Origin of the sequence: Variovorax sp. KBS0712, from assembly GCF_006323185.2 — a bacterium.
Taxonomy (GTDB): domain Bacteria; phylum Pseudomonadota; class Gammaproteobacteria; order Burkholderiales; family Burkholderiaceae_C; genus Variovorax; species Variovorax boronicumulans.
The window spans coordinates 1-110150 of record NZ_VCCD02000005.1; the positions used below are offsets into that span (position 1 = coordinate 1).

Sequence of the window (110150 nt, forward strand, 5' to 3'; positions counted from 1 at the left end):
CGAGCACCGCAGGGGAGCCGCGCAGCGGCCGGCGCAGTGGGGGCGACCGCGCCGTGCCGCGCACCGGGCGCTCCCAAAGAGGCAGCGAACAAAGCGCTCATGCCACAACCCTCCGAAGGCTGCTCACGTCATCCACAGTCCCAAGGTAAGCCTCGATCACCCGCGAATCCGCCTGCACCTCACGCGGAGACCCCGTAGCCAGCACCTCGCCCTGATTCATGGCAAGCACGCGATCCGACACCTTGGAAACCAGCGACATGTCGTGCTCGACCATCAACACCGACACCCCCAGCTCATGCTGGATGTCCTGAATCCAGAACGCCATGTCCGCCGTCTCCTCGACATTGAGCCCCGAAGAAGGCTCGTCGAGCAGCAGCAGCTTGGGCTCGGTGCACAGCGCGCGCGCCAGCTCCACCACCTTGCGCACGCCGTAGGGCAGCCCCGCCACCATCGAGTCGCGGTAGTGCTGCAGGTCGAGCAGGTCGATCACCTGCTCCGCCTTCTCGCGCGCCGCGATCTCGGCGCGGCGCGTGGCCGGCGTGAAGAACACCTCGCTCCAGAACCCCGTCTGCCGGTGCGTGTGGCGCCCGATCAGCAGGTTGTGCAGCACCGTCGCATGCTCGAACAGCTCGATGTTCTGGAAGGTGCGCGCAATGCCCAGCGCGGCAATCGCGTGCGGCGCCTGCTGCGTGAGCGCGATCGCCCCGCCCGCCTCGCCATGCCAGGTGATCTCGCCCGTGGTTGGCGTGTAGATGCGGCTGATCAGGTTGAACACCGTCGTCTTGCCCGCGCCGTTCGGGCCGATCAGCGTGAACACCTCGCCGCGCCGCACATCGAAGCTCACCTTGTTGACCGCCAGCACGCCGCCGAAGCGCACGCTCAGGTCTTTCGCGGAAAGAAGGACGTCGTTGCTCATCTCAGCCGGTCCGATTTGGTGAACGACTTCTGCCGCTTGAACAGCCCCTTGCGGTAGAACGGGAAGAGTTGCAGCCAGGTGCGGATCTTGAGCCAGCGCCCGTACAGCCCCAGCGGCTCGAACAACACGAAGGCGATCAGCACCAGCCCGTACACCAGCCCCTGCAGGCCGGGCGCCTGGCCGACCACCGCCGGCAGCCAGTCCTTGCCCATCGAGATCAGCTGCGGCATCGCGATGAGAAAAATCGCACCGAGGAACGCGCCGTGCACCGAGCCCAGCCCGCCGATCACCACCATCAGCAGCAGGTCGATCGACTGCAGGATGTTGAACTGGTCCGGCGAGATGAAGCTCAGCTTGTGCGCATACAGCGCACCGCCCAAGCCAGCGAGCGCCGCAGAGATCGCGAACGACATCGTCTTGTAGCGCGCCAGGTGGATGCCCATGCTCTGCGCCGAAATCTCCGAATCGCGGATGGCGACGAAGGCACGCCCCGTCGGCGAGCGCAGCAGGTTCAGGATGCCCAGCGTGGACACCACCGCGACCACCAGGCACAGAAAGTAGAAGCCTTCGCCCGAGCCCAGCGACCAGCCAAACAGCTGCGGCGACTTCACATGCAGGCCCGCATTGCCGCCCGTCACGCTTTCCCAGCGCGCGAACACCTCCTCCACGATGAAGCCGAAGGACAGCGTCGCGATGCCCAGGTAGATGCCCTTCACACGCAGCGCCGGCATCGCCACCACCACGCCCACCACCGCCGACAGCGCGGCCGACGCCAGCAGCGCGAGCGGGAACGGCACGCCCATGTTCGTCAGCACGCCCTGCGTGTACGCGCCCGTTCCGAGAAAGGCCGCATGCCCGATGGAGAACTGCCCCGTGAAGCCCGCCAGCAGCATCAGCCCCAGGCCGACGATGCCGTAGATCAGCACGAAGGTCAGCTGCGCGAGCCAGTACTCGTCGATGACCCACGGCGCGACGAGCAGGAAGGCCACGAGCAGGCTGTACCAGAGCACGTGGCCGCCGTGCCGCGCGAGGCGGATGTCCTGGTCGTAACTGGTCTTGAAGATGAAGCGCATATGAGACTTACACCTTCTTGCGCAGCTTCTCGCCGAACAATCCGTTCGGCTTGATCATGAGCATCAGCAGCACCACGATGTACGGCGCCGTGTCCTTGAAACCGTCGGGCAGATAGAAGCCCGCGAACGACTCGACGATGCCGATCACCAGCCCGCCGACGATCGCGCCCGGCAGGCTGCCGAAGCCCCCCACCACTGCCGCCGGAAAGGCCTTCAGGCCGATGAAGCCCATGTTCGCGTGCACGAAGGTGATGGGCGCCAGCAGCATGCCGGCGATGGCCGCCACGGCGGCCGCGAGCCCCCACACCAGCCCGTTGAGCCGCTTCACCGGAATGCCCATGTAGTAGGCCGCGAGCTGGTTCTGCGACGAGGCCTGCATCGCGATGCCCAGCTTGCTGTAGCGGAACATCGCGTACAGCAGGCCGCACAGGATCGCGGTGGCCACGATGATCACGAACTGCTCGAGGTTCACCACCAGCTCGCCGAGCTTCCAGATCTGGTCCTTGTAGGGCACGGCCAGCGTGTGGGTGTCGGTGCCGATGCCCGGCACCATGGTGATGAGGCCGCGCGCCACATACGCGATGCCGATGGTCAGCATCACGATCGAGAACTGCGGCTGCCCGAGGATCGGGCGGATCACCACCAGCTCGAGCAGCACGCCGAAGGCCGCCATGGCCACCACGGCCAGGAGCGCCGCGAGCCAGAACGGCATGCCGAAGAGCGACATGCCCGCGAAGGCACCGAACGCGCCGAGCATCATCAGGTCGCCCTGCGCGAAGCTCACCGTTTCGGTGGCCTTGTAGATCAGCACGAAGCCCAGCGCGATGAGGCCGTAGATGCACCCTTGCGCGATGCCCGAGAGCAGGAGTTGGAGGATCTGCATGCGATGCCGTCCCGCGCGCCGTTACTGCCGGAACCCGCCGGCCGCGTCGTGCAGCGCGAGGCGGCGCGAGCCTGCCACGATGTCGCTGGGCTTGAGCCCGTAGACCTGGCGGATCGAATGGCTGAAGTGCGTGGAGTCGGGGTAGCCGGTGTCCAGCGCGATGTCGGTGAGCGTGCCGCTCTGGTGCACGTAGCGCAGCAGGCTGCGCGCGCGCTTCCAGGCCCGGAAGCCGCGAAAGGCCATGCCCGTCTCCTGCTTGAACAGGTGCAAAAAGCGCGAGAACGACAGGTGCACCGAGGCCGCGCAGTCTTCCGCCGAGGCGGGCGCGGCCGGGTCGGCCACGAGCATGTCGACCACCTTGCGGATGCGCGCGTCGAGCGGGCGCGGCGTGAGCGGGCCGTCGAAGAACAGCGCGTCGAAATCGAAGCCGTCGAAGTCGATGCCGCGCGCCGAGGCCGCCAGCAGGTGGGCATGGACCTCGCGCATGCGCTGCACGAAGGCCGGCGCATCGACCGGGCCGCAGTGCTGCAAGAAGGCCGGCATGCGCGCGGGATCGACCGACTCCGATTCGATCAGCAGGTTGAAGATCAGCGGGCAGGCGCTCTCGACCTGGTGCGGCACGTGCGGCGGCACCACGATGAACTCGCCGCTTTGCCAGGCCCCGCCGCCGATGCGGATGCGGTTGGGCGGCGCACCGGCGGGCGACACGTACACGCCGTGTCCGCCCATGGCGCGCTCGGCGGCGGCGCCGAGCAGCCCGGCGTAGAAGACGCGCTGCGGCGTGAGCCACATGAGGCGTTCGCCCTGCCGTGCATCGCCGCCCGAAGGCGTCGACGTCCTGGTTCGCTGCATGGTGTCTGTCTCCTGCATCGGTCGACGACGTCCGACCGGGGGGTGGCGTCGTGTTCGCTGGATCGTAGCGGCGGGGGCCTTGCGCGCGGCATCCATTTGCGCGGGGACTTTCCCTAGGCCGACGCGAACGCGCGGCGCAGTTCCGCCGCGCACAACGCGACGGCGGTGCGGGCCTCGTCGAGCACCTTGCCCATGGTGATGAAGCCATGGATCTGGCGCTCGAAGCACACGTAGTTCGCGCGGTTGCCGGCGGCCGTGAGCGCCTCGGCGTAGGCCGCACCTTCGTCGCGCAGCGGGTCGTAGCCGGCCGTGAGCACGAGCGCCGGCGGCAGGCCCGACAGGTCGGTGTGCAGCAGCGGCGAGGCGCGCCAGTCGAGGTCGTGCTTCGCGTCGGTGATGTAGTGGTCGTGGAAGTAGGTCATCGTGTCGCGCGTGAGCAGGTAACCCTGCCCATTCGCCTGGTGCGACGGATGGCCGCGGCGCATGTCGGTGGCCGGGTAGATCAGGAGCTGGAACACGATCGGCAGGTCGCCCGCATCGCGCGCGGCGATCGACGCCACGGCCGCGAGGTTGCCGCCCGCGCTGTCGCCGCCCACCGCGAGGCGGCTCGCATCGAGCCCCAGCGCGGCGGCCTCGCGGCGCACCCAGCGGGTGGCGGCGAGCACGTCGTCCACGGCGGTGGGGAAGCGGTGCTCGGGCCCCATGCGGTAGTCGACCGCGACCACCGCGCAGCCCGCGCCGTTGGCCAGCTCGCGGCACAGCACGTCGTGCGTGTCGAGGTCGCCGATGACCCAGCCGCCGCCGTGGTAGTACACGAGCACCGGCAGCGGGCCCGGGCCTGCGCCGAGCGGCTTGTACAGCCGCACCGCAATGGTGCCGTGCGGCCCGTCGGCGGCGAGGTCGCGCACCTCGGCGACCTCGGGCGGCAGCGGCTGCGTGGCGGTGCGGCGCTCGCGGTAGTAGGCCCGCGCGTCGGCGGGCGACAGGGTGTGGGTCGGCGGAATGCCGCGCGCTTCGATGAAATCCAGCAAGGCGCGCGCCTGGGGATGCAGCATGGTGTCTCCGGTGAATCGAACGGAGCGCTCAGTGTGGAGGGCGGGGCGCCTGCGGGCTATCCGCATGCACCCGCACCCGACCGGCGTCCTGGCGACAAGACCCGCACCATGCCCGCACCGCTGCGGGGTCGCTTGCGAAAACTGGCTACCGGGGCCCGGCTCGCGGGTTCACCCGGAGAACCGCGCAGAAGGTGTGAATGGACCCGGCGTGGCCGAGCAGCCCGCTCAGGCGCGTCCAATCAAGGCGCAAAGCGGAGCCATAGCTCGGGCTATGGCGAGCATTTGCAACGCAGAGTGGGCGTGTCTGAGCGGGATGAGCGGACATGACGGGTTCGTTCACACCTTCTTAGGCCGTGCGGGGCTTCACGCGCGAAGCGGCTTCCTTGGCCAGCTTGCGGGCCGTGTCGGTGTCGGCCGCGTGCACCAGCGCCACGCCCATGCGGCGCTTGACGAAGCTCTCGGGCTTGCCGAACAGGCGGATGTCGCTGCCGGGCACCTGCAGCGCCTCGGCCACGCCGTCGAAGGCGATGCCGGTGGCGTCCACGCCGCCGTAGATCACGGCGCTGGCGCCCGGGCTCTTGAGCGAGGTGTCGACCGGCAGGCCGAGGATGGCGCGCGCATGCAGTTCGAACTCGTTCTGCCACTGCGTGGCCATGGTGACCATGCCGGTGTCGTGCGGGCGCGGGCTGACCTCGCTGAACCAGACCTCGTCGCCCTTCACGAACAGCTCCACGCCGAACAGGCCCTGGCCGCCCAGGTCGGCGGTGACGGCCTGCGCGATCTGCTGGGCCTTCTGCAATGCGGCCGGTGCCATGGGGTGGGGCTGCCAGCTTTCCACGTAGTCGCCGCTGACCTGCACGTGGCCGATGGGGTCGCAGAACTTCGTTTCGACGGCGCCCGTCGCATCCTTGGCGCGCACGGTCAGCAGCGTGATCTCGTAGTCGAAGTCGATGAAGCCCTCGACGATCACGCGGCCATGGCTCACGCGGCCGCCGGCCATGGCGTAGTCCCAGGCCTTCTGCACGTCGGCCGGGCCGTCGATCTTGCTCTGGCCCTTGCCGGAGCTGCTCATCACGGGCTTGACGATGCAGGGATACCCGATGCCCGCGTCGATGGCGGCCTGCAGCTCGGCCAGCGAGTCGCAGAACTTGTAGGGGCTGGTCGGCACGCCCAGCGTCTCGGCCGCCAGGCGGCGGATGCCTTCGCGGTCCATCGTGAGGCGGGCGGCGCGGGCCGTGGGAATGACGCGCACCACGCCCGCGTCTTCCAGCTGCTGCAGCATGGGCGTGGCGATGGCCTCGATCTCGGGCACCACCAGCGTGGGCTTCTCGGCCTCGATGAGCGCCTTGAGCTGGTCGGGGTCGCTCATGGTGATGGTGCGCGCGTGGTGCGCCACCTGCTGGCCGGGGGCGTTCTCGTAGCGGTCGACGGCGATGGTCTCGACGCCCAGGCGCTGCAGGGCGATCAGCACCTCCTTGCCGAGCTCGCCGGAGCCGAGCAGCATCACGCGGGTGGCGGAAGGGGACAGGGGGGTGCCGAGGGTGGTCATGCGAGGGCTCGAAAAATGGGGTTGAAAACAATCGCAGCACTGTAAGCCACCCCGGGCCGGTGTCGCCCACGGGAACGGCGGCCCCTCCGGGCTGATTCACAATGACCGCCATTGCGCGACGGCGGCCTTGCGCCCGCCCTCGCCTCCGATTTTCTTTTTTTGTTTCAAGGAGCATTTTTCATGACGATTCAAACTGTGGGCATCATCGGCGCCGGCACCATGGGCAACGGCATTGCCCAGGCCTGCGCGGTGTCGGGTGTCAACGTGGTGATGATCGACGTGGCCCAGGCCGCCGTCGACAAGGGCATCGCCACCATCTCGGGCAGCCTCGACCGCCTGATCAAGAAGGAAAAGCTCACGGCCGAGCAGAAGGCCGCCGCTCTGGCGCTGATCAAGGGCTCGACCGACTACAACGACCTCAAGGGTGCGCAGCTGGTCATCGAGGCCGCCACCGAGAACCACGCGCTCAAGCTCAAGATCCTCAAGCAGGTGGACGATCTGGTCGGCCCCGAGGTGATCATCGCGTCGAACACCTCGTCGATCTCGATCACGCAGCTGGCCGCCGCCACCTCGCGCGCCGACCGCTTCATCGGCATGCACTTCTTCAACCCGGTGCCGATGATGGCGCTGGTGGAGCTGATCCGCGGCTACCTCACGAGCGACGCCACGCACGACGCGGTGAAGGCGCTGGCCGAGAAGCTGGGCAAGTCGCCCATCACGGTGAAGAACGCGCCGGGCTTCGTGGTCAACCGCATCCTGGTGCCGATGATCAACGAGGCTTTCTTCGTGCTGGCCGAGGGCCTGGCCACCGCCGAGGACATCGACGCTGGCATGAAGCTGGGCTGCAACCAGCCCATCGGCCCGCTGGCGCTGGCCGACATGATCGGCCTCGATGTGTGCCTGGCCGTGATGGAGGTGTACCTCGAGCAGTTCGGCGATTCCAAGTACCGCCCCTGCCCGCTGCTCAAGGAAATGGTCGCCGCCGGCCAGCTCGGTCGCAAGACCGGCCGCGGCGTCTATACGTACTGATCCGCAGCGCCACGACGACAACAACAAGGAGACAAGACCGATGACTGCGACCCCCACCACCCCGCCCGCCGAAGGCTGCATCGACACGCAGGTGCTCGACCACGTGCTGCTGATCGGCATCAACCGCCCCGCCAAGCGCAACGGCTGGACGCCGCCGATGTTCAAGCAGCTGGCCGAGGCCTACACGCGGCTGGACGACGACCCGAGCCTGCACGTGGGCGTGCTGCATGCCTTCGGCGACCACTTCACGGCGGGCCTGGACCTGCCGGCGGTCACCGAGTACATGAAGCGCGGCGAGAAGGCGATCCCGGCCGGGCTGGTGGAGCCGCACGACTTCGGCCTGGAGGGCTACCGCCGCCGCACCAAGCCGATGGTGGCGGCCGTCAAGGGCATCTGCTTCACGGTGGGCATCGAGCTGATGCTGGGCGCCGACATCGTGGTGGCGGCCGACAACTGCCGCTTCTCGCAGATGGAAGTGCAGCGCGGCATCATGGCCACGGGCGGCGCCACGCTGCGCATGGCCGAGCGCGCGGGGCTGGGCAACGCGATGCTGCACCTGCTCACGGCCGACGAATTCGACAGCGCCGAGGCCTATCGCCTGAACTTCGTGCAGAAGGTGGTGCCGGCCGGGCAGGAGCTCGACGCGGCGCTGCAGATCGCGCAGCGCATCGCGGCCCAGGCGCCGCTGGCCGTGCAGGCCACGCGGCTCAACGTGCTCAAGGCGATCGAACACGGGCCGCTGGCGGCCGTGGCGGAATTCATCGAGACGCAGAAACGCCTGTCGAACAGCGAGGACGCGGCCGAGGGCGTGCGCTCCTTCATCGAGCGCCGGCCTGCGCGTTTCAGCGGCCGTTGAGGCTGTTGATTTCCGGTCCGTTTCTGTCGTCCACTGGAGCCCGTTGCATGCCCTCTTCTTCTGTGTCGTCGTTTCTCTTCTTTCAACGCACGGCGCTGGCCGCCGCCTTCACCCTTCTTGCCGTGAACACCAGCCTCGCCCAGACCCCGCCGGCGCCCGCGCTGCCTGATCCCGCCGCCACCTCGGTCGAGGCGCTGGGCTGGATGCAGGGCTTTCCGCCGCCGCCCGACAAGCAGATCACCTTCGACAACCCGGTCGGCGGCGTGTACCCGCGCATCCGCTGGAGCTTCTCGCACGTGCGCGAGACGGTGCCCACGGCCAACGTGTGGCGCGGCCCCGGCGCCGCCAGCCCGCTGCCGGCGGCCAAGCCCCGCTTCGACATCGAGGCCGTGCGCTTCCAGCCCATGGGCGGTGGCGAGGCGCAGACCTTCGGCCAGATGATCGCGCGCACCTACACCGACGGCATCCTGGTGCTGCACCGCGGCCAGGTGGTCTACGAAAAGTACTTCGGCGCGCTCACGCCCGAGCGGCCGCACCTGGCGATGTCGGTCACCAAGTCGTTCGTGGGCACGCTGGCGGCCATCCTCGCCAACGAGGGCACGCTCGATCCGTCGGCGCCGGTCACCAAGTACCTGCCCGAGCTCAAGGACACGGCCTACGGCGACGCCACGGTGCGCCAGGTGATGGACATGACCATCGGCGTGCGCTACTCCGAGAACTACGCCGATCCGAAGGCCGAGGTCTGGGACTATGCGCGCGCCGGCGGCATGCTCACCCAGGGCGCCAACTACACGGGCCCGAAGTCGTTCTACGAGTTCCTGACGACGCTCAAGAAGGAAGGCACGCACGGCGACGCCTTTGCCTACAAGACGGTCAACGCCGAGGTGCTGGCCTGGATCGTGCGCCGCGCGTCCAACCGCTCGCTGGCCGACCTGCTGAGCGAGAAGATCTGGCGCCGCATCGGCGCCGAGCAGGACGCGTATTTCATGGTCGACCGCATCGGCACCGAGTCGGGCGGCGGCGGCCTGAACACCGTGCTGCGCGACATCGCGCGCTTCGGCGAGACGCTGCGCAACGGCGGTCGCGCGCCCAACGGGCAGCAGGCGATCGCCAAGGCGGTGGTCGACGACATCCAGCGCGGCGCCGATCCGGCGAAGTTCGCGAAGGCGGGCTACGCGCTGCTGCCGGGCTGGAGCTACCGGAACATGTGGTGGGTCTCGCACAACCCGCACGGCGCGTACATGGCGCGCGGCATTCACGGCCAGAGCATCTACGTCGATCCGAAGGCCGAGATGGTGATCGTGCGCTACGCCGCGCACCCGATCGCCGCCAACGCGGGCAACGACCCGCTCACCCTGCCCGCCTTCCAGGCCATGGGCGAGGCGCTGATGAAGCCCGAGCCCTGACGAGGCGGTGAGGACGGGTCAGCCGGCCGCCGCCGGGGCCCGTGCCTTCGCGATGACGAGCAGGCCGTCCATGATCAGGCTCTCGACCAGTTCGAAATCTCCGTTCATGGCGGGCGCCATCTTCCAGCCCGCGCCGCCGGTCATGAAGCAGGCCGGCTCGGCGCCGCAGTGCGAGCGCACGTGCTGCACCATGCGCTCGACCGCACCCGCGATGGCGTAGGTGCCGCCGCTGGTCAGCGCGTCGCTGGTGTTGGTGGGGAATTCGCGCACCTCGCCGGTGGGCACGTGCAGGCCCGCCGTGCCCGATTCGAGCGCGCGCAGCATGATGCCGTGGCCCGGCAGGATCAGGCCGCCCAGGAACTTGCCGCTGGCATCGATCGCCTCCACGGTGACGGCCGTGCCGATCAGCACCACCACCATCGGCCGCTCGGGCCCTTGCGACAGCATGCGGTGGCGCGCGCCGATCATGGCCACGAAGCGGTCGGCGCCCAGCCGCGTCGGATGGTCGTAGCCGTTGACGATGCCGGCCTCGCCTGCGCTCGACACCACCCAGCGCGGGGCGCAGTCGAAGCGTTCGGTGATCTGCTCTTCGGCGCGCCGCCGCAAGGTGTCACCGGCCACGACGCAGCCCAGCATGGAACCGGGCGCCGGCAGCTCGGCCCAGGGGCCATCGGCCAGGCGTTCGATGTGGTCGAGAAACTCGGCACCATGGGCCTGCAGTGCCGCACCGGGGAAGGCCCCCTCGTAAAGCGCCCACTTGAGCCGGGTGTTGCCGATGTCGATGGCGAGGAAGGGGGAAGACATGCGCGCGATTATTGCGACTTTGTTGTTATTCCTGCTGGCGCCTCTTTGACAGTCGCGGCGCGGGCCTACGCGGAGGGTCCCGGTTCCGCCGCTACATTCGCCTTTTCCATCCACCACGGCACAAGGAGAAAACCATGGGATTGCTCAGCTTCATCAAGGAAGCCGGTGAAAAACTGTTCGGCGGTTCGTCGGCCCAGGCGGCCACGCCCGATGCGAACACGGCAGCTGCCGCGGCCATCAAGACCTACATCGAGACCCAGAACCTCGGCCTCACCGGACTGGAAGTGACCTACACCGCCAGCAGCGGCGTCGTCACCCTCGCGGGCCAGGCGCCCTCGCAGGAAGCCAGCGAGAAAGCCGCGCTCGCCGCGGGCAACGTGGCGAACGTGACGAGCGTGGACAACAACCTCGTCGCCCCCGCCGCACCGCCCGCCCAGTACCACGACGTGGTGCGCGGCGACACGCTCTCGGCCATCTCGAAGAAGTACTACGGCGACGCCAACAAGTACAACGTGATCTTCGAAGCGAACAAGCCGATGCTGTCGCACCCCGACAAGATCTATCCGGGACAGAAGCTGCGCATTCCCGCGCTCTGATCACCGCAACGGCGCCTCGCTAGGCGCCGTTGTGCCGCCAGGCCCCTGGCGAAACGCCGTACTCGCGCTTGAACGCGCGATTGAAAGCGGCTTCCGATTCGTAGCCCACGCCTTCGGCGATGCGCGCCAGGTTGCCCTGGTCCTTGCGCAGCATGCCGGCGGCCAGGACCATGCGCCAGCGCGCCAGGTAATGCATGGGCGGCGCGCCCACCAGTTCGGTGAAGCGGTCCGCCAGCACGCTGCGCGAGACGTGGATTTCCTGTGCCAGTGCGTCGACCGTCCAGTTGCGCGCGGGCTCGGCGTGCATCAGCGCCAGGCAGCGGCTCACGTGGGGGTCGCGCAGGCCCGCCAGCCAGCCCGGGTTGTTGGCGGGCATGGATTCGATGTAGCCGCGCAGCACTTCGGTGAACAGCACTTCCGCCACCTTCGCGGCCACCATCTCCGAGCCGGGCGTGTGCGAAGCCGCATCCCCCAACACGAAGTTGACCGACTGCTCGATCCACGGGCCTGCCGGCCTGCTGCGCAAGGGCGTCGTGAACAGGCGCGGAATGTTCGCCATGACAGGGTTGGGCGCGTCGCCTTCGTACGCGAACCAGCTGCACACCAGCAAGGTGCGCTCGCCCTGGCCGCCATAGCGCACGCGCGCCAGCTCGGGCGCTCGCGGACTCACCACATGCGACATGTCCACCGCCGCATGCTGCAGGCCGCTGCCCAGCACATGCGAGTCGCCATGCGGCGCGGCGATCACGTCGCCGGCGTGCGCGCGCAGTGGCGCCTCGCCTTCGACCTGGGCCCAGCATTCGCCTTGCAGCACGAGGTGGCAGATGGCCAGGCGCTGTGCGCCGGGCCTGAGCACCTGCGCGATGTCCGCGCCCCTGGGTACCTTGAAGCACCAGGGTGCATACATGTCCCCGTTCAGGAACAGCGCGCCCTCCAGGCGGATGGTCCGCAGCACGTCCGACAAGACATCCATGGTCACCTCCCGGCAAGCGAGGGCGGGGTTTCGGTCAACAAGTCCGGCGAGACGGGCAATGCTGGGCGGCTGCGCGTCGGCACCATAGGCACTGGTCGCCTTCGACCGATTCTAGACAGGAGTACCGCCATGCCCAAGTTCGTCATCGAGCGAGAGATCCCCGGCGCCGGCCAGTTCACCGCGGCGGACCTGAAAGCCATCTCGCAAAAATCCTGCGGCGTGCTCAGCAGCATGGGCACCGACATCCAGTGGATCCACAGCTACGTGAGCGACGACCGGATCTACTGCGTCTACCAGGCCACCGACGAGGCCCTCGTGCGCCGGCACGCGGAACTCGGCGGCTTCCCGGCCAACCGCGTGGACCGGGTGTACAGCGTGATCGACCCGGCCACGGCCGAGTGAGGCGCGCGGCGCGCTCTAGTTCTGGCGCCAGGGCAGCCCGCGCTTGCGCCAGCCACCGGTCAACCCGCGGTGCCCGTTCTCGTCCGGGTTGCCCTCGAAGCCTTCGAGGATGTTGTAGGCCTGCGCGCCCAGCTCGGTCGCCCGCTTCGCCGCCGCGATCGAGCGCACGCCGCTGCGGCACAGCAGCACCAGCTTCTTGCCGCCCTCCGCGGCGGCGCGCACGCCGTCGTCGAAGGCCGGATTGATCGCCATGCCCGGCCACTGCTTCCAGGCCAGCGGCACGGCGCCGGGCACGTAGCCGACCCACTCGCGCTCGGCGTCGGTGCGCACGTCCACCAACACGGCCTCGCCGCTCGCCATCCACTGCGCCGCCTGCTCGGGCGTCACGTCGCCGGCGTAGCCTTTTTCTCCAACGGGTTCACTCATGGTTGCTTTCTCTCTCGAATCTCTAGGGTAAGCCCGGAGCCTTTGACGGCTGCGGGCGATCGATCTGCACGCCGGATGATGGAATTTTTCACCGGTTCGTGAAAACCCTGTTTGTCACAAGGTGTGGCGCGCCAAAGATGGCGGTCGCGGCCAGTCGAAACCATAACGTGAAGACGACGGCCTGGGTGTTCCGGTCAGAGAACTATATGGAGAGACACATGACAGACAGCAAATCGCCCCGCCGTCGCAGCCTTCTCAAGGGCGCGGCGGTGGCCGCAGGCGCGATGTCCGCGCCGATGGTCAGCATGGCCCAAACCACGTCGCTGCGTTTCCAGAGCACCTGGCCGGCGAAGGACATCTTCCACGAGTACGCCAACGACTTCGCCAAGAAGGTGAACGACATGGCCGGCGGGCGCCTGAAGATCGAGGTGCTGCCCTCGGGCGCCGTCGTGCCCGCCTTCCAGCTGCTCGAAGCGGTGAACAAGGGCACGCTCGACGGCGGCCACGGCGTGGTGGCCTACCACTACGGCAAGAACTCGGCGCTGGCGCTGTGGGGTTCGGGCCCCGGCTTCGGCATGGACGCCAACACCGTGCTGGCCTGGCACAACTACGGCGGCGGCAAGGCGCTGCTCGACGAGATCTACAAGAGCCTGAACATGGAAGTGGTGTCGTACCTGTACGGCCCCATGCCCACGCAGCCGCTGGGCTGGTTCAAGAAGCCGGTGGCCAAGGTCGAGGACATGAAGGGCCTGAAGTTCCGCACCGTGGGCCTGGCCGTGGACATGTTCACCGAGATGGGCACGGCGGTGAACCCGCTGCCCGGCGGCGAGATCGTGCCCGCGCTGGACCGCGGCCTGATCGACGCGGCCGAGTTCAACAACGCCTCGAGCGACCGCGTGCTGGGCTTCCCCGACGTGGTGAAGAACTGCATGCTGCAGAGCTTCCACCAGTCGGGCGAGCAGTTCGAGGTGCTGTTCAACAAGGGCAAGTACAGCGCCATGCCGCAGGAGCTGCGCTCCATCATCGACTACGCCGTGCAGGCCGCCAGCGCCGACATGAGCTGGAAGGCGGTGCAGCGCAACTCGCAGGACTATGCCGACATGAAGAAAGCCGGCATCAAGTTCTACAAGACGCCCGACGCCGTGCTGCGCGCGCAGCTCGCGGCCTGGGACAAGACGATCGAAAAGAAGGCCGGCGAGAACCCGCTCTTCAAGAAGGTGCTGGAGTCGCAGCGCGTGTTCGCCGAGCGTGCGCTGCAGTGGCAGAACGACTATGGCGTCGACTTCAAGATGGCCTACAACCACTACTTCGGGAAAAAGAAGAGCTGACGCTTCCCGTCGACGCGCACGTCGCTCCTGCGCGCGCCTTCCCCCCACACAGGGGGCAACACCGGTGGCCCGGCACGCCGGCGCCACGGTGTTCCATGAACGGGCCTCGCCCATGCTGCTGCCGCCATGACCATCCAACGCTTCCTCCACGCCGTCGACCGGTTCAGCATGCTGGTGGGCAAGACCTTCTCGTGGCTCATCGTCGCGCTGATGCTGCTGGTGTGCGGCGAGGTGTTCAAGCGCTATGCGCTGAACGCGCCCACGGCCTGGATCTTCGATGCCAACAACATGCTGTACGGCACGCTCTTCATGATGGGCGGCGCCTACACGCTCTCGCAGGCCGGCCACGTGCGCGGCGATTTCTTCTACGGCAGCATGAAGCCGCGCACGCAGGCGGCGCTCGACCTCGTGCTGTTCGCCCTCTTCTTCCTGCCCGGCGTGGTGGCGCTCACCTGGTCGGGCTGGACCTACTTCGGTGAATCGCTCGCGATGCGTGAACAGACCTTCAACGCCGACCCGATTCCGGTGTACCCCTTCAAGTTCGTGATTCCCGTGGCCGGCGCGGTGCTGCTGGTGCAGGGCATCGCCGAGATGGTGCGCTGCGTGCTGTGCCTGAAGACCGGCGTGTGGACGCCGCGCCTGAAGGACGCGGAAGAAATGGACGTGGTCGGCGACCAGCTCGCCAGCAGCAGCTACGTGAACGAGGCCGACAAGCGCGAGGTGATCGAGAAGGCCCACGCCATCGAACAGGCTGCGCAGCAACGCAAGAGCGACACGACGGGAGGCGCGGCATGAGCGAACCGGCACTCGGCCTGCTGATGCTGGGCCTGATCGTCTTCGTGATCATGCTCGGCTTTCCCACGGCGTTCACGCTGATGGGGCTGGGCATGTTCTTCGGCTTCATCGCCTTCTACGACCCCGCCTCGCCCTGGCTCGACAACAAGGTCTTCGACCTGATGGTGCAGCGCGCCTTCGGGGCCATGACCAACGAGACGCTGCTGTCCATTCCGCTCTTCGTGCTCATGGGCTACGTGATGGAGCGCGGCGCGCTGGTCGACAAGATGTTCCACAGCGTGCAGCTCGCCTTCCGCCGCGTGCCGGGCTCGCTGGCGGTGACCACGCTCATCGTGTGCACCTTCTGGGGCATCGCGAGTGGCCTGGTGGGCGCGGTGGTGGTGCTGATGGGCGTGATCGCCATGCGCCCGATGCTCAACGCAGGCTACGACACGCGCCTGGCGGCCGGCGTGATCACGGCCGGCGGCACGCTGGGCATTCTCATTCCGCCCTCGGTGATGATCATCGTGTACGCGGCCGTGGCCGGGCAGTCGGTGGTCAAGCTCTATGCGGCGGCGATGTTCCCGGGCTTCTTCCTCGCCCTGCTGTACCTGATCTACGTGATCGGCTGGGCCGTGCTGCAACCGAAGGTGGCGCCCAAGATGCCGATCGACCAGCAACGCGCCCCCATCACGCCCTGGGTGGCCCACCTCGCGGCCAGCTACTCCCCGCGCATGCTGCCCGCGCTCGCCGCGGCCGTGGTGGCGCCGGGGCGCGCCTTGCGCGGCGCGGTCGAAGGCGTGCGCCTGAGCTGGTGGATGCTGCTGCGCGGCCTGCTGAGCGCGCTGGTGCCGCTGGCGCTGGCCGCCGTCACGCTGGGTTCGGTGTGGTGGTACGTGACCATCTACTCGCAGAAGGACAACAACGCGGCGGCCCCGGTGGCCACGCAGCAGGCGACGCAGAAGACCGGCGATCCCGCAGCCGCCGCGCCGGCCGTAGCCGAACCGTCCGGCACCGGTCTGGCCGAGCCGCCGAGCACCGACGAACCCGCGAACACCACCGAAGGCAGCGGCCTGCAGGAGCCCCCCGGCGGCGTCGAGGAACCTCCGGGCAGCGAGCCCGCCGCCGCCCCTGCCAGTGAAGGTGGCCTGCAGCAGCTGGGCGACGCGGTCGAGGCACCCAAGACCGCGGCGGTGCCCGATGCCTTCTACACCGGCTTCTGGGTGGCCTGCCTCTTCACGCTCGCGCTGCTGGGCTGGTACTACTGGCGCATGGACGCGGAGCAGTTCGAAATTTTGCGCATGCTGGTGTCGTCGGTGATGCCGCTGGCCACGCTCACGCTGGTGGTGCTGGGCGTGATCCTGTTCGGCATCACCACGGCCACCGAGTCGGCGGCGGTCGGCGCGGCCGGCGCCTTCCTGATGGCGTGGCAGGCCGGCACGCTGAACTTCAAGAAGATCAAGGAGGCGGTGTTCCTCACGCTCAAGACCACCTCGATGGTCTGCTGGCTGTTCGTGGGCTCGGCGCTGTTTTCGGCGGTGTTCGCGCTGCTGGGCGGCCAGCGCATCGTCGAGGAATGGGTGCTGAGCATGAACCTGAGCCCGCTGCAGTTTTTGCTGCTGTCGCAGGCGATCATCTTCGTGCTGGGCTGGCCGCTGGAGTGGACCGAGATCATCGTGATCTTCGTGCCCATCTTCCTGCCGCTGCTGGCGCACTTCCAGATCGATCCGCTGCTGTTCGGCGTGCTGGTGTTCGTGAACCTGCAGGCGGCGTTCCTGTCACCGCCGGTGGCGATGTCGGCCTTCTATTTGAAGGGGGTGTCGCCGCCGCACGTGACGATCAACCAGATCTTCGCGGGGATGATGCCGTACATGCTGATCGTCATCCTGTGCATGGTGTTCATGTACATCTGGCCGGGGCTGACGCTGTGGCTGCCGCAGTACCTGTACGGTTGAGTTCAGGCTGAGGCCGGACGCCGCGCGAAGCGGCGGCGCTCCAGCAGCTCGAACAGGCCCATGCCCAGCAGCATGGCGCCCACGAAGACCAGCGCCTTGACATCGCCCGTGCCGAGCGAGACCAGCGCGGGGCCGGGGCAGAAGCCCGCGATGCCCCAGCCGACGCCGAACAGCAGGCTGCCGCCGACCAGGCGGCGGTCGATGTGGCGCAGGCTGGGCAGCGTGAGCGGCCCACCGAGCAGCGAGGCCTTGCGACGGCCCGCGAGCAGGAAACCGACGGTGCTCACCGCCACCGCGCCGGCCATCACGAAGGCGAGCGACGGGTCCCAGGCGCCGCCCAGGTCAAGAAAGCCCAGCACCTTGGCCGGATTGGCCATGCCGGAGACGATGAGACCGAGCCCGAAGACAAGGCCGGCGAGCAAGGAAGCAATGGCGGTCCACATGGCAGGTCTCCTGGTTCAGAAGTTCAACAGGTGGCGCACCGCGAACACCGTGGCGAACCCCGCGGCCATGAACGCCAGCGTGGCGACCAGCGAACGCGGCGAGCGCCGCGCCAGCCCGCACACGCCGTGGCCGCTGGTGCAGCCCGCGCCGTAGCGCGTGCCCACGCCCACCAGCAGGCCGGCGATTGCGAGCGTGCCGTAGCCCGCGTCGATCTGCGCCGCGGGCAGCACGGCGAACAGCCCGTAGACGAGCGGTGCGCCGACCAGCCCGAGCACGAAGGCCGCGCGCCAGGCCATGTCGCCCTTCATGGGGCGCAGCAAGCCGCCCAGCACGCCGCTGACGCCGGCGATGCGTCCGTTGAGCAGCACGAACATCGCCGCGGAAAGTCCGATGAGCACGCCGCCGGCCAGTGCGGCCCAGGGCGTGAAATGAGGCCAGTCGATGGTGGGCATCTTCAGTTCTCCTTCGGGCAGTAGAGGCGGTACAGCACCGCCAGGATCTCGAGCAGGGCCGGGTCGGCCACGCGGTAGTAGATGTTCTTGCCCTCGCGGCGGGTGTCCACCACGCCTTCGGTGCGCAGCACCGACAGCTGCTGCGACAGGGTGGGCTGGCGGATGCCCAGCGTGCTCTCGAGGTCGCTCACGCACATCTCGCCCTGCGAGAGCTGGCACAGCAGCAGCAGCCGGGCCTCATGGGCCAGCAGCTTGAGCACGGCGACGGCCTGGCCGGCGGCGCTGCGCAGCAGTTGGGGGTCGATGGCGTGGGTCGGGGTCTTCATGGGGAAATGACAGTTCGCGAAATAACATTATATGAATTCATATACTATTTGTCGCTTGATCGATTGAATGAGTGCCTGGCCTCCAGGCACCGCAGAAGGAGCGCCGATGACCCCGACCCCCATGCCCCCACGCGCCACCACCCAGGCCTTCTTCGATCCCGCGACGGGCACGGTGTCCTACGTGGTCTGGGACCGTGCGATGAAGCGCGCCGCCGTCATCGACCCGGTGCTCGACTACGACTTCCGCTCCGGCCACACCGACACCGCCTCGGCCGACCGCCTGCTGGCGTACGTGCGCGCGCAGGCCCTGCAGGTCGACTGGATCCTGGAAACCCACGCGCACGCCGACCACCTCTCGGGCGCGCGCCATGTGCAGTCGCAGGCCGGCGGGCGCATCGCCATCGGCGAGCACATCCGCACGGTGCAGGCCACCTTTCGCAGCCTCTACAACCTGGAACGCGACTTCCTGCCCGACGGCAGCCAGTTCGACCACCTGTTCAAGGACGGCGAGCGCTTTCACATCGGCGAGATCGAGGCGCAGGCCCTGCGCGTGCCCGGCCACACGCCGGCCGACATGGCCTACCTCGTGGACGACGCGGTCTTCGTCGGCGACACGCTGTTCATGCCCGACCTGGGCAGCGCGCGCGCCGACTTTCCGGGCGGCGACGCGCGCGAGCTCTACCGCTCGATGCGCCGGCTGCTCGCGCTGCCGCCCGAGACCACCGTGTACGTCTGCCACGACTACCCGCCCGCCACGCGCGAGCCGTGCTGGCAGAGCACGGTGGCGCAGCAGCGCGCCCACAACATCCACGTGCGGGACGGCATCGGCGAAGACGAGTTCGTGCGCATGCGCACCGCACGCGACGCCACGCTCGAGGTGCCGACGCTGATCCTGCCGTCGATGCAGGTCAACGTGCGCGGCGGCCGCCTGCCACCGCCCGACGACAACGGCGTGGCCTACCTGCGCATTCCGCTGAACACGCTGCCGGGCCACCGCCCGCGTGCCACGCCGGGCTGAGGGCGCAGTGAACTAGCGCCGCCGCTCCACATACGGCCGCGCCTGCAGCAGCACGATCTTGTCGCCCACGGTCGCCCACTCGATGTCCTGGTCGACCGCGTTGAAGGTGCGCTTCACCGCTGCGCCCACGTTGGCGAGCCGCACCACCAGCTCGTCGGTCAGCACGTGGCGGCCGACTTCCACGGGCACTTCCTTCACGCCGCCGTCCTTGTCCAGCTGCAGCGCCGTCTCTTCGGCCGAGCGGCTGAGCACCTGGATGGCCTTGGACCAGCTCGAGTACATCACCTGCTCCGCCACGCGCTTGCCCTCGACCACGCGGATGCCGATGCCGCGCTTGGCCGAGATGTAAGTGACGTGCGTATGCCCCGCGTCGAAGGGGTCGCGCGTGATCATCACGCCGGCGTTGGTCGAGTCGATGGCGGTCTGCACGAACACGCCCATCAGCACCGATTCGGCGCCGAAGCCCGCGGCGCTGCGCGCCTCCCAGGCCTCGGGGTTGAACACCGAAGCCCAGACCTTCTTCACCGCGAGCTCGAGCGCGTCGCCGGTCTTCACGTTGGGCACCGTGGTGTAGAGCCCCGCGCCGCTGAAGCCCGGCAGGTCTTCCGAGTTGGACGAGCTGCGCACGAACACGCCGCCACCGCCCAGCTGCGCCTGCCACGCCGCGCGCCAGGCCGCCGCGGTGGCGGGCTCGACGGGCCATTGCACGATCTCGTCGCGCAACTGCGCCAGCGCCTTCTGCCGCACCTGCGGGTCGCCCGCGAAGCCGGGCTGCTGCTGCATGCGCGCGATGCGCTCGGCCAGCCCGTTCGATCGCATGAAGCGGTCGTAGTGCGCGAACGGAATGCAGAAGCCGTCGGGCACGGTGGTCGAGGGAATGCGCGCGGCCAGCACCGCGCCGAGGTTGGCCGCCTTCGAGCCGCATTGCACGCTGTGGCGCGCGCGCAGCGAGGCCAGGGGCAGCAGGCGCGTTTCGCGCAGGTCCGGCTTCGCGGCCTTGCTGCCGGGCAGCGCGCCGGTGGCGGCGGCACGCACGGCGCGCGGCGGCAGCGCGGCGATTTCTTCCGGCGAGAGGCGGCGCAGCTGGTAGCCCGAGGCCGCCACCTTCAGCGCCACCCACTGGCCCGCATGCGCCTTCAACACCGTGGCGGCATCGCGCACGTAGGCGTTCGGAATGCCCCAGCCCTTGGCCAGCAGGTTGACGTGCGACAGCGCCGTGGACGGCCGCTCGGTGAGCACACCGGCCACCGGCGGCAGGTTGATCGGCACCTCGCGCAGCACGGCGATGTCGTCGGGCAACAGCGCGTTCAGGCCCGAGGCGTCGTTCACGATGCGCACGCGGCCCGTGGCGGTGCCCATGTTCATCGGCAGGTAGGGCTGCTCGCGGATCAGCGCCTCCTGGCTCACGAAGTCGATGCCGGCCTCCTTCGCGATGCGCTCGTGCAGCGTGGAGTTGGTCTTGAACTTCACCGGTGCGAAGAAGCTGGCCTTCACCTGTGCCTCGGCCTCGCGCAGCAGCGGCACCGTGAGCCGGTCGCCTTCCCAGAACTCGTAGGTGAAGGTGCCGACGTTCTGCTGCCAGCTCAGCGTGCCGAACAGGAAGCGGCGGTCGGGCACGAGGTAGTTGCGGTCGATCTCGCGCTTGACCGTGTTCGGCGTGAGCCGCGTGTCGCGCAAAAAGCGCACATGCAGCTGGAAGCGCGGCGTGTCGATGTAGTGCATGCGCGCCGGTTTGGCCTGCCGGTCGATCGCGAACAGCACGTGGGCCAGCTGCATCGGCGTGCCGGCGTCGTAGACGCGCGCCAGCGTGTCGAAATCGCCCTGGCTGCGCAGCGCCGGCAGCGAGGCGGGCACGGCGGGGCGCGGCACGAGCTGCGCGGCGGGCCCTTCGGGCTGCGGCTGGTTCTGCTGCTGGTAGTACGAGGGCTTGCGCGCGAGCTGTGCACCGGCCGGTGCGGGCGCGACGGCCATCGCGCACAGCGCCAGGACCGGCAGCCACGCCAGTGCCGCGCCGTCCTTTTTCTTCTGCCTGTTGGAATCGTTCTTCATGGGCTCCTCCTTCATTGCCGACAAGCGCGGATTCTCGCTGGCGGCCCGCCCCTTTTTTCGCGCGTCGGCCGCGCTACGCCGCCTGCGTCGACTGCCCGCATTGCGCGCAGAACTTCGCGCCGGGCGCCAGCGCCGTGCCGCACTGCCGGCAGGCCGCGGGCAGCATCGACGTGCCGCATTGCTGGCAGAAGCGCGCACCGGCCGTGTTCACCGCGCGGCAGGCCGGGCAGGCGCTGCCGCCGGGTGGCGGCGGCGGTGCGTCGCGGCCATACCCATGGCCGCCTTGCGAGCCATGGTGCCCGCCGCCACCGCCGTGGCGCGCGCCGCCATGTCTACCGAAGAGTCGTTCCAGCATGCCCATGTGTTTCTCCCTTGCGTCGTGCAACAGGCCAGTGGCAACGTCGCCGATGGCGATGAATTCCCGCGGGCCTGACTGCAGTGGATTCCCTGAAGCAGCTTCAGGGTCAAGCGCCCCCCGACAAAGACCCTCGCAGGCCGCGGTGCTTCACGGCCATGCCCGCGCGCGAAGCGCCGCCATCGCCCCGCCGCTACAGTCGGCCGCAAGGAGCGTCTTTCACATGCAACCATTCGATTTCGACCTCTTCGTCATTGGCGGCGGCAGCGGCGGCGTGCGCGCCGCGCGCATGGCGGCGCAGACCGGCGCGCGCGTCGCGCTGGCCGAGGCCGCCGAGCTCGGCGGCACCTGCGTCAACGTGGGCTGCATCCCGAAGAAGCTCTACAGCTATGCGGCCGGCTATGCCGAGTCGTTCGAGGAAGCCGAAGGCTACGGCTGGAAGCTGCCTGCGGCGCCGCAGTTCGACTGGGCGCACCTCAAAGCCCAGCGCGCCAAGGAGATCAGCCGGCTCAACGGCATCTACGGCTCGCTGCTGAAGAACTCGGGCGTCACGCTCGTCACCGGCTGGGCCCAGCTGGTCGATGCGCACACGGTGGAAATCGAAGGCAAGCGCCACACCGCGCGCCACCTGCTGGTGGCCACCGGCGGCACGCCCTTCGTGCCCGAGATTCCAGGCCGCGAACACATCGTGACCTCCGACGCGATGTTCGACCTCGACCCGTTCCCCAAGCGCCTGCTGGTGGTGGGCGGCGGCTACATCGCCTGCGAGTTCGCATCGATCTTCAACGGCCTGGGTTCCAAGGTGACGCAGCTGCACCGCCGCGCCCACCTGCTCACCGGCTTCGACGACGACGTGCGCCAGTTTCTGGCCAACGAGATGGGCAAGGCCGGCGTCGACGTGCGCTTGAACTGCGAGGCCTCGTCCATCGCGCGCGGCCCCGACGGCCTCGTGGTCACGCTCGCGCGCGGCCAGCAGATCGAGGCCGACACCGTGCTCTTCGCCACCGGCCGCGTGCCCAACACGCAGGGCCTCGGCCTCGAGGCGGCCGGCGTGAAGCTCGACGACAAGGGCGCCATCGCGGTCGATGCGCACTACCGCACCTCGGTGCCGTCGATCTACGCGGTGGGCGACGTGTCGACCCGCGTGCAGCTCACACCCGTGGCGCTGGCCGAGGCGATGGTGGTGGTCGACGCGCTGTTCGGCAAGGGCAAGCGCGGCATGGACTACGAGTTCATTCCCACCGCCGTGTTCACCCACCCCAACATCGGCACCTGCGGCTACAGCGAGATCGACGCCCGCGCGAAGTTCGGCGAGGTCACCGTGTTCTCGAGTGAGTTCAAGTCGCTGCGCCACACCCTCTCGGGCCGCAGCGAGCGCACCTTCATGAAGCTCGTGGTCGACAAGAAGAGCGACCGCGTGGTGGGCCTGCACATGGTGGGCGCGGACGCGGGTGAAGTCGTGCAGGGCTTTGCGGTGGCGATGCGCGCGGGTGCGACGAAGGCGCTGTTCGACAGCACCATCGGCATCCATCCGACGGCTGCCGAAGAGTTCGTGACGATGCGCGAACCGATGCCGGGATAAAGGCTCACCCCCAGTCTTCGCGCACTTCGTGTCGCTTCGCCAACCCCCTACCGGGGGCAACACCAGCGGCCCGGCAAAGCCGGTTCCGCGGTGTTCCGCGCGAAGACGTCATCAACGAGGCTGTTGTTTTCCTTCGAGCAGCTTCACCATCACGAACAACACCCGGTTCGCCGGCGTCGGCACGCCCAGTGCCTCGCCGCGCCGCACGACCAGCCCGTTGAGGTGGTCGATCTCGCTGCGCTTGCCGCGTGCAAGGTCCTGCGCGGTCGACGAGTACTGCGAGGGCATCGACTGCGCGATGCCGCGCACCGCCGCGTCGACGTCGCCCGGAATCACCACGCCTTCGGCCTTCGCCACCGCGAGGCATTCGGCGACCACGTCGCGGATCACGTCCGTCACGCCCGTGCCCTGCACGAGCTCGCCGTAGGGCAGCTGCGACACGGCCGACAGTGCGTTGTAGGCGCAGTTGAGCACCAGCTTGGCCCACAGCGCGCCGCGCACGTTGTCGGAAATCTGCGTGGGCACGCCGGCCGCGATCAGGGCCTGCGCGACCTCGTCGCTGCGGCGCGAAGGCGCGATCACCAGCTCGCCGCGGCCGTGGTGCTTCACATGGCCCGGCCCCGCCATCTCGGTCGCCACGTAGACCACGGCGGCGGCCACGTCGTGCGACGGCAGCGCCGCGCGCACGCGCGCGTCGTTGTCGACACCGTTCTGCAGCGTGAGCACCAGCGCGCCGGGCGCGAGGTGCGGCTGGATCTGCGCGGCCGCCGACTCGGTGTCGGTGGACTTCACGCAGAACAGCACGAGGTCGGCGCCCTGCACGGCGCCCGCTTCGGTGCTGGCCTCGAGGCGCACCTGTTCATCGAAGGCCTTGGTCTCCAGCCGCAGGTCGCTTGCGCGCACCGCCTCCACATGCGAGGGCCGGCCGATCAGCACGACCTCGTGGCCCGCGCGCGCCAGCATGGCGCCGTAGTAACAACCGACTGCGCCGGCTCCCATGACTGCGACTTTCATTCCTTCACCTTCCTGCATTCGTTCAGCGGAAACCATCGAGGTTAATCACTTCGCGCCCGGTGCGCCGGAGCGCACGCCGATGCACGACACCGCCGCGCGGCGACCGCCCACGCGTCACGCCCGCATTGCACAATGACGGCATGCCCTACATGCCCACCTTTGTCGCTCCCGCCCGCTTCACCGACGCCGCCGAGGCGCTCGACCAGGTCAAAGCCATCTACCAGGGCGGCCTGGCCCACCTGCGCGAATCGATGCTGCGCTTTGTCGCCGGCGAGGCGCTGCCGGGCCGGGTGCGGGCCTGCTACCCGTTCGTGCGGGTGCACACGCACACCGTCTCGCGCCACACGCCGCCGGCCAACGCCGGCCTGAGCTACGGCTTCGTGGCCGGCCCCGGCCGCTACGAGACCACGCTGACGCGGCCCGACCTGTTCTCGCGCTACTACCTCGACCAGTTCCGCCTGCTGCTGGAAAACCACCAGGTCGAGATCGAGGTGGGCACCAGCACGCAGCCCATTCCGATCCACTTCTCGTTCGCCGAGAACGACCACATCGAAGGCACGATGAGCGCCGAGCGCCGCGCCCTCATGCGCGACGTGTTCGACCTGCCCGACCTGGGCGCCATGGACGACGGCATTGCCAACGGCACCTTCGAGGCGCTGCCCGGCGAGCCGCAGCCGCTGTCGCTGTTCACGGCGGCGCGCGTCGACTACTCGCTGCACCGCCTGCGCCACTACACGGGCACGGCGCCCGAGTGGTTCCAGAACTTCGTGCTGTTCACCAACTACCAGTTCTACATCGACGAGTTCGTGCGCCTGGGCCACGAGGCCATGGCCGACGAAAACAGCGAGTACATCGCCTTCATCGAGCCCGGCAACGTGATCACGCGCCGGCGCGGGCTGGCCGCCGGCCACAGCGACACCTTCGCCCACCTGCTGGACGGCAGCCAGGGCACTGCGCCGCCGCGCCTGCCGCAGATGCCGGCCTACCACCTGGTGCGCGAGGACTACAGCGGCATCACCATGACCAACATCGGCGTCGGCCCGGCCAACGCCAAGACCATCACCGACCACATCGCCGTGCTGCGCCCGCACGCCTGGATGATGCTGGGCCACTGCGCGGGCCTGCGCAACACGCAGCAGCTGGGCGACTACGTGCTGGCCCACGCCTACGTGCGCGAGGACCACGTGCTCGACGAGGAACTGCCGCTGTGGGTGCCGATTCCGGCGCTGTCGGAGATCCAGCTGGCGCTCGAGCAGGCGGTGGCCGACGTCACGAAGTGCGAAGGCCCCGACCTGAAGACCATCATGCGCACCGGCACCGTGGCCAGCACCGACAACCGCAACTGGGAGCTGCTGCCCGGCAACCAGCCGCAGCGCCGCTTCAGCCAGAGCCGCGCCGTGGCGCTGGACATGGAAAGCGCGACCATCGCGGCCAACGGCTTCCGCTTCCGGGTGCCCTACGGCACGCTGCTGTGCGTGAGCGACAAGCCGCTGCACGGCGAGATCAAGCTGCCCGGCATGGCCAACCACTTCTACCGCGAACGCGTGGAACAGCACCTGCGCATCGGCATGCGCGCCATCGAGATCCTGCGCCAAGAAGGCACGACCCGGCTGCACAGCCGCAAGCTGCGAAGCTTCGCGGAAGTGGCTTTCCAGTAGGCTCCGACGCCTTTCGCCCCTCTTTCCCCCTCAGGGTTTCTCCCTGTGCGGGCGAGGGCGTGTTTGCCTTGTTTCGCGGACATCATTGGCTGTCACGTACACAACTGGAAACACGATGCGCCCGTCTTCGCCGCCTGCTGCCGCCGCCCTTCCCCTGTCCCGCCGCCGCTTCGGCACCTGGCTGGCAGCCTCGGCCGCTGCCGCCGGTGCGGGCCAGGCCGCGCTGTGGGCCGGCAACGCCCGCGCGGCCGACGCGCCGCTGAGCAGCAAGCTGCGCATCGTCATTCCCGCCAACGAAGGCGGCGGCTGGGACCAGACCGGCCGCGCCCTCGGCGCCGCCCTGCTGGCCTCGGGCGCCGTGGGCACCGTCACCTACGAGAACATCGGCGGCAAGGGCGGCACCATCGGGCTGGCCAAATACGTCGAGAAGTACGACGCCGACCCCGAGGCGCTGCTGGTCAGCGGCATGGTGATGGTCGGCGCGGTGGCGCTGCAAAAGCCCGCCGTCACGCTGGCGCACGTCTCGCCCGTGGCGCGCCTGACCAGCGACTACGAGGTGGTCGCCGTCAAGGCCGACTCGCCCATCAAGACCCCCAAGGACCTCGTCGCCCAGCTGCGCGCCGATGCCGCCAACACCGTCATCGCGGGCGGCTCGGCCGGCGGCGTGGACCACATGTTCGCCGGCATGCTGGCGCGCGTGGCCGGCGCCTCGGCGTCGCTGAACTACCAGCCGCACCCGGGCGGCGCGCAGGTGGTCGAAGCACTCGAGACGGGCAAGGCGGCGGTCGGCATCTCGGGCTACAGCGAGTTCGCCGAGAACATCGCCAACGGCAAGCTGCGCGCCATCGGCGTGTCGTCCAAGCACCCGTTCCAGGGGATCGCCTCGGTGCGCCAGCAGGGCGTGGACGCCGACCTGGCCAACTGGCGCGGCGTGATGACCGGCAAGAAGGTGCCGCCCTACCGCCGCGGCCAGCTGCTCGAGGCGGTGCAACGCGCCACCACGCACGACCTCTGGCAGAAGACCATCAAGCGCAACAACTGGGACCCGTACTGGATGGCGGGCAAGGACTTCGAGAGCTTTCTCGAACTCGACACCGCCATGGCGGGCCCGCTGATCTATCTGCTCAAACTCAAGGCCTGAGCGCCTTCGCCCTCAGGCAAACAACTCCGGCATCTCCCGCTGCGCCTTCGGCGTGAGCGTGAGCGCGCGCCCGTCGAGTTCCTGCCGCACCCAGCCGCGCCGCAGCGACAGCTGCAGCCACGCGGCGCCGAGCGCGCCGCCCAGGTGCGGGCGACGTTCGCTCCAGTCGAGACAGGCGCAGGCGAAACGGCGGCGCGAGCGGCTCACGGCGTCGACCTCGACGCCCAGGCTCTCCAGCGCGATGGCGCCATCGGGCGTGAGTTCGTACGAGCCGCTCGCCAGGCCGCTGAGCCAGCCCTGCGCATGCAGCCGGTCGTGCAGCGCGACGCCCGCGGTGCCGGCCATGTGGTCGTAGCAGGTGCGGGCGCTGCGCAGGCGGCTCGGCGTGTTGGGCTGGAAGGCGGTGGCCGCGGGGCGCGGCGCGCCGGCCACGACCATGAGGCTTTCTAGCGCGGCGGCCACGTCATCGCTGGCCAGGCGGAAGTAGCGGTGCTTGCCCTGCACGAGCACCTCGACCAGCCGTTCTTCCTTCAGGCGCGCGAGGTGCGCGCTCGCGGTCGAGGCGGCCACCTCGGCCACGGTGGCCAGCTCGGTCGCGGTGCGGGCGTGGCCGTCCATCAGGCAGTTCAGCATGCGGGCGCGCGCCGGTTCGGCGATGGCGCCGGCGAGGCGGGCGAGCTGGAAGTCGGAAGCGGTGGTGTCGTCCATGCGGGCATCCTAAGGCGGCGGCGCATCCCACACTTCGTTCGCGGCCGAAGTGTGTCGGCGGCGGCGAACGCACACTGCGCGCCATGAACACCGCCGCGCTCACCCACCACCCCGCCGATCCGGTCGCCGCCGCCACGCATGCCGACCCGTACCCGTACTACGCCACGCTGCGCGACGGCCCGCCGCTCGCGTGGCACGAAGGCTTGCGCGTGTGGGTCGCGAGCCGCGCCGATGTCGTCATGCAGGTGCTGCAGGCCCACGGCGCGCTACGCGTGCGCCCCGCCGCCGAGCCCGTACCGCGCGCGATCGTGGGCAGCCCGGCGGGCGAGGTGTTCGGCCACCTCGTGCGCATGAACGACGGCCCGGCGCACCAGGCGCACCGGCCGGCGTTGCAGCGCGCGCTGGCCGGGCTCGACCTGCAGGCGGCGCACGCCGCCGCGCTCGACGTGGCGCGGCAGCTGCCCGCGCAGGCGCCGCTGTCCGACGCGCTGTTTTCGCTGCCCGTGCGGGCGATGGCGCACCTGCTTGGTTTCGACGGTGCGACCTTGCCGCAGGTGGACCGCTGGATGCGCGACTTCGTCGCCTGCCTCTCGCCGCTGTCGAACGCCGACCAGCTGCAAGCGGCGAGCGTGGCGGCCGGCGCGCTGATGAACCGCTTCGAAACCCTGAGCGCGAGCGCCTCGCCGCGCGACGGCACGCTGCTGGCGGCGGTGCTGGCCGAAAGCACGGCGAGCGCGCCGCTCTCGCGCGCGCTGCTGGCGAACCTCGTGGGCCTGCTCTCGCAGACCTGCGACGCCACGGCGGGCCTGCTGGGCAACAGCCTGGTCGCACTGGCGCGCGAGCCTGCGCTGCGCTCGCTGGCGCGCACGCGCGACGGGCTGCTCGCCATCGTCGAGGAGACGTCGCGCCACGACCCGTCGGTGCAGAACACGCGCCGCTTCGCGATCGAGCCCGTCGAGATCGCCGGCACCTCGCTGGCGGCGGGCGATGCGATGCTGGTGCTGCTGGCCTCGGCGCACCGCGACCCGGCGTTCAACCCCGAGCCCGACCGCTTCATGCCCGTGCGTGCGCAGCGCCGCGTGCTTGGTTTCGGCCATGGCCTGCATGCGTGTCCGGGGCAGGCGCTGGCCTGCACGCTGGCTGCGGCGGGCCTCGAGGCGCTGCTGCGTCAACAACGCGCACCCGATCTCGATGCGCTCAGCTGGCACTACCGGCCGTCGGTCAACGGGCGCATTCCCGTCTTCGACTAGTCAGTGCGCGGCCCAGCGCCCCGTGCCCGCCAGGTGCGGCGACAACGCGGCCTCGCCCCAGCGCAGCGGCAGTGCGGCCGGACGGCGCAACGCGCGCGTGACGTGGAAGCGCATCAGCCGCTCCGCGCCCTCGAACGCCGCCACCTCGGGGCCGTCCGTGACGATCTCTGCCGTGGCACTCAGGTGCAACAACTCACCTGTGTCGAAATCGACGAACAGCAGGCCCGCGCGCGGATGCGCCTGCAGGTTGCCGAGCGTGTTGAAGAAGCGGTTGCCGTTGAAATCGGGCACCGTGAGCACGCCGCCCGCATCGACACGCACGAAGCCCGGCCGACCGCCGCGGTGCGACACGTCGACGCCGTGCGAGCGCGCATCGGCCGCGTCGCCCACCGCCACCGCATCGGGATACGCCGTGGCGATGAACAGCGTGTCGGCCGCGCCGATGAGCCGCTCGGCCGCGAGGTCGAGCGTGTCGAGCCACTGCACGGCGGGCTCGTTGGCCGGCGGCGCGGCGAACACCGGCTCGCGCGCCTGGATGTAGCGCGGGCAGTTGCCGAAACTCTGCTGCACCTCGACCATGAAGCCCGCCGCGTCGAGCGCCTCGACCGTGCCGTTCATGCGGTTGCGCCGCCGCGTGTGCGGCTGGATGCCCAGCAGCCCCAGCGTGGCGCCGGGCGCAAGCTGGGCCGCGAGCGGATCGCCGGCACCCGGCAGCGCGTCGATGCGCAGGTGCGTCGCGTCGGGCGAGTGCGCAAAACCGGCCGGCGCGGCGAGCATGCTGGCCCACGGCTGCAGCTCGGCGTCGAGGCTGCCGACCACGAGGAACGGCAGTAGCGAAAAGAACTCGCGGTGCTGGTCGGGCATGTAGTCGCGGATCACGCGCGGGCCCACCGCCTCCATCTGCTCGCGCGAGCCCACGAGCGATTGCAGCGCGCGCTCGCCGGCGTGGAAGGGCGCGGCGATCATGACGCCACCGCCAGGCCTACTGACGAACGCACCATCGGCACGAACCCGGGCAAGGCTTCCACGCGCGCCAGCCAGGCGCGCAGCTGCGGATAGGCGTCGAGCGACACGCTGCCCTCGGGCGCATGGGCCACGTAGGCGTAGTTCGCGATGTCGGCCAGCGTGGCCGACGGGCCCGCGAGGAAGGGCTGCTCGGACAGGCAGGTCTCCATCACCGAGAGCAGCGCGTGCGAGCGCTTGACGGTCTCGGTGCGGTCGGCGTCCACGCCGAACAGCACCATGATGCGCGCCGCCGCCGGGCCGTAGGCCAGCGGGCCGGCTGCCACCGAAAACCAGCGCTGCACGCGCGCCGCGCCCACCGGGTCGCGCGGCATCCAGCGCGCCGGGTCGGGGGCATAGCGTTCGTTGAGGTACACGAGGATGGCGTTGGAGTCGGCCAGCGTGACCTCGCCGTCCTCGATCACCGGCACCTGGCCGAAGGGGTTGCGCGCCAGGAACTCCGGCGTGCGGTGCTCGCGCTGGCGCAGGTTGAGCTCGACGATCTCGAAGGGCAGGCCCAGCACCGAGAGGAAGAAGCGCACACGGTGCACGTGGCCCGAGATGGCGCTGCCGAAGAGCTGGATGGGCTGGGCGGGCTGACGGGCGGTGGTGCTGTTCTCGGTCATGAAGAGTCCTTCGGGTGGGTATGGCCTCGATTCTTCTCTCTTCCACCAAATGAATGAATAGCCTTTACCGGATTTGACTGCTGCGTTTTCCGGTTTAATCGCGCCATGGATCGTTTCAAGGCCATGCAGACCTTCGTGCAGATTGCCGACCAGGGCAGCCTGACCCGCGCCGCCGAGGCGCTCGGCAGTTCGCTGCCCGCCGTGGTGCGCGCGCTCGCCGCGCTCGAGGCGCATCTGGGCGTGCGCCTGTTTCACCGCACGACGCGGCGCCTGTCGCTCACCGAGGAGGGTCGCCACTACCTGCCGAGCGCGCGCGAGGTGCTGCTCGCGGCCGACGCCGCCGACCAGGCGCTGAAGGCCGAGGCGCGCGAACCCGCGGGGCAGCTGGTCATCACCGCGCCGGTGCTGTTCGGCCACATGTACGTGGCGCCGGCCATCGTGCGTTTCATGCAGCGCCACGAGAAGGTGCGCTGCAGCGTGCGGCTGCACGACCGCACGGTGAATTTGCTCGAAGAAGGCATCGACGTCGGCATCCGCATCAGCCCGCTCGAAGACTCGTCGCTGGTGGCGCAGACGCTGGGCACCATCCGCCGCGTGGTGGCGGCCAGCCCCGCCTTCCTGGCGCAGCACGGCGTGCCACGCCATCCGCGCGACCTGGCGGGCGCGCCCTGCGTGCGCGGACGCATCGATGCGCCGGCCCAATGGGCGTTCCGCGACGGCGGCAAGACCGTGCACGTGACGCCTGACAACCGCCTGGAGTTCAACCACCTCGCGCCCGCCATCGAGGCCTGCGCCGCCGGCATGGGCTTCGGCACTTTCTTCTCCTACCAGGTGCTGCCGCACGTGGCGCAGGGCCGGCTGCAGCTGGTGCTCGAAGACTACGAGCCGGCGCCCCGGCCCGTGAGCGTGATCTACCCGAATGCGCGGCTGCTGCCGGCGCGCACGCGGGCCTTCATCGAGTGGATGAAAAGCGAGTTCAGCGGGCTGCGCATGTAGCTGCTGCGCCAATCGGCCGGCTGCGTCAGAATGGCCGCGTGCCATCCCCCACCACCCCCTCCTCGCCTTCCTCTTCGTCTTCTTCCCCGTTGTTCCAGGTCCGTGGGCTGCGCAAGCGCTACGGCGAGACCACGGTCGTCGACGACCTCTCGTTCGAGATCGCGCCCGGCGAGTGCCTGGGCGTGATCGGGCCGAACGGTGCGGGCAAGACCACCACCATCCGCATGTGCCTGGGCCTCACCGCGCCCGACGGCGGCAGCATCGACGCGCTGGGCCTGCAGATGCCGCGCGACGCGCTGGCCATCAAGGCGCAGCTGGGCGTGGTGTCGCAGTTCGACACCCTCGACCCCGACTTCAGTTGCGCCGAGAACCTCGTGGTGTACGGCCGCTACTTCGGTTTCAGCAAGGCGCATGTGCGTGCGCGCGTGCCGCAGCTGCTGGAGTTCGCCGCGCTCTCGCACAAGGCCGACGCCAAGCCCGGCGAGCTGTCGGGCGGCATGCGCCGGCGCCTGTCGCTGGCGCGTGCGCTGGTGAACGACCCCAAGTTGCTGCTGCTCGACGAGCCCACCACCGGGCTTGACCCGCAGGCGCGGCACCTGATGTGGGAGCGCTTGCAGGTGCTGCTGCAGCAGGGCAAGTCGATCCTGCTGACCACGCACTTCATGGACGAGGCCGAGCGCCTGTGTTCGCGGCTGCTGGTGCTCGACCATGGCCGCAAGATTGCCGAGGGCCGTCCGCGCGATCTGATTGCCGAGCATCTGGAGCCTGATGTGGTCGAGGTGTATGGCAATGGGGCGCTGTCGCTGGTCGGGTCGGCCGAGCTGCAGGCGCTGGCTGCGCGCGTGGAAGTGAGCGGTGAGACGGTGTTCTTCTATACGCAGGACGCGCGGCGTCTGCTCGACGCACTGACGCAGCACGGCGGGCTGCGCACCTTTCATCGGCCGGCCAATCTGGAAGATCTTTTCCTCAAGCTCACCGGTCGGCAGATTCGCCAAGATGGCTAGGCCTTCTTTCTATGAACACAACCACTACCGCTTCTTCTGCCGTTTCTCCCGAGACACCTGTGCCGCCTTCACCCTCCGTGTGGCGCGCGCCTGAGCTGTCGATGCGGTGGTGGCCGGTGTTTTTGCGCAACCTGCTGGTGTGGCGCAAGCTTGCTTTACCTAGCCTCATCGGGAACATCGCGGAGCCGCTGATCTGGCTTGTGGCGTTTGGCTACGGGATGGGCGCTTTGGTGGGGCAGGTGACGGTGGATGGCACGCAGGTGCCGTACATCCTGTTCCTGGCGAGTGGGTCGATCTGCATGAGTGCGATGAATGCGGCGAGCTTCGAGGCGCTGTATTCGGCGTTTTCTCGTATGCATGTGCAGAAGACTTGGGACGGGATCATGAATGCGCCGGTGGGGCTGGATGACATCGTGCTGGCGGAGATGCTGTGGGCGGCGTTCAAGTCGATTTTTACTGTGACTGCGATCTTGTTTGTGATGCTGGGGTTGGGGATCAGTCACAGCCCGAAGTTGATCGTGGCCTGGATGGTGTTGATCGGGTGTGGGATCACGTTTTCTTCTGTGGCGTTGATCTTCAATGCGTTGGCTAAGGGGTATGACTTTTTTACCTACTACTTCACGTTGTTCATGACGCCGATGATGTTTTTGAGTGGGGTGTTTTTTCCGCTGGAGCAGCTGCCTTCTGTTGTGCGTTCTGTTGCGGCTTGGTTGCCGTTGACGAATGCTGTTGCTTTGGTGCGGCCGCTGTTTATGGATCGGTGGCCTGAGGGGTGGTGGGTGCATGCGGGTGTGTTGGTTGTGTATGCGGTTGTGGCTTTCTGGATTGCGTTGGCTTTGACTCGAAAGAGGTTTCGGGGGTAGTTCGTTGAGGTGTTGGCTTGGTTTGCTTCCCGAGGCCGGGTCTCGGCCCGGCGGCCGACCTACTTTTCTTTGCTTCGCCAAAGAAACGTAGGCAAAAGAAAGGCGACCCTGCTGTCTGCGTCCCTCCGCTTCGCTACGGGCAACCTGCGGTGCTCACGTTTCGCGGGGTCTCGCCCAAACTCGCTTCGCTCAAACAAGGGCGAGCCCTGATCCGCGAAACGCTCCGCTCCTCGGCGCATACAGAAGGGGTTGGGATACCGACGGGCCATCGCTTCGCTCGGCCAGTGGGCCGCAGCAGGCGCGTTGCGCCTGCTGCGGCGGGGATTGGTCGTGGCGTTGGTCCTTGCATGAGCGCATGCGTGTGCGCTCATGCAGATGCGGATGTGCCTGCGACCACCACGACGAGCACGAGCACAAACGCAGGCTTCGGCTGTTGGTAGTTCCCGGGCCGAGCGAAGCGACGGCCCGCCCGGTATCAAAGCCCCTCTGGCTGCGCCGAGGAGCGCAGCGTTTCGCGGATCAGGGCTCGCAGCTGTTTGAGCGAAGCGAGTTCTGCGAGACCCCGCGAAACGCGAGCACCGCAGGTTGCCCGCAGCGAAGCGGAGGGACGCAGACAGTGGGGTCGCCTTTTCTTTGCTTACTTTCTTTTGGCGAAGCAAAAGAAAGTGAGTCCGCCGCCGGGCGGAACTCCCGGCCCCGGGAAGCAACCGCCAAAACCAATCCAAAACAACTACATTGCACACAATTGAATTGCGAACTACAATTCCTCCCATGCCAACGAAACCCCACCAAGACGAGATGCTCAAGCTAGACAACCAGCTCTGCTTCGCCGTCTACTCCGCCTCCTTGGCAATGACCCGCCTCTACAAGCCGTTGCTGGAAAAGCTCCAGCTCACCTACCCCCAATACCTCGTGATGCTCGCCCTCTGGGAGCAAGACGGCCCCACCGTCTCCGCCCTAGGCGAGCGCCTCTCGCTAGATTCCGGCACGCTGACCCCTCTGCTCAAGCGCCTCGAAGCCAACGGCTACGTAGCCCGAGTCCGCGACGTCGCAGACGAGCGCCGCGTCCACATCACGCTCACCACCGCAGGCCGCAAGCTCAAGTCCCGTGCCGCCAACGTCCCCGAATGCCTCATGGCCGCCGCCGAATGCTCGGTGCCCGAGCTGATCGCCCTCACGCAGCAGATCCAGACCCTGCGCGACCGCATCCGCAAAGCCGCCTGACACACAACCCAATCACAGTTCTCCCCGGCCTCCCAAGGAAGCCCTTTCACCACCCCAAGCCAAAGGAAATCACCATGACCACCAAGCTCGACAAAGTTCTCTACACCGCAGAAGCCCACACCGTCGGCGGCCGTGACGGCGCCGGCAAGTCCAGCGACGGCGCCATCGACGTCAAGCTGAGCTCGCCCGGCTCGGGCAAGCCCGGCACCAACCCCGAGCAGCTGTTCGCGGTCGGCTACGCCGCCTGCTTCATCGGCGCCATGAAGGCCGTCGGCCCGAAGATCAGCGTCAAGGTGCCGGAAGAAGTCGCCATCGACTCGAAGGTCTCCCTCGGCCCGACGAACGGCGGCGCGGCCTACGGCATCTCGGTGCAACTGGCGATCTCGCTGCCCGGCCTCGACGACGCACAGAAGAAGCTGCTGGTCGACACCGCTCACCAGGTCTGCCCGTACTCGAACGCAACGCGCGGCAACATCGACGTGGAACTGACGATCGTCTGATTCCGCTCTGACGGTTTCGTGAAACAAAGCGCCCCGGCCCCAAGCCCGGGCGCTTTTTTCATGTCTGTCTCACGGGTGACGCCGAAACGCACGCCGAGATAGCGCCTTTCACCAAGCTTGGCTAATGTGGCCGCACGTCTCGCCCGTCCCGCCACCCGTCTTCAACACACACCCGTGGAGATCGACCCCATGAGCACCACCCACCTCCTGATCCGCAAAGACCAGCTCGCCACCGCGCGCCTGCACACCGACACCTCCGACCGGCCGCTGGCCGCCGGCCAGGTGCGCGTGCGCATCGACAGCTTTGCGCTCACCTCCAACAACATCACCTACGCCGCCTTCGGCGATGCGATGAGCTACTGGCAGTTCTTTCCCTCCGAGGAAGAAGGCTGGGGCAGCATCCCGGTGTGGGGCTTCGCCAGCGTGGTGCAGTCGCAGCACCCGGGCGTGGCGGTGGGCGAACGGATCTACGGCTACTGGCCGATGTCCACGAGCGCGGTGCTCAGCCCCGACCGGCTCTCGCCCTCGCGCTTCACCGACGCGGCGGCGCACCGCGCCGAGCTGCCCGCGGTCTACAACCAGTACTTCCGCTGCAACGCCGACCCGCTGTACACCACCGACACCGAAGACCTGCAGGCGCTGCTGCGCCCGCTGTTCATCACCTCGTGGCTGATCGACGACTTCATGGCCGACAACGACTTCTTCGGCGCCACCACCATGCTGCTGTCGAGCGCCTCGAGCAAGACGGCCTACGGCACGGCCTTCCAGCTGCACCAGCGCGACGGCATCGAAGTGGTCGGCCTCACCTCGCCCGCCAACGTGGCCTTCTGCCAGAGCCTGGGCTGCTACGACCGCGTGGTGACCTACGACGCGCTGGACACCATCGCGGCCGACACCCCGTGCGTGTACATCGACTTCGCCGGCAACGGCGAGCTGCGCACTGCGATCCACGAGCGCTTCACGAATCTGAAGTACAGCAGCTCGATCGGCGGCACGCACGTGGAGCAGCTCGCCGCCAAGGGCGCGGGCAAGAGCCTGACCGGCCCGCGCGCCACGCTGTTCTTCGCGCCGGCGCAGATAAAAAAGCGCACCACCGAATGGGGCGCCGACGAGTTCGGGCGGCGCATGGTGGCCGCGTGGCACCGCTTCCTGGCCACGGTGACCGACGCCAGCAACCCCTGGCTGCACACCGAGCACCACCACGGCGGCGAGGCGGTGCAGGCCGCCTACGCGCAGGTGCTGGCCGGCAAGGGCGACCCGCGCACGGGCCATATCCTTTCGCTTTACAAACAAGCGGGCGCTCGCTGACCCGCACGGGGCCCATGTGGCGACAATCGCCGCATGACCCCTTCTTCTGTCGCGCCCGCGAACACCCATCCTTACGAGAGCCTCACGCCCGACGTGGTGCTCGACGCGCTCGCGACACTCGGCCTGCACGGCGACGGCCGCCTCACCGGCCTGAACTCCTATGAAAACCGGGTCTACCAGGTCTACCTGGAAGACCCGAATCCCCATCCTGCGGTGGTGCTCAAGTTCTACCGCCCCGGCCGCTGGAGCGAGGCCGAGATCCTCGAAGAGCACGCCTTCTCGCTCGAACTGGCCGCCGGCGAAGTGCCGGCCGTGCCGCCGCTGGCCTTCGACGGCAAGACGCTGCACCACCACGCCGGCTTTGCCTTCAGCGTGAGCCCCTACCGCGGCGGGCGCGCGCCCGAGCTGGACAACTTCGAGGTGCTCGAATGGGTGGGCCGCTTCCTGGCGCGCATCCACACCGTGGGCAGCGCCAAGCCCTTCGAGGCCCGCCCCGCGCTCGACCTGCAGACCTTCGGCCTCGATTCGCGCGACTGGCTGCTCGAGAACGACAAGATCCCGCTCGACATGCAGCGCGACTGGGAAAAGATCTGCAACGAGGCGCTGGACATGGTCCGCGCGACCGCCCTGGCGCTGCAGCCGCCGGCCTCCGACTTCAAGCCCCGCAAGCTGCGCCTGCACGGCGACGTGCACCCCGGCAACATCCTGTGGACGCCCACCGACCGCCCCGGCGGCGGCCCGCACTTCGTCGACCTGGACGACGCGCGCACGGGCTTCGCGGTGCAAGACCTGTGGATGCTGCTGTCGGGCGACCGCGCACAGCGCACCGCGCAGCTGTCGGGCCTGCTCGACGGCTACGAGCAGTTCCGCGAATTCGACCGCCGCGAGCTGGCGCTCATCGAGCCGCTGCGCACGCTGCGGCTCATCCACTACAGCGCCTGGCTGGCACGCCGCTGGGAAGACCCGATCTTCCCGATCAACTTCCCGTGGTTCGGCTCCAGCGACTACTGGAAGGGCCAGATCCTCGTGCTGGAAGACCAGTGCGAGCAGATGGCCGAAGAGCCCCTGTACGCGTGATCACCCGGCGGTGCTCTCGGCCAGGCTCTGCGCCACGCCTTCGAGCAGCCGCTCGACCAGCACATTGACCGGCCCGGCGCGCCACACGCCGTAGGCCTCCGACTGCGCCACCGCGCGGTCGAGCGGGCGGAACACCGCGCCGCGCAGCGCCGAGTGCCGCATCGCCTGCGGCACCAGCGCCACGCCCATGCCCTGCGACACCAGCGACACCACGGCCAGCCAGTGCCGCACCTCGTGGCGCACCTCGGGCAAGAAGCCCGCCTCGGCGCAGATCGACAGGATGCGCTCGTGGTAGTCGGGTGAGGCCTCGCGCGAGAACAGCACGAAAGGCTGCGCGCGCAGGTCGGCCGGCGCCAGCACGCGCTTGCGCGCCAGCGCATGGCCCGCGGGCAGGCAGGCCACGAAGGGCTCCGACAACAGCAGCCGGTGCTGCAGCTCGGCCGGCATGCGGCTGGTGTGGACAAAGCCCAGGTCGAGCCGGTCGTGCAGCAGCTCGGCGATCTGCACGCCCGAATTGAGTTCGCTCAGCGTGATGCGCACCGCCGGATGCCGCGCCTGGAACGCGCGCAGCGCGGGCGGCAGGCCGCGGTAGAGCATGGCGCCCACGAAGCCGATGCGCAGCCGGCCCGCCGAACCGGTGGCCACGTCGCGCGCCTCCAGCGCGGCTTCTTCGGCCTGCAGCAGCACGCGCCGCGCCGACACGCGCAGCGCCTCGCCCGCGGGCGTGAGCCGCACTTCCTTGCTGTTGCGCTCGAACAGGCGCGCGCCCACCGAGTCTTCGAGCTGTCGGATCGCCACCGACAGCGGCGGCTGCGAAATGGCCAGCCGCCGCGCGGCGCGCCCGAAGTGCAGCTCTTCGGCGAGCACGGAGAAGTAGCGCAGGTGCCGCAGTTCCATGAATAGTTAAATCAAATCGTACAAGACCAAATCAATATTAGACACGGATCATTGCCAACTCAACAATGCGGCGAACCAGGAGACGCCCGCATGCCCACACCCGCTGCTTCCGCTGCCACAGCCGCCGCGCACCCGATCCCCGATCGCCACGGCCAGAACCTCTTCACCACCGACACCGAGCTGCACACGCTGCTCGCGCTGTACCTGCCCGAGGCCCTGCGCACGCACATGCGCCCGCACTTCGAGCGCCTGGGCGGCCTGGCGGGCGGCCTGCTGGACGACCTGGCCGGCACCGCCGACCGCAACCCGCCCACGCTGAAGCAGCGCACGCGCACCGGCATCGACGAGCAGAAGGTCATCAAGCACCCGGCCTATGTCGAGATGGAGCGCCTGGCGCTCAGCGAGTTCGGCCTGGCCGCCATCTCGCACCGCGACGAGACGCTGGGCTGGGCCGGCAAGATGCCGCCGCTGGTCAAGTACGTGCTGACCTACCTGTTCGTGCAGGCCGAGTTCGGCCTGTGCTGCCCGGTCTCGATGACCGACTCGCTCACGCGCACGCTGAAGAAGTTCGGCGCGCCCGAGCTGGTCGCCAAGTACCTGCCGCGCCTGACCTCGCTCGACTTCGACGAGCTGGCACAAGGCGCGATGTTCATGACCGAGCAGGCCGCCGGCTCCGACATCGCCGCCACCGCCACCACCGCGCAGCGCCAGCCCGACGGCAGCTGGCGCCTGGCCGGCGACAAGTGGTTCTGCTCCAACCCTGACGCCGGCTTTGCGATGGTGCTGGCGCGCGCCGACGACGCACCCGCGGGCATGAAGGGCGTGTCGCTGTTCCTGCTGCCGCGCGAGCTCGACGACGGCAGCCTCAACCACTACCGCATCATCCGCCTGAAGGACAAGCTGGGCACGCGCTCGATGGCCAGCGGCGAGATCCGCCTCGAAGGCGCGGTGGCCTACCTCGTGGGCGAGGAAGGCCGCGGCTTCCAGCAGATGGCCGACATGGTCAACAACTCGCGCCTGTCCAACGGCGTGCGTTCCGCCGGCCTGATGCGCCGCGCGGTGGCCGAGGCCGAGTACATCGCCTCCGAGCGCCGCGCCTTCGGCCGTGCGCTCGAGCAGATGCCGCTGATGCAGCGCCAGCTCGACAAGCTGCGCGTGCCGTCCGAGCAGGCCCGCACCATGGTCTGCCAGACCGCGCAGGCGCTCGCACGCTCCGACGCCGGCGAGCCCGATGCGTATGCGCTGCTGCGCATCCTCACGCCGCTCATCAAGTTCCGCGCCTGCCGCGACGCGCGCCAGGTCACGGGCGACGCGATGGAAGTGCGCGGCGGCTGCGGCTACATCGAAGAGTGGAGCGACCCGCGCCTCGTGCGCGACGCGCACCTGGGCTCGATCTGGGAAGGCACCAGCAACATCGTGGCGCTGGACGTGATCCGCGCCGTGAAGCGCGAAGGCTCGCTGCTCGTGCTGCGCGCGCACGTCGAGTCACTGATCAGTAACGCCACCGAGCTCACGCCGGCCTTTGCCGCCGCGCTGCGCGACACCATGGCGCGCGCCTGCGCCCTGGCCGAGACCGCCGCGCGCGAAGGCGGTGACGTGCTCGCGCGCCAGGCCGCCTCAGCCCTGTACCACTGCACCAGCGCCGCCGCGATGGCCTGGGAGGCCTCGGCCGGCGGCTCCGCCGCGCGCCTGCGCTGGGCCCAGCTGGTGCTGCTGCACCGCGTGCTGCCGCGCGATCCGCTGGCGCCCGACGCACTGCCCGCCGACTGGCACGCCGCCCTGGTGCGCACGGCCGCCTGAGCCCCTTTTTCGAGAACAACGGAGACAACCACCCATGCGACAACGACTCAGCCTCCTCCTGGGCACCGCCTGCGCCGCGCTGCTGCTCGCGGCCACGCCCGCCGCACAGGCCCAACCCGGCGCCTTCCCGACCAAGCCCATGACGCTGGTCGTGCCCTTCCCGCCCGGCGGCCCGACCGACGCGATGGCGCGCACGCTGGCCGCCGAGCTGCGCGACAAGCTCGGCCAGCCCATGATCGTGGAGAACCGCGCGGGCGCGGGCGGCAACATCGGTGCCGACTACGTGGCGCGCGCCGAGGCCGACGGCCACACGCTGCTGTTCGGCACCTCGGGCCCGCTGGCCATCAACGTGAGCCTGTACCGCAAGATCAGCTACGACCCGACCAGGAGCTTCGCGCCCGTGATCCAGGTCGGCTACCTGCCGAACATCCTGGTGGTGAACCCGGCCCTGCCGGTGAAGAACGTGGCCGAGCTGGTCGCCTACGCCAAGGCCAACCCGGGCAAGCTCAGCTACGCCTCGTCGGGCAACGGCGCCTCGTCGCACCTGGCGGGCGTGCTGTTCAACTCGGTGGCCGGCACCGACCTGCTGCACGTGCCCTACAAGGGCACGGGCCCGGCGCTCAACGACCTGCTTGGCAACCAGGTCAGCATGACCTTCACCGACATCCTCACCGCGCTGCCCTACGTCAAGGCCGGCAAGCTGCGCGCACTCGGCGTGGCCACCTCGGCCCGCTCGCAGGCGCTGCCCGAGGTGCCCACCATCACCGAACAGCTGCACAAGCCCTACGACGTGAGCGTGTTCTTCGGCATCGTCGCGCCGGCCGGCACGCCGGCCGACCGCGTGACCAAGCTCAACCACGCGTTCGCCGAGGTGCTCAACTCGCCGAAGGTCAAGCAGATGTTCGCCGCGCAGGGCCTGGAAGCCACGGCGGACACCTCGCCGCAGAAGCTCGCGCAGTTCATCGGCAGCGAAACGGCCAAGTGGAAGGACGTGGTGAAGAAGTCCGGCGCGCAGCTCGACTGACCGCCACGACGCACAAGAAAAAACAAGGAGACAAGAAGATGAAGACGCACCTGCTGTCACGCCTGCTCGCCCTCGCCGCGCTGTTCACCGCAGCCGGCACCGCCACCGCAGAGACCTACCCGCAACGCCCCGTCACGCTGATCGTTCCGTATGCCGCGGGCGGGCCCACCGACCAGCACCTGCGCGCCGTGGCAGAAGAAGCCGGCAAGGCGCTCGGCCAGCCCGTGGTGCTCGACAACCGCCCCGGTGCGAGCGGCACCAACGGCGCCGCCGCGCTGGTGCGCGCCGCGCCCGACGGCTACACGCTGGCCGTGCTGCCGGCCTCGGTGTACCGCGAGCCCTTCATCAACAAGGTGGCCTTCGACCCCGCGCGCAGCTTCTCGTACGTGGTGATGCTGTCCGACTACACCTTCGGCCTCGCGGTGAAGGCCGACGCGCCGTGGAAGACCTGGCAGGACTTCGCGGCCGATGCCGCGCGCCGCCCGGGCAAGCTCAACGTCGGCGCCACCGGTGCAGTCGGCACGCCGCGCATCGTGATGGACGAAGCCGCCGAGATGGCGAAGGTCCAACTCAACATGGTGCCCTTCAAGGGCGACGCCGAAGTGACCAACGCCATCCTCGGCGGCCACATCGACGCCGCACCGCTGTCGGGCGTGGCCGTGCCGCACATCGACGCCGGCAAGATGCGCTACCTCGTGATGCTCACGCCGCAGCGCGTCAAGCGCTACCCGCAGGTGCCCACGCTGCGCGAACAGGGCGTGGACGCGGTCATCGATTCGCCCTACGGCATCGCCGGCCCGGCCGGCATGGACTCGGCGCGCGTGAAGACCGTGCACGACGCCTTCCGCAAGGCGCTGGCATCGCCCGCCGGCCTGCGCGTGCTGGAGCAGCTGAACCAGCAGGCCAACGCGATGGACCCCGAGCAGTACCGCCGCTACGCGCTGGCCACGACCGCGCGCGAGAAGGAGCGCGTGGCGCGCCTGCGCCAGCGCGGCCTGCTCGACTGACCCCACGGTGCGCTGCATGCAGGACCCCGATTTCGCCAACGAGCCAGCCGGCGTGCTGTTCGGCCTGCCCATGCCGATGGCACGCGCCTTCGCGCTGCGCGGCGAAGCCATCGGCGACGAGCACGCGCGCGTGCGCATGCCCTACAGCGCCGACCACACCAACAGCCGCGGCGACGTGCACGGCGGCGCGATCGCCGTGCTGTTCGACTGTGCGCTCTCCAGCGCCGTGCGTTCGCACGCGCCCACGGCCTTCGGCGTGGTCACCGTCGACATCACGGTGCACTACACCGCGCCCTGCGCCGGCGACGTGATCGCCACCGCCGTGTGCGAGCGGCGCGGCCGTGCGATGTGCTTCGCGCGCGGCGAGGCGCGCAACGCCGACGGCGAGCTGCTCGCGCTGGCCACGGGCACCTTCAAGCTGGTGCCGCGCACCGCTCCCTCTTCTTCCGAGTCCACCCCATGACCACCGCCCCTTCTTCGACCGGCGCCCTCGCGGGCATCCGCGTGCTCGACATCTCGCGCATCCTCGGCGGCCCCTACTGCGGCCAGATCCTCGGCGACCACGGCGCCGACGTGCTCAAGGTCGAGCCGCCACAGGGCGACGACACGCGCACCTGGGGCCCGCCCTTCAAGGAAGGCGTGGCCTCGTACTACCACGGGCTGAACCGCAACAAGCGCGTGCAGCACCTGGACTTCTCGACCGAGGAAGGCCGCGAGGCGCTGCTGGCGCTCGTGGCCGAGGCCGACGTGCTGATCGAGAACTTCAAGACCGGCACGATGGAGCGCTGGGGCATCGGCTACGAGACGCTGTCGCAGCGCTTTCCGCGCCTCGTGTGGTGCCGTGTGTCGGGCTTCGGCGCCGACGGCCCGCTGGGCGCGCTGCCGGGCTACGACGCCGCCGTGCAGGCCATGACCGGCATCATGAGCATCAACGGCGAGGCCGACGGCGGCCCGCTGCGCGTGGGCCTGCCGGTGGTCGACATGGTGACGGGGCTCAACGCGGTGATCGGTGTGCTGCTTGCGCTGCAGGAGCGCAACCGCAGCGGACGCGGCCAGTTCGTCGAAGCGGCGCTGTACGACAGCGGCCTCTCGCTGCTGCACCCGCACGCGGCCAACTGGTTCATGGACGGCACGGCGCCGCGCCGCACCGGCAACGCGCACCCCAACATCTACCCCTACGACGCGCTGGCCACGGGCACCGACCCGATCTTCGTGGCCGTGGGCAACGACCGCCAGTTCGCCAGCTTCTGCCGCTGCATCGGCCTGCCCGCGCTGGCCGACGACCCGCTGTACCGCACCGCCGGCGCGCGCTCGGTGAACCGCGACGGCCTCAAGCAGCAGCTCGAAGCCGCGCTCGCCGCCTTCGACGGCCGCACGCTGGTCGACCAGCTGATGGCCGCCGGCGTGCCCGCCGCGCCCGTGCTGCCGGTGGCGGCCGCGCTGCAGCACCCGCACACGCTGCACCGCGAGATGGTGGTGGAGATGGAAGGCGGCTACCGCGGCATCGGCGCGCCCGTGAAGCTCAGCCGCACGCCGGCCAGCTACCGCCATGCGCCGCTGACGCCGGGCGATTCCTTCCTGCCGAGCGACGACAGCGCAGCGCGCTGACCTGTTCAATCCAGCGAGAGCTTGAGCGCGCGGATCAGCGGATGCCAGCGCGCCGACTCGCGCGCCAGCAGGGTCTCGAACTCGGCCGGCGTGCCGCCCACCGGCTCGACGCCGGCCTCGGCGAGGCGGCGCTGCACCACCGGGTTGTGCAGCGCGCTGGCCACCGCGCGCTGCAGCCGCGCCACCACCTCGGGCGGCGTGCCCGCGGGCGCCACGAGGCCGTGGAAGATCGCAGCCTCGACCTTCGGCAGGCCCAGTTCCGCAAAGGTCGGCACGCCCGGCCATTGCGCCAGGCGCGCAGGGTTCGCCACCGCCAGCACACGCAGCCGGCCGCCCTGGATGAAGCGGCGCGCCGTGGCGAGCTCGCCCATCGCGAACGGCAACTGCCCGCCCGCCACCTCGACCAGCGCCGGCCCGGCGCTGCGGTACGGCACATGCACCATCTCCAGCCCGGCCTCGCGCGCCAGCAGCGCCATCGCGAGGTGCTGCGCGCTGCCGTTGCCGGCCGAGGCAAAACTGAAGCGGCCCGGAAAGGCGCGCGCGTCCTCGATGAAGGCACGCGCATCGCGCACGCCGCTGGCCGGGCCGACCAGCAGCACCATCGGCAGCCGCACCAGCTGCGTGACGGGCGTGAAATCGCGCGACGGGCTGTAGCTCAGGCTGCGGTACAGCGCGGGGTTGAACACCCACATGCCGTTGTCGGCCGACAGCACGGTGTGGCCGTCGGCCGGTGCGCGCGCGGCCTCGAGGGCGGCGAGCGCGGTGTTGCCGCCGGGCCGGTTCTCGATCTGCACCGGCTGGCCCGTGTCGATGGTGAGTTGGGCACCGATGGCGCGCGCGACGACGTCGGCGATCGCGCCCGTGGGGAAAGGCACGATCCAGCGGATTGGCCGCGCGGTGTCGTCGGAGGGCTGCGCCCAGGCCGTGCCCGCCACCAGACCCACCAGACCCAGCGATGCGGCCAGCCGCCGCCGTGTCAGGTCCGGCAGGCGGCGCTGCGTCACGGGGCGGCCCGGCTGGTCTTCAGGCCCTGCCCCGCGGCCCAGGTCGACACGTCCTCACGCTTGATGGCGGCGGCCATGAGTCCGGGGAACGCATCGGGCGTGCAGGCGAACGAGGGCACGCCCAGCGCCGCGAGCTTGGCGGCCAGGTCGCGGTCGTACGAGGGCGCGCCTTCGTCGCTGAGCGCCAGCAGCGCGATGAACTGCACGCCGGCCTCCACCAGCTGGTGGGCGCGGCGCAGCAGGCCGTCTTCCACGCCGCCTTCGTACAGGTCGGAGATGAGGATCAGGATGGTGTTGCGCGGCTCGCGCACCAGCGTCTGGCAGTAGCCCACGGCGCCGTTGATGTCGGTGCCGCCGCCCAGCTGCACGCCGAACAGCAGGTCGACCGGGTCTTGCAGCTGCTCGGTCATGTCGACCACGGCGGTGTCGAACACCACGAGCTTGGTCGACACCGCCGGCAGGCTCGCCATCACCGCGCCGAAGATGCTCGAGTAGACGACCGACGCGGCCATGGAGCCGCTCTGGTCGATGCACAGGATCACTTCGCGCTGCGGCTGGCGCGCCTTGCGCCCGTAGCCCACCAGCGTCTGCGGCACCACGGTGCGGTACTCGGGCTGCCAGTGGCGCAGGTTGGCGCGGATGGTGCGGTGCCAGTCGATCTCCGAATGGCGCGGGCGGCGGTTGCGCTGGCTGCGGTTGAGCGCGCCGCTCACGGCGCTGCGCATCGGCTCCTCGAGCTTCTTCATGAGCTCGTCGACCACCTTGCGCACCACGGCGCGCGCCGTGTCCTTGGTGCCGGCCGGGATCACGCTCGCCAGCGCCACGAGGTTGGCCACCAGGTGCACGTCGGGCTGCGCGTTCTCGAGCATCTCGGGCTGCAGCAGCATCTGGCGCAGGTTCAGGCGCTCCATCGCGTCGCGCTGCATCACCTGCACCACCTGGCTCGGAAAGTACTTGCGGATGTCGCCGAGCCAGCGCGCCACGCTGGGCGCCGAATCGCCCCGGCCGCCGCGCTGCCCGCCCTGGCCCAGGCCGCGCCGGCCGTCGGCTTCGTAGAGCGCGGCCAGCGCCTGGTCGATCTCGCGCACGCGGCCCTCGATGGCGCCGCAGCTGGCGTTGGCCTCGCTGCCGAGCACGAGGCGCCAGCGTTGCAGGCGGTCGGTGGGCGGCAGGGTTTCTTCTTCGTCGATGGATGTTGGATTCGCGCTCATGCCTTCACTCCCAGCAGTTCCCGCAGCAGCGGCAGCGCGAGCACCGCGCGTGATTCGTCCCAGTCAGTGGCGGCCACGGCGGACGGCAAGGTGCCGCCGACGGCGCCGCGTTTCGCGCGCTCGCCGAGCGCGCGCCGGTCGGCACCCGAGAAGTCCGCGAAGCTGCGCCGCACCAGCGGCAGCACCTGCACGAAGTGCTCTTCGCCGAGCCCCGCGAGCCAGCCGTCGACCAGCGACCACACGGCATCGTCGTGCAGCAGCACCATCGCGTTGCGGTTGAGAAAACCCTCGAGCCAGGCCGCCGCATCGGTCGGCGGCGCGCCGGCCGAGAGGTTGCGTGCCAGCTGCTGCGAGGCGCCGTCGCTGTCGATCTGCGCGTCGTCGAGCAGCAGCCGGCAGCTCACGCCGCGCAGCAGCGGCGCGCCGGTTTCGCCGAAGGCGATGGCGCGCAATGCGTTGCGCCAGGCGGTGGTCGTTTCTTCGCCGTCGCGCAGGCGCACCGCGTCGTGCGCGCCGATGAGGCGGGTGCGCAGCGACTCGGCGGCTTCGGCGTCGAGCGCGCCGCAGGCGATCGGCAGGCCGATGGCGCCGCGCACGATGAGGCTGTCGAGCACGTGCGAGAGCAGCGCGCTGTCGGTCTGGCGCACGCTGCCGTAGCGGAACACGTTGGCCAGCGGCGGCACGGCACCGATGAGCTGCACGGCGTCGCCGGTGAGCGCGGCGCGGTCTTCGAGCGCGCGGGTCACGGCCTGCACGGCCACGGGCAGGTCGGCCAGCAGCACGGTGTCGACCTGCTCGGCCAGTGCGGTGAGCGAGGTCTCGGCCGCGAGCCCTTCCATCACGCGCGCGCTGGCGGCATGTGCCACGGTGGCGCCGAAGCGGCTGGCTTCGATGACGCGCAGCGCGAACTCGGGCTGCCACTGCAGCTGCCACACCTCGTGGAAGGTGCCGCGGCTCGCGCGCTGGCCGGCGGTGACCTCGCCCCACGGCAGGTCGAGCAGGCGCAGGCGGTGCAGCAGGTGGCTGCGTGCCAGGTCGTTGGGCTGGCGCAGGTCGAGGTCGAGCGTCTTCGCGGTGGCCTCGGGCTTGAGGCGCAGGCTCTTCTGCGCCTGTTCGAGGTCGCGCTGCAGCGGCACGGTGGGCACGTCGGCCGGCACCTGGCCCATGCGGTCGCCGACCGTGAGGCGTTCGCGGATGAGCGTGAGCGGCGCCTGCTCGCCCATGCAGATCACGCTGCGCACGGCCTCGTCGAGCTCGGGCAGGCCGGGCGCGGGGCGCTCGCGCAATGCGGCGAGCGTGTCGGCCAGGCGCGTGGCCTCGATGAGGTGGGCGGAGGAGCAGTCGAGGTCGTGCTCGCGCAGCAGCCGCGCGACGCGGGCGAGCCAGCCGGTGCTGCGCCCCGCCACTTCGTGCCCCTGCTGCCACAGGTGTTCGTACCAGCCCGGCGAATCGATGCCGGCGCCGTAGCCGCTGGCGCTCGTGAGGTGCCGGTAGGTCCACGGCACCCAGGTCGCGAGCACCTTGAGCTTGGGCAGGCCCTTGAGCAGCGCCGCATCGGCCTTGGCGGTGGCCGCGCCCTGCAGCGCGGGCACGTGCCACGCACCGCAGACGACGGCGATGCGCTGGTGACCGGCCTTGACGGCCTCGCGGATCGATTGCCGCATGAAGGCTTCGCGCCGCTGCTCGCGTTCTATCGCGCGCACGCCGCGCCGGTCCTCGGGCGTTTCGGCGCGCACGGCCGTCATGGCCTCGGCGATGGCGCCGAACAGGTCTTCGCCGTCGCCGCGCTCCTCGATCATGTGGTTCCACCAGCTCTCGCCATCGGCATAGCCGGCGGCATGGGCGAGCCAGTCGAAGGGGTCGTCGGGCAGCGTGTGCGCGGCTTGTTCCTCCTCGGGCGCATCGACGGTTTCGGCGACGGGCACCGTGTCGGTCTCGTCATCGCCGAGTGGTGTTTCTTCAGGCGCTTGCGCCTTGGCCTCGTCGGCCGCGCGCGCGGCCTGCTCGATCGCCATGCGGTGCGCCTGCGGCAGGTCGATGAAGCGCGTGGGCACGCCGCGCGCGGCGCCCCACTGCAACGCCTGCCATTCGGGCGAGAAGGTGGCGAAGGGATAGAACGCGGCCAGGCCGGTGTCCTCGCTCGCATGGATCAGCACCGCCACCGGCGGTTGCAGGTCGGCGTGCGCGAGGAAGGACAGCAGCGGCTCGGCCTCGGGCGGGCCCTCGACGAGGATGCAGTCGGGCTGCAGCGACTCGAAGGCGCGCAGCAGGCTGCGCGCACAGCCGGGGCCGTGGTGGCGGATGCCGAAATAGTGCAGCGGCGAAGGCGCCGCGCTCGTGCTCATGCGCCGGCTCGCGTCAGAGTTGTTCGCGGCAGGCGCGGTAGAGGTCCTTCCAGTCGGCCCGTTCCTTGACGACGGTCTCCAGGTATTCCTTCCACACCACCTGGTCCTGCACCGGGTCCTTGATGACCGCGCCGATCAGGCCCGAGGCCACGTCGGCCGAGCGCAGCACGCCGTCGCCGAAATGGCCGGCCAGCGCCATGCCGCTGTTGATGACCGAGATGGCCTCGGCGGTCGAGAGCGTCGACGTGGGCGACTTGATGCGCGTCTTGCCGTCTTCGGTCTGGCCGTTGCGCAGCTCGCGGAAGATCTGCACCACGCGGCGCACTTCCTGCAGCGCGGGCGGCTCGGCCGGCAGCGCGAGCGCGCGGCCCAGCTCGCCGACGCGCTTGACGACGATCTGCACTTCCTCGGTCTCGCTCGACGGCACCGGCAGCACCACGGTGTTGAAGCGGCGCTTGAGCGCGCTCGACAGCTCGTTCACGCCCTTGTCGCGGTTGTTGGCAGTGGCAATCACCGAGAAGCCGCGCGTGGCCTGCACCTCGGTGCCGAGCTCGGGCACGGGCAGGGTCTTTTCCGAGAGCACGGTGATCAGCGAGTCCTGCACGTCGGCCGGGATGCGCGTGAGTTCTTCGACGCGCGCGATCTTGCCCAGGCGCATGGCGTGCACCAGCGGACTCGGCACCAGCGCCTTCTCGGACGGGCCATGGGCCAGCAGCTCGGCGTAGTTCCAGCCGTAGCGCAGCTGCTCTTCGCTGGTGCCGGCCGTGCCCTGGATCAGCATCGTCGAGTCGCCGCTCACCGCGGCCGCCAGGTGCTCCGACACCCACGACTTGGCCGTGCCCGGCACGCCGTACAGCAGCAGCGCGCGGTCGGTGGCGAGCGTGGACACGGCGATTTCCATCAGGCGCGAATTGCCGATGTACTTGGGGCTGACCTCGAAGCCGTTGGCCAGCTTGCCGCCCATCAGGTAGGTGAGCACGGCCCAGGGCGAGAGCTTCCAGTTGGCCGGGCGCTGGCGGTCGTCGACCTTCTGGAGCGCTTCGAGTTCTTCGGCGAATTGCTGTTCGGCATGCTGGCGCAGGACATTGCTCATGGACGGCCTTGGGAAGAGGTTGAAAGTGAGGAAGAAGAGGAAGAAGAAGGAAGCGTGGCGACCAGCCGGCGCGCGCGCACGATGCGCGCGGTGTCGGCCAGTGCGTTGGCGAGGCCGGGGCTTTCCTCGGCCGCGCGCGGCAGGTCGGCCAGCAGCGGCAGTGCATCGAGGTGCAGCAGCGCGGCGGCGGTGCCGAGCACCTGGCGCAGCACGTAGTCGTTGACGAGGTCGCCGCGCTCGACGCGCATGCGCAGTGCCTGGGCGATGCGCAGCGACAGCGCGGCCGACGGCGTGTCGCCGGGCGCGCAGGCCTGGTCGGCAAACGCGACGACGTCCTGCACGCCCTGGCCGGCATCGCCGAGTTGGGCGGCCCAGTGGCGCTCGCGACGGTCGCGCGGCAGCAGCGCCAGCAGCGGGCCCACGCCGCCGCGGTGGGCGCGCGGGCGGTCGAGCAGCGCGTCGCACCAGTCGAAGTCGGGCGCGGCCAGCACGGCCTCGTTCCAGCCGCGCAGCAGCGCGTCGTGCCAGTCGCCCTTGGCGGCCCAGTCGAGCAATGCAGCGGGCGTCAGGCCGGTGCGCGTGGTCCACCAAGCGAGCGGCATCTGGCGCACGAGCTGGTACAGCCACCACGCGCGCTCGCCGAGGCTGTCGTGCGTGGGGCGCGCGGCGTCGATGGCGTCGTCCTTCCAGCGCGGGTCGGCGGCTTCGGGGGCGTTCAGTTGCCACGTCGCGCCTTGCGATGAGAGCAAGGGCGCGAGGAAGGCTTCGACGCGCCGCACGTGCGCGCTGGCCGGCAGGCGCTGCAGCAGCTCGACCACGGTCTGGCGCACGTCGCGCGCGCGGTCTTTCAGCTGGGCTTCGAGCAGCGCTTCGTCGTCGGGGCCGAGGTTCTCGGCCAATGCGCCGAGCAGCACGGCGCGTTCCTTGGCGGGCAGCTGCGGCAGCTCGGCGGCGAGGCGTTCGCGCGCGCCGGCCGGGTCGTCGCGGCGTTGCTCGGCCAGCACGGCGCGGCGCTGGTCGATGCTGCCTTCGTCCCAGCGGGTCTGCGTGTCGGCCTGCGCGCTGGCGCCGACGGCGTAGCGCCAGTCGTCGTTGCGCGCGGCCAGCCAGCGACCGCGCTCGCCGAGTGCGAGCACCACGGCGGGCCGCAATGCGGTGTCGCGGCGGCCGGCATCGAGCGCGGCGGGCAGCAGGCTCGGTGGCAGGCGCCAGCCAGCGGTGGCGAGCACGGCCAGCACCTCGTGCTGCAGGCGCTGCGGGCCACTGGCGAGTGCATCGGCGATCACGGCGAGCAAGGTGGGGTCGCCGAGCGCGGGAGAAGGATCGTTGGCGGCGGGCGGTGCGTCGTCGGCCGGCAGGCCCGGCGCGACGAAGCCCGCACGGCGGCCCACGGCCACGGCGCCCGCGACGCGCAGCAGTTGGCCTTGCGCGCTGTCGGTGGGTTGTTGCAGCGCTTGAAGCAGCGCGCCGAAATCGCCGGCCATGCCATCGGCGGCCGGCACGGGTTGGCGGGCGGTGCCGACGAGGGCCGTCTGCAGCAAGGTGTTCCAGTGGCTCATGTGCGTGCTCCGCTCAAGGTCCAGACGGGTGCCCCACCCTCAATCGCCCACGCCGTGAGCGGCGCGAACTGTTCGCCGTCCCATTCGCCGAACACGCGCAGCGGCGCGCCGCCCGAATGCGCCAGCAACTGCCAGGCTTCGGCTGTGGCCAGCTGCATCGGCAGGGCCTGCGACGCGGCGCCCAGGCGCAGCCACCACTGGTCGCCATGCCGCGCGGGCACGGCATCGGCCCATACCAGGGGCAGCAGCGGTTGCCACGGGTTGGCCGCGATCTGTTGGGCCATGCGTTGCCATTCGCCGGCTTCGTCGGGGGCGGCGACCGGCGCTGCGGTCGATGCGGCCTCGGCCGGCAGCTCGGCCACGACCGCGCGCTGCGAGGCGTGGCCGGGATAGAAGCACAGCATGGCCGCGCGTTCGCTGCCGCTGACCCAGCCGGTCTCGAAGCCGCGTCCGCCGTGCGAGTAGTCGAGCAGCAGCGCGCGGCGTCCGCTCGCGCGGCCCTGCAGCCACACATGGCGTTCGACCAGCTTGGTGTCGCGCTCGTCCAGGCACTGGCCCAGCACGAGCCAGTGGTCGCTCACGCGTTCGCCGTCGGCCAGCAGCGTCTCGCGGTCCTGCGGCCAGCCGAGGGCGGCGCGCAGGTCGGCGCGCGTGGCGGGCGAGAGGCTGTCGCGGCGCGGCACCGCATCCACGATCAGCTGCAGCCGGCCCAGCCGGTCGAGCAGCCGCGCGGGCCAGCCTTCGCCGGCGCCGATCAGCTCGGCCGCCTGCGTGATGCGCTGGCCGAGCCCCGGCGCCTGCGCGTCGACCATGCGCGCGGCCATGGCGGTCCAGCCCTCGGCCTGCTCGCTGCCGAGCGCGGCCAGGCCGCGCTGGGTCTGGTCGTCGAGCCAGCGCGCGAGCTCCTGCACGCCGGCCTCGATGCGCTTCCAGCGCTGCGCGTCGCGCTTGGCGGCGGCAGCAGGATCGGGCGGGGCGGCCGGTTCGGCGGCGCGGGCTTCTTTCTTCTCGACCTTCTCGCGGCGCGAGGCGAGCCAGTCGGCCACCCACGGCGGCGGCGCGCCGGCGGTGAAGCTGGCTTCGCTTTGCGCGCGCAGCAGCATCAGTGCCAGGCCGTGCTTGCAGGGGAACTTGCGGCTCGGGCAGGAGCAGCGGAACACCGGCCCCGACAGGTCGACCTGCGTCTGGTAGGGCTTGCTGCCGCTGCCCTGGCATTCGCCCCAGACAGCGTCGTCGGAGTGCGCGAGCGTGGGCCACTTGGCGGGCGCGAGCAGGCCTTTGGCGGCCTTCGCGGAGGCGTCGTCCGGCGCAAGCGCGAGGACGGCTTCGGTACTGAGACTCATGGAAAGGGCAGCCTCGCGCCGGGCCGCGGCGCGGTCAGGGGTGGGAGGGGCGCGACCATCAGGGCGCGATGGGATTGCCGGGCGTGCCTGCTTCGCCAGCCACGACCGCTGTTTTCGCAGCGGAGGGGCGGTAGGACACGCGTGCCGCCGGCACGGGTGCGGCGGCGATCGGTGGCGACGGCGACATGGGCCGCGTGACGCCGGCCTTGGTGACGCTGACAGGCGCGGTGGCCGTTGCCGAAGCAGGCACCACCACGCCAGGCGTCGCCTGCCCAGGCGCTGCGGGCGCCGTCTCGTACGGGTTGTGCAGCACCACGCTCTTGCCGACGCCTACGCCGGTACCGATCGGGCCGACACCAACGCCCACGCCGACGCTGGCCGAGCCAGTGACGGCGCCGTTGTCGTGCAGCGCCACGCCCGCGCCGAGCGGGCCCCAGCCGGTGTTCAGGCCGACGGAGAAGTTGCCGTCCTTCGTGGCGCCGAGCCCGAGCGAGAGCCCGGGCACCAGCGGGATGCCGATGTGATAGTGCGAACAGCCGCCCACCAGAAGCAACAGCAGCAGCGCCGAGGTGGCAGCCGCTGCGCGACGAACGATGCGCGGCCGGGCGTTCACACCAGCAGCGCGTTGACGCGCCTCACGTAGGCAGCCGGGTCGGCCGGCAGGCCGCCTTCGGCCAGCAGTGCCTGGTCGAACAGGATGTTCGCAAGGTCGTCGAAATGCGCGGAGCCTTCGAGCTTCTTCACCAGCGGGTGCTCGGCGTTGACTTCGAGCACGGGCTTGAGGTCGGGCGCGGGCTGGCCGGCCTGCTTGAGCATGCGCGCGAGCTGCGTGCTCATGCCGCCGTCTTCCACCACGAGGCAGGCGGGCGAGTCGACCAGGCGCGTGGTCACGCGCACGTCCTCGGCCTTGTCCTTGAGCGCTTCCTTCAGCTTCTCGAGCAGCGGCTTGAACGACTCGGCGGCTTCCTCGGCGGCCTTCTTCTCGGCTTCGTCCTGCAGCTTGCCCAGGTCGACCGCGCCCTTGGCCACGCTCTGCAGCGGCGTGCCGTCGAACTCGTTGAGGTAGTTCAGCGCCCACTCGTCGACACGGTCGGTCATGAGCAGCACCTCGATGCCCTTCTTCTTGAAGACTTCGAGCTGCGGGCTGTTCTTGGCGGCGGCGAGGTTGTCGGCCGTGATGTAGTAGATGGCGTCCTGGCCTTCCTTCATGCGCGCCTTGTAGTCGGCGAAGCTCACGCTCGCGACGTCGCTCGTGGTGGAGGCAAAGCGCAGCAGCTTGGCGATGCGGTCGCGGTTGCCCATGTCCTCGCCCAGGCCTTCCTTCAGCACCGCGCCGAACTCGGCGTAGAACTTGGCGAACTTGCCCGATTCGTCGGCGTACTCGGCGGCGGCTTCGGCGGCGGGGGTGGTGTTCTTGTCGACGACATCGGTCACGCCTTCGGTCGGCTCGGGGGCGGGCACCGATTCGCCCGAGCCCACGTCGACCTTGCCTTCACCGCTCTCGGGCGCAGTCTTCTGCTTCTTGGCCAGGTCTTCGAGCATCGACAACACGCGCTTGGTGCTGCCTTCGCGGATGGCCTTCACGTCGCGGCTTTCCTGCAGCAGTTCGCGGCTCACGTTCAGCGGCAGGTCGGCCGAGTCGATCACGCCCTTCACGAAGCGCAGGTAGTTGGGCAGCAGCGCCTCGGCGTCGTCCATGATGAAGACGCGCTTGACGTACAGCTTGACGCCCGCGCTCTTGTCGCGGTTCCACAGGTCGAACGGGGCCTTGGACGGGATGTACAGCAGCTGCGTGTACTCGGTGCTGCCTTCGACGCGGTTGTGGCTCCAGGCCAGCGGCGCCTCGAAGTCGTGGCTGATGCTTTTATAGAACTCTTCGTACTGCTCGGCGGTGATGTCCTTCTTGGGGCGGCTCCACAGGGCGTTGGCCTTGTTCACCGTTTCCCACTCGCCGGTTTTCACCATGTCGCCGGGCTGGTCGTTCTCGCCGTCTTTCCACTCTTCCTTTTCCATCAGGATGGGCAGGGAGATGTGGTCGGAGTACTTGCCGACGATCTGCTTGAGCTTCCAGGCGTTGAGGTATTCGTCGGCGTCATCGCGCAGGTGCAGCGTGATGCTGGTGCCGCGCGCGGCGCGCGTGATGTCGGCCACCTCGAAGTCGCCGGCGCCGCCGCTCACCCAGCGCACGCCCTGGTCGGCGGGCAGGCCCGCGCGGCGCGACTCGACCGTGATCTTGTCGGCCACGATGAAGCCCGAGTAAAAGCCCACGCCGAACTGGCCGATGAGCTGCGCGTCGGCCTTCTGGTCGCCGCTCAGGCGGCTCATGAAGTCTTTGGTACCACTCTTGGCGATGGTGCCGAGGTTGTCGATGGCTTCCTGGCGCGACAGGCCGATGCCCTTGTCGGTGATGGTGAGGGTGCGCGCGGCCTTGTCGAACGACAGGCGCACGTCGAGATCGGGCTGGTCTTCGTAGAGCTCGGGGTGGTCGAGCGCCTCGAAGCGCAGCTTGTCGCACGCGTCGGACGCGTTCGAGATCAGCTCGCGCAGGAAGATTTCCTTGTTGGAGTACAGCGCATGCGTGACGAGGTGCAGCAGTTGCGCGACTTCAGCCTGGAACGGGAGTTTGGTATTGGAGGAATCAGCCATGGGAAAGAAAGGGATCGAAGCCAAAAAATTCTAAGGCGAGCCGCCCGTGGCGGGCGGCGGCCTTGCCAACTTTATGAACTGGGGTTGTCGCGCCAAAAAACAACGAGCGCAAGGCCGCGCGAACTTTGTCACACGGGTGTCGGCTCAGCGCCGCGCTTTCAGCGCGGTTGGGATTCGACCTCGCGCGTCCAGCGGTCGATGAGCCGCTTGCGCTCGGCCGCCTTGCCGTACTTCTCGAAGTCGTACTTGATGAGCTTCACGCTCTCCATCGAGGGAATGCGCGGATCGGGCTTGAAGGTCTTGTTGGCCGGCGACTGCAGGCTGCCGGCCTTGGCGCCGATGGACTGGCCAGCGGGGCTCATGAGCCAGTCGTAGTAGCGCTTGGCGTTCTCCTTGTTGCGCGCGCCCTTCACGAGCGCGATGCCGCCGATCTCGAAGCCCGTGCCTTCGCAGGGCGCGGCGGTCTTCACCGGAAATTTGTCGTGCCGCCAGCGCTCGAAGCCGAAGATGAAGCTCACGCCGATCGCCACCTCGCCCTTGGCCACGTTGGGCGCCTGGGCCTGGCCGCTGCGCGTGTAGCTGGTGACGTTTTTATGAAGCTTCTTCAGGTAGTCGAACGCGGGCTCCTCGCCCATCTGCTGCACCAGGCCCGCGATGACGGTGTAGGCCGTGCCGCTGGTGGCGGGGTGCGAGATTTCGATCTCGCCCTTGTATTCGGGCTTGATGAGGTCGGCCCAGCACTTCGGCTCGGCGAGCTTCTTTTTCTTCAGCAGCTCGGTGTTGAAGCCGAAGCCCATCGCGCTCGTGTAGAAGCCGCCCACCATGTTCTGCGACATGGCGTACTGGCGCACCGACCAGTCGTGCAGGTCGTTGATGTAGGCCGGCCGGTAGGGCTCGAGCAGGCCCTGCTCGGCGGCCTGCAGGAACGGGTCGCCGGTGCCGCCCCACCAGAGGTCGGTCTTGGGGTTGGCGGCTTCGGCGCGCAACTGCGCACCGATTTCGCCGGTGCCCTTGTGGGCCTGCTGCACCTTGATGCCGGTCTCGCGCGTGAAGGCCGTGGCGGCCGCCTCGCACCAGCCCGCGTCGGTGCTGCACAGCGCGTTGACGGTGCCCTGCGCGGCGGCCTGCGACGCCCCGAGCAGCAGCGTCGTGCCCAGGCAGGCGGTGGCAAGGGCACGCACGGTGTGCCGGGGGGCGAATGAAGGCATGGGCAGGTCTCCTCGTTGTTCGACGTTGTATGAAGGCGCAGGATAGCGCCGGCGTGAGTGCTTGAGGTCAGCGCGCCGCCAGCAGCGGCGGCAGGTGCTCCACCAGCCAGTCGATCACCACGCGCGTCTTCAGCGGCAGGTAGCGGCTCGGCGTGCGGATCACGTGCAGCGGAAAACCGAAGGGCTCGGGCTCCTCGAACACGCGCACCAGCGTGCCGGCCGCGAGCGCGTCGGCCGCCAGCCAGGCCGGCAGCCGCGCCAGGCCCATGCCGCCGATGGCGGCCTCCAGCAGCACCTCGGCGCTGTCGCAGCGCAGCCGCGACGGCAGCGCGGCCTCCACCATCGCATCGCCCTCGCGAAAGCGCCAGGGCGACACCTGCCCGTCGCGGGCGTAGTACACGGCCTCGTGCGGCGCGACCAGTGCCGCGATGTCGCGCGGATGGCCACGCTCGGCCAGGTAGGCGGGCGCGGCGCACAGCAGCATCCACTGCACGCCGACCGGCCGCGCCACGAGGCCGGCGCTGTCGTCGAGCTCGCCGCTGCGGATGGCCAGGTCGAGCCCCTCTTCCACGAGGTCGACGCGCCGGTCGTTGAAGGCCAGCTCCAGCGACAGCTGCGGATGCTGGCGCGCCAATGCCAGCAGCAGCGGCCCGACCTTGAGCCGCCCGAGCATCGCCGGCATGCTCAGGCGCACGAGGCCGGCGGCCGTGTGGCGCGCGGCGTCGGTGAGCGCCTCGGCCGCCTCCAGCTCGGCCAGCGCGCGGCGGCAGCGCTCGTAGTAGCCGTGCCCTTCCTCGGTGAGGCTCTGGCTGCGCGTGGTGCGCAGGAACAGGCGCGTGTCCAGTCGCGCCTCGAGCCGCGCGATGCTCTTGGCGACGGCCGAACGGGTGACGTGCAGGCGCTGCGCGGCGAGCGCGAAGCTGCCCGCCTCCACCGCCGCGACGAACTCCTCGATGCCTTGCAGGCGTTGGCTCATTGGATACTTTCAAGCACCATTCTTCGGAAAATTATCCACCACCGGATCGTTTTCATCGTCAATAGCATCAAGGCCGATCTTTTCCGATGGAGCCTTTTCCGATGCAAGAACCCGATGTGCTGCGCCGCTGGCAGCTTCCCCGACTGGGCCGCGCCCACCTCGCACAGGCCGAAGCGCCGATGCCCTCGCCGGGCCCGGGCCAGATCCTCGTGCGCGTGGGCGCGGTGGCGCTCAACTACCGCGACCTGCTCATGGTGCGCGACGGCATGGGCATGGCGCTCGAGTTGCCCTTCACGCCCGGCTCGGACATGGCGGGCACCGTGGTGGCCGTGGGCCCCGGCGTGCGCCGCTTCGTCGTGGGCGACCGCGTGATCAACACCTTCTGGGGCGGCTGGACCGACAGCCACTGGCACGCCGACACCACGCTGCTCGGCGGCCCCGGGCCGGGCATGCTGGCCTCGCACGTGTGCATCGATGCGAACTGGGCCGTGGCCGCGCCCGCCACGCTGAGCCTCGAGGAAGCCAGCACGCTGCCGTGCGCCGGCCTCACGGCGTGGTTCGCGCTGGTGGAAACCGGTGCCCTGCGCGCGGGCGAGACGGTGCTGGTCCACGGCACCGGCGGTGTCGCGCTGTTCGGCCTGCAGCTCGCGCGGCTGCATGGCGCGCAGGCCATCGTGGTGACGGGCAGCGCCGACAAGCAGGCCGCGGCACGCGCGCTCGGCGCCACGCACGTGCTCGCGCGCGACAGCGACTGGCCCGCCGAAGTGCGCCGGCTCACGCACGGGCGCGGCGCCGACCACGTGCTCGAGCTCTCCAGCGGCCCCGACCTCGACCGCTCGCTGCAAGCCGTGAAGCAGGGCGGGCGCGTGTCGATCATCGGCATGCTCGGCGGCGACACGCTGAGCGCGTCGTTCTACGCGATGGTGCTCGGCCGCGTGACGGTGCAGGGCATCGGCGTCGGCCACCGGCGTGCGCTCGAAGAGCTGGTGCGCGCAGTCGATGCGAATGCGCTCAAGCCGGTGATCGCCGCGCGCTACGGCTTCGACGCGCTGCCCGCCGCGCTCGACCACCTGGAACGCGGCGCGTTCGGCAAGGTCGTCGTGACGATGGCATGACGACGATGTGACGCGGCCTCGCCTTCGCCCGACCATTTGCAAATGCTGCAGGGCACAAATCCACAGCATTCGTGAACAGTTGCCGCTAAGCGCGCCGGTTTGCTCGACGCCTCCATTTCCCGTTCCTAGAATGCGGCCCGCGTTCGGCCCCCGCCGAGCGTGCTTTCTCAACTTCAGGATGGAGCGTTATGGAACACAGTACCTACAAAAAGTGGTCTGCAGAATTCATTGGTACTTTCTGGCTCACGCTCGGAGGCTGCGGAAGCGCAGTTCTGGCGGCGGCCTTTCCGGGCGTCGGCATCGGCCTGCTCGGCGTCTCGCTGGCCTTCGGTTTGACGGTGGTCACCGGCGCCTATGCGCTCGGTCCGATCTCGGGCGGCCACTTCAACCCGGCCGTGTCGATCGGCCTCGCAGCCGCAGGCCGCTTCAAGGCCGGGCAGCTGCCAGGCTACATCGTGTCGCAGGTGCTGGGCGCCATCGCGGCGGCCGGCGTGCTGTACCTGATCGCCACCGGCAAGCCGGGTGCGGACATCGGCGGCTTTGCCACCAACGGCTACGGCGAGCACTCGCCCGGCAAGTACGGCATGACGGCCGCACTCATCAGCGAGGTGGTGATGACCGCCGTGTTCCTGATCGTGATCCTGGGTGCCACCGCCAAGCGCGCGGCGGCCGGCTTCGCGGGCATGGCCATCGGCCTGTGCCTGACGCTGATCCACCTGGTGTCGATCCCCGTGACCAACACCTCGGTGAACCCGGCGCGCAGCACCGGCCCGGCGCTGTTCGGCCCGTCGTATGCGGTGTCGGAACTGTGGCTGTTCTGGGTCGCCCCGATCGTGGGCGCGATCATCGGCGCGGTGATCTACCGCGCACTGCTCAGCAGCAACGACGACTGAGCTTTCCGCAGCGGAGGCTAGCTCAGCTTCCGCTGCCCGACTTCACCATCGGCAGTGAAGTCGATTGCCCGATGGGCTCGGTGCCCGTCGGGTGCGAGGCCGCATAGGCGCCGGCTTGGATGTCGGACACCGGGGTCATCCCGTTGATCGCCGGCGCCGACGTCGACTGCCCGATGGGCTCCGTGCCGCTCGGACGTGCCGCCGCCATCGCGCCGGCCTGCACCTCCGGGTTCTCCGGCGAATTCATCTGCAGCGGGTGGAAGTCCGAACCGTCGGTGGTTTCGGCGGAGGCATTGACCGTGCCCAGCACCGCGAACGCGGCGAAGGAAGCAACGGCAAGAAATTGGATCGAAGTGCGCATGGTGTGTTCTCCTGAGGGCAGGTTGTCTCCGGTCCGGTGCCGTCGCGCGGACCGCGCGCAGCAGGACCTGCAGCCACTCTAGGCAGCCTGACTGAGGCCAGCGTGAGCGAAGAATGAGCCGGGAGTGAGCACCGCGACGACTACGTCGGCAGCACCACCCGCGCCCTCAGCCCCGGCCCGTCGTCCCGGTTGCGCAGCTCGATGCGCAGGCCATGCCGCTCGGCCGCCGTGCGCGCAATCGCCAGGCCCAGCCCGCTGCCGCCCGCCGCTGCGCCGGGCACGCGGAAGAAGCGGTCGAACACGCGCTCCAGTTCGGCCGGCGGAATGCCCGGCCCGTTGTCGAGCACGTCGACCACCGCCTGCCCCTCGACCCGGTGCAGCCGCACATCGACCACGCCGCCTTCGGGCGCATAGCGCAGCGCGTTGTCGATCAGGTTGTCGAACACGCTGCGCAGTTCGGACGCAGGCGCAGTCACCACCGCACCGGTCAGACCTTCGAAGCCCACGTCGATGCGCCGCGCATCGGCCAGCACCATGCGCTGGCCCAGGCTTTCGCGCAGCAGCGCCTCGATGTCGACCCGCTCGCCCGGCGCATCCGACGGCGGCGCGTCCTGCCGCGACAGCTGCAGCAGCTGCTCGATGAGATGCTGCGCGCGGGTCACGCCGGCCTCGAGCTGGTTGAAGCGTTCGGTGGCTTCGCCGGCCGGCACGTGCGCGCGCAGGTTCTCGATCTGCAGGCCGATGGCGGCCATCGGCGTGCGCAGCTCGTGCGCCGCGTCCTGCACGAAGCGCCGCTGCGTGGCGAAGGCGCTGCGCACGCGCGACAGCAGGTGGTTGAAGGCGCTCACCAGCGGCGTGATCTCGTCGGGCACACGCGCCAGCGACAGCTCGGTCGGGCGGCGCTCGTCCTGCGAGGCCACGTCGCGCGCCACGCCCCGCAGCGAGCGCGAGGCGGCCGACACGATGAGCCACAGCACCAGCAGCGCCGCCGGCAGCAGCAGCGCGATCGGCAGGCCTTCGAGCAGGGCGCGGCGCAGTGCGCGGCGATGGCGGTAGTCCTCGTTCTGCAGCACCTGCACGCGCGGCGCGTCGGCATGCGGCGCGGGCTCGGCCGTGAACACGCGCCAGCGCGAATGCGCAGGCCCTTCGGCGCGCACGTCACTGAAGCCGCTGCCGGGTTGCAGCGGCACCGACAGCGCGGGCCACGAACTCGCGCGCAGGGTGGCGCCGTCGGCACTCCACAGCTGCACCACGAAGGCGCCGCGCGAGAAGGCCGCCTCGCCGTCCATCGCGCGCGGGGTCTTGGGCGGGTCGTTGCCCGCGTACGACTCGGCCACCAGCCGCATCTGGTCGTCGAGTGCGTTGTGCACGAGGTTGCCGTAGGCCAGGAAAGAAAACCACGCCGTGAGCACCGCCGCCACCACATGCAGCGTGACCAGCCACAGCAGCAGCTGGGTGCGCAGCGAACGCGGGCGCCACCAGCGGCGGGCGGCACCGGTCATGCCGCCACTCGCCAGCCCAGCCCGCGCACGTTGCGGATCGCGTCGGCGCCGAGCTTGCGGCGCATGCCGTGGATCAGCACGTCGATGGCGTTGCTGGTCACTTCGTCGCCCCAGCCGTAGATGCGGTTCTCGAGCTGCTCGCGCGAGAGGATGGCGCCGGGCCGCTCCAGCAGCGCGTGCAGCAGCGCGAACTCGCGCGCGGTGAGCGCCTCGCGCACGCCGTTCACGGCCACCTCGCGCGTCGTGAGGTCCAGCTGCAGCGCGGCGGTGCCGATCAGCGAATGCGCGGCGCCGTCGCGGCGGCGCACCACGGCGCGCATGCGCGCGAGCAGCTCGCGGAACTCGAAGGGCTTGAGCAGGTAGTCGTCGGCGCCCAGGTCCAGGCTGTGGATGCGGTCGTCCAGGCCGTCGCGCGCGGTGAGCACCAGCACGGGCGTGGCGTCGCCGCGTTCGCGCGCGCGGCGCAGCACCTCGGTGCCGTCCTGGCGGGGCAGGCCCAGGTCGAGCAGCACGCAGGTGTAGCCGCCGTCGCCGAGCGCGCTGTGCGCCAGCTCGCCGTCGCGCACCCAGTCGGCCGACCAGCCTGCGCCCTCGAGCGCCTGCTTCAGGCTGCGCCCGATCATTTCGTCGTCTTCCACCAGCAGCACGCGCATCGCGGCGACTCCTTTGCGCGCAAGGTAACACGCGACCGGGATGATCGTCAGAGGCCCTGCGCCTCGGCGCAGCGTAGGCGCGAAGACTTAGGCGGGGCTTAGGGCCGCAGGACGCGGACGGCGTGCCGCTCGGCGTCGTAGTCCGCGGCGAAGGCCAGCAGGCGCAGCGCCTCTTCCTCCACGCCGCGCCGGTCGACCGCGGACCAGCGCGTGAAAGGCTCCAGCACCACGGTGGCCGCCTGCGTCGCGCGTTCGATCTTCCAGGTGCCCGCCACGAAGCCGTCGAGCAGCACCGTGCCGCGCACGATGCCGTTGATGGTGAAGACGCGCGCGCGGTGCGCCTCGTCGAGCACGCGGCGGCGGTCGGCGTGCGAGAGCAGCAGGTTGTCCCACTCGGCGACCAGGCGCGGCGGCGCGGGCGTGTCGGGGTCGGGGCGCGGCGCGCGCGGCAGGTCGAAAAGCTCCTGGCCCTCGTCGCCGGTGAACACGCGCAGCTGCGGCCTCAATCGATCGGCCACGGCCTTCCAGCCCGTGAGGCCCGACCACGCGCCTGCATCGGCCAGCGTCGCGGGGCCGAAGGCGGCGAGGTAGCGCAGCAGCAGGTCGTCTTGCGTGGCGGTGGCGATGCGGGTGGCTGATTCACCGAGCCATGCGCCGAGCGGCTGCAGCAGCGCGTTCTGGTGCGAGTTCCAGCTGCCCGCGGGCGGCAGATGGACCAGCGGCACGTTGTTGCGGATGAGCGCGGCGAGCGAGGCCGGCGCGTGGTCTTTCCAGCGCGCCGCGAGCGCCTGGCCGAGGGCGGTGCCGGTGAGCGGCCCGTCGCCCAGCAACGCACGGCCCGCCTTCACCACGGCCGCGCGGTCGACGCCTTCGAGGGCCCGCGCATGCAGGCCCGACAGGCCGCGCTGGTGCACGGGTTCGAGCAACGGCCGCCAGGCCCACGCGTCGGCGGCGGTCATCAGGTGCAGGGTGGCGCGCAGCGTGGACATGCGCACGATGCGGCGGTTCTTCAGCGCGTCGGTCAGCTGCGCGCGGTGAAAGCCTTCGAGCCGGCTCCACAGGCCGATGTAGGGCGGGTTGGGCGCCTGCGCCTGCAGCCCGGCCAGCTTCTCGATGGCCTGCACGACGCTCGCCTTGCGCCGCGCCAGCAGCATCTGCCGCGCGAGCGTGGCCCGGTTCAGCGCGCGACGGCTCAGCACCGCGGCCATGGCCAGGTCGTCAGAATTTTTCGTGCGGCGCCAGGTAGCGCCACTGGCCCACCGGCAGGTTGCCCAGCATCACCTTGCCGATGCGCACGCGCTTCAGGCCCACCACCTTGAGGCCGACCAGCTCGCACATGCGGCGAATCTGACGCTTCTTGCCTTCGGTGAGCACGAAGCGCAACTGCTCGGGGTTCTGCCACTCCACGCGCGCCGGCTTGAGCGCCTGGCCGTCCAGGCTCAGGCCGTGCCGCAACCGGGCCAGCATGGCGGGCGGAAACACCGCCTGCACGTTGGTGGTGACCGGGTCGTCGTCGTCCAGGCGCACCAGCTGGCCGGTGGGCGCGGGCTGGTCCAGGCCGTGGTAGGCCACGCGCACGAGGTATTCCTTGTCCATCGTCGAGTCTTCGCCGATGAGCTGGCGCGCGATGCGGCCGTCCTGCGTCATCACGAGCAGGCCGGTGGAGTCAATGTCCAGCCGCCCGCACGGCGCCAGGCCGCGCAGCTGCTGCGGGCCGAAGAAGAAGCGCGCGTTGTCTTCCACCCAGCGGTTCTGCGGCGTGAACAGCGTGACCGCCGGCTCGTGGCCGTCCTCGGCCTGCCCGCTGACGTAGCCGATGGGCTTGTTGATGAGGATGGTGACCTGGTTCGCCTGCTGCCCCTTGGCGGCCTTGTCGACCTCGATGCGGTCGTTGGGCGTGACCTTCACGCCCATCTCGGCGGGCTTGCCGTTGACGCGCACCCAGCCCTGCGCGATCCAGTCGTCCGCCTCGCGGCGCGAGCACAGGCCGAGTTCGGCCATGCGTTTGTTGAGGCGCACGGGCGCGTGGGGGGAGGTGGAGGGCTCGGTCATGGGGGGGCAAATCCTAGCAAATGCGCCCCTGCGAGTATCTTTCCGTTTGCAGTCGACCTCATTCCGCGTCGTGCAAGCCCGTGATCGATCGACGCGTCAGTTGTTCGCGGATGCGCCTTCCTTGCCGCGATTTTTTTGAATCTCTTCCAGTTTCCTGGCCGCTTCATCACCCTTGAGAGCGCCCAGGCGCCCGCGCACGACGGCATCCAGGTACTGCCGGGAAAAGTTGTCGGAGACGGCCCAACCCGCACCTTGTTTCACAAAATCAAAGTCGCCTTGAACCACCTGCGTCTCCGATTTGCCGAGAATGGCCATGGCACGATCGATGTACTGCACCTGCAGGCGGCATGCATATTTCTTGCCGGGTTCGACGACCAGGCAATCTGCCAGCGGCTCCACGGACTGGACAGTTTTCCTGTCGGGATCGATCCCGCGGCGGCGGTCCATTTCCTTGAGCGCCGAGGCATTGATCGACGCGGTCTTCTTCTCAAACGCTTCCACGCCGCTTGAAAACGCGGCGCTCAGTTGGGCCTTGCCAATCGGTGCACCGAACGTGGGAAGGGTGCCATCCTTGTTGGCGCGGCCGTACCTGGCCTCGATCACGCGCCGATCGCCGGTGCGCACCATGATCTCCTTGCTGCCCTTCTCGGGCCCCACGGTGAAGGCGATCGGCAGGGAGCTGTCTTCCAAGGTGAGCGTGGCCGCACAACCACGCGAGCGCTCTGCCTTGATGTAGCCGATCTCCTTGACGTGGGTGAACCTTGCCAGCAGCAGATTGGACCGGTCTTCCGCCGTGCCGGGCCATCGTCTGCTGGAATCGCCGAACGCGACTTCAACCAGCGCACGGCGAAGCGCGCCTGCAACACGCTCGTCCTCGCACGACGGCGTGGCATCTGGCGCCAGGAAGAACCACCCGGCAAACACAACGGCAGCGGCGCCGCCTGTCAGCCAAGCCCAGCGGGGTCCGGGAAACATACTCAACCAGAACTGCCGCTCAACGCTTGCGCGTTGCAGTGCTGCGAGATGGGCCGCGAATTCGGCCACGACTTGCTTGTGGATGGAATTGGCAGCGAAAGCCCCCTCCTCCTCTTGTTGAGAGCGCATTTCGAGTTCATCGATCAAATCGGCAGACACGATCTCGTTGTCAAGCAGCCAGAACAGCCCAATGCCCAGCGTATCGAACGGTTCTCGAGACAATGCAAGGTCTTCGAGTCTTTGCTTTGCGGCGTCGTGGGCCACCTCATCAATGATGTGGCTGGCAAGCAGTTGATCGAGAAGCGGCGTGGCGTTGGTGAACATGAAGATGAGAGGTCCGGACGGTGGAATGGCGTCGGAAAAGGGCGCCTGATGCATGCGCGAAGAACCCGGCGCAGAACGAGCGGAAAGTCTGCGGCACCCGCGCGCCAGGTTTTGCAAACAACAGTCAAACGACCGCGCTTCTCGCAATCAATCGAGATGAGTGCGAAAAACTTGCGACTGCACAAACAACCCGCGCGCTTCGGAACACTTGATCGATGCGTCGGACCAGTGCTATCCTGAATCCAGGCGCAAGTTGATTGCGCCCTTTTTGGGGGATTCCCAAGTGAGCATGCCAAACACACGCAAGTTTCAGTACGCCATCGTCATCGGGCGTTTCCAGCCCGTTCATTTCGGTCACCAGCGACTCATCGAAGAAGGCCTTCGCGCCGCCGATCGGGTCATCGTGGTGGTCGGCTCCGACCGCAAGCCCCGCAGCGTCAAGGACCCCTTCACCTTCGATGAACGCGAACGCATGGTGCGTGCGTGCCTGCGCGGCAGCGAGCAGATGCGCGTGAGCGTCGTCGGCGTCGGCGACTCGCCCTACAACGACCAGATCTGGATCGCGTCGATCCAGTCTGCCGTCGAGCGGCTGATCCAGCAGGATGGCCATGTGCCCGCAGCGCAGGCCAAGGTCGCGCTGGTGGGACACCTGAAGGACAGCTCCAGCTACTACCTCAAGCTCTTCCCGCACTGGGAGTTCGTGGGCCAGCACAGCGTGGAAAGCCTCAACGCCACCGACGTGCGCAACCTCTATTTCGACCCCGAGAACCGAGGCCAGCTCGCACGCGCCGACCTGCCCGACGGCACCGCCGCCTTTCTCGACAAGTTCACCGGCACCGCCGACTATGCCGAGCTCTGCGACGAACGCGCCTTCCTCGTCGACTACCGCGACAAGTACCGCTACGCAGGCAGCGACTTTCCGCCGATCTACACCACGGTCGATGCCATCGTGGTCGAGGCCGGCCACATCCTCCTGGTGCAGCGCAAGTTCCACCCCGGCAAGGGCACGTGGGCGCTGCCCGGCGGCTTCGTCGGCCAGCACGAGCGGCTGCAGGACGCGGCCATCCGCGAGCTGAAGGAAGAAACCCGCCTCAAGGTGCCCGTGCCCGTGCTCAACGGCAGCATGAAGGCCAGCCATGTGTTCGATGCACCCGACCGCTCGCAGCGCGGCCGCACGATCACGCACGGCTTCTTCTTCGAGCTGGCCCACAACCAGTGGACGGGCCTGTCGGACGTGCGTGCCGACGACGACGCGGCCGCCGTGCGGTGGGTGCCGATTGCCGAGTTCCTCGGGATGCCGGACCGCATCTACGAAGACCATTACTTCATCGCAAACCATTTTTTGGGTGGCCTGGGCAAGAACTGAACGACCAGGCTTTGTCAGCAAGAACGGGCTCCGGTTGACGGGGCCCACGTGAAAGGAGCTTTCACATGAACCGCAACCTCACCTCCTCGCCCCTGGGCAACAACCTGTTGCTGCGCACCGACTCCTACAAGGTGTCGCACTGGATGCAGTACCCGCCCGGTACGCAGACCGTGCACAGCTACATCGAATCGCGCGGCGGGCTCTTCAGCCATTCGCTGTTCTTCGGCCTGCAGGCGTACCTGCGCGAGTACCTGCAGACGCCGGTGACGCGCAGCGACGTCGAGGAAGCCGCAGCGATGATGGCCGTGCACGGCGAACCCTTCAACCGCGAAGGGTGGCTGCGGCTGATCGAGAAGCACGACGGACTGATGCCCGTGCGCATCCGCGCGGTCCCCGAGGGCAGCGTGCTGCCGGTGCACAACGTGCTGGCCACCATCGAGAACACCGACCCCGAATTCTTCTGGGTCACGAGCTTTCTCGAAACCGAACTGCTGCGCGCCATCTGGTATCCGACCACGGTGGCCACGCTCTCGGCCGCCGCACGCACCACGTTGCTGCGGTACCTCGAAGCGACCTGCGACGACCCGCAAGGCCAGATCGCGTTCAGGCTGCACGACTTCGGCGCGCGCGGCGTGTCGAGCCTGGAGTCGGCGGCGCTCGGCGGCATGGCCCACCTGGTCAACTTCATGGGCACCGACACGCTGGCCGCCTTGGTGGCGGCGCGGCGCTACTACGACTGCGACGTGGCGGGCTTCTCGATTCCCGCGGCCGAGCACAGCACCATCACGGGCTGGGGCCGCGACCATGAGTCCGACGCGTACAGCAACATGGTCGACCAGTTCGCCAAGCCCGGCACGACCTTCGCCGTGGTGAGCGACAGCTACGACATCTTCAACGCCTGCGCGCGCATCTGGGGCGACGAGCTCAAGGCGAAGGTGGTGGCCTCGGGCGCGACGCTGGTGGTGCGGCCCGACTCGGGCGACCCGGCCGAAACCACGCTCAAGGTGGCGCAGATCCTGGCCGAGCGCTTCGGCACCACGACGAATGCCAAGGGGTTCCGCGTGCTGAACAACGTGCGCATCATCCAGGGCGACGGCGTCAACCTCGACTCGCTGCGGCTGTGCCTCTCGAACTTCTTCCACAACGGCTTCTCGACCGAAAACATCTCCTTCGGCATGGGCGGCGGATTGCTGCAGCAGGTCAACCGCGACACGATGCAATGGGCGATGAAGTGCTCGGCGATGCAGGTGAATGGCGAGTGGCGCGATGTCTACAAGTCGCCGGTGGGCGATGTGAACAAGGCCTCGAAGAAGGGGCGGCTGGCGCTGGTGCGCAACGCGCGCGGCGAAGTGCAGACGCTGCGCGAAGAAGCGCTGGCGAGCGGCCAGGTCGATCTGCTGCAAACGGTGTTCGAGAACGGACGCATCGTCGCGAACACCACCTTCGAGGCGATTCGCGAGCGGGCGGCCGCCGGCGTGAATCAGCTCGTCACGTCGCGGGCGCCGCTCTGAGGCGCTGATCCTTCCAGCACGGCGCGTGTGCACCGGCCGTGCCACATGGCATGTCCATAATCCGGCGACCAGACCGCCGAATCCATGACCAAACTCCTGATCCTCAGTGTGAGCGCCGGCAACGGCCATGTGCGCGCCGCCCAGGCGCTTGAAGCCACCCTCGCCCAGTCGTTCGCGCCGCATACCGCGGTGCATGTCGACGCCATGGCCCATGTGCCGGCGGGCTTTCGCAAGGTGTACACCGACTGGTACCTGCAGCTGGTGAACCGCGCGCCCGAGCTGTGGTCGTACCTGCACCAGCGCACCGACGTCACGCCGCACCACGCGCCCTCGCAGCGGCTGCGCCGCGGCATCGAGCGCCTGAGCACCGGGGCGCTGGTGCGCGAGATCCGCCGCGCCAAGCCCGACGCCGTGATCTGCACCCACTTCCTGCCGGCCGAACTGCTGATGCGCGAACGCAACCGGGGCCGCATCGAGTGCCCCGTGTGGCTGCAGATCACCGACTACGACCTGCACAACATGTGGCTGGTGCCGGGCATGACGGGCTACCTCGCGGCCACGGAAGAAGTCGCCTTCCGGCTGCGCGCACGCGGCATTCCGCCCGAGCGCGTGCACGTCACGGGCATTCCGGTGATGCCGGCCTTTTCCGAGCCCGATGCGCCCGAACTCGCGCACGCGGCCTGCGCGAGTGCGCTGGGCCTGGACCCTGCGCGCCCGGTGCTGCTGATGGCTTCGGGCGGTGCCGGCGTGGGCGACCTGCCGAGCATGGTCGAGCGCGTGCTGGCGCTGGGCGGCGACACGCCCTTTCAGGTCATCGCGGTGGCCGGCCGCAACGCCGAAGCCCATGCGCGGCTCGAGGCGCTCTCGCAGCGCCATCCGGGCCGCGTGGTGGCCGTCGGCTTCACGAACGAAATGCACAAGATGATGGCCGCGGCCGACCTCGTCGTGACCAAGCCCGGTGGCCTCACGGTGTCGGAGTGCCTGGCGCTGGGCAAGCCGATGCTGCTGATCTCGCCGATTCCGGGGCAGGAAGAGCACAACGCCGGCTTCCTCATGGAAGAAAGCGCCGCCTGGCTGGCCTACGACGCCATCGGCCTGGACTACAAGGTGGCGCGCCTCATGGCCGACCCCGCCAAGCTCGCGGCCATGGCCGCGCGCAGCCGCGCCCTGGGCAAGCCGCAGGCCGCGAGCGCGGTGCTGCAGCGCGTGCTGGGCCTCGGCGCATGAGCGGCGCAGCCGTGGAACCGCGGCCCGGCATCGGCCGCACGCTGGTCTACCTCGCGTGGGTCGTGACGATGGCGTTCTTCTTCGCCAACGCCGAGATCCAGATCGAAGGCGGCGCCGGCTGGGCCACCTCGCTGCCCACCTGGCGCATCGAGAACAACATCTGGCTCGACCTCTTCTGGGGCGGGCGCGCGATGACGGGGTACCACGCCTGGGTGTTCACCTTCATGATGCTCGTGTTCTTCTCGCCGCTGGCCTTCCAGGGGCGCTGGACGCTGCGCGACTGGGGGCTGGCGCTCGCGGGGCTGATCGTGTTCTGGGTCTGCGAAGACTTCCTGTGGTTCCTCATCAACCCGGCCTTCGGCTTCGAGAACTTCAACCCCGTGAAGGCCTTCTGGCACAAGCACTGGCTGTGGGGCGCGCCGGTCGACTACTGGGGCGGGCTCGCGGTGGCGCTGCTGATCCTGGTGCGTCGCCACTGGCCGCGCCGCGCGCGATGAAGCAAGACATCGCCGACCTGCGCCCCGACCACTGGGCCGATCCGCTCGACGCCCTGCAGGTCGAGAACCTGCACCGCATCACGCCCACGCTGTACCGCAGCGCGCAGCCGCGCCGCGCCAACGTGGCGGCGCTGCAGTCGCTGGGCATCCGCACCGTCGTGAGCCTGCGTTCCTTCAACGACGACCGGAAGGTGTTTGCCGGCAGCGGCATCCGGCTGGTGCGCGTGCCGATCAACACCTGGTCGATCGACGACGCCAAGGTGCTGCGCGCGCTGGTCGCGATGCGCGAGGCCGAAAAGCAGGGGCCGGTGCTCATCCACTGCATGCACGGCGCAGACCGCACGGGCGTGGTGGCGGCCGTCTACCGCATGGCCGTGCAGGACTGGGACAAGGACAGCGCGCGCCAGGAGATGCTGCGCGGCGGCTATGGGTACCACACGCTGTGGCGCAACATTCCGCGCTACATCGAGCGGCTCGATCCGCTGCGGATGCGCCATGCGCTGGCCCATGCCCCGGTGATCCCCATGGTGTCTTGAAGGCGCCAGCAGGCGCGCGCACCCGCTCCTATACTGGCCGCCCCGTGGCCGATGGCCATCTCCGAACGACCTTTCACAGGGGCTTTCCCATGGCACTCCAACTGCGCTCCCTCGTCCGTTCCAACGGCGAACTCGAACTCTCCCTGCACGACGACCCGGTGCCCGAACCGCAGGCCCACGAAGTGGTGATCCGCGTCGAGGCCTCGCCGATGAACCCCTCGGACCTGGGCCTGCTTTTCGGCGCCGCCGACATGAGCACCGCCGTGGCCTCCGGCACCGCCGACCGCCCCGTCGTCACCGCCACGGTGCCCGAACGCGCGCGCGCCTCGATGGCGGCGCGGCTCGACCAGTCGATGCCCGTGGGCAACGAAGGCGCGGGCGTGGTGGTCAAGGCCGGTTCGTCGCCGGCTGCGCAGGCGCTGCTGGGCAAGACCGTGGCGGCCATCGGCGGCGCGATGTACTCGCAGTACCGCGCGGTGCCCGTGGCGATGTGCCTCGAGCTGCCGGCGGGCACCACGCCGGCCGAGGGCGCATCGTGCTTCGTGAACCCGCTGACCTCGCTGGGCATGGTCGAGACCATGAAGCGCGAAGGCCACAAGGCGCTGGTGCACACCGCAGCCGCCTCCAACCTGGGCCAGATGCTCAACAAGATCTGCCAGAAGGACGGCATCGACCTCGTCAACATCGTGCGCAAGCCCGAGCAGGAAGCGCTGCTGCGCGGCATCGGCGCGAAGTACGTCTGCAACGCCAGCTCGCCGGACTTCCTCGAACAGCTGACCGACGCGCTGGTCGCCACCGGCGCCACGCTGGCCTTCGACGCCACGGGCGGCGGCAAGCTGGCCGGCCAGATCCTCGGCTGCATGGAAGCGGCGCTGAACCGCACGGCCAAGGAATACAGCCGCTACGGCTCGACCACGCACAAGCAGGTCTACATCTACGGCGGCCTGGACCGCAGCCCGACCGAGTTCGTGCGCAACTTCGGCATGGCCTGGGGCATGGGCGGCTGGCTGCTGTTCCCGTTCCTGCAGAAGCTGGGCGATGAAGGCACGCAGCGGCTGCGTTCGCGCGTGGTGGCTGAGTTGAAGACGACGTTTGCGAGCCACTACACGCGGGAGGTGTCGCTGGTCGAGGCACTGCAGCTCGATGCGATCGGGGTGTATGGGAAGCAGGCGACCGGAGAGAAATTCCTGCTGAATCCGAACAAGGGGCTGGCGGGCTGACACCTGCCTGGGCGCAAGACCATCGGCCCGGCCCGCAACCCGGCGTTCGGCTCGATTCAGCCGGCGCGGCCCCTCACCTCGGCCGCGAATTGCGGCTGCGGGGCCCCCGCCATGCGTCGGGGTCTTGCGCGAAGCTTTGAACAATCATCGTCGACAGCTCTTTTTGCACCGCGCGCAAGTCGACCGTCGATTCTTTCAACAGCGCCTGCAGCATCACGCCACGCAGCGCCCCCAGCACGATGACGGCAGCCGTGGCGGGATCGACGCCCTTTCGCATTTCGCCTGCAGCGATGGCGGCCCGGAAGTGCAACGCCAGAAAGTCGATCACGCTCTGGTTGTAGCGCCCCAGGCTTTCGCCGGTTTCGGAATCGTCGGTGGTGGCCTCGGCCATCAGCACCAGCAAGGCGCGGGTGTTGGTCCATCCGCCATCGGCGCGCCCCAGGTACACGTCCACGAAGGAAAGCAACGATGCCATGCCCTCGTCGGCCGGAGGGCTGCGCTCGAGCTCGTGCATGAAGTTCTGGTTGATGTAGGCAGCCAGCGCACGCAGCAGCGCAGGCTTGCTTCCGAAATGATGCGCCGCCAGGCCCCGGCTGTAGCCGGCCGCCTCACCCACTTCGGCGAGCGTCATCCCGACCCACCCCTTGCGCGACACGATCTCGCGGGCCGCTTCCAGCAGGCGTGCCTCAGCGGCTGCGCGGCGCTCCATCTGCGTTCGGCGAGGGAGCGTGGTGTTCGGCGATTTGGCGGCGGTCCTCATGGGCCCGAAGTCTAACGACGCGATGCGGCATCCTTGACCACGCCGGCGCTGAGCAACCGGTCGATCCGGTCGCCGGCATAGCCCAACTCCCCGAGGATCTCGTTCGAGTGCTGCCCGAGCAGCGGCGCACCGCTGCGGATCTGCGCCGGCGTCGCGCCAAACAGCGTGGCCGGCCGCGTGGTCTGCAGGGCGCCTTCCGAGGGATGGTCCATCGGCTGGAACATGCCGACCGCTTTCAGGTGCGGGTGCTCGGGCAGGTCGTCGATGCGCCAGATCTGCGTGGCGGGAATGTCGAGTTCTTCGCAGATCGCGACCCACGCGGCGGTGCTGCGCGTCGGTGTCAGGCTGTGGAGCTCGCGATAGAGCTCGCGAACGCTCGCGTTGAGCTTGTGCCGGTCCGACAGGTCGTATGCACCCGCCAGGTCTTCCCGTCCCACGCGGCGGAACAGCGCGAGCCACTGCTGCGGGCTGTACGGCAGCATGGCGATGTAGCCGTCCGACGTCGGTGCCGGCTTGCGCCCGCCGCTCACCACGCGCCCATAGCCCGCGGGTGCGGTCGGCGGATCGAAGGCGAGCCCGCCCATGTGCTCCACCATGGTGAACTCGACCATCGTCTCGAGCATGGGCACTTCGACGTACTGGCCGTTTCCGGTGCGCTCGCGATGGAACAGCGCCGCAAGCACCGCATTGACGACCACGATGCCGGTGGTCTTGTCGGCCATCAGCGTGGGCACGTAGTCGGCCGTTCCCGTGGACTGCCACATCAGCCCCGCGACACCGCTGGCGGCCTGAATGATGTCGTCGAACGCCGGCTTGGCATGGTCCGGGCCGTCCTGGCCGAAGCCGGTGGCCGCGCAGTAGACGATGTCGGGACGTACCGCACGCAGCGCGTCGTAGCCCAGGCCCAGGCGTTCGATGGCGGGAACGCGCATGTTGTGCACGAAGACATCGGCGTCCGCCGCGAGTTCGAGCAGGATCTGCCGGCCTTCGGCGCTCTTGAGGTCGACCGCCAGGGAGCGCTTGTTGCGATTGATGGCCAGGAAGATCGAACTCATGCCGGCGTGGCGCGACACACCGTTGGCGCGCATCAGATCGCCTTCGATCGGCTCGACCTTGATGACGTCGGCGCCATAGTCGCCCAGGATCTGCGTGGCAACGGGTCCGAGCACGACCGAGGTCAGGTCGAGCACGCGAACGCCCTTGAGCGGTCCGCTCGCCGCTGGTGCCGTGGGGGGCCGTTTTTCCATGAAGGTTCTCTGCTGATGTGGTGAAGGTCATCTTATCAACTTGCTTGTCGATCAACAAGTAACTTCATAGAATCCGGCCTCCACCACAGGAGACACGTTCATGAACCCTTTGTCGAAGATGCTGCGCGCCGCGGCGTTCACGGCCGCGCTGGCATCCGCCGCGGCACCGTTCGCGCAGGCCCAGTCACAACAGGCCGCCGCGACCTATCCGTCCAAGCCGATCCATTTCGTCGTGCCTTTTCCGCCCGGCTCCGGCACCGACGTCGGCGCACGCTTCTTCGCACGAAAGCTGGGCGAACTGGCAGGACAGCCGGTGATCGTCGAGAACCGCGCGGGCGCCAACGGCTTCATCGCCGTGAAGGCCGTGACCTCCGCGCCTGCCGACGGCTACACCCTGCTGATGGGCAGCAACTCGACGCTGGCCACCAACGTGGCGCTGTTCAAGCAACTGCCGTACGACCCGGTGAAGGACCTGGCCCCGGTCTCGACGCTCATGCGCTCGCCCATCGTGCTCATGGTGCCGGCCAACTCGCCCTACAAGACACTCAAGGACCTGATCGATGCGGCGCGCGCCAAGCCCGGGCAGCGCACCTATGCATCGGGGTCGGCCGCCTACCAGCTCATGGGCGAACTGTTCGCCGACAAGGCCGGCATCCAGCTGCTCAACGTGCCCTACAAGGGCGCGCCCGATGCAGTCAACGCCACGCTCTCCGGGCAGACCGATCTGGGCTTTTCCGACATCACCGCCACCATGGAATTGCTGCGGGGCGGCAAGATCCGCGCACTCGCCATTGCGGCCGACCAGCGCCTTGCCGGCCTGCCCGATGTGCCCACCGCGCAGGAACAGGGCATCGGCGGCTTCAGCGCCGACACGTGGACGGGCGTCGCCGTGGCGGCCAACACGCCGAAGCCGGTGGTCGACAAGCTGTCGGACATGTTCGTGAAGATCCTCGCCATGCCCGAGACGCGAGAGTTCTACGCCAGGCAGAACGTGATCACGATGAAAGGCGGCCAGGACGAGCTGCGCGACTTCCAGCGCGAACAGATCGCCGTCTGGAAGCGCATCGCGGCGGCCGCAAGGATCGAACTCCAATGATCGATTCGCCCTCCATTTCCCACAGCCGCGACGCCCATGTCGTCACGCTGACCCTGCGGCGCGGCCCGCACAACTTTGTCGATGCCGCCACGATGCGCGACCTGGCCGATCGCCTGGCCGCGCTCGACGACGATGCGGACTGCCGCGCCATCGTGCTCGCGGCCGAAGGCAAGTCGTTCTGTGCCGGCGCCGACTTCTCGGGCGTTCCCTCGGGCGGCCAGGCCGTCGACCCCGCCGACTTCTACACCCATGCCATGCGGCTCTTCGACACTCGAAAGCCGTTGGTCGCGGCGGTGCAAGGCGCGGCGGTGGGCGCGGGCGTCGGGCTTGCGCTGGTGGCCGACTTTCGCGTGAGCTGTGCGCAGGCGCGCTTCAGCGTCAACTTCAACCGGCTGGGCTTTCACCCCGGCTTCGGTCTGAGCCACACATTGCCTCGCCTGATCGGCATGCAGCAGGCCTCGATGCTGTTCTACACGGGCCGCCGCATCGACGGCACCGAAGCGCTGGCCATCGGCCTGGTCGACGAGCTGGTGACGGCCGACGAGGTGCTGGCGCGCGCCCAGGCGCTCGCCCAGGAGATCGCCGGGTCGGCGCCGCTCGCGGTCCAGAGCACGCGCGCCACCTTGCGCGCCGGCTGCGCGCAGGACGTGCGCGCAATCAACCAACGGGAGCTGGCCGAGCAACAGGTGCAATTCCTGAGCGAAGACTTCCGTGAAGGCGTCAAGGCCATGGCCGAGCGCCGCACGCCGCGCTTCACCGGTCGCTGAGCGACCACTCGATCAGCTTTGCACAGACAACGACGGAGTACCTGAATGAATTTCGAACTCGACCCCGAACACCAGACGCTCAAGGAGCTCGTCGCCAGCTTCGTGCGCGAAGACCTGCTGCCGCTGGAACCGGCCCTGCTGCAGCGGGAGGCCGCCGGTGAACCTTGGGAGCTGTCGGCCGACGAGCACGCGCGGCTGGACACCGTGTCGAAGGCCCGGGGCCTGTGGGGCCTCGATGCGCCCGCCGAAATGGAGGGCCTCGACCTGCCGGTGGTGGCGATGGTCGGAGTGAACGAGGAATTCGGCAAGACCATCACGCCCTACGAGCTGCCCCCCGACTCGCCCAACCTGCGGATGCTGCTGACCGCCGCCAACGACGCGCAGCGCGCCGCCTACCTGGCCCCTTACGCACGCGGAGAGACGGTTTCGGCCATCGCCATTTCGGAGCCCGGCGCGGGCGCCGACCCTTCGGCGATGTCGACGCGCGCCGTGCGCGACGGCGACGACTGGGTTCTCAATGGCCGCAAGATCTGGATCAGCCGCGCCGCACGCGCGGACTGGACCATCGTCATGGCCGTCACGGACAAGACCAAGCCGGGCCGTCCGGGCATCTCGGCGTTCATCGTCGACCGCAACACCCCGGGCTTTCGCGTCGAGCGTCGCATCCCCATGATCGGCGGCGTCTCGACCTACGAGGTGCTGCTCGAAGACTGTCGCGTACCGCATGCACGCCTGCTCGGCCAGGAAGGCCAGGGGTTCGCGCCGATGCAGGCGCGCCTGTCGAGCCGGCGCCTGCAGATGGCCGCATGGTGCGTCGGCCGCGCCCAGCGCGCGCTCGACATGATGTGCGAGTACGCACCGCAGCGCAGCACCTTCGGCGCCTCGCTCGCCGAACGCCAGACAGTGCAATGGTGGATTGCCGACGCGGCCACGCGCATTCACGCCTGTCGACTCATGACCTACGAAGCTGCCGCACGCATCGATCGTGGCGACGAGGCGCGCAGCCAGGTCTCCATGGTCAAGGTGTTCGCCACCGAGATGGCGGGGAAAGTGATCGACCACGCGATGCAGATGTTCGGCGCCATGGGCATGACCAAGGAAATGCCACTGCATCAGATGGCCAACGAAGCGCGCCTGATGCGGATCTACGAAGGGCCGAGCGAAGTGCACCGCTGGGTGGTTGCACGCGAGCTGCTCGGCTTGAAACGCTGACTAGACGACCAGCCGGTACCCCACCGCCGTCTCCGTCAACAGATGCTTCGGCTGCGCCGGATCGGCCTCCAGCTTCTGCCGCAGATGGCCCATGTAGATGCGCAGGTAGTGGCTCTGGTCCGTGTGCGACGGGCCCCACACCTCGCGCAGCAGTTGCCGCTGTGTCAGCACGCGGCCGGCGTTGGCCACCAGCACCGACAGCAGGCGGTACTCGGTCGGCGTGAGGTGCACCTCGGCGCCGGCGCGGCGCACGATGCGTGCGGCGCGGTCCAGTTCGATCTCGCCGAAGCGGAACACGGCCTCGGCGGCCGGCTCGTCGCCGTTGCCACCGGCGGCGCGTGGCCGGCGCAGGTTGGCGCGCACGCGGGCGAGCAACTCACCCGTGCCGAAGGGCTTGGTGAGGTAGTCGTCGGCGCCGGCGTCGAGCGCGGCGATCTTGTCGGCTTCGTCGGTGCGGGCCGAGAGCACGATGATCGGCACCTGCGACCAGCCGCGCACATCGCGGATCAGCGACACGCCGTCGCCGTCGGGCAGGCCCAGGTCGAGCACCAGCAGGTCGGGTTGGCGCGTGCCGGCGGCCGCGAGGCCGTCGCGCAGGGTGCCGGCCTCGTGCACCTGCCAGCCTTCGGCCTCGAGCGCGCCGCGCACGAAGCGGCGGATCTGCGGCTCGTCTTCGATCACGATGGCGGTGGGGGATGGCATGGCGGGTTTCAGAGCTGGGCTTCAGCGGGTTCGGGTGGCTCGCGGCGCGGCAAGGTGACGGTGAATTCTGCACCGCCGTCGCGCGCATTCGCCGCGCTGATCTCGCCGCCGTGCGCACTCACGACGGCGCGGCAGATGGCCAGGCCGAGGCCGACGCCGGGGGTGGCGGATTCGGCCTCGCCGCGCGTGAACTTGTCGAACAGGGTCTGCTCACGGCCGTGCAGCGCGGCGGGCAGGCCGGGGCCGTGGTCGCGCACGGTGAGCACCAGCGTGCCAGGCTCGGCGCGTGCGCCCACCTCGATGGGCGCGGCGCCGTACTTGGCGGCGTTCTCCAGCAGGTTGACCAGCACGCGCTCGATGAGCACGGCGTCGAACTCGACCAGCGGCAGCTCGGGGTCCCACGCGGTCTGCACGGTCATGCCGCGCAGCGCGGGGCGTGCGGCGCGGATGGCGGCGCCCACCACCTCTTCGACCGACTGCCAGTCGCGCCGCAGGTTGACCGCGCCGCCGGCCACGCCGCTTTCGAGGCGCGCCATGTCGAGCAGGTTGCTGACGAGCGCATGCAGCGCGTGCGCCTGCGCGACGATGGCGCGCGCGGCCTCGCCGTGTTCTTCGGTCGGCAGGGTCTGCAGCGATTCGGCCAGCGCGATGAGCGCGGTGAGCGGCGTGCGCACGTCGTGCGAGATGGCGCCGAGCAGCGCGTTGCGCAGGCGCTCCGATTCCATCTCGACCACGGCGCGCTGCGCGACTTCGACGTAGTGCACACGCTCCAGCGCGATGGCGATCTGGCGCGCGAGCGTGTCCAGCTGCTGCGCCTGCTCGGGAATGAGCAGCCAGCGCGGGCGGGCCGGGCACAGCGCGAGCACGCCGCGCACGCGCATGGGCGCGCGCAGCGGCACGTAGTGCCAAGGCTGCGCGGCGAGCGTGGCGGTGGCCAGGCCGGCGGGCTGGCCGTGGCGGAAGGCCCAGTCGGCCACCTGCGCGTCGAAGCCGGGCGGTGGGTCGGCGGGGGCACGAGCTGGTCGGCCGCGTCGGTGACGAGCACGCGCGCATGGCCGCCGAAATGGGCCTGCACGGCGGCGGCGCCGAGCGCGACGACCTGGGTGCTTTCGAGCGCGGCCGAGAGTTCGCGCGTGAGCTCGAACAGCGAACGTGCGCGGCGCTCTCGGCTGGTCGACACGCCGGCCGCGAAGCGCAGCCCGGCCGTGAGCTGGCCCACCAGCAGGCCGACGCCGAGCATCACGGCGAAGGTCAGCAGGTACTGCACGTCGCTGACCGCGAAGGACAGGCGCGGCGCGACGAAGAAGTAGTCGAAGGCCGCCACATTGAGCATCGCCGCCAGCGCCGAAGGCCCGCGCCCGAAACGCATCGCCACGCCCACCACGCCGAGCAAAAACAGCATGACGATGTTGGACAGCTCCAGCACGCCCGTCAGCGGCGTGCACAGCAGCGTGAGCGCGATGCTGGTGGCCGCGGCCCAGGCGTAGCCGGGCCAGCGCGACTGCGCGCGTTCGTCGTCGTCGTCGGCCTGCGTGGCGACCAGCGTCGCCTGCGACAGGCGGCGCGCGCTGTCGGCGCGGCCCACTTCGAGGATGTCGAGCGCCGGCGCCCGCTGCGCCAGCGCGCGCGCCAGCGGCACCGCGGACGCACCCCACCAACGCCGCCAGCCGCGCACGGGCTCCGCGCGCCCGATGACCAGCGTCGCGCAGTTGAGGCGCCGCGCCTGCTCGGACAGTTGCTCGGCCACGTCGGCGCCGGTGAGCACGGCCGTGGCGGCGCCCAGTTCTTCGGCCAGCTTGAGCACGGCGAGGATGCGGTCGCGCTGCGCGGCATCGAGGCGCTGCAGCCGCGGCGTCTCGACGTACGCGGCATGCCAGCGCACATTGAGCTGCCCCGCAAGCCGCGCGGCGGTGCGCACAGTCTGCGCCGCGCCCTCGTGCGGGCCGACGCAGGCCAGGATCGCGCCCGAGGTGTTCCAGGCCTGCAGCGCCGCGCCGCCCTGCCCGTTGCCGCCGGGGCCCGACTGCTCGACGCGCCAGCCGCGCACGTCGTCCTCGACGTGCTCGGCGGTGCGGCGCAGGGCGATCTCGCGCAGCGCGATCAGGTTGCCCTTGCGGAAGAAATTCTGTGCGGCGCGTTCGGCCTGCTGCGGCAGGTAGACCTTGCCGGCCGCGAGCCGCGCCGTGAGCTCGTCGGGCGTGACGTCGACCAGCACCACCTCGTCGGCCTCGTCGAGCACGGTGTCGGGCACGGTCTCGTGCACGCGCACGCCGGTGATGGCGCCGACGGTGCCGTTGAGGCTTTCCAGGTGCTGCACGTTGAGCGCCGACCACACCTCGATGCCGGCGGCCAGCAGCTCCTGCACGTCCTGCCAGCGCTTGGCGTGGCGCGAGCCGGGCGCGTTGGTGTGGGCGAGTTCGTCGACCAGCAGCACGGCGGGCTTGCGCGCCAGTGCGGCGTCGAGGTCGAACTCCGCGAGCGTGCGGCCCCGGTAGGGCAGCTCGCGCAGCGGCAGCGTGTCGAGCCCCGCGAGCAGCGCGGCGGTCTCGCTGCGGCCGTGGGTTTCGACCACGCCGATGAGCACGTCGCGCCCGGCCTCGCGCTCGCGCCGGGCGGCGCTGAGCATGGCCCAGGTCTTGCCCACGCCCGCGCTGGCACCGAAGTAGATGCGCAGCTTGCCGCGCAGCGCGCGCGCCTCGTCGCTGCGCAGTTGCGCGAGCAGGGCATCGGGGTCGGGGCGGGTCTCGGGCATGGGGGCTCAGAAGGTGTGAATGAATCCGCCGTGTCCGAGCAGCACGCGCAGGCGCGCGCCATCAAGGCGCAAAGCGCAGCCGTAGCTTGGGCTACGGCGAGCATTTGCAACGCCGAGGGCGCGTGTCTGTGCGGGATGAGCGGGCATGGCGGGTTCGTTCACACCTTCTCAAGATTAGCGCATCGGCCCGTTCTTGCGCCGCCGTTCATGCCGGCGCGCGGTGCGCGACAGCACCCACCAGGCAAAGCCCAGCGGCACGAACAGCGCCGCCATGGCCAGCAGCACGTGCAGCAGGTCAGTGACCATGGCGCAGGCCGCAGCGCGTGAGGTGATCGCGCCAGCTCATGAGCCGGCCGATCTCGCCCGACGGCACGCATTCGATGAGGCGGTGCAGCACCTCGGCATAGCGCGCGGTCGGAAAGCGGATCATCAGGCGCACGCAGGGCGCGTCGCTTTCCTGCGAGCTGCAGGCATGCAGCAACGGCTCGCAGCGCACCACGCCGGCCTCGGCGCAGGCGGCGATGCTGCGGCGCACGCGCAGCGCGTCGGCGCAGCAGACGGTGACGTCGAGCACATGGAACTGCGTCGTGCGCGGCGCGATCGGACTTCGCACGACGGCGACAGGATGTTCACGGTAGGCGGCATAGGCCATGGTTGTTTTCTCCTCAACGCACCGTCGAAGAAGCATCGAGCGCCAGGTTCAGCGCCAGCACGTTGACGCGCGATTCGCCCAGCACGCCCCACAGCGGCTTCTGGGTTTTCTGCGCGATCAGCGCATTCACCTGATCGATCGGCACGCCGCGCTCGCGCGCCACGCGGGCGGCCTGGTAGTGCGCGGCGGCGGGGCTGATGTCGGGGTCGAGCCCGCTGGCCGAGGCCGTGACGAGGTCCACCGGCACCGGCGCGGTGTTGCCCGGGTCGGCCGCGCGCAGCGCTTCGACGCGTGCCTTCACCGCATCCGCCAGCGCGGGGTTCAGCGGGCCCTGGTTGGAGCCGCCCGAGGCGCTCGCGTTGTAGGGCTGCGGTGCGGTGGCCGACGGGCGGCCCCAGAAGTGCTTCGGGTCGCTGAAGTTCTGGCCGATGAGCGCGGAGCCGACGGGCTTGCCATCGCGCATCACCAGGCTGCCCGCCGCCTGCGCGGGGAACAGCGCCTGCGCGGCGCCGGTGACGGCCGCCGGGTAGAGCAGGCCGGTGAATGCGCTCAGCAGCGCGAAGAGCACGAGCGCGGGACGGGCGATGCTGCCGTTGTTGTTTTTCATGATGAAGAACTCCTCAGACCAGATGGACTGCAACCAGCAGCCAGTCGATCAACTTGATGCCGATGAAGGGAACGAGCAGACCGCCCAGGCCGTAGATGGCAAGGTTGCGGCGCAGCAGCGCGGCGGCGCCCACGGGCCGGTAGCGCACGCCCTTGAGCGCCAGCGGAATCAGGAACACGATGACGAGCGCGTTGAAGATCACCGCCGACAAGATGGCCGACGACGGGCTGGCCAGGCGCATCACGTTGAGCGCGCCGAGCTGCGGGTAGGTCGACACGAAGATCGCCGGAATGATCGCGAAGTACTTCGCCACGTCGTTCGCGATCGAGAAGGTGGTGAGCGAGCCGCGCGTCATGAGCAGCGCCTTGCCGGTCTCCACCACCTCGAGCAGCTTGGTCGGGTTGGAGTCGAGGTCGACCATGTTGCCGGCCTCCTTCGCGGCCTGCGTGCCGCTGCCCATGGCCACGGCCACGTCGGCCTGCGCGAGCGCGGGGGCGTCGTTGGTGCCGTCGCCGGTCATCGCGACCAGCCGGCCTTCGGCCTGGTACTTGCGGATGAGCGCGAGCTTGTCCTCGGGCGTGGCCTCGGCCAGGAAGTCGTCCACGCCGGCCTCGGCCGCGATGGCGGCGGCCGTGAGCTTGTTGTCGCCCGTGATCATCACGGTCTTGATGCCCATGCGGCGCAGCTCGGCAAAGCGGTCGCGGATGCCGGTCTTGACGATGTCCTTGAGCTCGACCACGCCGAGCACGCGGTTGCCTTCGGCCACGGCCAGCGGCGTGCTGCCGCGGCGTGCCGTTTCTTCGGCGGCGCGCAGCATCTCGGCCGGCATGGTGCCGCCGAACGATTCGACATGGCGGCGCACCGCATCGACCGCGCCCTTGCGCAGCACGATGGCATCGGTGTCCAGGCTGTTGGGCGCGGCCGGCAGGTCGACGCCGCTCATGCGGGTCTGTGCGGTGAAGGGCACATAGCGCAGCACGTCGACGGAGGCGGCCTCCAGGCCGTCGCGGCGTGCGAGCTCGACGATGCTGCGGCCTTCGGGCGTTTCGTCGGCCAGCGAGGCGAGCATCGCGGCGCGTGCGAGGCGGCCCTTGGGCACGCCGGGCGCGGGCAGGAAGGCGCTGGCCTGGCGGTTGCCGTGCGTGATGGTGCCGGTCTTGTCGAGCAGCAGCACGTCGACGTCGCCGGCCGCTTCCACCGCGCGGCCCGAGGTGGCGATCACGTTGGCCTGCATCATGCGGCTCATGCCGGCCACGCCCACGGCCGAGAGCAGCCCGCCGATGGTGGTCGGGATCAGGCACACGAGCAACGCGACCAGCGCGGTGAGCGACACCACGGTGCCCGCCCCTGCGGCCTCGACGCTGAACACCGAGAACGGCAGCAGCGTGACGGTGACCATGAGGAACACGATCGTCAGCGCCACCAGCAGGATGGTCAGCGCGATCTCGTTCGGCGTCTTGTGGCGCTTGGCCGCCTCGACCATGCCGATCATGCGGTCCAGGAAGGACTCGCCGGGGTTCACCGAGATGCGCACCACCAGCCAGTCGGACAGCACGCGGGTGCCGCCGGTGACGGCTGAGAAGTCGCCGCCCGATTCGCGCACCACGGGCGCCGATTCACCGGTGATGGCGCTCTCGTCGACCGAGGCCACGCCTTCGATCACCTCGCCGTCGAGCGGGATCACGTCGCCGGCTTCGACCAGCACGACGTCGCCCTTGCGCAGGTTGGGCGCCTGCTCGGGCAGCCACGGCGCACCGTGGTGCGGCTGTTGCTGGTCCTTCAGCTTCTTGGCCCAGGTGTCCTTGCGCAGGCCGCGCAGCGAGGCCGCCTGCGCCTTGCTGCGGCCTTCGGCCAGCGCCTCGGCGAAGTTGGCGAACAGCACGGTGAACCACAGCCACACGGTCACGGCCAGCATGAAGGCGGGCTGCATGCCGGTGTCGCCCGGAAAGCTCAGCGCGTGCACCCAGAGCAGCGTCGTAAGGATGCTCCCGATGTAGACGATGAACATCACCGGGTTGCGCCACTGGGTGCGCGGGTTCAGCTTGGCGAAAGCGCCCCACAGCGCGGGCTTCACGAGCGCTGCGTCGAACAGCGAAAGAGAGGTTTTGGTTTTGGCAGTCATGGTGCGCTCCTTCTTATTTCCAGAGCACGAGGTGTTCGACGATCGGGCCCAGGGCCAGCGCCGGCACGTAGTTGAGCAGGCCGACCAGCAGCACGGTGCCGATCAGCAGGAAGACGAACAGCGGGCCGTGCGTGGGCAGCGTGCCGCTGGTGACGGGCAGCCGCTTCTTGGCGGCCAGCGCGCCGGCAATGGCGAGCACCGGCACGATCATCGCGAAGCGACCGAGCCACATCGCCAGGCCGAGCAGACCGTTGTAGAACGGTGTGTTGGCCGACAGGCCCGCGAAGGCGCTGCCGTTGTTGTTGGCGGCCGAGGTCAGCGCATACAGCACCTCGGAGAAGCCATGCGCGCCGGGGTTGGCGATGCCGACCTTGCCCCCACCCGCGCTCACCGCCAGCGCCGTGCCCGCCAGCACCAGCACCGGCGTGACCAGGATGGCGATGGAGATCAGCTTCATCTCGCGCACCTCGATCTTCTTGCCGAGGTACTCGGGCGTGCGTCCGATCATCAGGCCCGCGATGAACACCGCGAGCATGGCGAACACCAGCATGCCGTACAGGCCGCTGCCCACGCCGCCGAAGACGACCTCGCCCAGCTGCATCAGCACCATGGGGACCATGCCGCCGATGGGCGTGAGCGAGTCGTGCATGGCGTTCACCGCGCCGCACGAGGCGGCGGTGGTCACGGCGGCGAAGAGGGCCGAAGCGTCGATGCCGAAGCGCACTTCCTTGCCTTCCATGTTGCCGCCGCTTTGCAGCGCGCTGGCCACCTGGTCCACGCCCAGCGGGCCCAGCAGCGGATTGCCGGCCTGCTCGGCGGGCGTGGCGACCAGCACCGCCACCACGAACAGCACCGTCATCGCCGCGAGCACGGCCCAGCCCTGGCGCAGGTCGCCGACCACGCGGCCGAAGGCGAAGCACAGCGCCGCCGGGATCAGGAAGATCGCCAGCATCTCCAGCAGGTTGCTGAACGCCGTCGGGTTCTCGTAGGGGTGCGCCGAGTTGGCATTGAAGAAGCCGCCGCCGTTGGTGCCGAGCATCTTGATCGCTTCCTGCGAAGCGACCGGGCCCATGGCCAGCGTCTGCGTGGGGGTGGTGGCGTCTTCCATCACGGGGGCGCCCTTGTCATCCTTCAGCGGCTGGCCGTCGGGTCCGTTCTTCGGTTGCTGGAAGGCCGTGGCTTCGACCGTCTGCACGCTCTTGTAGGCGTCGAAGTTCTGGATCACGCCCTGCCCTGCCAGGCACAGCGCGAGCACGAACGAGATCGGCAGCAGCACCCACAGCGTGACGCGCGTCACGTCGGCCCAGAAGTTGCCGACCAGGCCCTTGCCGTCACCGCGGCGCGCAAAGCCGCGCACCAGCGCGAAGGCGACCGCGATGCCGGTGGCGGCAGACAGGAAGTTCTGCACCGCCAGGCCGAGCATCTGCGTGAGATAGCTCATGGTCGACTCGCCGGCGTAGCCCTGCCAGTTGGTATTGGCAACGAAGCTCACCGCCGTGTTGAAGGCCGAGTCGGGCGACACCGCGCCCATGCCCGCCGGGTTGAACGGCAGCCCGCCCTGCAGGCGCTGCAGGGCATAGAGAAAGATCGCGCCGATGGCGTTGAACGCCAGCAGCGCCAGCGCGTAGCGCAGCCAGTGCATCGACTGCTCGGGCTGCGTGCCCGCGAGCCGGTACAGCGGTGCTTCGATGCGCTGCATCCAGCGCGGCACGCGCTCGCCGCACAGCGCGGCCAGCAGCTTGCCCAGCGGCCAGGCCAGCACCAGCAGCGCGCCGAGAAAAAGGGCCAGCAAGACCCAGGCCGAGGTTTCCATGTCAGAACTCCTCGGCGCAGATCAGCGCGAACACCAGGTACGCGAACAGGACCACGGCGACCAGCGCGCCGAAGCCGTACAGGACTTCGAGGCCGATCACGATGCATCCCCCGGCGTGCGTGTCGTCTCAACGCCCGCGTGCGGCTTCTGCGGCCCTTCGAGCCGGTTCAGCCCGACGACCATGGCCGCCACCACGACCCACAGCGCCAGCAAGGCGCCCATCCAGACGATGTCCATTCATCACTCCTGCAAACAAGATGAAAGGAGTCTCGGCAGGCGTGCGTAAAACCGGGGGAAAGAGTGAGTGGGGGGCCGTAAAGAAAGCGTAAAAACGCGGGCAACGCAGAGGGTGAGGCCCGCCTGGTGCGTCGCGTCGAATGTCTCGGCGAGCTCCAGCAAGGGAGCCGGGGCCATTCAAACAGCCGAGGCTGTTGCCGATGGCGCGGCCCTGTCAGTCCACCTGCCGGGGATACCCGATCTCGGCGATGTCATTTCCGAGCGACGCCATGTCGAGGTCGGGATTGAATCGCCGGACGAGCGCGTCGCTGAGCGGTTGGTGCCGATAGATCGCCTCGACATCGCCCAGATCGAGGTCACGTTCGTAGTAGTCAGCCGCGAATTCGACGTACTGCTCGGGCCGGCCGGCGAGGATGCCAAGCAGCTCGGCGGAGCCATCCGGATCCTCCCCCGGCGGAAGCTCGACCGGTCCGCAAGTCCAGCGTTCTTCATGGCTCAGGCGCCAGAGACAGAAGGTGCTGTCGCTGGTCGTGAACGCCGGCTCTTCCAGCAGGTTGGTGCGGAACTCCGCCGGCAGCCGTTCGAAGATTCCGGGCCATGGCGTCCCCGGCCGGAATGCCGGAGCCTCGTGCGCAAGCCCGTGGAGCGCGGCGCCGGCCTGGCAGAAGATGGCAAACCAATGATCGCCCGAACCATTGCGCATCGATGCCATCGCCGCCTCATCCGACCACGCGGCGTTGAACGCGTAGTACCGGTACTCCCACTCCGGCGAGAGCATGGCGTCGAGCATTGCAAGAGACTGGGTCAGTCGCTTCAACGTCGGAATGTCTGGAAGCGCCTTCAGGTTTCTCGTCGAGAGGGTCATGCGGGGGCGAAGTTGGTGGGGAAGAACGCGCATGCTATCTGCCGATCGGGTCGGGTGCATGTCTGCCAAGACAGGGCGATCGGTGGCGCCTGTCAGGTTGTTTGCCGCCGCCAGGTGGAATCGACAACAATCTCTGAAAACGAGAGCGCAGGAAGCCAGCGCAAACCAAAGAGGGTGCGGACCGAAAGAGCGATCGATCGGGCCCGCAAAAAAGTGAAATCCACTGAGAGGAAGAGATGAAACTGAAGCGTGTCTTTCAGGCGGCTGCGGCCGGCCTTGCGTCCCTGGTGATCGCCGCTTGTGGCGGCGGAGGTGGTGGAGGAGGAGGCGGTGGTGGCGGTTTTCCGATCGGCATCGCGCCCGTCGCCCCCCCTGTGAACTATGTCAACGGCCTGTCCATCCGCATCAACCAGCCGGCCAGCATCGACAAGACGGTCTACGAAGGGCAGATGATCCCGAGCGTCCTGGTGTCGGGCACGCTGTCGGGCGACGTGAATCTGCTGAGCGGCAAGGTGCTGGTGCTCCTTGTCGTGATGCCCGATCCGCTGTTCGAAGAGAAGCCCGCCATCGCCATCAATGCCGCGGCACAGTCGGCTTCGCTGAACATGACCGGCAAGATCGCACCCGACGGCCCCAAGACCTACAAGGGCAACATGACGATCAAGGCCTGCCTGGATACGGCATGCCAGTCGGAAATCCGGGTCGAGAATCCGCAGATTCCGTATGCGATCACCGTCAAGACCGGACTGGTCCTGGGCAGCAAGAACGTCGACTTCGTCACCCCCTTCGGCGCCGCCGTGGCGCCTGTGACGGTTCCGGTCACGCTGCCCGAGGGCGCCGCCTCATGGGCCGTCGCGCCGGCGATCGGATCGACCGATACCTTCAAGGTCGAGAAGGCAGGCGACGGCTCCCCGAACCTCGTGGTCTCGCTGCCGGCGCTGCTGCCGAGCGCCTCGTCGTACAAGGCCAGCTTCAGCGTGAGCGCCATCACCTCGGACGGGCAGAAACTGTCCAGGCTGCTCGAAGTGAGCGTGCTGACCAACCCCTCCAGCGCGCCCTACGTCCTGGCCAAACCGGAGGCGCACTTCGTGGTCAAGGAAGGAACGCCCACCCTGGCGCCCGCACAGGACAACGCGGTCTTCTTCCCGGGCAACACCAGCGACAAGATGCGCTACATGGGCATGGTGATGAACACACCGCCCGGCGTGGACACCAGCATGTACCCAGGGCCGAACCTGTGGCTCTATGACTACTTCTACAACGAAGCGGGCTTGCCCAGGTACGCGACGAAGAGCTACAGCTGGAGTACGCAGGTGCAGGCCTGCTACAACGACCGATGCCTGCCGCCCGGACGCTACAGCGCACAGGTTCAGTTCCGCTACACGCCGGACGGAGGCCCTGTCTATGACATCTACTACCCGGTGGTCATGGACGTGGTGCCCTGATTCGGGCGAGCGACAGGCTCAGTGCGCCATCCACCGCCCGTCGTCACGCCGGCTCAGGAAGTAGCCGGCGCGGGCGGCGCGCGGGTCATCGGCTGATTTTTCGTTGACGATGTCCATCTCGGCGCGCGCGATCAACCAGGTGCCGCCCTGCTTGCCGTTGGACCATTGGAAGCGGTGGAAGCGCGCGTCGGAGCCGATGTAGAAGGTGTGCTGCAGCGGCGACGCGCCGTAGTTGCGGAACGCGGAGACGGGAATCTGCTGCGTCTCGCGGGCGCTGCCGCATCCCGCCAACCCCGTCGCAACGAGAAGCGCCGCGACCGCCAGGGCCGCGACGCTGCCGCGCGAAAGAACCCGCGCGGTGCCCATGGCCCGGGTCAGCGGCCGAAGCCGCGGTTGTACGAACCCACGGCGGAGTTGTAGTAGCTCACGATGTTCTTGTACGTCGACGGGAACTTGCTGTCCTTGAACGTGCGCCATTGGCCGATCATGTTCAGCAGGCTGCCGTGCAGCGACTCGTAGTTGTAGTTGGGCGCCTTGCCTGCTTCCCCCTTGGCCTTGGCTGCGGCCTTGGCTTCTTCCAGCGCCTTGGAGAGTTCTTCCAGCGAGGCCTGCAACTCGCTGGCCGCCGCATCGACCTTGGCGACGGCGTCCTTGTTCTTCAGGCCGTCGATCTGGTCGAGGCCGTTGACGAACTTCTTGGCCACCGCCATCGAGGCCAGCGTGTGGTAGTTGAGCATGTCGCCCTCGGCCTTGAGCTTGGCCATGCGTTCGGTGCGCGACGCCTCCTGCACGCGGTCCAGCTCGCCGCCCAGCGTGTCGATGCTGGCCAGCAGGCCCTTGAAGGCGGCGTTCATGTCGGCGTCGGCCGCGCGGCCCTTGACCCACTTGTCTTCGAGAAAGCTCTTGGACCGGTAGTACGGGTCCATCGGCGTCCAGACGGCGACGAGCTTCTCGCCCGTGGTCACCACGCCGTCGACGGCCGCGTCGAGCGCCGCGTCGCCCGAACCGTCGGCGCGTGCCTTCTTCAGGTCGTCCACGATGGACTGCACATCGGAAGGGCTGCCATAGAACGAGTTCCCGCTCGGCGACTTGCCGTTCACGTTCATCTGCACGTAGCTCTTGTACTTGGCACCCACGCTGCGGTTGTCGTCGATGAGCCGGTTGTAGCCCTGGCTGTAGGTGGTGCGGGCCGCGGCCTGCACGCGCGCCGGGTCCTTGGCGGGCTGGGTCTTGCCCGATGCGGACGGCGATGGCGAGGCCGCCGCCGGCGTCGGCTTGTTGTCTTCCTTGCAGGCCGCGAGCACGGCACAGAAGCAAAGGCTCAAGGCAAACAGGCGCGTGCGCGCCGATCGGTTGTTGTGCGCAGTCATGGCGCTCTCCCTCGGTTGTGGTTGTTCGGTGCCGCGCCCGTCGATGAAGGCCATCGCTCGCAGCGGCATCAGGTGCGAAAAATGATAGCCAGCGCCACCGCGTCCGATCGTCGCGAACGCGCGAAAAACGCCCCGCGCACCGAACTAAATTGTGAGGATTCGCTTCAAGGCGTGCCCTGGAAAGTCAGAGCGTGCGTTCGAGCTGCCAGGCTTGGTACTTCAGGCTTACCACCGCGCCGATCACGATGCCCGCGATGGCCGGCAGGCTCGCGATGCTCAGTGTCGACAGCGCGCTCAGGCCCTGCCCGATGGTGCAGCCCATGGCCGTGACGCCGCCGATGCCCATGAGCACCGCGCCCGTCGCGTGGTGCGCGAGGTCGCCGGTGTTGGCGAAGCCTTCCCAGCGGAATTCGCGCGACCACAGCGCGTGCAGTGCGGCACCTGCCACCACGCCGGCCACCGACACGATGCCCAGCGTGAGCCGCTTGTTGGCGTCGCTGTAGAACATGAGCCAGTCGAGCGCGTAGGCCACCGGTGTGACGAAGCTCAAGGCTTCGGCACGGCCGGAGTTGGTGGCGAGGAACACATGCTCGAGCGTGAGCGGATGCTCTTCGACCACCGCCCAGTGGCCGCTGAGCCACCATGCGCCGACGACCAGCGCACCGATCAGCATGCCGCCGACGAGGCTGCGCACATCGCGCGTCTCGCGGCCCCATGCGGCCCACACGAGCAGCGCGCCGCCGAGCACGAGGCCGAGCGCGAGGCGCAGCGAGGCCGCCTTCAGTTGGAAAGACGCGGCCAGCACATCGGGCAGCGACGCATTCATCGCCAGGTCGATGTGCACCACATCGACGGTCGCGACGCGCAGCACCGCGGTGATGCCCTTCAGCGTGGCAAAGGCCGACACGCCCATGAGCACCAGCACCACCAGCGCCTTGAGATTGCCGCCACCCAGGCGCACCAGCGTCTTGTTGCCGCAGCCCGAGGACAGCACCATGCCGACGCCGAACAGCAGGCCGCCGACCAGCGCGGCGAGCCAAAGGATCTGGTGCGAGGCGTAGAGCGTGCGGTCGGCATCGACGAGCCCCGCGAACACGAGCGCCGAGAAGCCGATGAGCGCCACGCCGCCGGCGGCGGCCCACTGCTTCACGCGGGTCCAGTCGCCCAGCGCGACCACGTCGCTGATCGCGCCCATGGTGCAAAAGCGCGTGGCGCGCGCGACGGCGCCGAACACCGCCGACAGCACGAAGGCCGCCACGAGCGCGAGCGTGGTGAGAAGGGAAAGCTGCGCGATGGACATGCCCCGATTCTAGGGAGCGCCCCCGCGCGTGCGGGGGCCCATTCAGCCCAGGCCGGGGTTCGGCGCGATGTTCTTCAGCACGGGTTCGTCGAGCCGGCGCGTGGTCACCACCTTGCGCGACTTCAGCCACGGCTCGATGACTTCCCACACCGGCTTGTTGCCGGCGGTGCGCGCCTCTTCGCTCACGGGCGCCCAGCCCGCGACCTTGTAGCTGCGGCTGGCGTCGATGGGCTTGCCGCCCAGGCGCATGTCCTGGATGCGCTGGCCCATGGCGGCGGTCGGGTCGCAGGTGTACTGCAGCCCGCCCACGCGCACCATGTCGCCGCCCTGCTGGTAGTAGGGGTCGGGGTTGAAGAGGTTGTCGCAGACGTCTTCGAGCACGGTCTTGAGCGTCTCGCCGGTCATCTGCGTCACCGTCGCGTACGAGTAGGTGGTGGCCGTCATGTCCATCAGCCACTCGCGCGTGATCGCCTGGCCGGGCAGCAGCGAGGTGCCCCAGCGGAAGCCGGGCGAGAAGGCGATGGGCGCGTCCTGCACTTCCATGAGCGCGTCGAGCAGCAGCTGGTCGCCGGTGCCGTTGAAGTTGCCGCGCCGGTACAGCGCGCCGTCGGTGTGGGCCAAGGTTTCGGCCAGCTTGGCCTCGTAGGGCGCGCGCACGCGGGTGATGAGCGCGTCCATCTCCTTGTCGGCCGGAATCAGGTCGGAGAACACGGGCAGCAGGCGGTAGCGGAAGTCGCTGACCTTCTTGCCCTTGACGTCGAAGTCGATCACGCCCAGGAACTTGCCGTTGGAGCCGCCGTTGACCACGATGGTCTTGCCGCCCGCGTTGCTCACCAGCGTGGGCATGGGCGTGCCGTCGTGCGTGTGGCCGCCCAGGATGGCGTCGACGCCGGTGACGCGGCTGGCCATCTTGAGGTCGACGTCCATGCCGTTGTGCGACAGCACCACCACCACCTGCGCGCCCTTGCCGCGCGCCTCGTTCACCACGCGCTGCAGGTTGTCGTCCTGGATGCCGAAGGTCCAGTCGGCCACCATGTAGCGCGGGTTGGCGATGGGCGTGTACGGGAAGGCCTGGCCGATGATGGCGCAGGGCACGCCGTTGATCTCGCGCATCACGTAGGGCTTGAACACCGGGTCGCCGAAGTCGGCGGTCTTGACGTTCTGCGCCACGAACTCGACCTTGCCCGCAAAGTCTTTCTCGATGATCTGCTGCACCCGCGCCATGCCGTAGGTGAACTCCCAGTGGCCGGTCATCACGTCGACGCCGAGCAGCTTGCAGGCGTCGACCATGTCCTGCGCATCGGTCCACAGCGAGGTGGCCGAGCCCTGCCAGGTGTCACCGCCGTCGAGCAGCAGCGCGCCGGGACGGCTGGCCTTGAGCTGTTTCACCAGCGTGGCCAGGTGCGCGAAGCCGCCGACCTTGCCGTAGCGCTGCGCGGCCTTGTCGAAGTCGAGGTAGGTGAGCGCATGCGCCATGCGCGTGCCGGGCTTCACGCCGGCGGCCTTCAGCAGGTGCTCGCCCACGAGGTGCGGCACCTTGCCGCGCATGTTGCCGACGCCGATGTTGACGCCCGGTTCGCGGAAGTACAGCGGCTTGAGCTGCGCGTGGCAGTCGGTCATGTGCAGCATCGACACGTTGCCGAAGGCCGGCACGGTGTACATGCCGTCGAGGCCGGCGGCCACGCTGCTGCCGTGGCGGCCCAGGCCCAGGCCGGCGACTGCGCCGGCACCGAGCATCTGGACGAACTCGCGCTTGGAAAGGTTCATGAAGAAGGAAGCCGGGCGTTCAGCGGTTGACGGGAGACTGGGGGTCGAGCAGCAAGCCCATCACGTCGCGGATCTGCTTCTCGTTGAGGATGCCGGAGTGGCCGACGCGCGGCATGTTCGAGCAGGCGTTGTAGGCGCGCGCGTTCCACAGCTTGCCCCAGGTGTATTCGACGATGGGCTTGGACGCGGCGCTGGCCGGGTCGCTCACGCCGCGCAGCTTGCCGTAGTGGTACAGGCTCGGGCCGAGCGTGCCGAAAGAGATTTCTTCCTTCGACATCTGGTGGCAGTTGTAGCAATTGCCGCCGTTGGCGGCGTTGGCCGCGTCGGTCCAGGTGAGGCCGCGGCCGTTCTGCGCGATCTTCTCGCCCTCGCGCCAGTCGCCGACAAACTTGCCATCGGAAGGCCAGCGCACGGTCTTCATGTTCGCGGCCTCGATCTCCTTGGTGCGCTGCTCGTCCAGCGGCTTGCCGCTGGCCTCGGCTTCGCTGCACGCGAGGTTGGCGGGGTCTTGCACGAGGCGGTCGACCTTGGCGATGCCCTGGTCGCGGAAGGAGCGCTGCAGCGCGTCGGCGGTGAGCTTGTCGAGCTCGGCGGCGCTGTCGACAGACGCGCAGCCGAACACGGTGAGCGCGCAGGCCACGGCAGCCAGGCCGAAGAAATGATCAGACTTCATGGCGTGGCTCCTTCAGCGCTTGATGGCCGGTGCGGTGGTCTTGCCGCCCTTGCCGTTGACGCCCATGTACACGGCCAGTGCCACGGTCACGTCGCTGGCGTAGCCCGGGTACGGAAAGCGCTGCTGGCGGAAGCAGTCGTTGAGCCGTCGCTGCATGCCCCACAGCTCGCCCGACGACACGCGGTACGCCGGCCAGGCGCCGAAGCCTTCACCGGCGCCGGGGTTCTTCGTGAGGTTGGGAAGGTCTTGCAGGCGGATGCGCTTGCCGTCGGCACCGTGGCAGGTGGCGCAGGCAAAGTCGTGCGGGCCGGCACGCAGGAAGAACAGGCGCTTGCCCACTTCGTACGCGCGGCGTTCGCTGGCGTGCGACTGCGGCAGGTTCAGCGGCAGGCCTTTCGATTCGGCCGAGATCCATGCCACCAGCCCCTCGAGGTTCTTCTGCTCGCCCTGGCCGAACGGCGTCTTGGCGATGGCGGCGGCGTCGAAGCCCTGCAGGGTTTCCATGCAGGTGAGCAGGCGTGACTCCATGTCCTGCACGCGGCCGGTGTCGGGAAAGTAGCGCGGCAGTTCGGCGAACGCACCCTTCACCACGCCCGGGCCCTTGCCGAGGTCGCACTTCTCCATCGACGCGGCCTTGGGCCCGCGCTTCTGTTTCCAGAGGTCTTCGCCCTTGGCCTCGAACAGTTCGGCGGGGTTGCCGTCCTGCAGCAGCGCGCGGTACTCGGCGATGCCTTCGGCCGTGGTCTTCTGCGCCGCGGCAGGCAGTGCGATGCTGCCGGCCAGCACCAGCAGGCTCAGGCATGTGGTTGTCCTCATGGGGCCGCCTTTTTTTCTCGTGGGGAACACAACACGCGAACGATCAATCGATCGCTCGCGTGGTCGAAGAAAGCGTCAGCTGACGGTGGCTTCGTCGGTGCGGGTGTCGCCGCGGTTGTCCTTCCAGGTCACGGCGATCTTGTCGCCGGCCTTCGCGCCCTTCAGCGTGAACTGCATGAAGGGGTTCTTCGACACTGCCGGGCCCCAGTCGGCCGTGAGCACGGTCTTGCCGTTGAGCGAGGCCGTGACCTCCTGGATGAACCAGGCGGGAATCGTCTTGCCGGCGGCGTCCTTGCGCTGGCCGGTTTCCATTTCGTGCGCCATGAGGATGCGCACGGTCGTCTTGTCGCCCGCGGCCTGGGCGCGGATGCGCATGGGATCTGCCATGGTGGTCTCCTTCTTCTCGTCGTGTTCTGTGTGTGAAGCCCGTCGCTCAGCCGCCGCAGCCGCCGAGCGTGACCTTGACTTCCTTCTTGGCGAAGAGCGCCTTGCCGTCGTTCATGACCGCGATCGCGTACACGTCGGACGACTGGCCCAGCTTGGCGCGCGTGGTGAAGTTCGACTCGACGAACTCCGAGGTGTTGAAGATCGCGACCACGGCGTTGGGGTTCTTCTCGACCAGCAGCATGAGCTGCTTCACGCCGGGCAAGGCGGTGGCCACGCTGAGCGGCACCACGGCGCCGTTCTCGGCGATGTCGGGGCCGGTGATGGTGACGTCCTTGCTCTCGGTGGGCGCGCCGGTGACGCCGACGGCCTTGAGCGCGTCGGCCACGCTCTTGGCGTCGAAGGCGTCTTTGGAATACGCGAGGGCGGTGGCGGGGAGCCAGCCGGCGGTGGCCGCCAGGCCTGCGAGGGCGGCGGACTGCGTGAGCATCTGTCTGCGGTTTTTCATGGGGTTGTCTCCTGTCGAATCATGGTCCGGCGCTGTCGGCGAGCCAGCGTGCGATGGCCTTGGCATCATCGTCGCCGAGGGTCTGCGGCGGCATCGGGATCGCCCCCCAGACACCGGTGCTGCCCGCCTTGATCTTCTGCAGCAGGTGGTCGGTCTGGCCGGGGTACTTCTTCGCGATGTCCGAGAAGGCCGGGCCGACGAGCTTCTGCGTCATGCCGTGGCAGGCGGTGCAGCTGTTCTTCTCGAGCAGCGCCACGGGCACTTTCGGTGCCGCGGCAGCCGGTGCGCTGGTCTTCACTGCAGCAGCGGGCGCGGCGGTGGCGATGCCGCGCTGCGCACCCACCAGCCGGTTCTGGTCGGCGAGGTTGCCGTGGCTGCCGCGCGCATGCGGCGGCAGTTGCGCGACGGACGACGCCGCCGGCACGCAGTCGCGCATGCAGGCCACGGCCGACACGTCGGGCTTGGCCGCGCGGCCGAACTCGCTGCCGGGCCACATCGCGTGCGCGGTGGTGCCGCCGTTGCGATTGGGCATGCGGGCCTGCACCTCGCGGATGTTCTTGTCGGACAGCGTGAAATCGTCGGGCACGATGCCGCCGAGGTTCAGCATGTAGGCGGTGACGGCGTACACGTCGTCGGGTGTCAACGACTTGGGCTGGTTCCACGGCATGGCGCGGTACACGTAGTCCCACACGGTCGACAGGCTCGTGACCTTCATCAGCGTGGTGCGGCCCGGGAAGGCCGGGTCTTTCAGGCGCGCGACGTGGCCGCTCTTGATGTCCTCGGCCGTGGTGCCGCCGACGATGGGGCTGAACACCTGGTTCGATTCGCCGAACACGCCGTGGCACGAGGCGCACTTGCCTTCCCACAGGTCCTGCCCGCGCGTGACCGAGCCCGAGCCGGGCGGCAGGCCCTTGAAGTCGGGGCGCACGTCGATGTCCCACGCGGCCACTTCCTTGGGCGTGGCGTCGCGGCCGATGCCGGCGTAAGCAGCATCTGCCCGCCCGAGGGCGTGGTCACGACGCTCTTGCATTCCTGGATGCTGGTGTACTGGCGGTGCTGGCCGTCGGGCATGAGGTCGACGTAGTGCACGGTCTCGTCCTTGGCGCCGTAGGGCTGGTCGCCGAGTTCGATGCGGCGCAGGTACTTGACCCAGCTCACGCCCTGCACGCCCGGCACCACGAGCCGCAGCGGGTAGCCCTGCTCGGGCCGCAGCATCTCGCCGTTCTGGCCATAGGCCACGAGCACCTCGCCCGAGCGGATCAGGCTCATGGGAATGGTGCGCGTCATCGACGAACCGTCGGCGCCTTCGGCGAGCACGAAGCGCTCGCCCTTGAGGTCGGCGCCCGCCATCTCGAGCAGCGTGATCAGCGGCACGCCGGTGAACTCGCTGCACGACAGCATGCCGTGCGTGTACTGGGCCGTCGGCACGGCGACGTTGCCCCACTCCATGCCGGTGTTGGCGCCGCACTCGATGAAGTGAAAGCGCGACACCGAGGGCAGACGCATCAGCTCGTCGAGCGTGAAGACCTTCGGCGTCTTCACCATGCCGTTGACCATCAGGCGGTGCTTGGACGGATCGATGTCCCACCAGCCCTGGTGGTGCCGCTCGAAGTGCAGGCCGCTGGGCGTGACGATGCCGAACAGCGACTGCAGCGGCGCGAACGACACCGAGGCCTGCGCGGTCGGCGTGAGCCCCGGGCTCTGGCGGCGCTGCACGTTGGCTTCGTACTTGGAAGGCTTGCCGTAGCCGTCGGTGACGACCGGCTGGCCGAGGCCCGTGCTGTGCGCGGGCAGGTTCAGGATGGCGGGGTCGCCGTCGCCCGCTGCGGTGCGCGTTTGCGCGAGCGCGGACGACGTGGCCGCCGTGCCTGCGACGGCCGCGGCGAAGGCGTTGCGGATGAAGTCGCGTCGCCCCTTGCCGGCTTCGGCGAAGACGGAACGCACGCCCTGTGCGTCGAGAAAGTTCTCGGGCGCCTTGCGCACCTGCCCGGTCTGCTGGATGCTGCCGCTCATCGCGTCGCGTCCGTGGGCCTTACTTGGCGCCGCCCAACACCCAGGCGGCCAGCGCCTTGGCATCGGCCTCGCTCATCGCGGGCTGCGCGGGCATGGGCACGGCGCCCCACTTGCCGGTGCTGCCCTTCTGGATGCTCGCGGTGAGCGCGGCCAGCGCGTCGGCCTGGCCGGTGTACTTCTTCGCGACGTCGAGGTAGGCGGGGCCGACCAGCTTCTTGTCGACCGCGTGGCAGGCGAGGCAGGCGTTCTTCTGGGCCAGTTCCTTGTTGGCAAGGGCCGGTGTCGACAGCAGCAAGGCGGTGACAGCGACGGCGAGCGACGGCAGCAGCAACTTCAATTCGGTCTCCTCGAAACGCGCCCCGAAGCGGCCGGTTTCATCGTTAAATAAGTAAATCGTTATGTATTGATTTTAGGGACGATCGTGAACAAGGGAAGGGCTTTGCTCTTGGGGGAAACCCGTTCGGTTTCGCCATGCATAACGTCAACCGCGCACGGCGGTGCGTGCTTGCTGCAGGCGTGCTTCGAGGTAGGCGCCGTAGAAGTCCGAGTCGCCGCCGGTCAGGCGCTCGGCGACCTCGCGGCCGTTGCGGCCGAAGAAGAGCACGGTCGGTGCGACGCTGACGTGCCACGCCTTGATGAGCGCGTCGTGCGTGCGCGCTGTGCCATCGAAATCGCGCACGCTGCGTGGATCACGAAAGTCGATCTGCACCACGGGCAGGCCCGCGGCGAGTTCGGGCATGAGGTAGTGCTCGCGCGCGATCTTGCAGAAGGGGCAGCCCTGCAGGCTGGCCATGACGACCAGCGGTTGCGCGCGGGCCAGCGCCGCCGCGAGCGCGCCGGCCAGCGAGGCAGGCGCGGGCAACTGCACATCGGCCGCATGCACGGCCACTGGCGCGACGCACCACGCGGCGAGGCCCGCAACGAGCTGCCGGCGCGTGCGGTCGCCGCTCATCGCGCTTCCTGCTCCAGCAGCAGATAGGTGTTGTAGGCGTTCATGCGGTTGGCCACCTTGAACAGCGGCCAGGCCTCGAAGCGCGACCAGTCGGTGGCGGCGTAGGCCTCGTCGAAAGGTGTCATCTCGGTCGCGGCCTTCTGCATCGCGCCGCGCAGGAAGACGAGGTAGTCGCGCGTCTGCCGCAGGTCTTGCGCCGGGTCGTCCGACGCGGGGCCGTGGCCCGGCACGATGGTGCGTGCGTCGAGCGCGAGCAGCACGTCGAGCGACGCGATCCAGTGCCGGCTATCGGCCGAGCCCACATACGGCGTGCGGTTGCGGAACACGATGTCGCCGGTGAACAGCACCTTCTGCTGCGGCAGGAAGATGGCGAGGTCTTCGGGCGTGTGCGCGGGGCCGGCGGGCTGGATCACGAAGCGCGTGCCGCCAATCGTCAGCTCGGTGCGCCCGTCGATCCACACGTCGGCCGGCACCAGCCGCGTGCGCTCGTCGATCCACGGCGCGAGTTCCTGGCGCGAGGCCTCGAGCCGCAGCCGCGCGGTGTCGGACGTGAGGTAGGTCTTGCCCCGCGCGTGCGCCACGATCTGCGCGCCCAGCGCCTTGAACACCTGCAGGCCGTAGATGTGATCGGCGTGGTAGTGCGTGAGGATGACGTGGCTGATCGGCTTGGGCGTGAGCTTGCGGATCTCCTCCACCATGCGCTCGGCGACGGCGGGCGAGCCGAGCGCGTCGATCATCACGACGCTGTCGCGCGTGACGACGAAGCCGGCGTTGGAGATGAAGTTCTGGTTCTCCTTCGAGCCCAGCGCGGGAATGCCCTGCACGTAGTAGATGTCGGGCGCCACCGGCAGCGGGCGGATCTCGGGGGCCGCGAACGCGGCACTGGCGCTCAGCCAGAGCGCAGCGCACATCAGCAGCGCCTTCGCGCGAACGGCGGTGGGCCGGCACGGGAACATCGTGGGTCGTCTCCTGCGGGCTCGGCGGCGAGGGCCGCGGGCTTGCCCGGCTGTAAATATAAGCAGAAGATGATATTTTGCGGGCAACGACAACAGCCAGAGGGTTTCCCCATGAGACACGCATTCATCGCTTTCCTGCTCGCCATGGTCGCCACGTTCGCGGGCGCGCAGGAGACCAAGGTGGTCTACCATGTCAACACCGGCGTGGAGAGCAGCGCCGCCATCCTGGCGAACATCACGAACCACCTGAACGCGGACCCGAAGGCGAAGATCGTGGTGGTCACGCACGGCCCCGGCATCGACTTCCTGCTGAGCGACGCGAAGGACAGCCGGGGCCGCGAGTTCAGCGGCCCGGTGAGCGCGCTGGCCGGGCGCGGCGTGGAGTTCAAGGTGTGCAACAACACGCTGACCACGCGCAGCATCGACGCGGGCAAGCTGCTGATGGAAACCAAGGTGGTGCCCTCGGGCGTGGCCGAGGTGGCGCGGCTGCAGGCGAAGGAAGGCTACGTCTACCTGAAGCCCTGAGGCGCGAAAGCCGGCTGACGCCGGCCTTCTTCTTCTTTTCTTATTCCTGCTCGATGGCGATCTGCACGCAGATGCTGCGGCACAGCGCCACCACGGTCTCGTTCGCGATGCTGTAGTAGATGCTCACGCCGTCGCGGCGCCGTGCGAGCACGCCCGCCTGGTAGAGCGTGTTCAGGTGCTGCGACATGTTGGGCTGCGTGGTGTCGATCTGCGCGAGCAGCTCGCTCACGTTCTTCTCGCCGTTGCACAGCAGGCTCACGATCTTCAGCCGCATGGGCGCGGCCATGGCCCGGAACAGGTCGGCGGCCATGTCGAAGACCTCGTCCTCGGTGACAGCCGCGGACTTCTTACGGGGTTTGGTGGCCATGCTGAATAGGTTCATGCGCAGGTCGCAATGTACATCGGCGTCTGGCGGCGCGAGCGATGTCCCGGCGGCCGTACGGCGATTGCGCGCCGCCGCCGCGTCACAAAAGCGACGCGCTGCCCGTCTTCGGGGTGCGGGGATGTCCCCGCGCAACCACCCGGAGCACCCACCATGCACGCGACGCCAAAGATAGCCCTGCCCTATCGGGGCCATTGCCACGTCTTTCTCGACAGCGTTCGGACGCGATCTAATAATCAAAGCACTTTCTTTGATAAAAAAGCAGGTTGCGTATGAACAAACAATCCAGGACCTGGCTCGGCGCCGGTCTCACGGTCGCGGTGCTGGGCGCGGCGGGCTACGGGCTCGTGGCGAAGTTCCAGCCGGCCCATGCACAGGGCGGCGCCATGCCGCCGGCCAAGGTGGCGGTCGCCCCCGCGCGACAGACCGAGATGGCGCGCTTTCTCGGCGGCATCGGCACGCTGGAGGCCAACCGGCAGGTCGAGGTGCCGGCCGAGGTGGAGGGACGGGTCGCGAAGATCCTGTTCACGCCGGGCGCGCAGGTGCGTGCCGGCCAGCTGCTGGTGCAGCTGAACGATGCACCCGAGCAGGGCGACCTCGAACGGCTGCGCGCCCAGCAGGCCAATGCCAGGGCCCTGCTCGAACGCACGCGCCGCCTGCTGCCGCAGCAGGCGGCCACGCAGGAGCAGATGGAGCAGGCGCAGGCCGCCTTCGACCAGGCCAGCGGCGAGCTGCGCCGCGTGCAGGCGCTCATCGAGCAGAAGCACATCCGGGCGCCGTTCGACGGCGTGCTGGGCATCCGCAAGGTCAACCTCGGCCAGTTCGTGCGCGCCGGCGATGCGCTGGTGTCGCTCACCGATGCGCGCACGCTGTTCGCCAACCTCACGCTGCCCGAGAACGCGCTGCCGGCGCTCAAGCGCAACCAGGCGGTGGCGCTCGCGGTCGACGCCTACCCGGGCCGCGTGTTCCCCGCGAAGCTCAGCGCCATCGAACCCATGATCGGCAGCGACACGCGCACCGTGCGGCTGCAGGCCACGGTCGACAACGCCGACGGCGCGCTCACGCCCGGCATGTACGTCAACGCCAAGGTGGTGCTGCCCGCGCGCGCCGACGCCATCGCGGTGCCTGAAACCGCCATCACCTACAGCACGCACGGCGACTCGGTGTTCGTGGTGCGCGCCGGCGACAAGGGCGACGGCTTCTCGGTGCAGCAGGTGTTCGTGAAGACCGGCGAGCGGCAAGACGGCCTGGTCGTGGTCGAGCAAGGCCTGAAGGCCGGTGAACAGGTCGTCACCTCGGGCCAGCTGCGCCTGTACAACGGCGCCGCCGTGGCCCCGGCCGCGAAGGACACGCTGGCCCTGCAGGACGCGAAGTCATGAAGTTCACCGACCTCTTCGTGCGCCGGCCCGTGCTGGCGCTGGTGGTGAGCACGCTCATCCTGCTGCTCGGCGCGCGTGCGCTGGTCGACCTGCCGGTGCGCCAGTACCCGCTCACCGAGAGCACCACGCTCACCATCACCACGCAGTACCCCGGCGCCTCGCCGGAGCTGATGCAGGGCTTCGTCACGCAGCCCATCGCGCAGGCGGTGGCGACCATCGAGAACGTCGACTACCTCTCGTCTTCGTCCACGCTGGGCCGCAGCGTGATCAGCGTGCGCATGAAGCTCAACGCCGACGCCAACCAGGCGCTCACGCAGGCCATGGCGCAGGTCAGTCAGGTGAAGTACCGGCTGCCGGCCGAGGCCTTCGACCCGGTGATCCTCAAGTCGTCGGGCGAGGCCACGGCCGTCGCCTACGTGGGCTTCTCGAGCAAGACCATGCCCGTGCCGCAGCTCACCGACTACCTCTCGCGCGTGGTGCAGCCGCAGTTCGCGTCGATCGAGGGCGTCTCGGGCGTCGAGGTGTCGGGCGGGCAGACGCTGGCGATGCGCGTGTGGCTGGACGCCAACCGCATGGCCGCGCGCGGCATCTCGGCCGGCGAGCTGGCCGACGCGCTGCGCCAGAACAACGTGCAGGCCGCACCCGGGCAGGTGAAGGGCCTGTACGTGGTGTCGAACATCCGCGTGAACACCGACCTGGTGAACGTGGCCGAGTTCCGCGACATGGTCATCAAGCGCGACGGTGAGGCCATCGTGCGGCTGGGCGACGTGGCCACCGTGGAACTGGGCGCGGCGAGTGCCGACAGCAGCGCGACGATGGACGGCGACAAGGCCATCTACCTCGGCCTGCAGGCCGCGCCCAACGGCAACCCGCTGGTGATCGTGAAGCGCATCCGCGACCTGCTGCCCGGCATCAAGCAGAACCTCCCGCCGGGCGTGGAGGTGCAGCTGCCCTTCGAGCTCGCGCGCTTCATCGAGGCCTCGATCGACGAGGTGCAGAAGACGCTGCTCGAAGCCATCGCCATCGTGGTGCTGGTGATCTTCCTGTGCCTGGGCTCGCTGCGCGCGGTGCTCATTCCGGTGGTGACGATTCCGCTGTCGATGCTGGGCGCGGCGGCGCTGATGCTGCTGTTCGGCTTCAGCATCAACCTGCTCACGCTGCTGGCGATGGTGCTGGCCATCGGCCTGGTGGTGGACGACGCCATCGTGGTGGTCGAGAACGTGCACCGCCACATCGAGGAAGGCAAGTCGCGCGTGCAGGCCGCGCTGATCGGCGCACGCGAAGTGGCCGGCCCGGTGATCGCGATGACGCTCACGCTGGCCGCGGTGTACGCGCCCATCGGCCTCATGGGCGGGCTCACGGGCTCGCTGTTCAAGGAGTTCGCCTTCACGCTCGCGGGTGCGGTGGTGGTGTCGGGCGTGATCGCGCTCACGCTGTCGCCGGTGATGAGCTCGTTCCTGCTGCCGCAGGACGCCACGGCGGGCCGCATGGCGCGCTATGCCGAGGCCTTCTTCCACAAGCTCGCCACGGCCTACGGGCGGCTGCTCGGCGTGTCGCTGCACCACCGCTGGGTCACGGGCCTGCTGGCTGCGGCCGTGCTCGTGAGCCTGCCCTTTTTGTACAACGCGGCGCAGCGCGAGCTGGCGCCCGGCGAGGACCAGGCGATGGTGATGACCGTCATCAAGTCGCCGCAGCACGCCAACATCGACTACGTCGAGAAGTTCGGCCAGAAGTGGGACGAGGTGCTGGCCAAGCTGCCCGAGAACACCGGTCGCTGGCTCATCAACGGCTCGGACGGCGTCTCCAACAGCATCGGCGGCGTGCAGCTGTCCGACTGGAACGCTCGCCAGCGCAACGCCGACCAGATCCAGGGCGACGTGCAGGGCGGCATGAACGAGGTCGAGGGCAGCAGCGTGTTCGCCTTTCAGCTGCCGTCGCTTCCCGGTTCGACCGGCGGGCTTCCGGTGCAGATGGTGATCCGCAGCGCGGGCGACCACCGCAGCGTGTTCGAGGCGATGGAAACGCTGAAGAAGGCGGCGCGCGAGAGCGGCAAGTTCGCCGTGGTCGACAGCGACCTGGAGTTCAACAACCCCGTGACCGAGGTGCGCGTGGACCGCGCCAAGGCCAACAGCATGGGCGTGACCATGAAGGCCATCGGCGACACGCTGGCCGTGCTGGTGGGCGAGAACTACGTCAACCGCTTCGGCATGGACGGGCGCTCGTACGACGTGATTCCGCAGTCGCCGCGTGACCAGCGGCTCACGGCCGAGGCCCTGTCGCGCTACTTCGTGAAGAGCGCGAGCGGCCAGCCTGTGCCGCTGGCCAACCTGGTGCAGCTGTCGACCAGCGTGGGGCCCAACAAGCTCACGCAGTTCAACCAGCTCAACGCCGCCACCTTCCAGGCCATTCCGATGCCGGGCGTGACCATGGGCGACGCCGTGGCGTTCCTCAGCGAAGAGGCGAAGAAGCTGCCGGCCGGCTTCAGCTACGACTGGCAGTCGGACGCGCGCCAGTTCACGCAGGAAGGCTCGGCGCTGGTGATGGCCTTCGTGTTCGCGATCGTGGTGATCTACCTGGTGCTGGCCGCGCAGTACGAAAGCCTGCGCGACCCGCTGATCATCCTGGTCAGCGTGCCGATGTCGATCTGCGGCGCGCTGGTGCCGCTGGCGCTGGGCTTTGCCACCATCAACATCTACACGCAGATCGGGCTGGTGACGCTCATCGGGCTCATCAGCAAGCACGGCATCCTGATGGTGGAGTTCGCCAACGAGATCCAGGAACGCCTGAACCTGGAGCGCCGCGCCGCCATCGAGCAGGCCGCGCGCATCCGGCTGCGCCCGATCCTGATGACCACGGCCGCGATGGTGGTGGGCCTGGTGCCGCTGCTGTTCGCCAGCGGCGCGGGCGCCAACAGCCGCTTCAGCATCGGCCTGGTGATCGTGGTCGGCATGCTGGTGGGCACGCTGTTCACGCTGTTCGTGCTGCCCACCATGTACACGCTGCTGGCGCGCGACCACCGCACGGTGGGCCGCTCGCAGCGCGCCGCCGAACTCGAGGCGCTCGTGGCGCGCGAGCCTGCCGGCGACACCGTCTGAGACACCGGGAGCATGACCATGACGACAAGAAGACCCTTCTCCTACGCCGCACCGTTCGCCCTCAGCCTGCTGGTGCTGGCCGGTTGTGCGGTGGGGCCGAAGTACGCCGCGCCGAACGATGCGCCGGTGGCCATCGCCGCCCCCGAGCGCGCGCTGTTCGCGCCCGATGCGGTGCAGCGCGACTGGTGGCGCCAGCTCGACGACCCGCAACTCGACGCGCTCGTCGAGCGTGCGCTGGCCGGCAACCACGACATCCGCATCGCCCACGCGCGGCTCTTGGAAGCGCGTGCGATGCAGACCGAGGCCGAGCTCGACCGCCTGCCCGTGGTGACGCTGGGCGCGAGCAAGACGCGCAGCATTGCGCAGGGCAACGGCGTGCCGGCCGATGCGCGCACGCTGGCCCAGAGCAGCCGCGCCGGCTTCGACGCCGGCTGGGAGATCGACCTGTTCGGCCGGCTGCAGCGCCTGGACGAAGCCGCCACCGCGCGCGCCCAGGCCAGTGCGGCCGACCTCGAACAGGTGCGCATCGTGGCCGTGGCCGAACTGGCGCGCAACTACTACGAGATGCGTGGCGCCGAGCAGCGCCTGGCCGTGACGCAGCGCACCCTCGAGAGCCTGCGCCAGAGCCTGCGCGTGACCGAGGCGCAGGTGCGCACCGGGCGCGGCCTCGAAGGCGACCTGGCGAGCGCGCAGGCCAACCTGGCCAGCACCGAGAGCCAGCTGCCCGCGCTCGAGACCACGCGCCGCCAGGCCGCGCACCGCGTCGCCGTGCTGGCGGGCCTGCGCCCGGCCGAGCTGGCGCCCATGCTGCAGCCGCACCCGCTGCGCGTGCTCGACAAGCGCCTGCCCATCGGCGACCTGGGCGATCTGCTGCGCCGCCGGCCCGACGTGCTGCGCGCCGAGCGCGGCCTGGCCGCCAGCACCGCCGACGTGGGCGCGGCCACGGCCGAGCTGTACCCGCGCGTCGACATCGGCGGCTTCCTGGGCTTCATCGCGCTGCGCGGTGCCGACCTGGGCAGTTCGTCGAGCCGCGCCTTCAGCGTCACGCCCGGCGTGAGCTGGCCTGCGCTGCGGCTGGGCTCGGTCAAGGCCCGGCTGCGCGGCGCCGAGGCCCGTGCCGAGGGCGAGCGCGCCGTCTACGAGCAGACCGTGCTGCGCGCCATCGAGGACGTCGAAAGCGCCCTCACCGGCTACGGCCAGAACCAGCTGCGCCTGCAGCGGCTGCTGGAGGCCTCGGCCCGCAGCGGCCGCGCCGCCGAGCTGGCCGAAGTGCGCTACCGCGAAGGCGCCGCGCCCTACCTGAGCGTGCTCGACGCGCAGCGCACCCTGCTGCGCGCGCAGGATGCCGTGGCCGAGGCCGAAACCGCCTCGTTCACCAGCCTCGTGGCGCTGTACAAGGCGCTCGGCGGGGGGTGGCAAGCGCCCGAAGGGAGCGCCGGGCCGTCCCCAAGCTCCCTTGCTCCCCTCGGGGGACGGGCCCGGCTTGCCGGGTCCTGGGGGCCCATTCCAGCGAAGGGAGGCCCAACCACCTGACAATGACGCTGTTTTCTCTCCCCACGACCGAAGCCGCCATGTCCGCCCCCGATGCCACCAAGCCCACCTGGATGCCGCACCAGCCGGCAGACCGCATCCTCTCCACGCTGAAGACCCGCGGCGCGCTCGGCATCCCCGACATCGCCAAGGTGCTGCACGTGACGGTCGAGGCGGTGCGCCAGCAGATGTCCAAGCTCGAGACCGAAGGGCTGGTGGACGCCGAGAGCCGCTCCAGCGGCCGCGGCCGTCCGACCCAGATCTGGCGGCTCACCGGCGAGGGCCACCGGCGCTTTCCCGACACGCACGCCGAGATGACGGTGCAGATGATCAGCGCCGTGATCAGCGTGTTCGGCGAGAAGGGCATGGACCAGCTCATCGGCGCGCGCGAAGCCACCATGCGCGCCACCTACACCGAGGCCATGCGCGGCGCGCGCAACCTCGAGACGCGGCTCGAGCGGCTCGCGGACATCCGCAGCCGCGAGGGCTACATGGCCGAGTACCGGGCCGAGGGCGACGGCTTTCTCTTCATCGAGAACCACTGCCCCATCTGCACCGCGGCGCAGGCCTGCACCGGCTTTTGCCGCAGCGAACTGCAGCTCTTCGACGAGGTGCTGGGGCCCGAGGCCGACGTGAGCCGTGTCGAGCACGTGCTCGCGGGCGCGCGGCGCTGCGCCTACCGCATCGTGCCCAAGGCCCGCGCCTGAGCCACCTTTTTTTTTCATCCACCAACTAGAAAGAAAGACTCCACCATGGAACACACCCTTCCCCCGCTGCCGTACGCCATCGACGCGCTGGCTCCCGAGTATTCGAAGGAAACGCTCGAGTTCCACCACGGCAAGCACCACAACGCCTACGTGGTAAACCTGAACAACCTGCAAAAGGGCACCGAGTTCGAAGCGATGACGCTCGAAGAGATCGTCAAGAAGTCCAGCGGCGGCATCTACAACAACGCCGCGCAGATCTGGAACCACACCTTCTTCTGGAACTGCATGAAGCCGCAAGGCGGCGGCGCACCGACGGGCGCGCTGGCCAAGGCCATCGATGCCAAGTGGGGCAGCTACGACGCCTTCAAGGAAGCCTTCGTGAAGTCGGCCGTGGGCAACTTCGGCTCGGGCTGGACGTGGCTCGTGAAGAAGGCCGACGGCTCGGTGGACATCGTGAACACCGGCGCCGCCGGCACGCCGTTGACCACTGCCGACACCGCGCTGCTGACGGTCGACGTGTGGGAACACGCGTACTACATCGACTACCGCAACCTGCGCCCGAAGTTCGTCGAGACCTTCCTGGCCAAGCTGGCCAACTGGGACTTCGCAGCGAAGAACTTCGGCTGAAGCCCGCGCTGTCGGCATGAAGAAAAAGCCGGCCTGCGGGCCGGCTTTTTCATGGGCGCGCCGTCACCATCCAGTCGATCCAGCGCGCCACGTGCGCCTGGTCGAGGTCGAAGTAGTGGGTGTGGGCGCCCAGGCCGAGGCAGGCCTCGTGCTCGGCCGCGACGCACCAGGCTGGTGGCGTCGTCACCTGCTCGTAGGGCTTGTCGTCCTCGCCCCAGAGCCAGCGCCCGACGTAGTCGCCCGCCGTGTACAGGTTGACCCAGCGGGCCACGCCGACCTGGGCCGCGCTCGGCCCGCCGCCGTTCGCGTCTTCCGCCGTCACCCAGCCGTAGAGGTGCGGAAAGCGCGCCGCGTACAGCTGGCGCAGCGGGCAGCCGGCGGTGAGCAGCAGGAGCCGGCTCCTGTTCAGCGCCGCCCAGAGATCGGTCACCCGCGCATCGACCTGCTGCGCGGCGCGGAACTGCAGGTAGCGCAGCAGCTCGGTCGAGATCACCGTGCCCTGGCTGTGCGCCACGATCACGATGCGGTCGTAGCCCTGCGCCGCCACGTGCTCCAGCAGCGACACGTAGCGCGAGAAGATGCGCGCGCGCGGAATGGCGCGGCGCGGAAACTCGCGGAAGTGGCCGTCGACGTCCAGCGCCACGTCGAGCGGCATGCGCAGGCCCGGCACGGTGCGCGTGAGAAAACCGCCGAGCAACGAGACGGCGGCGGCCAGCGTGGCGGCGGTGAAGATCAGCGGCTTGAGGCCGCTTTGCGACAGCGCCGACACCCAGATCACCGCATCGTCGATCCACCCGCCGACCGAGACATTGCACTGCTTGAGCACCAGCAACAGGGCCACCGCGAAGGCGACCACCACGCTGGCGCTGGTCAGCACGGCGACGAAGCGGTCCAGCCGCCGGTAGCCCGCGCCGAGCCAGCGGCCCAGGCCCTGCGACGTGCCGAAGGCCACCTTGAGCTCGGCGAACAGGCTGGGCACCAGCACCGCCACCAGGTAGGCCAGCAGCGACAGCGTGAGGCCAGCCGTCAAGGCGAAGGCCTGCGTGCTCTTCTCATAGCGGCTGTGCAGGAAGTTCGCGCCGTCGGCCCAGTAGACGTCCTTGCCGAACCAGAACGGCGCGTAGTCGACGTCCTTCGCGCCGAGTTCCACGAGGTTCGTCAGCACGGCCCACGACACCATCGACAGCGCCACGAACGCCGCCACCGACACGAACAGCCCCAGCCGCCCCGTGGCGATGCTGGCGCGCGCGGCGGCGCCGCGGTCGGGCACCGTCTCCCCGGCGGGCAGCCAGGCGATGAGCAGCACGCCGGCCACGCCCCACCAGGCCACGACGCCCAACAGCAGGTACTCGACCACCCGCATGCCGGCGCGCACCCAGTGGCGCAGGTCGTCCGTGGCGCCCGCGGCCGAGGCGTTGATCGCCACGTGCACCAACAGCGCCGCCGCGGTCAGCGCCATCAGCCCCAGCCCCCAGGTGCGCGCCGCCGGAAAGCGGTCGCGCGCGATGCGCAGGGCACGGTCGGCCAACGCGGCGAGCAGCGCCAGCCAGGCCACGCCGACCACCCAGTGCGCGGGCACCAGCGCCCACAGGAACCAGCCCGCCAGCAGTGCGTACAGGCCCACCACGATCCGCGAGGAGGCCTGGGTGCGCGCCTGATAGCAGTACCACCAGATCGCCAGCACCGGCACCGCCACGGCCAGCACCCGGCGCAGCAGTTCGGTGAGCGACAACGCATGGGGCGCGGGCTCGACCCGCGCCAGCCCGCCGAGCCCCGCGATCACCAGCCCGACCAGCAGCAGCTGCAGGAAGAGGTTCGCCAGCAGGTTGGCAAAGGCCCAGTCGAGCGCGGTCTGCAGCGAGGCCAGGCAGGCCCAGCGCCGCGCGCCCGGAGGTCGGGGCTTCCTGTTCACACCCGCAGCTTCGGCGGCCCGGTCCACCGCATCGCGGCCCAGCTGCGAGAGGCGGAACACGATGGTGAAGAGCTCGGCGACGATGCGCGCCACCGAGCCCGGCAGGCGCGACAGGTCGGCCCAGTACATCTCGTGCACGTCGATGCGCTGCTGCACCGGCTGCCCGTGGGCATCGGTGGCGTCGCGCGTCATGCGCACGCGCGTGGCCTCGTAGGCCTCGTGGTCGGGCTCGGCGCGCTGCGACTTGAACAGCAGGTAGTCGCTGAAGGCGATGTCGGGGTTGCTCTTCTTCAGCTCGCGCGGCGTGAGCGGCCCGCGCCCCTTGGCGGCGCGCACCACGCCCGCGTCGTCGGCCTCGGCGGTCGAGATCCAGTCGTCGGCGCTGAAGTCCGAGGTCTTCGACTGCCGCATCGCCTTGCGCACGGGCGGCACGTAGGCCTTCTGCGCGGCGCCGCCTTCCGTGGCGGCCTTCTCGGTCTTGTCCTGATGCCCCGTGCGCTGCTGCACCATCGAGGTCAGCGGCGGCACCGGCAGGAGGTGGCTGTCGCAATCGGCCTGGCGGTAGGTGGCGCCGGGGCCGGGGTGGTTGAGCATCAGCGAGGCGATGGCGCGGGCCGTGTCGCCGGCCTTCTGGTCGGCCACGCCGTGGATGGCGATGACCGCGACGCGCTCGGGGCGCGCGGGTGGTTCAGGCGTTGACTGCTCGGGCGGCGGTGCGCGCATGTGGTGACTCCTCCATGCCAGGCCGGTGCATGGCAGGAGGAATTGTCCGCAGCGCGTCGCCCTTGGCTTCCCCCAAACGGGGGATGCCGGATGGACAGGGGCTCCTCAGACGTTGATGAGGTTCAGGATGTTCCCGTCGGGGTCCTTGAACCACGCGACCTTCATCTCGCCCATGACGTGGATGTCGCCCGCGAGCGTGGTGCCGGGCATGTCGTAGTGCTCGAAGCGCACGCCCTTGGCCTTGAGCGCGGCCACGAGGCGCTCGATGTCGCCGTCGACCGACCAGGTCACGGCCGTGGCCTGGTTGGTGCCCGCGAAGGCCGAGCGGTAGACGTTGAGCCGCGTGTTGCCGCTGCGGTAGACGATAACCTCGTCGCCTTCGGCATCGACCTGCGCGAGGCCGAGCGTGTCTTCGTAGAAGCGTCGGGCCACGGCGAGGTCTTTCACCGCCAGGTTGGCCACTGCGTTGATGTGTCCGAGCATGGGAGCCTCCTGCAAAGAGGATCGGCGCCCGGAAGCCGCCGAGCGCCGGGCGAGCCAGAAATACTCAACCATTTGGTGGAGTATTCGACGCGCGATGGGCGGTGTCAAGGCGTCCGAAAGTACGCACCGCCCCGCGTTCTGCCCCCGCCAGCCGAGACGAGGGCCATCGCGAACCGCGAAAACCCCGCGCCGGCAGTTCCGGCAGACTGCATCCCCCCTGCCCCCAGAACGAGACAATGCCCCCCATGACCCCATCGAACTTCCTCCGTCCGCTGGCCTTCGCGCTGGCCTTCACCGCCGTGGCGGCCACCGCCCCGGCCCACGCCCAGACCGCCGCCTACCCC

General features: G+C 69.2%; 106 protein-coding genes and 1 pseudogene (1 of these 107 running past the window's edge). 44 read left to right on the forward strand and 63 right to left on the reverse strand.

Annotated elements, in window-relative coordinates:
* Positions 1 to 97: 97 nt before the first annotated feature.
* From FFI97_RS30695 to purT, 6 genes are all read right to left on the reverse strand, one after another.
* A complete protein-coding gene (locus FFI97_RS30695; protein WP_095747054.1) occupies positions 98 to 916 on the reverse strand; it encodes an ABC transporter ATP-binding protein in 819 nt (272 codons plus the stop codon).
* A complete protein-coding gene (locus FFI97_RS30700; protein WP_139700436.1) occupies positions 913 to 1989 on the reverse strand; it encodes a branched-chain amino acid ABC transporter permease in 1077 nt (358 codons plus the stop codon). The genes FFI97_RS30695 and FFI97_RS30700 overlap by 4 nt, the downstream gene beginning before the upstream one ends.
* Positions 1990 to 1996: 7 nt before the next feature.
* The gene (locus FFI97_RS30705) at positions 1997 to 2872 is read right to left on the reverse strand and encodes a branched-chain amino acid ABC transporter permease (protein WP_070061875.1); all 876 of its coding nucleotides are present in this window, start codon (positions 2870 to 2872) and stop codon (positions 1997 to 1999) included.
* A gap of 21 nt (positions 2873 to 2893) precedes the next feature.
* The gene (locus FFI97_RS30710) at positions 2894 to 3724 is read right to left on the reverse strand and encodes a helix-turn-helix domain-containing protein (protein WP_095950254.1); all 831 of its coding nucleotides are present in this window, start codon (positions 3722 to 3724) and stop codon (positions 2894 to 2896) included.
* A gap of 113 nt (positions 3725 to 3837) precedes the next feature.
* The gene (locus FFI97_RS30715; protein WP_139700437.1) at positions 3838 to 4779 is read right to left on the reverse strand and encodes an alpha/beta hydrolase; all 942 of its coding nucleotides are present in this window, start codon (positions 4777 to 4779) and stop codon (positions 3838 to 3840) included.
* Between the two features lie 346 nt (positions 4780 to 5125).
* A complete protein-coding gene (gene purT, locus FFI97_RS30720; RefSeq protein ID WP_139700439.1) occupies positions 5126 to 6328 on the reverse strand; it encodes a formate-dependent phosphoribosylglycinamide formyltransferase in 1203 nt (400 codons plus the stop codon).
* A gap of 180 nt (positions 6329 to 6508) precedes the next feature.
* On the opposite strand from purT, the gene FFI97_RS30725 reads away from it, so the two are divergent.
* Genes FFI97_RS30725 through FFI97_RS30735 form a run of 3 tightly spaced genes read left to right on the forward strand, consistent with a single transcriptional unit; the run spans position 6509 to position 9619 of the window.
* On the forward strand, positions 6509 to 7357 hold the full coding sequence (locus FFI97_RS30725; RefSeq protein ID WP_095950257.1) for a 3-hydroxybutyryl-CoA dehydrogenase: 849 nt from the start codon (positions 6509 to 6511) through the stop codon (positions 7355 to 7357).
* A 40-nt stretch (positions 7358 to 7397) separates the two neighbouring features.
* Positions 7398 to 8213, forward strand: a complete 816-nt coding sequence (locus FFI97_RS30730; RefSeq protein ID WP_101491348.1) for a crotonase/enoyl-CoA hydratase family protein — start codon at positions 7398 to 7400, stop codon at positions 8211 to 8213.
* Between the two features lie 47 nt (positions 8214 to 8260).
* Positions 8261 to 9619: a serine hydrolase domain-containing protein gene (locus FFI97_RS30735; RefSeq protein WP_139700441.1), complete on the forward strand. Its 1359-nt coding sequence runs from the start codon at positions 8261 to 8263 to the stop codon at positions 9617 to 9619.
* Positions 9620 to 9637: 18 nt separating this feature from the next.
* Here the strand turns inward: FFI97_RS30735 and FFI97_RS30740 are convergent, their stop codons facing one another.
* Entirely contained in the window at positions 9638 to 10423 is a 786-nt protein-coding gene (locus tag FFI97_RS30740) for a type III pantothenate kinase (protein ID WP_062478816.1), read from the reverse strand.
* Between the two features lie 134 nt (positions 10424 to 10557).
* Between FFI97_RS30740 and lysM the strand changes: the two genes are divergently transcribed.
* Positions 10558 to 11019, forward strand: a complete 462-nt coding sequence (lysM, locus tag FFI97_RS30745) for a peptidoglycan-binding protein LysM (RefSeq protein ID WP_139700443.1) — start codon at positions 10558 to 10560, stop codon at positions 11017 to 11019.
* A 19-nt stretch (positions 11020 to 11038) separates the two neighbouring features.
* Here the strand turns inward: lysM and FFI97_RS30750 are convergent, their stop codons facing one another.
* The gene (locus FFI97_RS30750) at positions 11039 to 11992 is read right to left on the reverse strand and encodes an AraC family transcriptional regulator (protein ID WP_139700444.1); all 954 of its coding nucleotides are present in this window, start codon (positions 11990 to 11992) and stop codon (positions 11039 to 11041) included.
* A 129-nt stretch (positions 11993 to 12121) separates the two neighbouring features.
* Between FFI97_RS30750 and FFI97_RS30755 the strand changes: the two genes are divergently transcribed.
* Positions 12122 to 12394: a DUF4242 domain-containing protein gene (locus tag FFI97_RS30755; RefSeq protein ID WP_062478823.1), complete on the forward strand. Its 273-nt coding sequence runs from the start codon at positions 12122 to 12124 to the stop codon at positions 12392 to 12394.
* 15 nt (positions 12395 to 12409) lie between these two features.
* Here the strand turns inward: FFI97_RS30755 and FFI97_RS30760 are convergent, their stop codons facing one another.
* Complete coding sequence (locus FFI97_RS30760) at positions 12410 to 12820, reverse strand: rhodanese-like domain-containing protein (RefSeq protein WP_139700445.1); 411 nt, start codon at positions 12818 to 12820, stop codon at positions 12410 to 12412.
* Positions 12821 to 13038: 218 nt separating this feature from the next.
* Between FFI97_RS30760 and FFI97_RS30765 the strand changes: the two genes are divergently transcribed.
* From FFI97_RS30765 to FFI97_RS30775, 3 genes are all read left to right on the forward strand, one after another.
* Positions 13039 to 14148, forward strand: a complete 1110-nt coding sequence (locus FFI97_RS30765; RefSeq protein WP_139700446.1) for a TRAP transporter substrate-binding protein — start codon at positions 13039 to 13041, stop codon at positions 14146 to 14148.
* A 126-nt stretch (positions 14149 to 14274) separates the two neighbouring features.
* Entirely contained in the window at positions 14275 to 14943 is a 669-nt protein-coding gene (locus FFI97_RS30770) for a TRAP transporter small permease subunit (RefSeq protein WP_139700447.1), read from the forward strand.
* Entirely contained in the window at positions 14940 to 16877 is a 1938-nt protein-coding gene (locus tag FFI97_RS30775) for a TRAP transporter large permease subunit (RefSeq protein ID WP_139700448.1), read from the forward strand. The genes FFI97_RS30770 and FFI97_RS30775 overlap by 4 nt, the downstream gene beginning before the upstream one ends.
* A 2-nt stretch (positions 16878 to 16879) precedes the next feature.
* On the opposite strand, the gene FFI97_RS30780 is transcribed toward FFI97_RS30775, so the two are convergent.
* From FFI97_RS30780 to FFI97_RS30790, 3 genes are read right to left on the reverse strand one after another with little or no spacing between them, the layout of a single operon-like run.
* A complete protein-coding gene (locus FFI97_RS30780; protein ID WP_139700449.1) occupies positions 16880 to 17320 on the reverse strand; it encodes a YeeE/YedE family protein in 441 nt (146 codons plus the stop codon).
* 15 nt (positions 17321 to 17335) lie between these two features.
* Positions 17336 to 17773, reverse strand: a complete 438-nt coding sequence (locus FFI97_RS30785) for a YeeE/YedE family protein (RefSeq protein ID WP_139700450.1) — start codon at positions 17771 to 17773, stop codon at positions 17336 to 17338.
* A 2-nt stretch (positions 17774 to 17775) separates the two neighbouring features.
* Positions 17776 to 18099: an ArsR/SmtB family transcription factor gene (locus FFI97_RS30790; protein WP_062478840.1), complete on the reverse strand. Its 324-nt coding sequence runs from the start codon at positions 18097 to 18099 to the stop codon at positions 17776 to 17778.
* 106 nt (positions 18100 to 18205) lie between these two features.
* Between FFI97_RS30790 and FFI97_RS30795 the strand changes: the two genes are divergently transcribed.
* Positions 18206 to 19117, forward strand: a complete 912-nt coding sequence (locus FFI97_RS30795; RefSeq protein WP_139700451.1) for an MBL fold metallo-hydrolase — start codon at positions 18206 to 18208, stop codon at positions 19115 to 19117.
* Between the two features lie 12 nt (positions 19118 to 19129).
* On the opposite strand, the gene FFI97_RS30800 is transcribed toward FFI97_RS30795, so the two are convergent.
* Positions 19130 to 21166: a PEP/pyruvate-binding domain-containing protein gene (locus FFI97_RS30800; protein ID WP_139700452.1), complete on the reverse strand. Its 2037-nt coding sequence runs from the start codon at positions 21164 to 21166 to the stop codon at positions 19130 to 19132.
* Positions 21167 to 21239: 73 nt separating this feature from the next.
* Positions 21240 to 21521, reverse strand: a complete 282-nt coding sequence (locus tag FFI97_RS30805; protein ID WP_313906310.1) for a double zinc ribbon domain-containing protein — start codon at positions 21519 to 21521, stop codon at positions 21240 to 21242.
* Between the two features lie 223 nt (positions 21522 to 21744).
* Between FFI97_RS30805 and gorA the strand changes: the two genes are divergently transcribed.
* Positions 21745 to 23103, forward strand: coding sequence for a glutathione-disulfide reductase (gene gorA / locus FFI97_RS30810; protein WP_139700454.1), 1359 nt, complete (start codon positions 21745 to 21747; stop codon positions 23101 to 23103).
* Between the two features lie 111 nt (positions 23104 to 23214).
* On the opposite strand, the gene FFI97_RS30815 is transcribed toward gorA, so the two are convergent.
* Positions 23215 to 24117, reverse strand: coding sequence for a ketopantoate reductase family protein (locus FFI97_RS30815; protein ID WP_144004549.1), 903 nt, complete (start codon positions 24115 to 24117; stop codon positions 23215 to 23217).
* A 140-nt stretch (positions 24118 to 24257) separates the two neighbouring features.
* Between FFI97_RS30815 and FFI97_RS30820 the strand changes: the two genes are divergently transcribed.
* Complete coding sequence (locus FFI97_RS30820; RefSeq protein ID WP_062481401.1) at positions 24258 to 25775, forward strand: AMP nucleosidase; 1518 nt, start codon at positions 24258 to 24260, stop codon at positions 25773 to 25775.
* Between the two features lie 115 nt (positions 25776 to 25890).
* Positions 25891 to 26916 (forward strand): tripartite tricarboxylate transporter substrate-binding protein, encoded by a 1026-nt coding sequence (locus FFI97_RS30825; protein WP_167395071.1) that lies wholly within the window; start codon positions 25891 to 25893, stop codon positions 26914 to 26916.
* A gap of 12 nt (positions 26917 to 26928) precedes the next feature.
* Here FFI97_RS30825 and FFI97_RS30830 read toward each other — a convergent pair whose 3' ends face one another.
* Positions 26929 to 27624 (reverse strand): ArsR/SmtB family transcription factor, encoded by a 696-nt coding sequence (locus FFI97_RS30830; RefSeq protein WP_139700455.1) that lies wholly within the window; start codon positions 27622 to 27624, stop codon positions 26929 to 26931.
* An 83-nt stretch (positions 27625 to 27707) separates the two neighbouring features.
* On the opposite strand from FFI97_RS30830, the gene FFI97_RS30835 reads away from it, so the two are divergent.
* Positions 27708 to 28874 (forward strand): cytochrome P450, encoded by a 1167-nt coding sequence (locus FFI97_RS30835; protein ID WP_144004550.1) that lies wholly within the window; start codon positions 27708 to 27710, stop codon positions 28872 to 28874.
* Here FFI97_RS30835 and FFI97_RS30840 read toward each other — a convergent pair whose 3' ends face one another.
* The gene (locus FFI97_RS30840) at positions 28875 to 29840 is read right to left on the reverse strand and encodes a pyridoxamine 5'-phosphate oxidase family protein (protein ID WP_139700457.1); all 966 of its coding nucleotides are present in this window, start codon (positions 29838 to 29840) and stop codon (positions 28875 to 28877) included.
* Positions 29837 to 30502, reverse strand: coding sequence for a glutathione S-transferase family protein (locus FFI97_RS30845; RefSeq protein WP_139700458.1), 666 nt, complete (start codon positions 30500 to 30502; stop codon positions 29837 to 29839). The genes FFI97_RS30840 and FFI97_RS30845 overlap by 4 nt, the downstream gene beginning before the upstream one ends.
* A 105-nt stretch (positions 30503 to 30607) precedes the next feature.
* Here FFI97_RS30845 and FFI97_RS30850 point away from each other — a divergent pair, with 105 nt between their 5' ends.
* The 7 genes from FFI97_RS30850 to FFI97_RS30890 all read left to right on the forward strand — a co-directional run bounded on the left by FFI97_RS30850 (position 30608) and on the right by FFI97_RS30890 (position 37474).
* A complete protein-coding gene (locus FFI97_RS30850; protein ID WP_139700459.1) occupies positions 30608 to 31498 on the forward strand; it encodes a LysR family transcriptional regulator in 891 nt (296 codons plus the stop codon).
* Positions 31499 to 31536: 38 nt separating this feature from the next.
* The gene (locus FFI97_RS30855; RefSeq protein ID WP_185993759.1) at positions 31537 to 32502 is read left to right on the forward strand and encodes an ATP-binding cassette domain-containing protein; all 966 of its coding nucleotides are present in this window, start codon (positions 31537 to 31539) and stop codon (positions 32500 to 32502) included.
* A gap of 11 nt (positions 32503 to 32513) precedes the next feature.
* Complete coding sequence (locus tag FFI97_RS30860; protein WP_139700460.1) at positions 32514 to 33365, forward strand: ABC transporter permease; 852 nt, start codon at positions 32514 to 32516, stop codon at positions 33363 to 33365.
* Between the two features lie 771 nt (positions 33366 to 34136).
* A complete protein-coding gene (locus tag FFI97_RS30875) occupies positions 34137 to 34589 on the forward strand; it encodes a MarR family winged helix-turn-helix transcriptional regulator (protein WP_070063055.1) in 453 nt (150 codons plus the stop codon).
* A gap of 74 nt (positions 34590 to 34663) precedes the next feature.
* Positions 34664 to 35089 (forward strand): organic hydroperoxide resistance protein, encoded by a 426-nt coding sequence (locus tag FFI97_RS30880; protein ID WP_062481095.1) that lies wholly within the window; start codon positions 34664 to 34666, stop codon positions 35087 to 35089.
* Between the two features lie 189 nt (positions 35090 to 35278).
* Positions 35279 to 36397 carry a DUF2855 family protein gene (locus FFI97_RS30885; RefSeq protein ID WP_139700461.1) on the forward strand — a complete coding sequence of 373 codons (1119 nt, stop codon included), beginning with the start codon at positions 35279 to 35281 and terminating at the stop codon, positions 36395 to 36397.
* A 33-nt stretch (positions 36398 to 36430) separates the two neighbouring features.
* Entirely contained in the window at positions 36431 to 37474 is a 1044-nt protein-coding gene (locus tag FFI97_RS30890; protein WP_070063054.1) for a serine/threonine protein kinase, read from the forward strand.
* On the opposite strand, the gene FFI97_RS30895 is transcribed toward FFI97_RS30890, so the two are convergent.
* Positions 37475 to 38371, reverse strand: coding sequence for a LysR family transcriptional regulator (locus FFI97_RS30895; protein WP_139700462.1), 897 nt, complete (start codon positions 38369 to 38371; stop codon positions 37475 to 37477).
* Positions 38372 to 38461: 90 nt separating this feature from the next.
* Between FFI97_RS30895 and FFI97_RS30900 the strand changes: the two genes are divergently transcribed.
* Genes FFI97_RS30900 through FFI97_RS30920 form a run of 5 tightly spaced genes read left to right on the forward strand, consistent with a single transcriptional unit; the run spans position 38462 to position 43810 of the window.
* Positions 38462 to 40171 (forward strand): acyl-CoA dehydrogenase family protein, encoded by a 1710-nt coding sequence (locus FFI97_RS30900; RefSeq protein WP_139700463.1) that lies wholly within the window; start codon positions 38462 to 38464, stop codon positions 40169 to 40171.
* Between the two features lie 34 nt (positions 40172 to 40205).
* The gene (locus tag FFI97_RS30905) at positions 40206 to 41195 is read left to right on the forward strand and encodes a Bug family tripartite tricarboxylate transporter substrate binding protein (RefSeq protein WP_139700464.1); all 990 of its coding nucleotides are present in this window, start codon (positions 40206 to 40208) and stop codon (positions 41193 to 41195) included.
* Positions 41196 to 41233: 38 nt separating this feature from the next.
* A complete protein-coding gene (locus FFI97_RS30910; protein ID WP_139700465.1) occupies positions 41234 to 42202 on the forward strand; it encodes a tripartite tricarboxylate transporter substrate binding protein in 969 nt (322 codons plus the stop codon).
* A 16-nt stretch (positions 42203 to 42218) separates the two neighbouring features.
* Positions 42219 to 42665, forward strand: a complete 447-nt coding sequence (locus FFI97_RS30915) for a PaaI family thioesterase (RefSeq protein WP_139700466.1) — start codon at positions 42219 to 42221, stop codon at positions 42663 to 42665.
* A complete protein-coding gene (locus FFI97_RS30920; protein WP_139700467.1) occupies positions 42662 to 43810 on the forward strand; it encodes a CaiB/BaiF CoA transferase family protein in 1149 nt (382 codons plus the stop codon). The genes FFI97_RS30915 and FFI97_RS30920 overlap by 4 nt, the downstream gene beginning before the upstream one ends.
* A 5-nt stretch (positions 43811 to 43815) precedes the next feature.
* On the opposite strand, the gene FFI97_RS30925 is transcribed toward FFI97_RS30920, so the two are convergent.
* The 10 genes from FFI97_RS30925 to FFI97_RS30970 all read right to left on the reverse strand — a co-directional run bounded on the left by FFI97_RS30925 (position 43816) and on the right by FFI97_RS30970 (position 57195).
* On the reverse strand, positions 43816 to 44814 hold the full coding sequence (locus FFI97_RS30925; RefSeq protein ID WP_260685228.1) for a Bug family tripartite tricarboxylate transporter substrate binding protein: 999 nt from the start codon (positions 44812 to 44814) through the stop codon (positions 43816 to 43818).
* On the reverse strand, positions 44811 to 46025 hold the full coding sequence (locus tag FFI97_RS30930; protein WP_139700468.1) for a VWA domain-containing protein: 1215 nt from the start codon (positions 46023 to 46025) through the stop codon (positions 44811 to 44813). Before FFI97_RS30930 ends, FFI97_RS30925 begins: the two co-directional genes overlap by 4 nt.
* Positions 46022 to 48370 (reverse strand): DUF5682 family protein, encoded by a 2349-nt coding sequence (locus FFI97_RS30935; protein ID WP_144004551.1) that lies wholly within the window; start codon positions 48368 to 48370, stop codon positions 46022 to 46024. Before FFI97_RS30935 ends, FFI97_RS30930 begins: the two co-directional genes overlap by 4 nt.
* 13 nt (positions 48371 to 48383) lie before the next feature.
* Positions 48384 to 49463, reverse strand: a complete 1080-nt coding sequence (locus tag FFI97_RS30940; protein WP_139700470.1) for an AAA family ATPase — start codon at positions 49461 to 49463, stop codon at positions 48384 to 48386.
* Positions 49460 to 51022 carry a DUF5691 domain-containing protein gene (locus tag FFI97_RS30945; protein ID WP_139700471.1) on the reverse strand — a complete coding sequence of 521 codons (1563 nt, stop codon included), beginning with the start codon at positions 51020 to 51022 and terminating at the stop codon, positions 49460 to 49462. The genes FFI97_RS30940 and FFI97_RS30945 overlap by 4 nt, the downstream gene beginning before the upstream one ends.
* A complete protein-coding gene (locus tag FFI97_RS30950) occupies positions 51019 to 52365 on the reverse strand; it encodes an SWIM zinc finger domain-containing protein (RefSeq protein ID WP_139700472.1) in 1347 nt (448 codons plus the stop codon). Before FFI97_RS30950 ends, FFI97_RS30945 begins: the two co-directional genes overlap by 4 nt.
* Positions 52366 to 52423: 58 nt before the next feature.
* Positions 52424 to 52978, reverse strand: a complete 555-nt coding sequence (locus FFI97_RS30955) for a hypothetical protein (RefSeq protein WP_139700473.1) — start codon at positions 52976 to 52978, stop codon at positions 52424 to 52426.
* Entirely contained in the window at positions 52975 to 55011 is a 2037-nt protein-coding gene (gene htpG, locus FFI97_RS30960) for a molecular chaperone HtpG (RefSeq protein WP_139700474.1), read from the reverse strand. Before htpG ends, FFI97_RS30955 begins: the two co-directional genes overlap by 4 nt.
* Before the next feature lie 158 nt (positions 55012 to 55169).
* On the reverse strand, positions 55170 to 56219 hold the full coding sequence (locus FFI97_RS30965; protein WP_260685229.1) for an ABC transporter substrate-binding protein: 1050 nt from the start codon (positions 56217 to 56219) through the stop codon (positions 55170 to 55172).
* 67 nt (positions 56220 to 56286) lie between these two features.
* A complete protein-coding gene (locus tag FFI97_RS30970; RefSeq protein WP_139700476.1) occupies positions 56287 to 57195 on the reverse strand; it encodes a LysR substrate-binding domain-containing protein in 909 nt (302 codons plus the stop codon).
* A 101-nt stretch (positions 57196 to 57296) separates the two neighbouring features.
* Between FFI97_RS30970 and FFI97_RS30975 the strand changes: the two genes are divergently transcribed.
* Complete coding sequence (locus FFI97_RS30975) at positions 57297 to 58310, forward strand: zinc-dependent alcohol dehydrogenase family protein (protein WP_139700478.1); 1014 nt, start codon at positions 57297 to 57299, stop codon at positions 58308 to 58310.
* A gap of 188 nt (positions 58311 to 58498) precedes the next feature.
* Positions 58499 to 59203 (forward strand): aquaporin Z, encoded by a 705-nt coding sequence (gene aqpZ, locus FFI97_RS30980; protein WP_095747097.1) that lies wholly within the window; start codon positions 58499 to 58501, stop codon positions 59201 to 59203.
* A gap of 22 nt (positions 59204 to 59225) precedes the next feature.
* Here the strand turns inward: aqpZ and FFI97_RS30985 are convergent, their stop codons facing one another.
* From FFI97_RS30985 to FFI97_RS31010, 6 genes are all read right to left on the reverse strand, one after another.
* Positions 59226 to 59564, reverse strand: a complete 339-nt coding sequence (locus FFI97_RS30985; protein WP_139700479.1) for a hypothetical protein — start codon at positions 59562 to 59564, stop codon at positions 59226 to 59228.
* Positions 59565 to 59704: 140 nt separating this feature from the next.
* Entirely contained in the window at positions 59705 to 61066 is a 1362-nt protein-coding gene (locus tag FFI97_RS30990) for a sensor histidine kinase (protein ID WP_139700481.1), read from the reverse strand.
* On the reverse strand, positions 61063 to 61719 hold the full coding sequence (locus FFI97_RS30995; RefSeq protein ID WP_062480678.1) for a response regulator transcription factor: 657 nt from the start codon (positions 61717 to 61719) through the stop codon (positions 61063 to 61065). Before FFI97_RS30995 ends, FFI97_RS30990 begins: the two co-directional genes overlap by 4 nt.
* 98 nt (positions 61720 to 61817) lie before the next feature.
* Positions 61818 to 62927 (reverse strand): winged helix DNA-binding domain-containing protein, encoded by a 1110-nt coding sequence (locus FFI97_RS31000; RefSeq protein ID WP_139700485.1) that lies wholly within the window; start codon positions 62925 to 62927, stop codon positions 61818 to 61820.
* Positions 62928 to 62937: 10 nt separating this feature from the next.
* On the reverse strand, positions 62938 to 63771 hold the full coding sequence (locus FFI97_RS31005; protein WP_139700487.1) for a pseudouridine synthase: 834 nt from the start codon (positions 63769 to 63771) through the stop codon (positions 62938 to 62940).
* Positions 63772 to 63867: 96 nt separating this feature from the next.
* Positions 63868 to 65070, reverse strand: a complete 1203-nt coding sequence (locus tag FFI97_RS31010) for a hypothetical protein (protein WP_139700489.1) — start codon at positions 65068 to 65070, stop codon at positions 63868 to 63870.
* Between the two features lie 289 nt (positions 65071 to 65359).
* On the opposite strand from FFI97_RS31010, the gene FFI97_RS31015 reads away from it, so the two are divergent.
* The 6 genes from FFI97_RS31015 to FFI97_RS31040 all read left to right on the forward strand — a co-directional run bounded on the left by FFI97_RS31015 (position 65360) and on the right by FFI97_RS31040 (position 71427).
* Positions 65360 to 66436, forward strand: a complete 1077-nt coding sequence (locus tag FFI97_RS31015; RefSeq protein ID WP_062480685.1) for a bifunctional nicotinamide-nucleotide adenylyltransferase/Nudix hydroxylase — start codon at positions 65360 to 65362, stop codon at positions 66434 to 66436.
* Between the two features lie 65 nt (positions 66437 to 66501).
* Positions 66502 to 67947 carry a nicotinate phosphoribosyltransferase gene (locus FFI97_RS31020; protein WP_139700490.1) on the forward strand — a complete coding sequence of 482 codons (1446 nt, stop codon included), beginning with the start codon at positions 66502 to 66504 and terminating at the stop codon, positions 67945 to 67947.
* An 84-nt stretch (positions 67948 to 68031) separates the two neighbouring features.
* The gene (locus tag FFI97_RS31025) at positions 68032 to 69174 is read left to right on the forward strand and encodes an MGDG synthase family glycosyltransferase (protein WP_139700493.1); all 1143 of its coding nucleotides are present in this window, start codon (positions 68032 to 68034) and stop codon (positions 69172 to 69174) included.
* Positions 69171 to 69671: a hypothetical protein gene (locus FFI97_RS31030; protein ID WP_062480692.1), complete on the forward strand. Its 501-nt coding sequence runs from the start codon at positions 69171 to 69173 to the stop codon at positions 69669 to 69671. The genes FFI97_RS31025 and FFI97_RS31030 overlap by 4 nt, the downstream gene beginning before the upstream one ends.
* Complete coding sequence (locus tag FFI97_RS31035) at positions 69668 to 70207, forward strand: dual specificity protein phosphatase family protein (protein WP_139700494.1); 540 nt, start codon at positions 69668 to 69670, stop codon at positions 70205 to 70207. The genes FFI97_RS31030 and FFI97_RS31035 overlap by 4 nt, the downstream gene beginning before the upstream one ends.
* A gap of 89 nt (positions 70208 to 70296) precedes the next feature.
* Positions 70297 to 71427 carry a zinc-binding dehydrogenase gene (locus FFI97_RS31040; RefSeq protein ID WP_139700496.1) on the forward strand — a complete coding sequence of 377 codons (1131 nt, stop codon included), beginning with the start codon at positions 70297 to 70299 and terminating at the stop codon, positions 71425 to 71427.
* A 73-nt stretch (positions 71428 to 71500) separates the two neighbouring features.
* Here FFI97_RS31040 and FFI97_RS31045 read toward each other — a convergent pair whose 3' ends face one another.
* Together FFI97_RS31045 and FFI97_RS31050 are read right to left on the reverse strand one after the other, a co-directional pair.
* The gene (locus FFI97_RS31045; protein ID WP_139700497.1) at positions 71501 to 72187 is read right to left on the reverse strand and encodes a TetR/AcrR family transcriptional regulator; all 687 of its coding nucleotides are present in this window, start codon (positions 72185 to 72187) and stop codon (positions 71501 to 71503) included.
* Between the two features lie 11 nt (positions 72188 to 72198).
* A complete protein-coding gene (locus FFI97_RS31050; protein ID WP_139700499.1) occupies positions 72199 to 73434 on the reverse strand; it encodes a CaiB/BaiF CoA transferase family protein in 1236 nt (411 codons plus the stop codon).
* Between the two features lie 100 nt (positions 73435 to 73534).
* Here FFI97_RS31050 and FFI97_RS31055 point away from each other — a divergent pair, with 100 nt between their 5' ends.
* The 3 genes from FFI97_RS31055 to FFI97_RS31065 are packed head-to-tail and all read left to right on the forward strand — an operon-like array spanning position 73535 to position 76509.
* Positions 73535 to 74530 (forward strand): Bug family tripartite tricarboxylate transporter substrate binding protein, encoded by a 996-nt coding sequence (locus FFI97_RS31055; RefSeq protein ID WP_139700501.1) that lies wholly within the window; start codon positions 73535 to 73537, stop codon positions 74528 to 74530.
* On the forward strand, positions 74527 to 75297 hold the full coding sequence (locus tag FFI97_RS31060; RefSeq protein WP_139700503.1) for an enoyl-CoA hydratase/isomerase family protein: 771 nt from the start codon (positions 74527 to 74529) through the stop codon (positions 75295 to 75297). Before FFI97_RS31055 ends, FFI97_RS31060 begins: the two co-directional genes overlap by 4 nt.
* A 45-nt stretch (positions 75298 to 75342) precedes the next feature.
* Positions 75343 to 76509: an acyl-CoA dehydrogenase family protein gene (locus FFI97_RS31065; protein WP_095747107.1), complete on the forward strand. Its 1167-nt coding sequence runs from the start codon at positions 75343 to 75345 to the stop codon at positions 76507 to 76509.
* Here the strand turns inward: FFI97_RS31065 and kdpE are convergent, their stop codons facing one another.
* The 10 genes and pseudogenes from kdpE to FFI97_RS31105 all read right to left on the reverse strand — a co-directional run bounded on the left by kdpE (position 76510) and on the right by FFI97_RS31105 (position 86259).
* Positions 76510 to 77211 (reverse strand): two-component system response regulator KdpE, encoded by a 702-nt coding sequence (kdpE, locus tag FFI97_RS31070; RefSeq protein ID WP_062480698.1) that lies wholly within the window; start codon positions 77209 to 77211, stop codon positions 76510 to 76512.
* A gap of 8 nt (positions 77212 to 77219) precedes the next feature.
* A pseudogene (locus FFI97_RS31075) lies at positions 77220 to 79963 on the reverse strand (DUF4118 domain-containing protein).
* A 174-nt stretch (positions 79964 to 80137) separates the two neighbouring features.
* Complete coding sequence (locus FFI97_RS34200; protein WP_260685230.1) at positions 80138 to 80269, reverse strand: hypothetical protein; 132 nt, start codon at positions 80267 to 80269, stop codon at positions 80138 to 80140.
* Positions 80259 to 80615, reverse strand: a complete 357-nt coding sequence (locus tag FFI97_RS31080) for a hypothetical protein (RefSeq protein ID WP_139700505.1) — start codon at positions 80613 to 80615, stop codon at positions 80259 to 80261. The genes FFI97_RS34200 and FFI97_RS31080 overlap by 11 nt, the downstream gene beginning before the upstream one ends.
* Positions 80616 to 80628: 13 nt before the next feature.
* A complete protein-coding gene (gene kdpC, locus FFI97_RS31085) occupies positions 80629 to 81222 on the reverse strand; it encodes a potassium-transporting ATPase subunit KdpC (RefSeq protein ID WP_139700507.1) in 594 nt (197 codons plus the stop codon).
* Between the two features lie 13 nt (positions 81223 to 81235).
* Positions 81236 to 83344 carry a potassium-transporting ATPase subunit KdpB gene (kdpB, locus tag FFI97_RS31090; protein WP_139700509.1) on the reverse strand — a complete coding sequence of 703 codons (2109 nt, stop codon included), beginning with the start codon at positions 83342 to 83344 and terminating at the stop codon, positions 81236 to 81238.
* Positions 83345 to 83357: 13 nt separating this feature from the next.
* Positions 83358 to 85157, reverse strand: a complete 1800-nt coding sequence (gene kdpA, locus FFI97_RS31095) for a potassium-transporting ATPase subunit KdpA (protein WP_139700512.1) — start codon at positions 85155 to 85157, stop codon at positions 83358 to 83360.
* A 1-nt stretch (position 85158) separates the two neighbouring features.
* The gene (gene kdpF, locus FFI97_RS31100; protein ID WP_056576794.1) at positions 85159 to 85257 is read right to left on the reverse strand and encodes a K(+)-transporting ATPase subunit F; all 99 of its coding nucleotides are present in this window, start codon (positions 85255 to 85257) and stop codon (positions 85159 to 85161) included.
* On the reverse strand, positions 85254 to 85394 hold the full coding sequence (locus FFI97_RS33725) for a hypothetical protein (RefSeq protein ID WP_169805043.1): 141 nt from the start codon (positions 85392 to 85394) through the stop codon (positions 85254 to 85256). Before FFI97_RS33725 ends, kdpF begins: the two co-directional genes overlap by 4 nt.
* A gap of 214 nt (positions 85395 to 85608) precedes the next feature.
* A complete protein-coding gene (locus tag FFI97_RS31105) occupies positions 85609 to 86259 on the reverse strand; it encodes a hypothetical protein (protein ID WP_139700514.1) in 651 nt (216 codons plus the stop codon).
* Between the two features lie 236 nt (positions 86260 to 86495).
* Between FFI97_RS31105 and FFI97_RS31110 the strand changes: the two genes are divergently transcribed.
* The gene (locus tag FFI97_RS31110) at positions 86496 to 87704 is read left to right on the forward strand and encodes a hypothetical protein (RefSeq protein WP_139700516.1); all 1209 of its coding nucleotides are present in this window, start codon (positions 86496 to 86498) and stop codon (positions 87702 to 87704) included.
* Positions 87705 to 87722: 18 nt separating this feature from the next.
* Here the strand turns inward: FFI97_RS31110 and FFI97_RS31115 are convergent, their stop codons facing one another.
* The 13 genes from FFI97_RS31115 to FFI97_RS31175 all read right to left on the reverse strand — a co-directional run bounded on the left by FFI97_RS31115 (position 87723) and on the right by FFI97_RS31175 (position 98443).
* On the reverse strand, positions 87723 to 88070 hold the full coding sequence (locus tag FFI97_RS31115) for a hypothetical protein (protein WP_139700517.1): 348 nt from the start codon (positions 88068 to 88070) through the stop codon (positions 87723 to 87725).
* An 8-nt stretch (positions 88071 to 88078) separates the two neighbouring features.
* The gene (locus FFI97_RS31120) at positions 88079 to 89074 is read right to left on the reverse strand and encodes a DUF3829 domain-containing protein (RefSeq protein ID WP_185993760.1); all 996 of its coding nucleotides are present in this window, start codon (positions 89072 to 89074) and stop codon (positions 88079 to 88081) included.
* Positions 89075 to 89258: 184 nt separating this feature from the next.
* Complete coding sequence (locus tag FFI97_RS31125; RefSeq protein ID WP_139700522.1) at positions 89259 to 90374, reverse strand: YeeE/YedE family protein; 1116 nt, start codon at positions 90372 to 90374, stop codon at positions 89259 to 89261.
* Positions 90375 to 90416: 42 nt separating this feature from the next.
* Positions 90417 to 92141, reverse strand: coding sequence for a thiosulfohydrolase SoxB (soxB, locus tag FFI97_RS31130; protein ID WP_139700524.1), 1725 nt, complete (start codon positions 92139 to 92141; stop codon positions 90417 to 90419).
* A 19-nt stretch (positions 92142 to 92160) separates the two neighbouring features.
* The gene (gene soxX / locus FFI97_RS31135) at positions 92161 to 92814 is read right to left on the reverse strand and encodes a sulfur oxidation c-type cytochrome SoxX (protein ID WP_095747116.1); all 654 of its coding nucleotides are present in this window, start codon (positions 92812 to 92814) and stop codon (positions 92161 to 92163) included.
* 12 nt (positions 92815 to 92826) lie between these two features.
* Positions 92827 to 93630, reverse strand: a complete 804-nt coding sequence (soxA, locus tag FFI97_RS31140; RefSeq protein ID WP_062473848.1) for a sulfur oxidation c-type cytochrome SoxA — start codon at positions 93628 to 93630, stop codon at positions 92827 to 92829.
* A 75-nt stretch (positions 93631 to 93705) separates the two neighbouring features.
* Positions 93706 to 94017 carry a thiosulfate oxidation carrier complex protein SoxZ gene (soxZ, locus tag FFI97_RS31145; protein ID WP_172438442.1) on the reverse strand — a complete coding sequence of 104 codons (312 nt, stop codon included), beginning with the start codon at positions 94015 to 94017 and terminating at the stop codon, positions 93706 to 93708.
* 46 nt (positions 94018 to 94063) lie between these two features.
* Positions 94064 to 94522, reverse strand: coding sequence for a thiosulfate oxidation carrier protein SoxY (soxY, locus tag FFI97_RS31150; protein WP_056576806.1), 459 nt, complete (start codon positions 94520 to 94522; stop codon positions 94064 to 94066).
* Between the two features lie 19 nt (positions 94523 to 94541).
* Positions 94542 to 95357 (reverse strand): c-type cytochrome, encoded by an 816-nt coding sequence (locus FFI97_RS31155; RefSeq protein ID WP_260685231.1) that lies wholly within the window; start codon positions 95355 to 95357, stop codon positions 94542 to 94544.
* Positions 95270 to 96535 (reverse strand): molybdopterin-dependent oxidoreductase, encoded by a 1266-nt coding sequence (locus tag FFI97_RS31160; RefSeq protein WP_260685233.1) that lies wholly within the window; start codon positions 96533 to 96535, stop codon positions 95270 to 95272. Before FFI97_RS31160 ends, FFI97_RS31155 begins: the two co-directional genes overlap by 88 nt.
* A 19-nt stretch (positions 96536 to 96554) precedes the next feature.
* The gene (locus FFI97_RS31165) at positions 96555 to 96872 is read right to left on the reverse strand and encodes a c-type cytochrome (RefSeq protein WP_062473853.1); all 318 of its coding nucleotides are present in this window, start codon (positions 96870 to 96872) and stop codon (positions 96555 to 96557) included.
* A 144-nt stretch (positions 96873 to 97016) separates the two neighbouring features.
* The gene (locus tag FFI97_RS31170; protein WP_139700529.1) at positions 97017 to 97487 is read right to left on the reverse strand and encodes a hypothetical protein; all 471 of its coding nucleotides are present in this window, start codon (positions 97485 to 97487) and stop codon (positions 97017 to 97019) included.
* Positions 97484 to 98443 carry an MBL fold metallo-hydrolase gene (locus FFI97_RS31175; protein WP_139700531.1) on the reverse strand — a complete coding sequence of 320 codons (960 nt, stop codon included), beginning with the start codon at positions 98441 to 98443 and terminating at the stop codon, positions 97484 to 97486. Before FFI97_RS31175 ends, FFI97_RS31170 begins: the two co-directional genes overlap by 4 nt.
* A 111-nt stretch (positions 98444 to 98554) precedes the next feature.
* Between FFI97_RS31175 and FFI97_RS31180 the strand changes: the two genes are divergently transcribed.
* Positions 98555 to 98968, forward strand: a complete 414-nt coding sequence (locus FFI97_RS31180) for a DsrE family protein (protein WP_095747122.1) — start codon at positions 98555 to 98557, stop codon at positions 98966 to 98968.
* Between the two features lie 40 nt (positions 98969 to 99008).
* Here the strand turns inward: FFI97_RS31180 and FFI97_RS31185 are convergent, their stop codons facing one another.
* Complete coding sequence (locus tag FFI97_RS31185; protein ID WP_062473861.1) at positions 99009 to 99335, reverse strand: ArsR/SmtB family transcription factor; 327 nt, start codon at positions 99333 to 99335, stop codon at positions 99009 to 99011.
* 287 nt (positions 99336 to 99622) lie between these two features.
* Here FFI97_RS31185 and FFI97_RS31190 point away from each other — a divergent pair, with 287 nt between their 5' ends.
* From FFI97_RS31190 to FFI97_RS31210, 5 genes are read left to right on the forward strand one after another with little or no spacing between them, the layout of a single operon-like run.
* Positions 99623 to 100729 (forward strand): efflux RND transporter periplasmic adaptor subunit, encoded by a 1107-nt coding sequence (locus tag FFI97_RS31190; protein ID WP_139700533.1) that lies wholly within the window; start codon positions 99623 to 99625, stop codon positions 100727 to 100729.
* Positions 100726 to 103824: a MexW/MexI family multidrug efflux RND transporter permease subunit gene (locus FFI97_RS31195; RefSeq protein ID WP_139700535.1), complete on the forward strand. Its 3099-nt coding sequence runs from the start codon at positions 100726 to 100728 to the stop codon at positions 103822 to 103824. Before FFI97_RS31190 ends, FFI97_RS31195 begins: the two co-directional genes overlap by 4 nt.
* A 12-nt stretch (positions 103825 to 103836) precedes the next feature.
* Positions 103837 to 105357, forward strand: a complete 1521-nt coding sequence (locus FFI97_RS31200; protein WP_409574659.1) for an efflux transporter outer membrane subunit — start codon at positions 103837 to 103839, stop codon at positions 105355 to 105357.
* Positions 105358 to 105395: 38 nt separating this feature from the next.
* On the forward strand, positions 105396 to 106061 hold the full coding sequence (locus tag FFI97_RS31205; RefSeq protein WP_070063058.1) for a helix-turn-helix transcriptional regulator: 666 nt from the start codon (positions 105396 to 105398) through the stop codon (positions 106059 to 106061).
* A gap of 45 nt (positions 106062 to 106106) precedes the next feature.
* Positions 106107 to 106688, forward strand: a complete 582-nt coding sequence (locus FFI97_RS31210) for a superoxide dismutase (RefSeq protein ID WP_139700538.1) — start codon at positions 106107 to 106109, stop codon at positions 106686 to 106688.
* A 49-nt stretch (positions 106689 to 106737) separates the two neighbouring features.
* Here FFI97_RS31210 and FFI97_RS31215 read toward each other — a convergent pair whose 3' ends face one another.
* Both FFI97_RS31215 and FFI97_RS31220 read right to left on the reverse strand, forming a co-directional pair.
* On the reverse strand, positions 106738 to 109323 hold the full coding sequence (locus tag FFI97_RS31215; RefSeq protein WP_139700540.1) for a hypothetical protein: 2586 nt from the start codon (positions 109321 to 109323) through the stop codon (positions 106738 to 106740).
* A gap of 105 nt (positions 109324 to 109428) precedes the next feature.
* A complete protein-coding gene (locus tag FFI97_RS31220; RefSeq protein WP_139700542.1) occupies positions 109429 to 109806 on the reverse strand; it encodes a VOC family protein in 378 nt (125 codons plus the stop codon).
* A 245-nt stretch (positions 109807 to 110051) separates the two neighbouring features.
* Here FFI97_RS31220 and FFI97_RS31225 point away from each other — a divergent pair, with 245 nt between their 5' ends.
* Positions 110052 to 110150, forward strand: partial view of a Bug family tripartite tricarboxylate transporter substrate binding protein gene (locus FFI97_RS31225; RefSeq protein WP_139700544.1) — the start only. Its footprint extends 891 nt past the window's final position; only the first 99 of its 990 coding nucleotides appear in the window; its start codon is at positions 110052 to 110054; its stop codon lies beyond the right edge, outside the window.

What these genes read in the sequence shown, in the direction of transcription:
- FFI97_RS30940 (WP_139700470.1), bottom strand. Translation starts at nt 49,463, where the DNA reads ATGAGCAATGTCCTGCGCCAGCATGCCGAACAGCAATTCGCCGAAGAA.
- FFI97_RS30775 (WP_139700448.1), top strand. Translation starts at nt 14,940, where the DNA reads ATGAGCGAACCGGCACTCGGCCTGCTGATGCTGGGCCTGATCGTCTTC.
- FFI97_RS31055 (WP_139700501.1), top strand. Translation starts at nt 73,535, where the DNA reads ATGAACCCTTTGTCGAAGATGCTGCGCGCCGCGGCGTTCACGGCCGCG.
- FFI97_RS31195 (WP_139700535.1), top strand. Translation starts at nt 100,726, where the DNA reads ATGAAGTTCACCGACCTCTTCGTGCGCCGGCCCGTGCTGGCGCTGGTG.
- FFI97_RS31030 (WP_062480692.1), top strand. Translation starts at nt 69,171, where the DNA reads ATGAGCGGCGCAGCCGTGGAACCGCGGCCCGGCATCGGCCGCACGCTG.
- FFI97_RS31035 (WP_139700494.1), top strand. Translation starts at nt 69,668, where the DNA reads ATGAAGCAAGACATCGCCGACCTGCGCCCCGACCACTGGGCCGATCCG.
- FFI97_RS30735 (WP_139700441.1), top strand. Translation starts at nt 8,261, where the DNA reads ATGCCCTCTTCTTCTGTGTCGTCGTTTCTCTTCTTTCAACGCACGGCG.
- FFI97_RS31120 (WP_185993760.1), bottom strand. Translation starts at nt 89,074, where the DNA reads ATGACTGCGCACAACAACCGATCGGCGCGCACGCGCCTGTTTGCCTTG.
- soxZ (WP_172438442.1), bottom strand. Translation starts at nt 94,017, where the DNA reads ATGGCAGATCCCATGCGCATCCGCGCCCAGGCCGCGGGCGACAAGACG.
- FFI97_RS31050 (WP_139700499.1), bottom strand. Translation starts at nt 73,434, where the DNA reads ATGGAAAAACGGCCCCCCACGGCACCAGCGGCGAGCGGACCGCTCAAG.
- FFI97_RS30825 (WP_167395071.1), top strand. Translation starts at nt 25,891, where the DNA reads ATGCGCCCGTCTTCGCCGCCTGCTGCCGCCGCCCTTCCCCTGTCCCGC.
- FFI97_RS31065 (WP_095747107.1), top strand. Translation starts at nt 75,343, where the DNA reads ATGAATTTCGAACTCGACCCCGAACACCAGACGCTCAAGGAGCTCGTC.
- FFI97_RS31210 (WP_139700538.1), top strand. Translation starts at nt 106,107, where the DNA reads ATGGAACACACCCTTCCCCCGCTGCCGTACGCCATCGACGCGCTGGCT.
- FFI97_RS30885 (WP_139700461.1), top strand. Translation starts at nt 35,279, where the DNA reads ATGAGCACCACCCACCTCCTGATCCGCAAAGACCAGCTCGCCACCGCG.
- FFI97_RS30770 (WP_139700447.1), top strand. Translation starts at nt 14,275, where the DNA reads ATGACCATCCAACGCTTCCTCCACGCCGTCGACCGGTTCAGCATGCTG.
- FFI97_RS30935 (WP_144004551.1), bottom strand. Translation starts at nt 48,370, where the DNA reads ATGAGCACGAGCGCGGCGCCTTCGCCGCTGCACTATTTCGGCATCCGC.
- soxY (WP_056576806.1), bottom strand. Translation starts at nt 94,522, where the DNA reads ATGAAAAACCGCAGACAGATGCTCACGCAGTCCGCCGCCCTCGCAGGC.
- soxX (WP_095747116.1), bottom strand. Translation starts at nt 92,814, where the DNA reads ATGAAGTCTGATCATTTCTTCGGCCTGGCTGCCGTGGCCTGCGCGCTC.
- FFI97_RS30990 (WP_139700481.1), bottom strand. Translation starts at nt 61,066, where the DNA reads ATGACCGGTGCCGCCCGCCGCTGGTGGCGCCCGCGTTCGCTGCGCACC.
- FFI97_RS31125 (WP_139700522.1), bottom strand. Translation starts at nt 90,374, where the DNA reads ATGTCCATCGCGCAGCTTTCCCTTCTCACCACGCTCGCGCTCGTGGCG.
- FFI97_RS30860 (WP_139700460.1), top strand. Translation starts at nt 32,514, where the DNA reads ATGAACACAACCACTACCGCTTCTTCTGCCGTTTCTCCCGAGACACCT.
- kdpA (WP_139700512.1), bottom strand. Translation starts at nt 85,157, where the DNA reads ATGGAAACCTCGGCCTGGGTCTTGCTGGCCCTTTTTCTCGGCGCGCTG.
- FFI97_RS31190 (WP_139700533.1), top strand. Translation starts at nt 99,623, where the DNA reads ATGAACAAACAATCCAGGACCTGGCTCGGCGCCGGTCTCACGGTCGCG.
- FFI97_RS31000 (WP_139700485.1), bottom strand. Translation starts at nt 62,927, where the DNA reads ATGGCCGCGGTGCTGAGCCGTCGCGCGCTGAACCGGGCCACGCTCGCG.
- FFI97_RS31010 (WP_139700489.1), bottom strand. Translation starts at nt 65,070, where the DNA reads ATGTTCACCAACGCCACGCCGCTTCTCGATCAACTGCTTGCCAGCCAC.
- FFI97_RS31115 (WP_139700517.1), bottom strand. Translation starts at nt 88,070, where the DNA reads ATGGGCACCGCGCGGGTTCTTTCGCGCGGCAGCGTCGCGGCCCTGGCG.
- FFI97_RS30890 (WP_070063054.1), top strand. Translation starts at nt 36,431, where the DNA reads ATGACCCCTTCTTCTGTCGCGCCCGCGAACACCCATCCTTACGAGAGC.
- FFI97_RS30715 (WP_139700437.1), bottom strand. Translation starts at nt 4,779, where the DNA reads ATGCTGCATCCCCAGGCGCGCGCCTTGCTGGATTTCATCGAAGCGCGC.
- FFI97_RS30945 (WP_139700471.1), bottom strand. Translation starts at nt 51,022, where the DNA reads ATGAGCCACTGGAACACCTTGCTGCAGACGGCCCTCGTCGGCACCGCC.
- FFI97_RS34200 (WP_260685230.1), bottom strand. Translation starts at nt 80,269, where the DNA reads ATGGTCACTGACCTGCTGCACGTGCTGCTGGCCATGGCGGCGCTGTTC.
- FFI97_RS30805 (WP_313906310.1), bottom strand. Translation starts at nt 21,521, where the DNA reads ATGCTGGAACGACTCTTCGGTAGACATGGCGGCGCGCGCCACGGCGGT.
- FFI97_RS30975 (WP_139700478.1), top strand. Translation starts at nt 57,297, where the DNA reads ATGCAAGAACCCGATGTGCTGCGCCGCTGGCAGCTTCCCCGACTGGGC.
- FFI97_RS31180 (WP_095747122.1), top strand. Translation starts at nt 98,555, where the DNA reads ATGAGACACGCATTCATCGCTTTCCTGCTCGCCATGGTCGCCACGTTC.
- FFI97_RS30950 (WP_139700472.1), bottom strand. Translation starts at nt 52,365, where the DNA reads ATGAGTCTCAGTACCGAAGCCGTCCTCGCGCTTGCGCCGGACGACGCC.
- FFI97_RS31205 (WP_070063058.1), top strand. Translation starts at nt 105,396, where the DNA reads ATGTCCGCCCCCGATGCCACCAAGCCCACCTGGATGCCGCACCAGCCG.
- kdpC (WP_139700507.1), bottom strand. Translation starts at nt 81,222, where the DNA reads ATGAAAAACAACAACGGCAGCATCGCCCGTCCCGCGCTCGTGCTCTTC.
- FFI97_RS31060 (WP_139700503.1), top strand. Translation starts at nt 74,527, where the DNA reads ATGATCGATTCGCCCTCCATTTCCCACAGCCGCGACGCCCATGTCGTC.
- FFI97_RS33725 (WP_169805043.1), bottom strand. Translation starts at nt 85,394, where the DNA reads ATGGACATCGTCTGGATGGGCGCCTTGCTGGCGCTGTGGGTCGTGGTG.
- FFI97_RS30895 (WP_139700462.1), bottom strand. Translation starts at nt 38,371, where the DNA reads ATGGAACTGCGGCACCTGCGCTACTTCTCCGTGCTCGCCGAAGAGCTG.
- FFI97_RS30835 (WP_144004550.1), top strand. Translation starts at nt 27,708, where the DNA reads ATGAACACCGCCGCGCTCACCCACCACCCCGCCGATCCGGTCGCCGCC.
- gorA (WP_139700454.1), top strand. Translation starts at nt 21,745, where the DNA reads ATGCAACCATTCGATTTCGACCTCTTCGTCATTGGCGGCGGCAGCGGC.
- FFI97_RS30845 (WP_139700458.1), bottom strand. Translation starts at nt 30,502, where the DNA reads ATGACCGAGAACAGCACCACCGCCCGTCAGCCCGCCCAGCCCATCCAG.
- kdpE (WP_062480698.1), bottom strand. Translation starts at nt 77,211, where the DNA reads ATGCCATCCCCCACCGCCATCGTGATCGAAGACGAGCCGCAGATCCGC.
- FFI97_RS30725 (WP_095950257.1), top strand. Translation starts at nt 6,509, where the DNA reads ATGACGATTCAAACTGTGGGCATCATCGGCGCCGGCACCATGGGCAAC.
- FFI97_RS31175 (WP_139700531.1), bottom strand. Translation starts at nt 98,443, where the DNA reads ATGTTCCCGTGCCGGCCCACCGCCGTTCGCGCGAAGGCGCTGCTGATG.
- FFI97_RS30755 (WP_062478823.1), top strand. Translation starts at nt 12,122, where the DNA reads ATGCCCAAGTTCGTCATCGAGCGAGAGATCCCCGGCGCCGGCCAGTTC.
- FFI97_RS30830 (WP_139700455.1), bottom strand. Translation starts at nt 27,624, where the DNA reads ATGGACGACACCACCGCTTCCGACTTCCAGCTCGCCCGCCTCGCCGGC.
- FFI97_RS30800 (WP_139700452.1), bottom strand. Translation starts at nt 21,166, where the DNA reads ATGAAGAACGATTCCAACAGGCAGAAGAAAAAGGACGGCGCGGCACTG.
- FFI97_RS31185 (WP_062473861.1), bottom strand. Translation starts at nt 99,335, where the DNA reads ATGGCCACCAAACCCCGTAAGAAGTCCGCGGCTGTCACCGAGGACGAG.
- FFI97_RS30695 (WP_095747054.1), bottom strand. Translation starts at nt 916, where the DNA reads ATGAGCAACGACGTCCTTCTTTCCGCGAAAGACCTGAGCGTGCGCTTC.
- FFI97_RS31170 (WP_139700529.1), bottom strand. Translation starts at nt 97,487, where the DNA reads ATGAGCGGCGACCGCACGCGCCGGCAGCTCGTTGCGGGCCTCGCCGCG.
- FFI97_RS31160 (WP_260685233.1), bottom strand. Translation starts at nt 96,535, where the DNA reads ATGAGCGGCAGCATCCAGCAGACCGGGCAGGTGCGCAAGGCGCCCGAG.
- FFI97_RS30705 (WP_070061875.1), bottom strand. Translation starts at nt 2,872, where the DNA reads ATGCAGATCCTCCAACTCCTGCTCTCGGGCATCGCGCAAGGGTGCATC.
- FFI97_RS30930 (WP_139700468.1), bottom strand. Translation starts at nt 46,025, where the DNA reads ATGAGCGCGAATCCAACATCCATCGACGAAGAAGAAACCCTGCCGCCC.
- FFI97_RS30900 (WP_139700463.1), top strand. Translation starts at nt 38,462, where the DNA reads ATGCCCACACCCGCTGCTTCCGCTGCCACAGCCGCCGCGCACCCGATC.
- FFI97_RS30915 (WP_139700466.1), top strand. Translation starts at nt 42,219, where the DNA reads ATGCAGGACCCCGATTTCGCCAACGAGCCAGCCGGCGTGCTGTTCGGC.
- kdpB (WP_139700509.1), bottom strand. Translation starts at nt 83,344, where the DNA reads ATGACTGCCAAAACCAAAACCTCTCTTTCGCTGTTCGACGCAGCGCTC.
- FFI97_RS30760 (WP_139700445.1), bottom strand. Translation starts at nt 12,820, where the DNA reads ATGAGTGAACCCGTTGGAGAAAAAGGCTACGCCGGCGACGTGACGCCC.
- FFI97_RS30790 (WP_062478840.1), bottom strand. Translation starts at nt 18,099, where the DNA reads ATGAAGACCCCGACCCACGCCATCGACCCCCAACTGCTGCGCAGCGCC.
- FFI97_RS30700 (WP_139700436.1), bottom strand. Translation starts at nt 1,989, where the DNA reads ATGCGCTTCATCTTCAAGACCAGTTACGACCAGGACATCCGCCTCGCG.
- purT (WP_139700439.1), bottom strand. Translation starts at nt 6,328, where the DNA reads ATGACCACCCTCGGCACCCCCCTGTCCCCTTCCGCCACCCGCGTGATG.
- FFI97_RS30710 (WP_095950254.1), bottom strand. Translation starts at nt 3,724, where the DNA reads ATGCAGCGAACCAGGACGTCGACGCCTTCGGGCGGCGATGCACGGCAG.
- FFI97_RS31025 (WP_139700493.1), top strand. Translation starts at nt 68,032, where the DNA reads ATGACCAAACTCCTGATCCTCAGTGTGAGCGCCGGCAACGGCCATGTG.
- FFI97_RS31200 (WP_409574659.1), top strand. Translation starts at nt 103,837, where the DNA reads ATGACCATGACGACAAGAAGACCCTTCTCCTACGCCGCACCGTTCGCC.
- soxB (WP_139700524.1), bottom strand. Translation starts at nt 92,141, where the DNA reads ATGAACCTTTCCAAGCGCGAGTTCGTCCAGATGCTCGGTGCCGGCGCA.
- FFI97_RS30740 (WP_062478816.1), bottom strand. Translation starts at nt 10,423, where the DNA reads ATGTCTTCCCCCTTCCTCGCCATCGACATCGGCAACACCCGGCTCAAG.
- FFI97_RS30750 (WP_139700444.1), bottom strand. Translation starts at nt 11,992, where the DNA reads ATGGATGTCTTGTCGGACGTGCTGCGGACCATCCGCCTGGAGGGCGCG.
- FFI97_RS30875 (WP_070063055.1), top strand. Translation starts at nt 34,137, where the DNA reads ATGCCAACGAAACCCCACCAAGACGAGATGCTCAAGCTAGACAACCAG.
- aqpZ (WP_095747097.1), top strand. Translation starts at nt 58,499, where the DNA reads ATGGAACACAGTACCTACAAAAAGTGGTCTGCAGAATTCATTGGTACT.
- FFI97_RS30965 (WP_260685229.1), bottom strand. Translation starts at nt 56,219, where the DNA reads ATGCCTTCATTCGCCCCCCGGCACACCGTGCGTGCCCTTGCCACCGCC.
- FFI97_RS30785 (WP_139700450.1), bottom strand. Translation starts at nt 17,773, where the DNA reads ATGCCCACCATCGACTGGCCTCATTTCACGCCCTGGGCCGCACTGGCC.
- htpG (WP_139700474.1), bottom strand. Translation starts at nt 55,011, where the DNA reads ATGGCTGATTCCTCCAATACCAAACTCCCGTTCCAGGCTGAAGTCGCG.
- FFI97_RS30780 (WP_139700449.1), bottom strand. Translation starts at nt 17,320, where the DNA reads ATGTGGACCGCCATTGCTTCCTTGCTCGCCGGCCTTGTCTTCGGGCTC.
- FFI97_RS30815 (WP_144004549.1), bottom strand. Translation starts at nt 24,117, where the DNA reads ATGAAAGTCGCAGTCATGGGAGCCGGCGCAGTCGGTTGTTACTACGGC.
- FFI97_RS30730 (WP_101491348.1), top strand. Translation starts at nt 7,398, where the DNA reads ATGACTGCGACCCCCACCACCCCGCCCGCCGAAGGCTGCATCGACACG.
- lysM (WP_139700443.1), top strand. Translation starts at nt 10,558, where the DNA reads ATGGGATTGCTCAGCTTCATCAAGGAAGCCGGTGAAAAACTGTTCGGC.
- FFI97_RS31020 (WP_139700490.1), top strand. Translation starts at nt 66,502, where the DNA reads ATGAACCGCAACCTCACCTCCTCGCCCCTGGGCAACAACCTGTTGCTG.
- FFI97_RS30970 (WP_139700476.1), bottom strand. Translation starts at nt 57,195, where the DNA reads ATGAGCCAACGCCTGCAAGGCATCGAGGAGTTCGTCGCGGCGGTGGAG.
- FFI97_RS30880 (WP_062481095.1), top strand. Translation starts at nt 34,664, where the DNA reads ATGACCACCAAGCTCGACAAAGTTCTCTACACCGCAGAAGCCCACACC.
- FFI97_RS30765 (WP_139700446.1), top strand. Translation starts at nt 13,039, where the DNA reads ATGACAGACAGCAAATCGCCCCGCCGTCGCAGCCTTCTCAAGGGCGCG.
- FFI97_RS30910 (WP_139700465.1), top strand. Translation starts at nt 41,234, where the DNA reads ATGAAGACGCACCTGCTGTCACGCCTGCTCGCCCTCGCCGCGCTGTTC.
- FFI97_RS31110 (WP_139700516.1), top strand. Translation starts at nt 86,496, where the DNA reads ATGAAACTGAAGCGTGTCTTTCAGGCGGCTGCGGCCGGCCTTGCGTCC.
- FFI97_RS30850 (WP_139700459.1), top strand. Translation starts at nt 30,608, where the DNA reads ATGGATCGTTTCAAGGCCATGCAGACCTTCGTGCAGATTGCCGACCAG.
- FFI97_RS30795 (WP_139700451.1), top strand. Translation starts at nt 18,206, where the DNA reads ATGACCCCGACCCCCATGCCCCCACGCGCCACCACCCAGGCCTTCTTC.
- FFI97_RS30985 (WP_139700479.1), bottom strand. Translation starts at nt 59,564, where the DNA reads ATGCGCACTTCGATCCAATTTCTTGCCGTTGCTTCCTTCGCCGCGTTC.
- FFI97_RS30995 (WP_062480678.1), bottom strand. Translation starts at nt 61,719, where the DNA reads ATGCGCGTGCTGCTGGTGGAAGACGACGAAATGATCGGGCGCAGCCTG.
- FFI97_RS31005 (WP_139700487.1), bottom strand. Translation starts at nt 63,771, where the DNA reads ATGACCGAGCCCTCCACCTCCCCCCACGCGCCCGTGCGCCTCAACAAA.
- FFI97_RS30905 (WP_139700464.1), top strand. Translation starts at nt 40,206, where the DNA reads ATGCGACAACGACTCAGCCTCCTCCTGGGCACCGCCTGCGCCGCGCTG.
- FFI97_RS31045 (WP_139700497.1), bottom strand. Translation starts at nt 72,187, where the DNA reads ATGAGGACCGCCGCCAAATCGCCGAACACCACGCTCCCTCGCCGAACG.
- FFI97_RS31015 (WP_062480685.1), top strand. Translation starts at nt 65,360, where the DNA reads ATGCCAAACACACGCAAGTTTCAGTACGCCATCGTCATCGGGCGTTTC.
- FFI97_RS31080 (WP_139700505.1), bottom strand. Translation starts at nt 80,615, where the DNA reads ATGGCCTATGCCGCCTACCGTGAACATCCTGTCGCCGTCGTGCGAAGT.
- soxA (WP_062473848.1), bottom strand. Translation starts at nt 93,630, where the DNA reads ATGAGGACAACCACATGCCTGAGCCTGCTGGTGCTGGCCGGCAGCATC.
- FFI97_RS31220 (WP_139700542.1), bottom strand. Translation starts at nt 109,806, where the DNA reads ATGCTCGGACACATCAACGCAGTGGCCAACCTGGCGGTGAAAGACCTC.
- FFI97_RS31215 (WP_139700540.1), bottom strand. Translation starts at nt 109,323, where the DNA reads ATGCGCGCACCGCCGCCCGAGCAGTCAACGCCTGAACCACCCGCGCGC.
- FFI97_RS30920 (WP_139700467.1), top strand. Translation starts at nt 42,662, where the DNA reads ATGACCACCGCCCCTTCTTCGACCGGCGCCCTCGCGGGCATCCGCGTG.
- FFI97_RS30820 (WP_062481401.1), top strand. Translation starts at nt 24,258, where the DNA reads ATGCCCTACATGCCCACCTTTGTCGCTCCCGCCCGCTTCACCGACGCC.
- FFI97_RS31105 (WP_139700514.1), bottom strand. Translation starts at nt 86,259, where the DNA reads ATGACCCTCTCGACGAGAAACCTGAAGGCGCTTCCAGACATTCCGACG.
- FFI97_RS31040 (WP_139700496.1), top strand. Translation starts at nt 70,297, where the DNA reads ATGGCACTCCAACTGCGCTCCCTCGTCCGTTCCAACGGCGAACTCGAA.
- FFI97_RS30840 (WP_139700457.1), bottom strand. Translation starts at nt 29,840, where the DNA reads ATGATCGCCGCGCCCTTCCACGCCGGCGAGCGCGCGCTGCAATCGCTC.